Source organism: Leyella stercorea DSM 18206 (assembly GCF_000235885.1).
Taxonomy (GTDB): domain Bacteria; phylum Bacteroidota; class Bacteroidia; order Bacteroidales; family Bacteroidaceae; genus Prevotella; species Prevotella stercorea.
Genome location: NZ_JH379436.1, coordinates 1 through 84,006, shown reverse-complemented (window position 1 = coordinate 84,006; position 84,006 = coordinate 1). Strand labels below are relative to the sequence as shown.

Here is an 84,006-nt window from a genome sequence, read left to right as displayed (position 1 = left end):
GAAAGTAGTCAACTAAAAACGTTAAACTACAACATAGAGATAGTTCCAGTACTGGCATAGGGATTACTGCAGTACTGGTAGTGAGATTACTGCAGTATAGTAGCGAGATTACTCCAGTACTACATTGAGATTACTCCAGTACTACATAGGGAGTACTACAATTATTCTTTTTTACTGCCAAACTATAGTTTAGATATGCTAACCATAAAATTTGCCCATCCAGAAAATAATGTGTAACTTTGCACCTCGAAACAATATAAAGAAGAAAAGGCAATATGATAACAGTTAGCAATCTCGCTATTCAATTTGGTAAGAGAGTTCTCTACAAGGACGTAAATCTGAAGTTTACTCCAGGCAATATTTACGGAGTTATCGGTGCAAATGGTGCTGGTAAGTCTACATTACTCCGCGCTATCAGTGGCGATTTGGAGCCAAACAAGGGTTCTGTAGAACTCGGTCCTGGTGAGCGTCTCTCTGTGCTCGAACAGGACCACTTTAAGTTCGACGCATACCGCGTACTTGATACCGTGCTCATGGGTCACGAACCTCTCTGGAAGAACATGAAGGAGCGTGAGGAACTCTACAGCAAGGCAGAGATGACCGAGGAGGATGGTGTACGTGCTGCCGACCTTGAGTTGAAATTTGCAGAGATGGAAGGTTGGGAGGCAGAAAGCAATGCTGCACAGATGCTTTCTAACCTCGGTATACCCGAATCGCTGCACGAAAAGCAGATGAGCGAACTGTCAAACAACGAGAAAGTGCGCGTGATGCTTGCAAAGGCTCTCTTCGGCAATCCGGACAACCTTTTGCTTGACGAGCCTACCAACGACTTGGACCTCGACACCGTACAGTGGCTTGAGGAGTATTTGAGCAATGTTGAGCAAACGGTGCTCGTTGTAAGCCACGACCGCCACTTCCTTGATGCAGTCAGCACACAGACCGTGGATATCGACTTCGGAAAGGTTACAGTGTTTGCCGGCAACTATTCTTTCTGGTACGAGTCGTCACAGCTCGCTCTGCGTCAGGCACAGAACCAACGCCAGAAGGCAGAGGAGAAGCGCAAGGAACTTGAGGAGTTCATTCGCCGTTTCTCTGCAAACGTGGCAAAGAGTAAGCAGACAACATCGCGTAAGAAGATGCTTGAGAAGCTCAATGTCGAGGAAATTCGTCCATCAAGCCGCAAGTACCCAGGCATTATCTTCCAGATGGAGCGCGAACCTGGTAACCAGATTCTTGAAGTTGAGGGCTTGAAGGCAGTTGATGATGACGGTACAGTACTCTTTGACAACGTAAGCTTCAACATAGAAAAGGGAGAGAAGGTTGTGTTCCTCAGCCATAACCCAAAGGCAATGACTGCGCTCTTCGAGATAATTAATGGCAATCGTGAAGCTACAGCAGGAACATTCAAGTGGGGCGTGACAATCACAACAGCCTACTTGCCACTCGACAATACCGAATTCTTCCAAAACGACAAGAACCTTGTCGACTGGCTCTCGCAGTATGGTCCGGGTAACGAAGTCGTAATGAAGGGCTTCCTCGGACGCATGCTCTTCTCTGGCGAAGAGGTACTGAAGAAGGTGAACGTACTCTCTGGAGGCGAGCGTATGCGTTGTATGATTGCACGTATGCAGCTAAAGAATGCTAACTGTCTGATCCTTGACACGCCAACCAACCATCTCGACCTCGAGAGCATTCAGGCGTTTAATAACAACCTCGTTGGTTTCAAAGGCAACATTTTGTTCTCAAGCCATGACCACGAATTTATTCAGACTGTAGCAAATCGTATCATAGAGCTTACGCCAAACGGCACTATCGATAAACTCATGGATTACGATGATTACATTTACAACGAGGAGATAAAGGAGCTGAAAGCTAAAATGTACGCAAAAGGTTAATTCGATTAACATTAAATAGTTTAAACGACATAGCAATAGAGACAGCATATACAATTTATGTCTATGTTGTCTCTATTTTTTTCGTGAAACACAAATTGGCAAGGTATTTGCTAAATAACATATAAATACTAAAGTTTAATATAATATGAAAAATAACGAAAATACAGGGAATAACATCGAAATCAATGATGAGAACGTTGAAAACAATGTGATTTCTGATGACAATACAGAAGACACATCTGCAAACACTGACAATTCGGCAGAAGAGAAGACAACGGAACTCACAGTAGAGGAGCAGCTTGAAGCAGCCAAGAAAGAAGTAGAGCAGTACAAAGACAAGTATCTGCGTGCAGTTGCAGAATTTGACAACTATCGCAAGCGTACACTCAAGGAAAAGGCGGAGCTTCTGCTCAATGGTAGCGAGAAGGCTGTTTGTGCTTTCCTGCCGATTCTTGACGACTTCGAACGCGCCATTGCTGACAAAACAGAAGACGTAAATGCTATCAAGGAAGGCGTACAGATTATTTTCAACAAGTTTAACAAGACGCTCGAATCGCTCGGCGTAAGAAAAATTGAGACAGAAGGAAAGGACTTCGATGTCGACTTTCACGAAGCCGTTGCAATGGTTCCGGGTATGGGCGATGACAAAAAAGGTAAAGTTATCGACTGCGTTCAGACGGGCTATCAGCTCAATGATAAGGTTATTCGTCACGCGAAGGTAGCAGTAGGACAGTAATTAAAACCACTTATACATTAATATATAATGGCAAAGAGAGACTATTATGAAGTGCTTGGCGTCAGCAAGACCGCCACAGACGATGAAATCAAGAAGGCATATCGAAAGATAGCTATCAAATATCACCCCGACCGTAACCCAGGCAATACAGAGGCTGAGGAGAAGTTCAAGGAAGCTGCTGAAGCTTATGACGTACTTCACGATCCTCAGAAACGCCAGCAATACGACCAGTTCGGCTTTGATGCTCCTGGTGGCGGATTCGGTGGTGGCGGATTCGGTGGCGCTGGTGGTTTCTCTATGGACGATATCTTCTCTATGTTCGGCGATGTGTTCGGCGGACATGGTGGTGGATTCGGTGGTTTTGGCGGATTCGGTGGTGGCGGTCAACGTCAGAAGCCACAGTACCGCGGTGCCGATTTGCGCATAAAGGTGACACTCTCTCTGCAGGAGATTGCTACCGGAACTACAAAGAAGTTCAAGGTGAAGAAGGACGTTACATGTACACATTGTAATGGTTCGGGTGCCGAGAATGGTAGTGCAAGCGAAACATGTCCTACTTGTCACGGTAGCGGTGTTGTTACTCGCACCGTCCGCACTATGCTTGGCATGATGCAAACCCAGTCGGAGTGTCCTACTTGTCACGGTGAAGGTACTGTCATAAAGAATAAGTGCAAGGAATGTGGCGGCACGGGCATCGTAAAAGGTGAAGAGGTTGTCGAAATAAAGATACCAGCAGGTGTAGCAGAAGGAATGGTAGTAAACGTTCCGGGCAAGGGCAGTGCCGGACAGCATAATGGCATCAATGGCGACATTCAGGTGTACATCTCAGAGGAGCCTAATGACACATTTGTACGCGATGGCAACGACGTGATTTACAATTTGTTGCTCGACTTCCCTACAGCAGTACTTGGAGGCAACGTAGAGATACCTACTATCGACGGCTCAAAGGTTAAGATAAAGATTGAGCCGGGTACACAACCTGGTAAGACGCTCCGTTTGCGCGGCAAGGGTCTGCCTTCTGTTCAAGGCTATGGCACGGGCACAGGCGATCTCGTTGTAAACATCAGCGTATATGTTCCGAAGACCCTGTCGAAAGATGAGAAGAAGGCTGTTGAGTCGTTCGTAGGAAGCGATAACTTCAAGGGCGATAAGGAGACAAAGAAGTCTATCTTCGAACGCTTCAAGAATTATTTCAACTAATAGCCAACGAGTTGACCTCACAGAAATGAATTATCAGGAAACGATAGAATATCTATTTAATTCGACCCCCGTCTTTGAAAAGGTGGGGGCTTCTGCTTATAAGGAGGGCTTGTTCAATACGGAGGAGCTTGATCGCCATTTCGACCATCCTCACCGCAAGTTCAAGACAATACACGTGGCAGGAACTAACGGAAAAGGTTCCTGCTCGCATACCTTGGCAGCTATACTTCAGTCGGCTGGCTACAAAGTCGGACTTTACACTTCTCCGCATCTTGTAGATTTTCGCGAACGTATTCGTATAAACGGCAAGTGCATTGATGAGCAATATGTTGTAGACTTTGTTGAGCAAGAGCGCGACTTCTTTGAACCACTACATCCGTCTTTCTTTGAACTCACAACCGCACTTGCTTTCAAATATTTCGCAGAGAAAGAGGTTGATATTGCAGTCATTGAAGTTGGCTTGGGAGGTAGGCTCGATTGCACCAATATCATCACGCCGCTTCTATCTGTCATAACAAATATCAGTTTCGACCACACTCAGTTTCTTGGCAACACCCTGGCAAAGATAGCCGCAGAGAAGGCTGGCATCATAAAGCCTAATGTACCAGTTGTGATAGGGGAGTGCTGTGATGAGACACGCGAGGTGTTTGAAGCTAAGGCGAAAGCAGTAAATGCCCCCATTTTCTTCGCAGAAGACAGCAAAGAGGTGTTCGAATGCTCGCTTGAAGAAAATGGCGTTATGCGTTATAAAACAAAGACATACGGCATTATTAAAGGCGAATTATGTGGCGATTACCAACAGAAGAACACCAATACAGTACTCAACGCTGTCGACCAATTACGCAAGCTTGGAATTATTAAAAATACTGATTGCGTTACTGCAGGTTTTGCTAATGTATGTGAGTCAACTGGACTTCTTGGTCGCTGGCAGACATTGTGCAAAACTCCGCTCACCATTTGTGATACGGGACATAACGTAGCTGGTTGGAACTACCTTTGTCAACAGATTGTTAGACAGAAGGGCAAGACAAAGCGTATTGTTTTCGGAATGGTGGACGACAAAGACGTAACTCATGTTATGGCTATGCTACCGAAAGATGCAGTCTACTATTTCTGCAAAGCAACAACACATCGAGCCATTACAGAGGATGAAATACAGAAGATAGGAGAGGAGTGTGGTCTTCACGGCACATGCTATAGTAGTGTTGAAGCAGCGTATAAAGCCGCTTGTAAAGAAGCTTCGCTAGAAGATTTTATCTTCATCGGAGGTAGCAGTTATGTGGTTGCTGACCTTCTCACATATTTAGAAAATAACAATTAATTGTTTTTAACGGAAAGCACCAAGTAATTTTGGTGCTTTCTTTTGTATGTTACATTTTTTTTTGGTTACTTTGCATACTATATAAGTAACTAAAAAACTTAATTTATGATTAACACAACCGAAACAGAAAATATCTGCGGTCTGAAGAGAAGCGATTTTCAGACTACAGTAGGCGGTAAAGAGACCGACCTTTATATCTTGAAAAACAATCAAGGCAATGAGGTTGCTATTACTAATTATGGTGGTGCACTCGTTGCAATTATGGTTCCAGATAAGAATGGCAATAGAGCTAATGTAATTCAGGGCCATGACAACATTCAAGACGTTATAAATTCTCCCGAACCTTATTTGTCTACACTTGTAGGACGTTATGGCAATCGTATCTGCAAGGGACGTTTTCAGCTTCATGGCAAGGAATATCAGTTGCCTATTAACAACGGTCCAAACTGTTTACATGGTGGTTTGAAAGGCTTCAACGCAAAAGTATGGGAAGCACTTCAGATGAACGAGCACACACTCGTACTGAAGTACGTAAGTCCTTATGGTGAAGAAGGTTTCTCGGGCGAGATGAAAGTAACAGTTGAATACTCGTTCACTGACGACAACGAACTTGTTATTGAATATATGGCTACAACAAATAAGAAGACTGTTGTAAACCTAACAAGTCATGGATTCTTCTCACTCGCAGGCATTGCAAATCCAACTCCTTCTATCGAAAATCTGGAGTGCGAGATCAATGCAGACTACTATCTGCCGATAGATGAGACTTCCATTCCTACTGGAGAAGTGCGTTTCGTAAAGGGTACACCATTCGACTTCCGTACGCCGAAGACTGTAGGTCAGGACATTGATGCCGACCACGAACAAATCAAGAACGGTGCAGGCTATGACCATTGCTTCGTGCTCAACAAGAAGGAAGAGGGCGAACTCAGCTTTGCAGCACGTATCAAGGAGCCGGTAAGTGGCAGAACAATGGAGGTGTATACCACAGAGCCTGGTGTTCAGGTTTACAGCGACAACTGGGCTGACGGATATAAGGGACAGAACGGTGCTACATTCCCACGCCGCAGTGCTATCTGCTTTGAAGCACAGCACTTCCCTGATTCACCGAACCATCCTTACTTCCCATCAGTGGTTTTGAATCCTGGTGAACAGTATACACAGAAGACAGTGTATAAGTTCGGAGTAGAAAAGTAGACAAACTATGTAGCGGAGGTTGCACGCCTCCGCTACACTGCATAAAATAATGCGGAGGAATCACCCCTCCGCAACTTTGTTGAATGTACTAATCAATAAAAAAAATAACTAAAACAACAAACAAAACAATGGGAAATTCCACAACAAAAAAAGGTAACTTCGTTGCTATCATTGCAATGATTTTCCTCTTTGCTATGATTGCCTTTGTGACCAACCTTTGCTCACCAATGGCTGTCATTCTGAAAAACAACTTTAGTGTATCTGATACTCTTGCACAGGTAGGCAACTATGGCAACTTTGGCGCTTACTTCCTTATGGGTATCCCAGCAGGTCTTCTTATTCAGAAGTTTGGCTACAAGAAGACAGCCCTCCTCGCTCTTATTGTAGGTATTGTTGGACTTCTTATCCAGTGGCTCAGTGGCTCTATGGGCTTCGTTGTTTACCTTATTGGTGCTTTCATTTCTGGTCTTTGCATGTGTATGCTCAACACCGTTGTAAACCCAATGCTCAACCTTCTTGGTGGTGGTGGCAACACTGGTAACCAATTGGTTCAGGTATGATTGGTGGTAAGGTTTCTGCTAAGACAATGATTGCTACCGTTAGCTTCGTTGCAATGGTACTTGTTGCATTGGGTATCATGCTCCCCGTTGAACAGACTATTAGTTTCCCGGGTATTGACTACACAACACTCAGCCTGAAATGGGGTGAGATACCTGTTGGTATCTTTGCAATTATGCTCGTTGGTTTCTGTGCATCTGTGATGTGGGGTGGTATCTTCAACCTTGCTACCGAAGGTCTTGGCAAATACACAGCAAAGGCTTCAGGCGCTTTCATGATGATGGTTGCAGGCTTCGCTGTGATGATCGGTATTCAGGGCTTTGTTATTGACTTCACGCATGACTACATGACAAGTTTCGTAGTAGTACTTCTTGCTGCTGCATATATTTTCTACTACGCTCTTTGGGGCTCAAAGAATGTCAATACAGACATTCCTGTAGAATAATCATATTGAATATATAAGGGCTTGCTCTTGTGGGCAAGCCTTTTTACACTAATAAAACATTTATAACTAAAACCTTATTAATTATGGATATCGAATTTGTAAGAAGTCGCTTCATTAAGCACTTCGACGGTAAGACAGGAAATATTTATCAGTCACCAGGTCGTATCAATCTCATTGGTGAGCACACTGACTATAACGGAGGTTTCGTATTCCCTGGTGCAGTGGACAAGGGTATTATGGCAGAGCTTCGCCCGAATGGCACAAACACTGTTATGTGTTACTCAATCGACCTCAAGGACCGTGTAGAGTTCAAAGTTGATGATCCTCAAGGACCACGCGCAAGTTGGGCACGCTACATCTATGGCGTTGTTCAGGAGATGCGTAAACTCGGTGTTGACGTGAAGGGCTTCAATACAGCGTTTGCTGGTGATGTTCCTCTCGGTGCTGGTATGTCTTCTTCTGCTGCTCTCGAGAGCTGCTTCGCTTTTGCTATCAATGATCTCTTCGGCGATAACAAGGTAAGTAAGTGGGATATGGCTCTCGCAGGTCAGGCTACAGAGCACAACTACTGTGGTGTAAACTGCGGTATCATGGACCAGTTTGCAAGTGTATTCGGTAAGGAAGGTTGCCTCATGCGTCTCGATTGCCGCAGCCGCGAGTTCGAATATTTCCCCTTCAAGCCTGTTGGCTACAAACTGGTGCTCCTCAACTCTTGCGTGAAGCATGAGCTTGCCGGCTCTCCTTACAACGACCGCCGCAACTCTTGCGAGAATGTTGTTAAGCATATCGCTGCTAAGCATCCGGAGGCTCACTTCGAGACTCTGCGCGACTGCACATGGGAACAGCTTGAGGAGGTTAAGGCAGAAGTAGGCGAGGAAGACTACAAGCGCGCACACTTCGTACTTGGCGAGAAAGATCGTGTACTTGCTGTTTGTGATGCTCTTAATGCAGGCGACTACGAGACTGTAGGCAAGAAGATGTACGAAACACACGAGGGTCTGAGCAAGGAGTATGAGGTTTCATGCGAAGAGCTCGACTTCCTCAATGACATCGCTAAGGAGAACGGCGTAACCGGTAGCCGCATCATGGGTGGTGGATTCGGTGGTTGTACAATCAACCTCGTTAAGGAAGAGCTTTACGATCAGTTCATCGCTGATGCTAAGGCAAAGTATTCTGCAAAATATGGCAAGGAGCCTAAGGTTATCGACGTTGTTATTAGCGACGGTTCGCACAAGGTTTGCTAATTTAGCAATATAATAATATGTGTTAGGGCAATCCAATAGTGATATTGGGTTGCCCTTTTTCTATTGTTATTAAGTAAAAGGAAGCATTGGTTCTTCATAGTGTATTTTTGGTTCCTTTTCTTCTTTTGACTTTTCATCTCCACTACTTACACCAAGTCCCATTAACCTTATTGGGTGTAAGGCATTAAATTCAATTTTAGCAAGAAGTTTTTTTGCTAATGGCAGTATCTCATGTTTCGTCAAGAGTGGGGTAGTGTGGGTTACACTTCTCGTGACTTGCGTGAAATCAGCATACTTTACTTTTAGTGTAAGTGTGTGTCCTACAAAACCGCTTTCAGACAAACGATTAACAAGTTCAATAGTTATATGATATAACTCAATAATGACATTAGAACGTATTGAAAGATCTTGCATAAAAGTATTTTCACAACTCATTGATTTTCTCACATTACGAACTTCTATCGGACTATCATCTATGCCACGAGCATAGTTATAGAATTGTTGTCCACGCTTCCCAAAAAGACGTGCTAAAGTAGTAAGCGATTGACCACGCAATTGTTTGACTGTAAAGATACCAAGCGAATGTAGCTCAAGGGCAGTCTTATGACCGACAAGCCACAAGTCTTCAACCTTCAATTTGTCAAGAAACGTTATCGCATTGTCTGGATCTATAACACAAAGTCCATCTGGCTTATTATAATCAGATGCTATTTTTGCAAGTAATTTGCAATATGAAACACCGGCAGAAGCCGTAAGCCCAATTTCTTTACAAATTGCGAACTTTATTTCCTTAGCTATATCAATTGCAAGTTCTATATTTTTCTTATTCTCTGTGACATCAAGAAATGCTTCGTCAAGTGAGATTGGTTCAATCAAATCAGTATACCTCTGAAAAATCTTATGAATTGCATCTGAGATTTCCTTGTAACGCTCAAAATGCGGTTCTACAATATGCAGATCTGAACACAACCGCTTAGCCATACGCATGGATTGTGCAGAATGTACACCATAACGACGCGCTTCATAACTGGCTGTAGACACAACACCTCGTTCTGAGTCGTGCCCAACAATAACAGGCACACCCAAAAGCGCAGGATTGTCAAGACATTCAACTGCTGCATAAAAACAATCCATATCTATATGTATTATCTTACGATTGTATTGCATTTTTGATTAATTTATACCAACTATCAAGACTCTTGATATTGATTTCAAAAGTACAAAATATTATTGAAAAACTATCATTGTGGTTGTTACAAATTGACATTCTTGGGTACGAATACGAATAAGTTATAATGGACATTATGATAAATAACTAATTGTTTGTATTACAATTGAAAACTACCGCCTAATCAAAAGAATACTCCATCTTTAATTTCGACTTTGTTTTCATTTTGCTGTTGATATATCATTTTTGATTAGAAAGGCATACCAACAGCAAAATGGAAAGTCATATCATTCCAGTGTGGATTTGTTATTGGAAAGTGTTCTTTGCGTGTATCATAAGCTGGATTTACGGCTTTCATACCGAAGTCGATACGCATAATGAAGTAATCGAGATTTAGGCGCAAACCTAAACCATATCCAACTGCGATTTGTTTGTAGAACTCGTTGAATCTGAATTGACCTCCAGGTTGATCTTTGTAATCCTTTAGAGTCCATATATTGCCAGCGTCTACAAAGAATGCACAATTGAACTTCCAAAATAGAAATGTACGCAATTCCATATTCATATCAAGTTTCATATCACCAGTCTGATTAATGAAATCAATACGTCCATCCTTTCCTTTGAATTTTCCAGGGCCAAGAGCTCGAACATTCCAACCTCTTACAGAATTTGCACCTCCAGAGAAGTAGCGTTTTTCAAATGGAAGAATAGTACTATTTCCATATGGATACGCAATACCAAGACCAAAATGTAATGCAAGTGTATTCTTTGTATCGATTTTTACAAGACGAGTATAATCGAAATCGCCTTTAACATACTGTGCATAAGCAATTTTGAAAAGCGTATATTGGTTTTGAGCATTACGTTTTTCTCCAAACAAATTTGAGATGGCATATAGTAAGTTGCCACCAACCTCTATGTTTGATCTCAATGCATTCTTAGAATCACTAAACGAGTAATTCAAACCAGTACGTAGAATGAATATATCCTCGTAATTATACCGAAGTATAGCATTTCTATTTGAAACGTCATCGAGATACTCCTTCTTAAATGTTGCAGATATCCAAGGCATATAGACATAGTTGATGTCTAAGAAATCGTATCTGAATGATGATTTCTTTTTGCTCATACTCCAATGGTATCGCCATGCTGCAGTAAGGACGCGCCGATGAAATTCGGGTCTATTCTGTAGATTATAGCTAAATAACAGCTCTGATTTCATGCGATTTCTTTTACGAAATCCATCTGAAAGAAATGGCGCAATAATGCGTGGAAAAGCCAGTTTGGTTTCAACATTATACTCTATATAATTTTCATTTTGATAGCCTTCGAGTCCCTTGATTGCTTCATAGGCACCGCGCAACTGCACACTGAACGTTTCACTTCCTCGAAACAGATTGTTATTAGTGTATGTTAACGAAGCTGCTGCACCAAAATCACCGGCTGTATTTGTTCCTTCTGGTTGAAATGATATAGAGTTGGGTTTTCTTGTACTAATTTGTATATTACAATCCAACAAGTTTGTATCGGGTAATTCTTCGAAGTGAATATTTGTGAAACGCACGGCCTGAAGACGTGCAAAATTATTGTAAGTATTTTGAACATCTTCTGAGCAAAACTGCGAATTTGAGGTTATCGCTACATTATTAATAAGTACACGACTGCGCAATGGCAATTTCTTGCCATCTCCAGAGCGAAAATAAATATTATTTATACTGTAGTGTTTATGTGGTGTTTCTGGACTATTGTTAGAACTTCGATACTTTATAAGGTGAAGTTCCACGTCTACCCTATTGCTCTTCCCTATTGTATCAACCACATAGTGTATGAAATCCTTATTGAACTTATAATAGCCATTATTAAGAAGGTATTGGGCGATGCGCTTGCGTTCAGCATCAAGATTTGATGTTGAAAATGGTAAACCTTTCTTTAACATTTTTCCTTTTATTGCTTTTGATTCTAATAAAGGTAAAAGTGTCTCATCTTCAATCACATACTTGACAGAGTCTATAAAATATAATGTACCCGGATTTATTTCATAGTTAACTATTGCTCTTTTATTTTTTTTCGCAACTGTATAAGATGCATTGGCTTTTAAGTAGCCCATTGATTTCATTGCAGAAATCATATTATCGCAAGACTTTTTTGTTTTTACTGAGTCAAAAACAACAGGTTCCTCCCCTATTCTTCTTAATGTACGGTTTATCCACTTTGTTGAATCACGTCCAGACATATTATATATTCCCAATGGAAGTTTCATCAGAGAAAACCATTTAGAGTTTGGACGTTGCGCGTAATATGATTCGAGTGATTTTGTATTGAAAGACTGGTCCTCACAATTAATTGCGCAACTTTTCAAAAGACAATTGTCTTCAGTAATAAATTTCGTTGATGAACATGACGAGATAAGGGCCAATACACACACCATCCCAAATGTTATTAAAACGAACTTATACTTTACCTTAGACAACATCTTTATTAATAGTACTTAATTAATACACAATATGCTTGAAAAACCTTGCAAAGGTACAAAAAAAAACGATAAATATTACTACCTTTGCAAGGTCTTTTACTCAAAGATAGAATTCATAACGTATTTTGATAGTTTTAATTAAGAAGATGTTAAGTAAAAATAAAATTAAATATTTACATTCGCTTAATACAAAGAAATCTCGTGACGTAGAAGGTGTCTTTGTTGCCGAAGGTCCAAAGGTTGTTGGTGACATTTTTGCAAGCCATCCGTCCAATTTGACATTACTCGTTGCAACATCCGAATGGCTCAATGGTGATGGCAAGAAAGTGTCTGCATCTGCAAATTGTGAGATTATCGAAGTTACTACCGAAGAGCTCGCTAAAGCAAGCTTCTTATGTCATCCGCAACAAGTATTAGGCGTTTTTAAGAAACTCAAGACTCCAGTTGATACAACCATGCTTACAAGCAAACTAACTATTGCGCTTGATGGAGTGCAGGATCCTGGCAATCTTGGAACTATTATTCGTATTGCCGATTGGTTCGGCATTGAAAATATAATCTGCAGCCACGACACCGCAGATGTTTACAACCCAAAAGTTGTCCAAGCAACAATGGGTAGCATAGCGCGTGTGAATGTAGCATATATGTATCTTTCAGAGTTGTTCAATTCACTCCCTGCCAACTTCCCCATATATGGGACCCTTCTTGAAGGCGAAAATCTCTACGAACAAGAGCTTTCTGACACCGGTTTGATTGTAATGGGAAATGAAGGAAAAGGCATTTCGCCAGCCATTCGCCAACTTATAAATCGCGCTTTGCGCATACCGAATTATCCTAAAGGTCGTGAGACGGCAGACAGTTTGAATGTAGCAATAGCCACATCTATTGTCTGCGCAGAATTTAGAAGACGCTTATAATATGCACAAAATAATATTATCAGTAGGCACAAATTTTAACTGCGAGCAGAACGCGAAACTCGTGAAAGAAAAACTTACAGAGGAAATAAACGAAATACGATTCTCAGAAAATCTGCTTACCGAACCCATAGGAGAAATCAAAAGCAATGGAAAATTTCTCAACTTCCTTGTTTATGGTTCCACTGAGAAGGGAGTCGAACAACTTGTTTCTATATTAAAGCAGATAGAAACCCAATGTGGCAACACAAAATTCTTACGCGACGAGGGGAAAATAGCGATGGACATAGATTTACTGAAGTATGACAATCAACGTTTTCATGAAAGCGATTGGACAAGAGATTACATCGTAAAGCTAATGAAACATTTTGACAAATAGGTTTAAAACAATATGAATTGAATATGACGAACATGTTTAGACTAATGATATTCATGATTTGCATGTGTGCTATTACATCAGGCAAGGCACAAAACAAGTCGGTAGACTTTAATGAACATTTCTGCGATAGTACATTACGCATTGATTATATATTCTCCGGAAACGCTCAATCGCAGCAAATTTCACTTGACAAGTGCAACTTAATGCCTCGTTGGTATGGCAAGAAGAACAATTTAAATATTCTTCCAGTCCAAGGAAATGGACAGATTACCGTGCGGGACCATCACACAAAGGAAATTATATACATCAACTCTTTCTCAACATTGTTCCAAGAATGGTTAACATACGATGAGGCGAAGACTATAAGCAAGTCGTTTGAGAATGTTTTTCTTGTACCAATGCCGAAAGACATTGTAGATGTAACTGTCGATTTACGCAATAATCGTCACGAAATAGTCGCATCTATGACACATATTGTAGACCCGAATGACATTTTAATTCGTCATACAGGCTTTAGCTATGTAACGCCTTACACCACACTACAGACAGCTGAGGATACTACAAAATGTATTCATATCGCATACGTTGCCGAAGGATATACAGCAGAGGAAATGCCTATATTCTTAGAGGATGCTCGCATTGCAACAGAAGCCCTTTTCGAGCATGAACCATTCAAGACAAAGCGTAACCGCTTCAATATCATTGCTGTAAAGTCGGTATCAATGGATACTGGAACAAGCATACCTTCGCAAGGAGTATGGAAGAAGACGGTTTTAGGCAGTCATTTTGACACATTCTACTCCAATCGCTATCTAACAACCCTCAATCAGAAGAATTTACACGATGCACTTGCCGGAACTCCATACGAACACATCATTGTGCTGGTAAACACTTCGGAATACGGAGGCGGTGGCATACTGAATTCTTACAACCTTAGCATGACGCACCATCCACTTTACAAGCAGGTCGTTGTACATGAGTTCGGTCATAGCTTCGCTGGATTGGCAGACGAATATGCTTACGAGCAAGAAGCCATACCGATGTATCCACATGACGTAGAGCCTTGGGAAAAGAATATCACCACACTCGTTAATTTCCATGATAAATGGGAAAGCCTTATTGCACCAACAACTCCTATCCCTACCCCAACAGACTTGGGCAAAAAGACAAATAACAAAAAAAAGATTGTTAATACACATTCTATCGGTGTGTATGAAGGTGCAGGTTATAGCCTCAAAGGTGTATATCGACCTTCGTTCGATTGTCGTATGCGAAGCAATGCCAATCCCAACTTCTGTGCTGCTTGTCAAAAAGCAATCAACGAACTGATTGATTTCTATACAGAATAACTCATAACATGAATATATCAAAAAGAATCACGTTTTTTTTATTGGTATGTTTCATCGCTCTCCCATGTATTGCTCACAGACATAGTGGCGCATATGCCGCTATTTTAGAGAATACATCAGATTATACTGATGCTGAAAAACTTTCAAGAGCTGTTGAATACTTCCAAAGCGGCAAGTATCATGAGGCACTGATATGGTTCTCTAAACTTGATAAGAAATACAAGCTTAACCCTCGCTTTCAAGCATACATGGGAGTATGTTGTTATTATGATGGCGAATACGAACGTGCTGTAGAGGCTTTAGAACCTATTCTTCCTAAGCTCAAAGCCTTTGCCCCGCACGAATTGGCTGTATATTATTATAGTGTCGCTGATAGCTATTTTCGCCTGAACAAATACATCGACGCAGTTCCATTTTATGAGAAGCACACATTGCTTTGTTACAACAACGAGAAAGGCGATTCGCTTTTTCGTATAGGCATTTGCTATAGATGCTTAGGCGACATCGAAATCGCTCAAGAGTATTTTGTTGAAGCCTTGGCTTACTTCCGTCGTTATAATGATACAGACCGATTAAAATATATAGAACGAGAGTTAGAACGCAGTACCGATAATTAATGGCATGTATTTTGCATATACAATATTGCCTACATATAAGGCATAAAGTAATATTAATGAACATAATTTATCAAGGATAATATAAATGACAAATTCGTTTTCACTAAGAGTTTCTGAAAACCTATCTTTCAGCAGAGAGGAAGCAATAAGGCTATCTTCTGGCGTAATACGTCCCGAACATATTGTGCTTGGTATGTTGAGAGACAAACATAGCCCATTGAAAGCACTTCTCATGGGTGCTAATATTGATGTTGAAAAAGTAAAATTGCAACTTGAGCAGAATGCTCAGGCTGACAACACAACAATGGCAGAGCCAAACAATGGTAGCATCTCACTCGATGAACATGCTAATAATATTCTCAAACTATCAATACTTGAAGCCCGACTTCAACATTCAAAGGAGGTAGACGTGGAGCACATAATTCTTGCTATTTTGCATGACAAAATGGCAAGTGGTGCAAAGAATGTACTTTTAGAGAATGGTTTAACTTACGAGAAGGCTATGAATTTTCTTATGCAAACAAATTCAAATATTAAGAATGGCGTTGGATTGTCCGAAGATGATGACAACTTAATGTCGCAGGACAATTTTGCTTCTCGTAATAATGGGAAGAGTCAAAACTCGACCTCCAACACCACAAGTAAGCCGATGGGTGGCGGAACAGACAAGACACCCGTACTTGACAAGTTCTCCACCGACCTTACCCTTGCAGCAGCACAAGGTAAACTTGACCTTGTCATCGGACGCGACAAGGAGATACAGCGTGTCACTGAAATTTTGTGTCGCCGAAAGAAGAACAACCCTATTCTTATCGGCGAACCAGGCGTAGGCAAGAGTGCTATTGCTGAAGGACTTGCGCAGCTTATCGCTCGCCGTCGCACTTCGCCTCTGTTGTTCAACAAGCGCATTTTTAGGCTTGATATGACTGCTATAGTTGCTGGCACTAAATATCGTGGTCAGTTTGAGGAGCGCATCCAAGCCCTCTTGCATGAGTTGGAGCAGAACCCTGGCATTATCGTATTCATTGACGAGATACATACTATAATAGGTGCTGGTAGTACACCAGGCTCAATGGATGCTGCCAATATAATGAAGCCTGCACTTGCCCGTGGATTGGTTCAGTGCATCGGTGCAACAACTCTTGATGAGTATCGCAACTCTATTGAGAAAGACGGAGCACTTGAACGCCGTTTTCAGCGTGTCATGATAGAACCATCCACAGAAACAGAAACGCTTGACATTCTGAAGAATATAAAGGAGCGCTATGAAGACTACCACCATGTTCGTTATACCGACGAAGCATTGGAGGCATGTGTAAAACTTACAAGCAGATATGTTTCTGAGCGTGCATTCCCCGATAAGGCCATTGATGCAATGGACGAGGTCGGGGCAAAAGTACATCTGCAACATGCTGAGATACCACCTTCAATCATAGAAAAGGAAAAAGAACTTTCCAACATACATCAGTTGAAGATTGCAGCAGCAGGCGACCAGAACTTTGAACTTGCAGCCACCTATCGCGACCGTGAGACACAACTTGAAGGCGAACTGAAAGAACTCAACGACAAGTGGGTGGCTTCTGACGACGGACATCGTGAGACAATCACTGAGGCTGATGTAGCTAATGTTGTATCAATAATGTCGGGCATACCTGTACAGCGCATATCCGAATCGGAAGGTTGTGTACTAAAGAACCTTGGCAACAGACTAAAATCTGTTGTTGTGGCTCAAGACGATGCCATCGGCAAAATCGTTCGTAGCATACAGCGCAACCGACTTGGCTTGAAGGATCCAAATCGCCCTATCGGAGTGTTCATGTTCCTTGGCTCTACGGGTGTCGGCAAGACCTATCTGGCACAGACACTGGCAGAACTGATGTTTGGCACAAAGGATGCCCTCATACGTATAGATATGAGCGAATACTCCGAGAAGTTCAACACCTCACGACTCGTTGGAGCACCTCCGGGATACGTTGGTTACGGTGAAGGTGGACAGCTAACGGAGAAAGTGCGCCGTCACCCCTACTCTATTGTATTGCTTGACGAGGTGGAAAAAGCGCACGGCGACGTGTTCAACCTCCTGCTGCAGGTGCTTGACGAAGGACGTATGACCGATGGTAATGGCAGAATGGTCGACTTCCGCAATACAATCATCATTATGACATCCAACACGGGCACACGCCAGTTGGTTGACTTCGGAAATGGCATAGGTTTCAATGCTTCACTGATAAGTTCTTCAAGCGAGAAAGCAAAGGAACATGCACGCTCTGTCATACAGAAAAGTCTGTCACATCAGTTTGCTCCAGAATTCCTCAACCGTCTCGACGAGATAATCACGTTCGACCAACTTGACAATACTGCAATACGTAAGATTGTAGATATCGAGTTGTCGCGTTTGTTCAAACGTATAAACGATATGGGCTATGCGGTTGAGATTAGTGAAGAAGCCAAGGAAATGCTCGCACAGAAGGGCTATAGTCCGCAGTATGGAGCACGCCCACTGAAACGCGCCATACAAACATACATCGAGGATGTGCTATGCGAACTGTTGCTCGACGACGAGAAAAAGCTAAGCAGCACCATTACAATAGATGTTGATGAGGGCGACAAACTAAAGGTCACTTTTAAAGACTCATCCTCTGAAACAAAATAATTTGGAATAGAAAATGAGCAATAATAACAATCATCAACTTGGCGAGGCACCTTGGTTGCACGTCGTTATATCAACCGGATTCGGTGTTGGTTTTTGGCCTTGGGGCCCAGGGACACTTGGAGGTTTCGTTGCGTTACTTATCTGGATAGCACTCTACTTCACCCTCTCACCCATATGGCTTGCAATTGCCACAGTGCTGCTGGTTCTGACAACACTCCTTGTAGGTGTATGGACAGATAATGTGATGGAACGGTATTGGGGTGAAGACCCTCGTACCGTTATCATAGACGAGTATTTCGGCACATGGGTGGCTACGCTTGCAGCCTTGTTCGTTGACGGTCCGTCATATGTAGCAATATCGCTTGCTACAATTGGATTTGTCCTCTTCCGTATCATCGACATCACCAAGCCGCTTGGTTGCCGTTGGGTAGACCGACATATACACGGAGGCTGGGGGTGTATGCTCGACGATGCGTTGGCTGGTTTCTATGCGCTTTGCTTGACATTGATTATCAGATACGCATGTTTGGTGGAATCGGTTCACGACTTGCTTTCCTAAAAGGTTATGCTTTTGGGCATAACAACATTGTATAAGTAATCTGCGTCGATTGGTACGAATGTTCGTATCAGTCGACGCGGATTTTGTTTTTAAGCAAAACCAAAGCGGATGGCGGACGGCATCTGAACGGATGGCGAACGCAATCTGATCGGATCGCGGACGCCGTCTATCCAGATTGCGTTCGCCGCACGATAACGTTTTTAAGCCTTTTAGCCTCTTTTATACCAACGATTTGCTGGCACAACGAGGTCTCTACTGATTAATATTCGTGCTTTGGGCAGCGTCTTAACGCAAAAGACAAGATTATCATAGGCATCTTGTATGTAAGTGCTACCAAACAGACTGTCACAATATGCACAACCGAAGGACATATAAGCACCATGATGGAACTTACTATAACGTGGTTTTATCTCCCCCATTTTTATATTTAGGTCCGAATTAACATCAAGATATTGCTTTACGCCATTAACTATTTCGGGATAAAAACTATCTATTCCGCTCTCAATCTCAACACCTTCTGTAGAAATCAACTTATTAATAAGGTATATATGATTCTTTTCATGGCACTTCCAACATATCTTCTGATAAAAACACACTTCAACATACTTCACTTTCATTGTCTCTGTATAACGTATGTTGCCTAAAATCATAGAGTGAATAAAGTCGTCGAGCGGAAGCGAATGTTCTTCTTCTCTAATCTTGTGAAGAAGGACATTTACTTCGCCACGAATATCTTGAATGTAAAAACAAGGAAGTTTGCTTAACACAATCTTTCTAAACGAAGGCAATAGCATCCAACAACCACACACTCGTTCTTGACGCATTGCTAAGTACACATCTTCAACATTACGTGGTAAGTTGCACACATTGAAAGCTATTTTGTAAGTAGCACAATCCACTACGACATCAGCCTTCCATTTATCTGTCTTCACCTTTGTTGTGAATGGAAAGCCGATACTTTTGCAAATTGACAAAATGGAGTCTATAACGAATGTTTTCTCCATAGGTTCGAAGTTTATATTATTGACATGGCTTATATTGCGACATCATCTTGCGTATCTCGTTAGCTCTCTGAGCCGACAACGCAGGCGTGTCCATCAACTTGTATTTCTCGCCAAGCTTTTCGTATTTATATGTGCCCAATGTATGGTAAGGTAAAATCTCTATCTTTTCTACACAATTATAATGCGCCACATGATTACCAAGTTTATGCAACCACTTGTCGTTGTCTGTGATTTCGGGCACAACCACATGTCGAATCCAAGTATTGATGCCTCGCTCTTCGAGAATATCCAGGAAGGCAAGGTTATTATTCTGGTTCACACCTGTGAGACGTGGATAGAGTTCTGCATCCATTGTCTTTATATCCAATAATACGAGATCGGTATTGTCTAACACGTTCAGAACCTTATCTGTAATTATCGCACCGCTTGTATCTAACGCGGTGTGTAATCCTTCTTCATGGCATAGTCGGAAATATTCTGCCACAAACTCAGCTTGCATAAGTGGCTCACCACCAGACACAGTGATACCGCCACTCTTTATGAATGAACGATACTTCAAAGCTTCGTCTCTCAATTGCTCTGGTGTCATCTCGTACTGACACTTTCTCTTAATATCCCATGTGTCGGGGTTGTGACAGAACAAACATCTTAAAGGGCATCCCTGCATGAAAGAAACGAAACGCACACCTGGCCCATCCACAGTACCAAACGACTCAAAAGAATGTATTCGCCCTATCATTTATCCTAAAAGCTTTTCTAAGAATAAATTCAAGTCGGAGTCGAGTCCTTCCATAAGATCCTTTCCAATAATCACAGTATCATCGTCAGCGATGTATAACTCTGCTATAGTGTCTTTGTCGTCATTCTCAAGAACAAAGCTATAGGGCTTAAGTATGCCCAAACTATCAGCGATGGTAGACAATGCTGAGAATGTAGATATGAGGGTCTGCTCTACGCCATTATAAAAGTCCTCGTCGTTATTGTTTATCCATTGTTCTACGACACAACGTGTCACTTCATTATCATCATCGTCAAACGCCAACATTTCTCCACTCCCTTGAGAGACACGTACATGAATATCTGTCACGACTGAAGAGTCTTCACATGGAGGGAATTTCTGTGCAATCTTTTTCAGAAAGCGTTCAATTTGCTGTGTTGTTTGTTCGGTTGCTTTTTCCATTTCGCTTTTGTTTAGATTATTATTCATTGATAATGCAGTTGGAATTAAATGAAGTTAGTTTCACTTTACGATGTGCATTCAATCATCTGCAAATATACACCTTTTTATTAACAACGCAAACAAATTACAGAAAAATATCTGTGTTTTATTTGCCATTACGAATTATAATATTAATTTTGTAGTAATATAAAGTGTTCTACATGCTTTTTATACGAATATTATAATTAATAGACTATAAAACTTATCTTAGTATTATGAAACAAACAATTTTGGTAACTGGCGGTACAGGCTTTATCGGTTCGCATACAACAGTAGAGCTCATTGAAGCAGGTTACAAAGTAGTAATTGTTGACGACCTCTCCAATTCAAAGATTGAGGTTCTTGACGGCATTGAGAAGATAACTGGCGTTCGCCCTGCATTCGAGCAGGTAGACCTTCGCGACAAGGCGGCTACAGAAGCTGTATTCGAGAAGTATCCGGACATCCAAGGTATCATCCACTTCGCTGCTTCTAAGGCTGTTGGTGAAAGCGTACAGAAACCTTTGCTATACTATCGCAACAATATCGTATCGCTCGTTAACCTACTCGAACTTATGCCAAAACACAACGTGAAGGGCATCATCTTCTCTTCAAGCTGCACTGTATATGGTCAGCCGAAGCCTGAGAACCTCCCCGTTACTGAGGATGCTCCTCACCAGAAGGCAACATCGCCTTATGGCAATACAAAAGAAATAAACGAGCAGATTATTGCTGACTATATCCATAGTGGTGCTGCTATCAAGAGCATCGTTCTCAGATACTTCAACCCGATAGGTGCTCACCCATCTACAGAAATCGGCGAGTTGCCAAATGGTGTTCCAAACAACCTGATTCCTTTCGTAACTCAGACAGCTATCGGTATCCGTAAGGAACTTACCATATTTGGCAACGATTATAATACTCCTGACGGCACTTGCATTCGCGACTATATTTATGTAGTAGATCTCGCTAAGGCTCACGTTGCAGCTATGGCTCGTGTGCTTGATAAGGAGACTGAACCTATTGAATACTTCAACATCGGCACAGGCAATGGCAACTCAACACTCGAAATCGTAGAGACATTTGAGAAGGCTACTGGCGTGAAGCTGAACTGGAAGTACGGTCCACGCCGCGAAGGTGATATCGAGAAGATTTGGGGCGACTGTTCAAAAGCAAACAAGGTATTGGGCTGGAAGGCAGAATCAAACCTCAGCGAAGTGCTCGCTTCAGCATGGAAGTGGCAGCTAAAGCTTCGCGAAGATGGCATAATGTAAAAAAGAATAGGAGATTATAGTATCAGCTATAATCTCCTATTATATTTAATATCACTATCGACTTTAATACTCTGAACCATCAGACTTTATAACACTTGGTCCATCAATCACTTCAAGATTATTTGCACCTCGCTTTATGTCATTGTACACTCTTCGTAAGTCTTCGTAACGAATGCTTATGTCTCTATTTACCGGGCGTTCTCTGTCAAGCAGACTATGCGAGAATAGCCATTCATAAGTCTTTCGCAGATAGAACAGACGTGCAGGTGCTCCATGGTTTGCTCCCTGCCACCAATCGTAAAGCAAACGAGTGTCGTTGCCACTATTCTTTAGCTTTTCTACGACAACCTTCGATTGCTTCACGGGTACGGCACGGTCAGCTGTACCGTGTATTATCCAAAAAGGCAGTTCCCCCAATCCGCTGACATCTTTTAATGTTGTGCCACCACATAATGCCATTCCGGCAGCAATGCGATCCGGATAAGTGCCACAAACATCCATTGTGCCATAACCACCAAGACTCATACCAAGTACATATACACGGGTTGTGTCACACGGATAGTTGCGTTTCACCCAGTCGAACACGTCCATTACCTTCTTCGGATTCCATGCACCACCAGGGTTTTGTGGCACAATTGTAAGCGCATCGATATCGCGACCTTTCACTATTGCATCGAGCGGACCATAACGACGTACCCTGTCAAGATTACGACCACAGAGACTTGCTCCATGTAAGAATATGATTACTGGAGTTTGCTCCTGCGTATAGAAATAATCGACAGGGGTGTAAACCCAAAAATTATAGCCATTAGGAATAGAATCTTTCACGGGGCGAAGGAAATCATAAGCCGACATGTGCAATGTCGAAAACACTAAAAACAGAGTAAAAAGTATCTTTTTCATAAATAAAATTCGTTTTCAGGACTTGAATAGATTGAAGCGAAATTACCATTTATATTTCTAATAGAGAAATTTCCCAAGCATCTTTACCACACATTAATAGGCTTTTACCTTTTTTAGTAAGCAATTTATGATGATAAGCCACGCCATAAATAAAAAAATATGTACCTTTGCAAAAACAATAACACTGATATGGAAGTAATTAAAACCGATATTGAAGGAGTGGTTATTATTGAGCCACGTATTTTCAAAGATGCTCGAGGATATTTCTTTGAGAGTTTTTCACAGCGAGAATTTGACGAGAAGATAGGACACATAGAGTTCTGTCAGGACAACGAAAGTATGTCGTCATATGGCGTAATGCGTGGTCTTCACTTCCAACGTCCGCCTTACACACAGAGCAAACTCGTAAGATGCGTTAAAGGTGCTGTTCTTGATGTTGCTGTAGACATTAGAAAAGGTTCGCCGACATATGGTAAACATGTGGCTGTAGAACTGACAGAAGACAACCATCGTCAGTTCTTTATACCCAAAGGTTTTGCGCACGGCTTCGCAGTATTGAGTGAGACTGCTGTATTCCAATACAAATGCGATAATTTCTACCATCCAGAGACCGATGGTGGCATATCTATTCTCGACAAATCGTTGGGTATCGATTGGCGAATACCTACCGACAAAGCTATCTTAAGCGAGAAGGACACAAAGCATGCGCTATTAAAAGATTTCGATTCTCCATTTACTTTTTAAACATCCAAAAGTATGAACATATTAGTAACTGGTGCCAACGGACAACTTGGACACGAAATGCAGCGTGTGGCACTTGGTAGCAATCATCACTATGTCTTCACAGATGTAGCAGATGGCTACGAGCAACTCGACATCACCAATCTTGACGCCATCCGCGCGATGGTAAAGGAACGCAGCGTAAGCATTATTGTCAACTGTGCAGCCTACACCAACGTAGACAAAGCCGAAAGCGACTACGACTTTGCCAATCTGCTTAACAATACGGCTGCGGGCAATCTTGCCACTGCTATGAAGGAAGTAGACGGTACGCTGATACACGTGAGCACCGACTATGTATTTCAGGGCGACCGCAACGTGCCGTGCCGTGAGGATTGGGAGACAAACCCGCTCGGCATCTATGGCAAGACAAAACTCGCAGGCGAGAAGGCAATTGCAGCAACCGGATGCAAACATATCATTATACGCACTGCGTGGCTCTACTCGCAGTGGGGCAAGAACTTCGTGAAGACGATGCAAATGCTCACTTCTACAAAGGACTCTCTTAAGGTCGTGTTCGACCAGGTAGGTACTCCGACATTTGCGGGAGACCTTGCCGACATCATCTCACATATAATCGAAACAGAACAACTTGACAAGACAGGCATCTACCACTTCTCTAACGAAGGTGTATGCTCATGGTTCGACTTTGCGAAGGTTATATGCGAACTTTCTGGCAACACTTGCGACATCCAGCCTTGCTACAGCGAGGAGTTCCCGAGTCTGGTAAAGCGTCCGCACTTCTCTGTGCTCGACAAGTCGAAACTAAAAAATACATTTGGCGTAAAAGTTCCATATTGGACAGACTCGCTGAAAGTTTGCATCAAGCAACTCGCAGAGGTTAATAACAACTAAATATTACACTAATAAATTATTATATATTATGAAGAATATAATTATCACTGGTGGTGCCGGGTTTATCGGTTCACATGTTGTTCGACTTTTTGTCAACAAGTATCCAGAGTATAACATAATAAACCTTGACAAACTTACATATGCTGGCAATCTTGCCAACCTGAAGGATATCGAGGACAAGGAGAATTACACATTCGTTAAGGGCGACATCTGCGACTTCGAGATGGTTCTCGAACTCATGAAGAAGCACAAGGTAGATGGTATTATCCACCTTGCTGCTGAAAGCCACGTAGACCGCTCTATCAAGGATCCGTTCACCTTCGCACGCACTAACGTGATGGGCACATTGTCGTTGCTTCAGGCTGCGAAGATATATTGGGAGAGCCTTCCTGAGAAGTACGAAGGCAAGCGCTTCTATCACATCTCTACAGATGAGGTTTATGGTGCGCTCGAACTTACAAACCCGGAAGGTATTGAGTCGCCGTTCACAACAAAAGCATCTTCTGCTCACCACCATGCTTACGGCACAGAGTTCTTCCTTGAGACGACCAAGTATAACCCCCACTCGCCCTACTCTGCCGCAAAGGCAAGCAGCGACCACTTTGTACGCGCTTTCCACGACACATACGGAATGCCGACTATCGTGACCAACTGCTCCAACAACTATGGCCCGTACCAGTTCCCGGAGAAGCTCATCCCGCTCTTCATCAACAACATCCGTCATCGCAAGCCGCTGCCGGTATACGGCGAGGGTCTGAACGTACGCGACTGGTTGTACGTAGAAGACCACGCTCGCGCTATCGACCTTATCTTCCATAAGGGCAAGGTGGCTGACACATATAATATCGGCGGTTTCAACGAGTGGAAGAACATCGACATCATCCACGTCCTCATCAACACCGTCGACCGTCTGCTCGGTCGTAAGGAAGGTGAAGACCTCAACCTTATCACTCATGTTACCGACCGTATGGGTCACGATATGCGCTACGCTATCGACTCTCGCAAATTGCAGAAGGAACTCGGTTGGGAGCCGAGCTTGCAGTTTGAGGAAGGCATTGAGAAGACCGTGCGCTGGTATCTTGACAATCAGGAGTGGATGGACAACGTGACGTCTGGCGATTATCAGAACTATTACGAGTCAATGTATAAGAATAGATAAGCAATTATGAACATCGGATTTGATAACGAGAAGTATCAGAACATTCAGTCGGAGCACATCAAGGAGAGAATTTCGCAGTTTGATGGAAAATTGTACCTCGAACTTGGTGGCAAACTTTTCGACGACCATCATGCAAGCCGCGTGCTGCCGGGTTTTCAGCCCGACAGCAAGTTGCGCATGTTTCAGAAGATAAGTGACAGCATAGAGATAGTGATTGTCATTAGTGCTGCCGACATTGAGAAGAACAAGAAGCGCGCCGACCTTGGCATCACCTACGACGAGGATGTGCTACGTTTGCGCAGCGAGTTCCAGAACCGTGGCTTTATGGTCGGTTCGGTTGTCATCACTCATTACAACGGACAGCCCGCCGCAATCGCCTTCAAGCAGCGTCTTGAGCGCAGCAACATCAAGACCTACTGCCACTACCTTATTGAGGGCTACCCGCATGACGTCAAGCTCATCGCTTCAGACAACGGCTTCGGAAAGAACGACTACGTAAAGACCGAGCGTCCGCTGGTTATCGTGACCGCACCGGGCCCGGGCAGCGGCAAGATGGCTGTATGTCTTAGCCAGCTCTATAACGAGAACAAGCACGGCGTAAGAGCGGGCTATGCAAAGTTTGAGACATTCCCGGTTTGGAACCTTCCATTGAAGCATCCGGTGAACATCGCATACGAGGCAGCAACGGCAGACCTTAACGACGTCAACATGATTGACCCATTCCATCTTGAGGCTTACAACAAGATTGCGGTGAACTATAACCGCGACATCGAGATTTTCCCCGTATTGAACGCTCTCTTCGAAGGCATCTACGGCGAGAATCCATACAAGTCGCCGACAGACATGGGCGTGAACATGGTAGGCTTCTGCATCAGCGACGACAAGGTTTGCTGCGAGGCATCGAAGAACGAGATTATTCGCCGTTACTATGAGGCTACAAATAAGCTGGCTCTCGGCGCATGCAACGAAGGAGAAATCAGCAAGATACAGATGCTGTTCAACCAGGCGAAGATAACAACCGACTTCCGTCGCACCACCGTTGCAGCACGCGAGTGCCTGAAGCGTACAGGACACACATCGTCAGCTATCGAACTTGAGGACGGCACAATCATCACTGGCAATTCAAGCCCGCTGTTGGGCTGTAGCGCCGCTCTTCTGCTTAACGTGACGAAGCATCTTGCCGGAATCGACCACACAACAAAGCTCATTCCGCAGTCGATGATCGAACCGATACAGTACACCAAGACCAATTATCTTGGCGGTCACAACCCGCGTCTGCATACCGATGAGGTGCTCGTGGCGCTCTCTGTACTCTCTGAGAACGACGAGAACTGTCGCAAGGCATTGGAACAATTGCCTAAGCTGCGTGGCTGTCAGGTTCATTGCACGGTTATGCTTAGCGAAGTGGACAGAAAGATTTTCAAGAAATTGGGCATTGGACTTACATGTGAACCTGTGCAAAAGAAGCAGGTTCAATAGATATTTAGATTTATATACAACTACGTCCGGTTTGTAATATTCTCCCAATTACAAACCGGACGTTTCTATTCAACAACAAATTTTAGTTCTACTGGCAACTTTAACCATTTACGATTGACGACAATTTTCATGCGACTACCACTCTTTTGCTTTAGTACATAAGAACCGTCTTTGGGGTTAAATATAAGTGTGGCAGTCAAATCTTCAGAACCATAGTCGTTTGTTATCTCAAGCGTAGCAGTATGTTTATCTTCTATCTTTGCAGAAGTAATTAACCATTTGCGTGGATCGCGCATAGCACCAAAGTAGCCTGGTGTCTCACCAAAAAGTTCTTGACCAGGTACAACAATGTTATTTTGATAGAGATTTATATGCATGTAGACTTGATATTCGTCATTACAGATACGAGCATTGAACACTTTGTCTGTTTGTGACATTATTTTTAGAGATACAAGAAAGAAGAAGAGAAGAAAGGGTACCTTTTTCATATTATTTAAGTATTGGTTATATCATTATGTTCTTTGTATGACAACTTGTTATGCTGTAATGTCCATGCAAAAATAGGGAATTTATATCAAGAATAAGGCTATTTTACGAAAAAAAAATGTGTCAATAATCGTTTATTTACCTTTTAAATGTTATTTTTGCACGCAACATTAAACTTTTTATGAAAAGAGACATTTTATTTCCAGACTATATTTTTGAATCAAGTTGGGAAGTTTGCAATAAAGTAGGAGGTATATACACAGTACTTTCTACGAGAGCCAAGACGCTTGTAGAGCAGCTTGGTGACAAACTTATTTTCATAGGTCCTGACTGTTGGGGAGAAAAAAACAACCCATACTTCACAGAAGACAACAAACTCTTCGCTACATGGAGAAAGAAAACTGAAGCAGAAGGTTTAAAAGTAAAGGTTGGTAGATGGAACGTACCAGGCGCTCCAGTAGCTATTCTTGTTGACTTCAACTCTTATTTCGCAGAAAAGGATATGATTTATGGTCAACTTTGGGAGAAATACCATGTTGATAGTCTTCATGCATACGGCGATTACGACGAAGCTTCTATGTTCTCATACGCAGCAGCACTTGTTGTAGAGAGTTTCTATAATAGCGAGATAAGAGGCAATAAAAAGTCTGCAAAGGTAATTTACCATGCCAATGAATGGATGACAGGTCTCGGTGCACTCTATATCAACGACCATCTGCCACAGATAGCAACGATTTTTACAACACATGCAACAAGTATCGGACGCAGCATTGCAGGCAACAACAAGCCTCTCTATGAATACTTGGAAGCTTATAATGGTGATCAAATGGCAGCCGAGCTCAATATGGAGAGCAAACACTCGATAGAGAAACAGACTGCATTGCATGTAGATTGCTTCACAACTGTGAGCGATATCACAGCCACAGAGTGCAAGGAACTTATGGACAAACCAGTAGACGTAGTGCTGCCAAACGGCTTCGAAGATGACTTTGTGCCACAGGGCAAGACTTTCGACAAGAAGCGTGCCACAGCCCGCAAGCGTCTGCTCGACATAGCACGTGCTCTCTCTGGCGACGAGATTGAAGACGACGCAATCATCATCTCTACAAGCGGACGCTACGAATGGCGCAACAAGGGTATTGATGTCTTCATCGATGCTATGAATCGTCTGCGCACCAATGCAGAGAACCTTAAGAAGGACATAGTTGCCTTCATCGAAGTGCCAGCATGGGTGAATTGTGCACGCGAAGACTTGGCAGAGCGTTTGGCTGCTATGGAGGAAGGTGAGAAATTCGACACTCCGCTCCCTACCCCAGTCATCACTCATTGGCTGAACGAGCAACAGAATGACCGTGCATTGGGCATGATGAACTGGCTCGGCATGCACAACGCCAAGGGCGAACGCGTAAAGCTGGTGTTCATTCCGTGCTATCTCACAGGCGAGGACGGCATTGTGAACCTTTCTTATTATGATACCATCCTGGGCAACGACCTCTGTGTTTATCCTTCTTATTATGAGCCATGGGGATACACTCCTCTTGAAGCAACAGCGTTCAAGGTGCCGTGTATCACAACTGATCTTGCAGGTTTTGGACTTTGGGCTAACACTGTTGTTGGCAAGGAAAGTACCATCGAGGATGGTGTGGAGGTTATCCACCGCACAGATTACAACTACAATGAGGTAGCGGACAGCATTAAAGCTGCAGTAGAAAAGTTCACCAATGCAACAAAGCAAAAGCAGGGACGCATACGCAACAAAGCACGTGCTCTGGCAGAACATGCATTGTGGAGTAAGTTCATTACCTATTATTATGAGGCTTACGATATCGCGCTTCGCAACGCAGAGGCAAGATGCTCTAAAGTGAGTAAATAACAAAAAAGAAGAGAAAAACAACTAAATAAATAATAATTAATAACTTATGAAAATCAAAGCAGACTATGCTAATACTCCTCAGTGGAAGGAGGTAACCATCAAGTCTACACTTCCTTCAGAGTTGAAGTGTCTTGATGAACTCGCACACAACATGTGGTGGGCGTGGAACTACGAGGCTCGCAACATGTGGAAAAGCCTTGACAGCGATCTCTATGAAGAGGTTGGACACAACCCTGTAATGCTTCTCGACCGCCTTAGCTATGAGCGCAAGGAGGCTATCGTGAAGGATAAGGCAATCATGGAATCGGTAAAACAGGTATACAAGAAGTTCCGCGAGTATATGGATGTGAAGCCAGACGCAACACGTCCTTCTGTGGCTTATTTCTGTATGGAGTATGGTATCAATCAGGTTGTAAAGATTTACTCTGGTGGTCTTGGTATGCTCGCAGGTGACTATATGAAGGAGGCTTCTGACTCTAACGTAAATATGTGTGGTGTCGGCTTTCTTTATCGTTATGGCTACTTCAAGCAGACCCTCTCAATGGATGGTCAGCAGATTGCAAAGTACGATGCACAGAACTTCAACTCACTCCCAGTAGAGCGTGTGCTCGACGAGGATGGTCAGCCTATGGTTGTTGATGTTCCCTACATGAACTATCAGGTACATGCATATGTATGGGTAATGAACGTAGGTCGCATCAAGCTCTACTTACTCGATACAGATAACGATTTGAACTCAGAGTTCGACCGCCCTATCACACACGCTCTATATGGTGGTGATAACGAAAACCGCCTGAAGCAGGAGATTCTCCTCGGCATCGGTGGTATCCTCACACTCAAGAAGCTCGGTATTAAGAAAGATATCTATCATTGCAACGAGGGTCACGCAGCACTCTGCAACCTCCAGCGTCTTATTGACTACATCAAGGAAGGTCTGTCGTTCAACGAGGCTCTTGAACTCGTTCGTGCTTCTTCACTCTATACTGTTCATACTCCAGTACCGGCCGGTCACGACTACTTCGACGAATCACTCTTCGGCAAGTATATGGGCGGTTATCCTCAGATGCTCGGCATCACATGGGACGAGTTCATCGGCATGGGTCGCAACAATCCTGAGGATCACTCAGAGCGCTTCTGTATGTCTGTATTCGCTTGTAACACCTGCCAAGAGGTTAACGGCGTAAGTAAACTTCACGGTTGGGTAAGCCAACGCATGTTCGCTCCAATCTGGAAGGGTTACTATCCGGAGGAGAGCCACGTAGGCTACGTAACAAATGGTGTTCACTTCCCGACATGGACAGCTACAGAGTGGCGCAAAGTATACGCTAAGTATTTCGACAAGAACTACATTTACGACCAGAGCAACGAAAGCCTGTGGCACGCTATCTACAATGTGCCTGACGCAGAAATCTGGGAGACACGTATGGCACTCAAGAAGAAGCTCGTCAACTATATCCGCGAGAAGTTCGCTGCTACATGGTTGAAGAACCAGGGCGATCCTTCACGTGTTGTTGCCCTTCTTGACAGTATCACACCGAACGCTCTTTACATCGGCTTCTGCCGTCGCTTTGCTACATACAAGCGTGCTCACCTCCTCTTCACCGATTTGGAACGTCTTTCTAAGATCGTGAACAACCCGGAGCGTCCGGTTAAGTTCATCTTCTCAGGTAAGGCACACCCGGCTGACGGTGCTGGCCAGGGCTTGATTAAGAAGATCTTCGAGATCAGCCAGCGTCCTGAGTTCCTCGGTAAGATCATCTTCCTCGAAGACTACGACATGCAACTCGCTCGTCGCCTCGTATCAGGCGTTGATATCTGGATGAACACTCCGACACGTCCGCTCGAGGCTTCTGGTACATCTGGCGAGAAGGCTGAGATGAACGGTGTTGTAAACCTCTCAGTTCTCGACGGCTGGTGGGTTGAAGGCTATCGCGAGGGTGCAGGTTGGGCTCTCAAGCAGGAGCGTACATACCAGAATCAGGGTTATCAGGATCAGCTCGACGCAGCTACCATCTACTCACTGCTTGAGAATGAGATTCTGCCGCTCTACTACAACCGCAACGAGCAGGGCTTCAGCGAGGGTTGGATAAAGACAATCAAGAACTCTATCGCAACTATCGCTCCTCACTATACAATGAAGCGTCAGCTTGACGACTACTATGAAAAGTTCTACAACAAGGAGGCTGCAAACTTCAAAAAGCTCGCTGCCGACAATAATCGCCTTGCCAAAGAGCTCGCTACTTGGAAGGAGACAGTTGCAGAGCGTTGGGACTCTATTCGCATAGTAAGCAAGGATGATTCTATGCTCTATGCTGCCGAGACTGGCAAGAAGTACACTCTTCGCTACGTTATCGACGAGCAGGGTTTGAACGATGCTGTTGGTCTTGAGCTTGTTTCTATCAAGACAGACAAGAACGGAGAGGACCACATCTTCAGCAAGCGCGAATTCAAGATGGTAGGCCGTGATGGCAACAACTACACATTCGAGGCTACATTTGAGCCTGACGTAGCTGGTGCATTCAAGAGCTGCGTACGTATGTACCCGAAGAACGAGAACCTTGTTCATCGTGAGGACTTCTGCTATGTTAAGTGGCTTGACTAATTGATTTATAATTCAAGTTGACGAGTAGACTCGTTGACAAATAAATAAGAAGACGAGTAGACGAATAAACGTTTTCGTAGCGTTACTATGATGCTATACAAACCTTTATCTGTCTGCTCGTTTTGCATTTAATGACCCAATTTATAGAAAACTCCGTTAATTAGACATTCAATCTGTTAAACTTTTTAAATTTTCCATTACCTAACACACTTAATAATATAAATAATTTGTATCTTTGCAGCCGATTTAGTCCGTAAAGGCTCAAAGAAGTTGCGGCACGATGCTTGCACGCCTTGCGGAAAAACCCGTTTATATAAATAAATAAATGTACGCAATCGTAGAGATTAACGGTCAGCAGTTCAAGGCTGAGCAGGGCAAGAAGCTCTTCGTTCACCACATCAAGGACGCTCAGGAAGGCCAGACTGTTGAATTCAACAAGGTACTGCTTGTTGACAAAGAAGGTTCAGTACAGGTAGGTGCACCTGCCGTAGAAGGTGCTAAAGTTGTATGTGAAGTTGTAAATCCTCTTGTAAAGGGTGACAAGGTCATCGTATTCAAGATGAAGCGCCGCAAGGACTATCGCAAGAAGAATGGTCACCGCGCACAGTTCACAGAAGTTGCAATCAAAGAAGTAATCGCTTAAATTTAGGAGGAACAAGAAATGGCACATAAGAAAGGTGTAGGTAGTTCTAAGAACGGACGTGAATCAGCTTCTCAAAGATTAGGCGTTAAAATCTGGGGTGGCCAGAAGTGCATCGCAGGCAACATCATCGTTCGCCAGCGCGGTACAAAGCACAACCCGGGCCTGAACGTAGGTATTGGTAAGGATGACACACTCTATGCATTGGTTGACGGCGTCGTTAACTTCCGCAAGGGTCGCAAGGACAAGAGCACTGTGTCTGTAATACCTGAAGCAGAGGCTTAAATTTAATAAAAAAACTATTCCAAACAAACATATTAATCCCAATCCTCATACACTTGAGGATTGGGATTAATGCTTTTTATACATTACTACCCTTCCGTACACTAATAAATTCTTAGTTTTTTATTAGTTTTTATGCCGTAAGAAATATTTTTTATGTAATTTTGTATCTCGAATAAGATAACGAAGAATTTTATAATTAATATTTCAGATATGCTTACACTTAAACTCATCAGTGAGGAAACAGAACGTGTTATCCGCGGTTTGAACAAGAAGCACTTCAAGGGTGCTGAGGAAGCCATTAACGAAGTGCTCGCAATCGACAAGCGTCGTCGCGAGACACAGCAGGAACTTGACTCGAACCTTGCAGAAGCAAAGAAGATGGCAGCCCAAATCGGTACTCTTATGAAACAGGGCAGCAAAGAAGAGGCTGAAGAAATAAAGAAAAAAGTAGCTTCTCTTAAAGAAGTGAACAAACAGCTTGAAGAAACAAAGGCACAGACAGAGAAAGACCTCGTGGCTAAGCTTTGCACTATTCCTAACATTCCGAACGATGATGTTCCGGAAGGCAAGGACGCAAGCGACAATGTTGTCGTTAAGGAAGGTGGTGAAATGCCGAATCTCCCGGAGGACGCTATGTGCCACTGGGATCTTTGCAAAAAGTTCAATCTTATCGACTTTGATTTGGGCGTTAAGATTACAGGTGCCGGCTTCCCTATCTATGTAGGCAAGATGGCTCGCTTGCAGCGTGCTCTTGAGGCGTTCTTCCTTGATGAAGCTCGCAAGAGTGGCTACCTTGAGGTACAGCCTCCTTACGTTGTGAACGAGGCTTCTGGTTACGGTACCGGTCAGCTTCCTGATAAGGAGGCTCAGATGTACCAGTGCCAGCTCGACAACCTCTACCTTATCCCTACAGCCGAGGTGCCAGTAACAAACATCTTCCGCGACGAGATACTCGACGAGAAAGATCTGCCTATCAAGCGTTGCGCTTACTCAGCTTGCTTCCGTCGTGAGGCTGGATCTTACGGCAAGGACGTTCGCGGTCTGAACCGTCTGCATCAATTCGACAAGGTAGAGATTGTACGCATCGACAAGCCTGAGCATTCATACCAGTCGCTCAACGAGATGCTCGACCATGTAGAGGGCCTGCTTAAGAAGCTCGAACTCCCCTACCACATCCTGCGTCTTTGCGGTGGTGACATGAGCTTCACATCTGCCATCTGCTACGACTTCGAGGTATGGAGCGCCGCACAGAAGCGTTGGCTTGAGGTTTCTTCCGTATCTAACTTCGAGAGCTATCAGGCAAATCGTCTGCATTGTCGCTATCGCAATTCGGAGACAAAGAAGACCGAGCTTTGCCACACTCTCAATGGTTCTGCACTTGCTTTGCCGCGTATAGTGGCTGCAATCATCGAGAACAACCAGACACCTGAAGGCATCCGTGTACCGAAAGTACTCGTACCATACTGCGGTTTCGAGATGCTCGACGATAAGAACTTTTAATTAATTACAACGGAGATTTGAGAGTTAAGATTTGCACGTTGCGAAAGCGTATGATATTTACACGTATAACAACAGGCAGTCGTAGCTCTCAAATTTTTGTTTTAATTCATCTACAAAGCAAACATCAACAAATCTAATCCGTTACTACCTATGAACAAAATTGTCCTTAAAAAGCAACTTTCTGAAAAGGTATTCCTTTTTGAAATCGAAGCGCCATTGATTGCCAAGAGCCGTAAGGCTGGTAACTTCATTATCGTCAGAGTTGGCGAGAATGGCGAGCGTGTGCCTCTTACTATTGCTGATGCAAGCATTGAGCGTGGCACTATCACTATTGTGGTGCAGAAAGTTGGATTGTCATCAACCAAGCTGTGCGATCTTAACGAGGGCGACTACATCACCGACGTTGTAGGACCGCTCGGCAACCCTACCCATATAGAAAACTTCGGAACTGTAGTATGTGCTGGTGGTGGCGTTGGCGTAGCTCCAATGCTTCCTATCATCCGTGCATTGAAGGCTGCTGGCAACCGCGTGCTTTCGGTTATCGCAGGTCGTTCTAAAGAACTTGTTATTCTCGAAAACGAAATTCGCCAGAGTTCTGACGAACTCATCATAATGACCGACGATGGTTCGTATGGCGAAAAGGGTGTTGTGACCGTAGGTATCGAGAAGTTCATCACTCAAGAGGAGCATGTGGACAAGGTGTTCGCAATTGGTCCTCCTATCATGATGAAGTTTTGCTGCCTCATGGCACAGAAGTATAACGTACCGGTTGAGGTATCGCTCAATACTATCATGGTTGACGGCACGGGCATGTGTGGTGCTTGCCGACTCTCTATTGGCGGCAAGACCAAGTTCGTATGTATCGACGGACCGGAGTTCGATGGTTCGCTTGTCGATTGGGACGAGATGTTCAAACGTATGGGCACTTTCCGCGATGCAGAACGCGAAGAGATGGAGCATTACGAAGAGCATTTGCGTGGCTTTGCAAAGCAAGAGGAACTTCACACTTGCGAGACTTGCATGGATGTAGAGCCTACAACCGAAACCATCGAAGAACTCACCAATCGCGATTCTGAATGGCGTAAGGAGCTTCGAGCTGCAATGAAGCCTGCAGAACGCAAGGCTATTGAGCGTGTAGCAATGCCTGAGCTTGACCCCGTGTATCGTGCGACCACACGTACCGAGGAAGTAAACAAAGGCTTGACAAAGCAGATGGCTGTACGCGAGGCTCATCGTTGTCTCGACTGCGGAAAGCCAGCTTGTGTAGAAGGCTGCCCGGTTAACATCAATATTCCTTCATTCATCAAGAACATCGAACGCGGACAGTTCCTCGCTGCTGCCAAGGTTCTTAAGAGCACATCTGCTCTGCCTGCTGTCTGCGGTCGTGTATGTCCGCAGGAGAAGCAATGCGAGAGCAAGTGTATCCATCTTAAGATGAACGAACCGGCTGTAGCTATCGGCTACCTGGAGCGCTTCGCTGCCGACTTCGAGCGCGAGAGCGGCAACATCGCTCTGCCCGACCTTGCTCCAAAAAACGGTATAAAGGTGGCTGTAGTTGGTAGCGGTCCTTCAGGACTCAGCTTTGCTGGCGACATGGCTAAGAAGGGTTATGAAGTGCATGTGTTCGAGGCATTGCACGAGATTGGCGGCGTATTGAAATATGGCATCCCCGAGTTCCGTCTGCCTAATCACATCGTTGATGTAGAGATAGAGAACCTCAAGAAGATGGGCGTTGAGTTCCAGACCGACTGCATCGTTGGAAAGACGATAACTGTCGACCAGCTCGAATCTGAAGGTTTCAAGGGTATCTTCGTGGGCTCGGGCGCAGGTCTGCCTAACTTCATGAACATCAAGGGCGAGAATTCGCTCAACATCATGTCATCTAACGAGTATCTCACTCGCGTAAACCTCATGGATGCTGCCAATCCACTCGCCGACACACCTCTTAATATAGGTAAGCATGTGCTCGTTGTAGGCGGAGGCAACACCGCTATGGACTCTTGCCGTACTGCTAAGCGCTTGGGTGGCGACGTTACTCTTGTATATCGTCGTTCTGAGGCAGAGATGCCGGCACGTCTTGAGGAGGTGAAGCATGCAAAGGAGGAAGGTATCAATTTCCTCACGTTGCACAACCCGATAGAATATATCGCTGACGAGAAGGGCGCCGTGAAGGCAGCCGTGCTTCAGGTTATGGAACTTGGAGAGCCTGACGCAAGCGGACGCCGCTCACCGGTGCCGGTTGAGGGCAAGACCGTAACACTCGATGTCGACCAGGTAATCGTTGCAGTTGGCGTATCTCCAAACCCACTTGTTCCAAAGTCGATCGAAGGTCTTGAGCTTGGCAGAAAAAACACTATCGCCGTTAACGACCAGATGCAGAGTTCGCGTCCGGAAATTTTCGCAGGTGGCGACATCGTTCGTGGCGGAGCTACCGTTATCCTTGCTATGGGCGACGGCAGAAGAGCGGCTGCGTCTATGGATGAGAAGCTCAGAGGATAAGACAATGAACGGATAACAAACAGATAACGAAAAATAACGAACGAAATAAAGGAGTCGGAAACAAGCAACCGGCTCCTTTATTTCTGACAAGAATGACAACTTACGATAATAACAATTGAAAGAAAACACAATGTCAGGATTCTACACAATAATACTTCTAATATTAAGTAACATCTTCATGACTTTAGCTTGGTACGGACATCTCAAGCTACAGCAGACTGGCACGTCGAGCCATTGGCCGCTTATAGGCGTCATCGTATTCTCGTGGATGATAGCCTTCTTTGAATATTGCTGCCAGGTACCAGCCAATCGTATCGGCTTTCAAGGCAACGGCGGACCGTTCTCACTTGTGCAGCTGAAGGTTGTACAGGAATGCGTCAGCCTCATTGTCTTTGCCGTGATAGCCAACGTAATGTTCCAGGGCGAATCGCTCAGATGGAACCATCTGCTTGCCTTCGTGTTCCTCGTAGCGGCAGTTTATCTTGTTTTCAAATAAGAAGCCATGCCGAAGACTCCCGAACAAATTCTATACCATACGCTATACAAGCGTTTTCAGAAAGCTCTAACAGACTTCTCTATGCTCTCTGACGGTGACCGCATACTTATCGGTCTCTCAGGCGGTAAAGATTCGCTCTGTCTGCTTGAGATGCTTGCACAGCGACAGCGCATTTATAAGCCACGGATAGAAGTAGAAGCCGTACATGTGCGCATGGCGAACGTGAGCTACGAATCAGACACATCTTATTTGGAGTCTTTTGCCAAAGAGCACGGCGTGAAGCTGCACATCGTGCAGACTGCATTCGACGATACCACTCCTTCTGACAAACCTGTTTGCTTCCTTTGTTCGTGGCACAGACGTAAGGCTTTGTTCCGCTTCGCACAAGAAAACGGCTTCAATAAGATTGCATTCGGACATCATCAAGACGATATTATTCACACTGCGATGCTCAACACCTTCTTCCAAGGCTCGTTCTCTACGATGCCAGCCGTGAAGCAAATGGACAAGATGCCTGTGACTATCATTCGTCCATTGTGTTTGGAACACGAAAGAGATATAGCACAGTATGCTCAACTCCGCCAATACGTAAAGCAGAAAAAGGCATGTCCGCACGAGCGTAACACCAACCGTACACAGATGAGACGCATATTTGAAGAAATAGAGAAAACGAACCCCGAAGCACGCTATTCCGTATGGCACGCCTTGCAGAAAGGCGGAAAACTCGTGGAATAACACGGTCAAATTACATTTCGGTTACAAATAGTTGGCTATAAAATTGCCTGTTTGATAGAAAATTCATACATTTGCACTAAATTAAGAATACGGACTATGAAGTTAGCAATAATGACTAAATCCACTTTCTTTGTGGAAGAAGACAAAATACTTGCAGCCCTCTTCGATGTTGGGTTAGACAATTTGCACCTTTATAAGCCAGAGACTTCGCCTATTTATTCAGAGCGGCTATTGTCGTTGCTGCCAGATAAAGCCTACGAGAAGATATTCGTACACGGACATTACTACCTAAAGGATGAATATCGTCTTGCAGGAATACATCTTGATAATGCTGCGGAGCCAGTGCCTGAAGGCTATAAAGGTAAAGTCGGACGCACGTGTCGCGACCTCACACAGCTTAAAGAACTCAAAAAACAATCAGCATACATTTTTCTTGGTAACGTTTTTAATAGCCAGTCAGAGCCATTAGAACCTTCTACGTTCACGATGAACGAATTGGAGGATGCTGCCGACAAAGGATTGATTGACAAGCGAGTGTACGCATTGGGTGGAATGAATGTTGATAACATACAAATAGCACGCGACCTTGGTTTCGGCGGAGTGGTTATCCGTGGCGACCTCTGGAACAAGTTCAACATCCACAATCAAATGGATTACAAAGAACTCATAACTTACTTTGAGAAATTAAGAAAGCTTATATATTAAAACCTAACAAATAACAACAATTAAAGATGAGTGAACAAAACTCTTTTTTGGTATTCTCAGGTACAAGCACGAGATACCTTGCAGAGAAGATCTGCGCAAGTTTGGGTTGTCCTTTAGGCAATTTGGTAGTAACCAGATTTTCTGACGGCGAGTTCGCAGTATCGTACGAGGAGTCTATCCGCGGTCGCGACGTATTCCTCGTTCAGAGCACATTCCCGAATTCAGACAATCTTATGGAATTGCTCCTTATGATTGACGCAGCGAAGCGCGCTTCTGCACGCCACATCATCGCCGTTATTCCTTATTTCGGCTGGGCTCGTCAGGACCGTAAGGACAAGCCACGTGTTAGCATCGGTGCGAAGCTTGTTGCCGACCTTCTGAGCGCTGCAGGTATCGATCGTCTTATCACAATGGACTTGCATGCTGACCAGATCCAGGGCTTCTTTGATGTACCGGTAGACCACCTTTACGCTTCTGGTGTTATTCTGCCTTATCTGCAGAGCCTGAACCTGAAGGCTGACGAATTTGTTATCGCTTCGCCTGACGTTGGCGGTTCTAAGCGTGCTAACACTTACGCTAAGTACCTCGGTTGTCCGCTCGTGCTCTGCAACAAGACCCGCGCTCGTGCAAACGTTGTTGACACCATCCAGATTATCGGTGACGTTAAGGGCAAGCACGTGATTATCGTAGACGACATGGTAGACACAGCAGGTACTATCACAAAGGCAGCCGACGTAATGAAGGAGGCTGGTGCGCTGAGCGTTCGTGCTTGTGCTTCTCACTGTGTAATGTCTGGTCCTGCTTCTGAGCGTGTTCAGAACTCTGCATTGGAGGAGATTGTTTTCACCGACTCAATCCCTTACTCTAACCGTTGTGCTAAGGTTAAGCAGCTTTCTGTTGCGGACATGTTCGCAGAGACCATCCGCCGCGTTATCAGCAACGAGAGCATCAGCTCACAGTATCTCGTATAATAAGCCGTAGATCGTAAGATTTCTATTAGATATTGAGATACGAGCAAAATATAAAGGGCAAAAGTAGATTCTTATTTTCTACTTTTGCCCTTTTTCCTGTATACATGCCAATTTATATGCTAGTAACAAGGTTGTTGTCGCAGTTCGTCCTATTTTCAGATAACAAGACATTAATAATTTAATTTTAGAAACTAATGATTTAAATAATAACATGCAGATACTATTAGCAAATGCCAAAATTATGTTTGGCAAGACAGACAGAAAGCCACTCTCAACACCACTCTTCCAGACCACAGCCGACATGCTGGCTGCAGAAATGGCAAAAATGAATATGGAGGATTTGGCTCGTCAACTTGATTGCAGTAAGAAGATTGCCACGGAAAACTGGATACGCTACCAGAACTTCGTGGTTGCCGAAAAGATGCCAGCCCTGCTTGCCTACAATGGTCAGGCATATAAGCATCTGCGTGCTGCCACCTTGAGCGAAGAGGCTTTAGAATACGCTCAGAAACATCTCTGGATTACATGCTTTCTCTACGGATTACTCCGTCCCATGGATGCCGTCGTACCCTATCGTATGGAACATTACGTCTCCCTCGAAACCACAAACGATAAACCCATCAACCATTTTTGGAGAGATAAACTGACAGATGTGCTTATCGCGAGCGTGCAAGCTGATGATGGCATTCTCCTGCATCTCTCTACCGAGGAATACGAACATCTTTTCGATTGGAAAAGGGTATGCAAGGAAGTGACGGTTGTTCAGCCTCACTTCTACATACGACAAAAAGACGGCAGTTTGAAGACGCCGGCGGTATGGGCAAAATCATGTCGTGGAGCGATGGTACGCTTTATTCTGAACAATCGTCTCGTCACTCCAGAGGAACTTAGCGGATTCAGTTATGAGTGTTTTGAATTCGCTCCACAGTTAGGTGACACGACCGTTCCTCATTTTGTAAGAGAAGCATGACGAACATCAGCCATAAGAGCTGGGTGATTAGGAGAATTTCACCTGCTCCACTTCTTTCACAAGCGAGTCTTTTCCGTTGAGCAGGTAGTACTTCACCCTTACTACATTGTTTATCTCTGCAGATCCTTTTACTTTTATGTGAAGGGTTTTGCCATACACAGTAGTGTCTCTGCGCGATGGATACGATACAAGCTGTATGAATTGCTTGGTAGAGCCGCTACCGATGTAGTACAATCCAACGCTATCTGCAACGATTGTCGTATCTGCCACCTTTGCTCGCGTCTTCTTGTTTATCAAACCCGTGTCGGCAGGTTCAAACACCGAAGACGCAACCGTATCACCCAACTTCGGCGAAGGGGCGAAACGACAGCTTGCAACAGCAAATCCCATAGCAACGATGCACGCAGCAATTAACAATATCGATTTCATCTTATACTTTTTTTAGAATATACCATTGTTTGAATATACATGTAAGGAAGGAGGCTAAAGCCTCCAACCTTCCTACTCCTTCATCGACAGCGATATACGCTGGCGCTTGCAATCAACTTCCGTCACACGCACTACCACATGCTGATGCAGCTTCACAACATCGTTCGGGTCCTTCACATATCGGTCAGCAAGCTGCGAGATATGTACCAGTCCGTCCTGATGCACACCTACATCTACGAAAGCCCCGAAGTTCGTGATGTTCGTCACGATGCCAGGCAGAAGCATACCCACCTGCAAATCGCCTATCTCGTGCACACGTGGGTCGAACTCGAACACCTCAACCACAGCACGTGGGTCGCGACCTGGTCGTTGTAACTCAGCCATGATATCGGTGAGCGTAAGCATACCGACGGTCGGTGTGACATAGGCATCGAGCTTTATGGTCTTCTGCAGGTTCTTATCCTCAATCAGTTGTGCCACGGTACAGCCTTTGTCCTTTGCCATGCGCTTGACGATGTCGTAGCTTTCTGGATGCACCGCACTATTGTCCAACGGGTTCTTCGCATTCGGAATGCGCAGGAAGCCGGCACACTGCACGAACGTAGCCGGACCAAGACGCGGCACCTTCTTCAGTTCCTCACGTGATTTGAACGCTCCGTTCTTCTCTCTGTACTCTACAATGTTCTTAGCTGTCGTGGTGTTCAGTCCGCTGACGTAGGTGAGCAGGTGGCGGCTGGCTGTGTTGAGATTGACGCCGACGGTATTCACACACGACTCCACAACCATATCAAGAGATTTCTTCAGCTCCGACTGGTCCACATCATGCTGATACTGGCCTACACCGATGCTCTTCGGGTCAATCTTCACAAGCTCAGCAAGCGGATCCATAAGGCGTCGTCCGATAGAAACTGCTCCACGCACCGTCACGTCCTCCTCCGGAAACTCCTCACGCGCAGCCTCCGAAGCCGAATAAACCGAAGCGCCGTCCTCGCTCACCACGAAGACATGTATCTTTGGGTCAAGACCTATCTCCTTTAGGAAAGCCGACGTCTCTCTGCTTGCCGTGCCATTGCCGACGGCTATTGCCTCGATGGCGTATCGCTCGACCATGGCGAGCACCTGGCGTGCTGCGCCACGGGTGTCGCTCTTGGGCGGATGCGGATAGATAGCCTCGAAATGGAGCAGTGTGCCCTGTGCGTCGAGACAAACCACCTTGCAACCGGTGCGGAAACCAGGGTCTACACCCATGACACGCTTCTGTCCGAGTGGAGCAGCAAGAAGAAGTTGGCGCAAGTTTTCAGCGAATACGTTGATAGCCTCTTGATCGGCAGTCTGTTTGCTCGACACGGAGAACTCTGTCTCGATGGAAGGCTTGAGTAGTCGCTTGAAAGCATCGTCGGCAGCCTCGGCAACGAGTTTACTGCACTCGCCGTAGCCACGGACGTATTGCGCCTTTATCTTATCTTTGCATACCTCATCATTAGCAGAGATGCTCACCTTCAAAAATCCCTCACGCTCACCACGACGCATTGCCAACAATCGATGCGACGAACAACGGCGGAGCGACTCTGAGAACTCAAAATAGTCGCGGTATTTCTGCGCCTCCTCCGTATCCGCTTTAGTCTTCACCACCTTCGATGTGATGATGGCTTCGCGCCTGTACACACTTCTTACCGACTTGCGCACGCTCTCGTTCTCGTTGACGGCTTCGGCTATGATGAACTTCGCTCCCTCAAGTGCTTCGGCTACCGACTTCACTTCGCCCTTCACGAAGTGTTCGGCTGTGCGGCTGATGCTCTTGTCGAGTTGCAGCAGAATGGCGTTGGCAAGCGGTTCGAGTCCGTTCTGACGGGCAATGTCTGCCTTTGTACGGCGCTTCGGCTTGTATGGCAGATATATATCTTCAAGTTCGGACAGCGTCCAACAATCTTCAATACGCTTGCGCAACTCGTCGGTCAGCTTGCCCTGAGCCTCGATAGTAGAAAGTATTGTCTCCTTGCGCTTCGCAATGTCTGTGAGTTTCTCGCGCATCAGCGCAATGTCTGACACCTGCACCTCGTCCATGTTGCCGGTCATCTCCTTGCGGTAGCGACTGATGAACGGTATGGTGCAATTCTCGTCGAGCAACTGTAGCGTATTCTCCACTCCGCGCTGTGGCAAACCAAGCGCATCGGATATTATTCGTGTAAATGTATTCATCTTGTTTGTTTTATACTACAAAGTTAGTGGAAATAGAAGAGAATACAAAATAGAAATGTGGCTTTTTAGTCAATACTTCGAACTTCTACCTAAGTAAAGTTGATGTTTTATTATCTGCAAGTGGCACTTAAACATAGCAGATGTGGCACTTAAACATTGTAGAAGTGCCACTTAATCACAATATCTAAAGAACTAAAGGACAATATATAGGATTTTCACAAAAGCTTGTCAAATGAAAAAAAATGAGAACAGACCATTCGGAGTTGCCACAATCGTGCATTTCATAACATGAAACTCCGAACGGTCTGTTCTCAATTGTAATTAATTATGTCCACTTATCTTCTTTGTAACATAAGCATCAATCACAGCCACAGCCGTAATGTTCACTATGTCACGTACCGAACTCTCAAAGTCGGTAAAGTGGATTGGCTTATTCAAGCCCATCTGAATCGGGCCTATGATCTCGGCATCCGGGTCAAGTGCCTGCAACATTTTGTAGCTACTCTGTGCACTGCTCATATTCGGGAACACGAGAGTGTTGACATCTTTACCCTTCAGACGTGTGAATGGATACTTGTCATCGCGCAACTGCTTATTTAGCGCAAAGTTCACCTGCATCTCGCCATCGATACACAATTCAGGGTAGCGTTGCTGCAAATCATCGACTGCCGCATGTACCTTAACCGGGCTACCTACCTCGTCGGTGCCGAAGTTAGAGTAGCTAATCATTGCTATGTTAGGTTCCTCGTTGAAGAAGCGTACGGTGTTAGCCGAGAGGCGTGCCACATCGGCAAGAATATGCTCGTCGGGATGGCGGTTGATGAGTGTGTCAGACACAAAGAATACGCCTTTTTTTGTATTAAGGATATGCATTGTTGCAAATGTGCTATACTCCTTACGAATACCAATCACCTCCTTCGCAACCTTGATAGTGTTAGAATACTTAGTGTAAAGACCGGTGATGAATGCATCGGCATCGCCCGTCTCTACCATCATCATACCGAAGTAGTTGCGCTCATACATCTTGTCGTATGCCTCCTCGAAGGTGTAGCCCTGACGTGCACGCTTCTTCGCGAGATGCTTAGCGTATGTGGCACGGCGTCCCTGCTCCTGATCGGCACGCATGTCTACGATGTCAATGCCCTCAAGACTTAGCTTCAGACGCTGGGCAAGTCGTTGCAGACGATCGGGGTTGCCGAGAAGTACTGGATGGCAGATGCCCTCAAGGCGTGCCTGAACGGCAGCCTTCATCATAGACGGGTGACCGCCCTCGGCGAACACTACGCGCTGCGGATGCAGACGGGCTGTGTCGTGGAGGTTGCGTGTGAGCTTTGTCTCCTGACCCAGCAGCTCCATAAGATTCTTCTTGTAGGCGTCCCAGTCGGTGATGGCTTTGCGTGCTACTCCACTCTCCATTGCAGCCTTGGCAACAGCCGCACTCACCTCTGTGATAAGACGGGGGTCGACGGGTTTCGGGATGAAGTATTTCGGACCGAACGTGAGATCGTTAACGTGATATACCTCATTCACGATATCTGGCACTAGCTGCTTCGCGAGGTCGGCAATGGCATGAACGGCAGCCATCTTCATCTCCTCGTTGATAGCCTTGGCGTGAACGTCGAGTGCTCCACGGAAGATGTACGGGAAACCGATTACGTTGTTAATCTGGTTGGGATAGTCGCTTCTGCCAGTAGACATGAGCACGTCGGGGCGGCTTGCCATTGCGTCCTCGTAGCTGATCTCGGGCACGGGATTGGCAAGAGCGAACACGATTGGCTGGTCTGCCATAGAGCGAATCATATCCTGCGAGAGCACGTTGCCCTTAGAGAGTCCGACGAACACGTCGGCGCCCTTCACGGCTTCCTCAAGGGTGTGTACATCCGTACGCTTTGTAGCGAACAGAGCCTTCTGCGGAGTGAGGTTCGGACGGTCGGCGGTGATAACACCCTTCGAGTCGAGCATCACGATATTCTCCACTCTTGCGCCAAGCGCTACGTATAACTTTGTGCAGCTTATGGCAGCTGCACCTGCTCCGTTTACAACAATCTTTACGTCGGCGATGTTCTTGCCGGCTACCTCAAGCGCATTCTTCAAACCGGCTGCCGAAATGATGGCTGTGCCGTGCTGGTCGTCGTGCATCACGGGGATGTCGAGGGTCTTCTTCAGACGCTCTTCAATATAGAAGCACTCTGGTGCCTTAATATCCTCAAGGTTGATGCCGCCGAAGGTAGGCGCAATCTTCTCTACTGCCTCGCAGAACTTCTCCGGATCCTTTTCAGCAACCTCGATATCGAATACGTCGATGCCGCCATATATTTTAAAGAGCAGGCCTTTGCCTTCCATAACTGGTTTACCGCTCATTGCTCCAATGTCGCCAAGACCTAATACGGCGGTGCCGTTTGAAATGACGGCGACAAGATTGCCTTTGTCTGTGTACTTATACACATCGTCCGGATTCTGCTGAATCTCGAGACACGGGAAAGCTACACCAGGAGAATACGCCAAACTAAGGTCGGTCTGGGTGTGGTAAGGCTTGGTCGGCTTCACCTCAATTTTGCCAGGACGTCCACTTTCGTGATACTCCAATGCACTTTCTTTTGTGATTTTAACCATTGTATTAAATAATTATTAGATATAGAATTTCACCGCAAAGTTACTGAAAAAGCTTGGATTAAAAGCATTGCTTAAAAGATTGTTTCGCCCGTTTTATTTAAAATAACATAAAAACTCGCAACACTTTGAAAGTTTTTTTATACTTTTGTGAAAAATTATTGCGATATTCATCATATTATAAACAAAGATTTATGCACAAGGAAAGTTCTCAAACATGCTATAAGTTGGAATTGCGCAACAGAATACTAAAGGCTGCTATGACAGAATTTTTACACAAAGGCGTGAAGTCTGTAAAAATGGATGACATAGCAAATGCTCTTGCTATATCCAAACGCACGTTGTATGAGATTTACTCTAACAAAGAGGAGCTTCTGCTTGAGGCGGTGCGTATTCATGAGGAGGAGTTCAACGACCACATGGTGCAGTATAGCCAGAACAAGAATCATAGTGTGATGGATATCATTATCGAGTTTTACAAGAAGAAACTACTTGCTATTGCGGACGTATCTCCTTTATTCTTAGTTGAACTACGCAAGTACAAGCAGGTTGTAGCATATCTCGAACAGTTAAATGCTGAACGCCACAACAACGCCTTGCTATTCTTCAGACGTGGTGTAAGAGAGGGGTTCTTCCGTTCGGACATCAACTTCGACATTATTCTTAAAACAAGTTCTGCGTCTGCCAACTACGCTATGGAAACCCAAATGTATAAAGAATATAGCATAACTACAATCATGCACAACACCATTTTCCTTTATCTGCGCGGTATTTGCACCACAAAAGGCATAAAGGAACTTGACGCTGCAATCGCCGAATAAGCATTATATAAAAATTTAATAAAGCCTTAGTAAAACATTCATACACAAGAATGTACATACATTTACCAAGGCTTTATTTTGTATATAAAAAGTACAACTTTATCTTTACAAACGTGTAACCGACTTTACTCCCTTCACGGTGCGCAGCTTCTTCAACAATGCGTCGAGCTTCGACGTGTCGTCGATAAGCACGTTGAGATTGCCGCTGAACAGTCCGTCGTGACTGTCGATGTTTATCGACTTCATCACTATCTTTTGCTCCTTAGAGATGATGCTTGTGATGTTGTTCACGATGCCGAGGTCGTCGTTTCCTACAACGCGCAGCGTGATGTTATACTGCGATGTTCCCTTGCCGCTCCATCTTGCTTTCACTATTCGATAGCCGAAGCGCTTGCGCAGTTCGGGGGCGTTCGGACAGTCCTGGCAATGTATCTTGATGCCGCCGTTCACGGTCACGAAGCCGAATATCTGGTCGCCGTAGATAGGATGGCAGCATTGTGCCAGCGAGTAGTCCACGCCTTTAAGGTTGCGGTCGATAACCAGCTCGTCGTCTGACGACTTTGTGCGGAAGCTGTTTGCATTATTGTCTTTGTCAAGCACAAACTCTTCTGCCGAACGTATCGCAGCGCCCATCTTCTGGTTTGCACCGTGTTCTTTCTCGGCTATGTATCCGTCCACAACATCGTTGATGTCTATCTTCTCGTCTACGAGTTGTCTGTAGAAGTCGGAAGTCTCCTTGAAGCCCATCTTCGAGATGAGATGGTAGAGCACGCTCTCCTCAAGTTCTATCTTTCGGTTCTTGAACTTGCGCTCGAGCATCTCTTTCGCAAACACTCCGTCCTTCACCTTCAGCTCCTTCAGCGCAAGGCGTATCTTCGACTTTGCACGCGAGCTTTGCACGATGTTCAGCCACTCCTGCTTCGGCGTCTGGTTGTTCTGCGTCAGAATCTCTATTGTGTCGCCCGAGTGAAGCACCTCTCTGAACGACACGTTTCTGCCGTTTATCTTGCCGCCGACGCACTTGTTGCCGACGCCTGAGTGTATGTGGTAGGCGAAGTCGAGCACGGTCGATCCTTTCGGAAATTTCAGCAGATCGCCTTTCGGCGTGAATACGAACACCTCATCTTCGTACAGATCCATCTTGAACTGGTCCATAAGCTGCAAGCTGTCGCCTGCTTCGAGCGCTGCTCGTATGTTGTTTAGCCAATCGTCTATGCCCGAATCGCCCTTGATGCCCTTATAGCGCCAGTGCGCAGCCAGACCTTTCTCGGCTATCTCGTCCATGCGCTCGGTGCGTATCTGCACCTCCACCCACTTCTGCTCCGGACCGAGCACGGTTATGTGCAGACTCTCGTAGCCGTTCGACTTCGGCACCGAGAGCCAGTCGCGCAGACGCTTCGGGTTGGGCTGGTACATATCGGTGATGAGCGAGTAGGTCTGCCAGCATTGCATCTTCTCTTCGCTCAGCGGCGAGTCGATGATGATACGTATGGCGAAGAGGTCGTAGATGCCCTCAAATCCGCATTGCTGCTTCTTCATCTTCTGCCATATCGAGTGTATGCTCTTCGTTCTGCCTTTTATATGACTCTTTATGCCCATGGCGTCGAGTTTCTCGGCGATAGGCTTTATGAACTTCTCAATATATGCGTCGCGAGAGCGCTTCGTCTCGTTCAGCTTCTCCTTTATCATATAGTAGGCGTCGTGCTCAAGATACTTCAGGCTGAGATCTTCCAACTCGCTCTTCAGCTTATAGAGGCCCAGCTTGTGTGCCAGCGGAGCATACAGATAACTCGCTTCTTCGGCCACCTTTTGCTGCGCTTCGTTGTTTTCCGTATCGCGGATATGGCGCATAAGCACCACGCGCTCCGATATCATAATCAGTACCACGCGCATGTCCTCGGCGAACGAAAGCAGAAGGTTGCGAAAGTTCTCGCTCTCTATCACCGGCGACTTGCGGTATAGCTCATGAATGCGTACAAGGCCACGGATGATATGCGCTATGCTCGCACCGTATTCCTTCTCTACCTGCTCGATTGTGAGACTCTCGTTCGCCACGCTGTTGTAGAGCAATATCGACAGCACGCAGTCGCGCTTCATGCCTATTTCCTCAAGCTCGAGCAAAGCGGTGCGAAAACTCATAAGTATAGGATTTAGCCCGAAAACATCTCTATTTATCTTATTCTCTTGGAGTTCTGATTCGATTTGGGCACGTACCTTGACAGCATCTTCTTCCGTATACTCGTCACCCATCAGCGACTTCAACTGCTCGGCTATCTCAAGGAGCGTTGTCCTTTCTTCGTCTGTAAATTTGAACTTTTCTTCCATAATTACTATGTTGTAAAAACATTTAATATGAAGACAAAGGTAAAAATAAAATCTGACAAACAATAGCTTTACACAATTGTTTATTCGTCATTCACAGAATTTATAATTAATTTTGCATATAAATACTAATCTCATATATAATAACAATGGCAAAGATAAAGATCGAGACACCGAAGGGCGACATCATCGTGCGCCTCTACGACGACACCCCGAAACATCGTGACAATATGCTGAAGCTCGTTGAAGAGGGTTTCTACAACGGAACGCTGTTCCATCGCGTCATCAAGGACTTCATGGTGCAGGGCGGCGACCCCGACAGCAAGAATGCGCCGAAGGGAAAGCAGCTTGGTGCAGGCGGCCCCGATTACACTATTGAGGCTGAGTTCACACCTACACACTTCCACAAGCGCGGCGCTCTTGCTGCAGCACGCTTAGGCGACGAGGTGAACCCCAACAAGGAGTCGAGCGGCAGCCAGTTCTACATCGTGCTCGGCGAGAAGTACAACCAGGGACAGCTCAAGCAGATGGAGAAGCAGATGAAGCAGAACCAGGAGACCATCACCTTCAACGACCTTGTGACCTACTACAAGAAGGAGATTATGGAGATGCGCAAGAACCGCGACCGTGCCGGACTGCAGGAAATGCAGGAGCGCCTTATGAAAGAGGCGAAGGAGATATGCAAGCAGAATCCCGTGGGCTTCAGTGCTGAGCAGATGGAGGCTTACACAACCATTGGCGGCACTCCGTTCCTCGATGGCGAGTACACCGTGTTCGGAGAGGTAGAGGAAGGACTGGACGTTGTAGACGCTATACAGAACGCCGACACCGACCGTGCCGACCGTCCTACTGAGGACATCGCCATGACTATCACACGTATTGACTAACAATCCATTATGACACCGACAGAAGAGAAAGCACTTACCGTATACAAAGCAAGTGCGGGTAGCGGAAAGACGTTCACGCTATCCGTAGAATACATAAAGTTGCTCATCAAGAACCCGATGAGTTTCCGTTCGACACTCGCTGTTACGTTTACGAACAAAGCCACTGAGGAGATGAAGACACGTATCCTCAGTCAGCTTTATGGTATATGGAAGCAGCTCCCGAAGTCGAAGGATTATATAGAAAAGATAAAGAGCGAACTTGGTGTGACCGAACAGTTTATGTCCGATCGCGCCAAGATCGCTCTTTTTAATATTGTACACAGCTACAGCTACTTCCGCATCGAGACCATCGACTCGTTCTTCCAGAGTGTGCTGCGCAATCTTGCACGCGAGCTCGACCTCACGGCCAACCTGCGCATCGAGCTTAACGACCGACAGATTGAGAGCATCGCCGTCGACGAGATGATCGACGAACTGGGCGAAAAGGACGAACTGCTGAAGTGGATTCTCGGTTATATAAAGGAGAACATCGACGACGACAAGAACTGGAACGTCATAGGCTACATAAAGTCGTTCGGCGAGAACATCTTCCGCGAGTTCTACAAGACAAAGAGCAAGGAGCTTAACACATTGCTGCACGAAAAGGGCTTCTTCGAGCAGTACACTAAGCGCATCAGAACCATACGCGACGAAGCCGAAGCGGAACTGAAAAGTGTTGCGGCGGAGTTCTTCGAGGCTCTCGAAACGGAAGGTGTTGACATCGCCGACCTTAGCTACGGCAAGTCGGGACCTGCCGGCTACTTCATCAAACTGCAGAACGGACAATACGACGAGAGCATCATCACCAGCAGAGTGCAGAAGGCGCTCGACGAAGGCTCTGCCGACTGCTGGACGAAGAAGAGTGCACCGCCATCGCTGCGTCACTTCGCCGAGGAGACCATCGTGCCGCTTCTCGAAAAGGCGGAAGCAACACGCCGGAGCAACTGGAAGATGTACGCATCGGCGGTACTCACACTGAAGCATCTCAACCAGCTGCGCCTGCTCAACAGCATTGAGCGGAAGGTGCGCGAGATGAACGTCGAGGCAAACCGCTTCCTGCTCAGCGACACCCACACCCTACTCCATTCGCTCATCAAGGACACCGACTCACCGTTCATCTTCGAGAAGATAGGCTCGCATCTGGAGAACGTGATGATCGACGAGTTCCAGGACACGAGCACCGTGCAATGGCAGAACTTCAAGGTGCTGCTCGAGGAGTGCATGAGCCACAGCGAAGAGCACGGCAACCTGATTGTGGGCGACGTGAAGCAGAGCATCTATCGCTGGCGTTCGGGCGACTGGCGTATGCTGAACAACATCAAGGGCGAGTTTCCGCAGGTGAGCGACATGCTCGACATACGCACGCTGACGCACAACTACCGTTCGTCGCGCCGTGTCATCAACTTCAACAACGCTTTCTTCGAGCGTGCCGCCGAGATAGAGTTCAACGACCTTAAGGAGTGCTGCGGCGAGGACGACATGCAGCTTGCCGAACAGCTGAAGAGTGCGTATGCCGACGTGTGCCAGCAGGTGCCCGACAAGCGCGAGGACACCGGATACGTACATATCGAGCTGCTTCCGCAGGACGACTACACCGACATCACACTCAACAAGACGGTCGAGACAGTAGACCATCTGATAGAATGCGGAGCCGACCCTTCGGACATAGCCATCATCGTGCGCTCCAACAACACCATACAGCAGATTGCGGAGCACTTCGCCTGTATGCGTCCCGAACTGAAGATTGTGTCTGACGAGGCTTTCCGTCTCGACAACTCTACGGCGCTGAACATCCTCGTAGCGGCGATGCACTCGCTGACGCACCAGGACGACAAACTGACACGGGCGTACATCGCAAAGGCTTACCTCACGAAGGTGAAGGGCGTAGACCTCGAAGCTGCCAACCGCATGGTTTCTACCGAGGAGGGCGTAGAGGAAGCGTTGCCTGCCAACTACCGCGACCACAACGACGAACTGCTCCAGATGCCTATCTACGAACTTGCCGAACGTCTTTACAAGATATTCAGTCTTGAGCGCATCGTGGGCGAGGACGCCTACGTATACGCTTTCTTCGACTGCCTCACCAGTTTCCTCACCTCAAACACGGCCACACTCGACGACTTCGTTGAGGAGTGGAACGAGAACTTCGCGTCGAACACCATCCAGGCACGCTCCATCGACGGCATACGCCTTATCACCATACACAAGAGTAAGGGTCTGGAGTTCAAGCACGTCATCATTCCGTTCTGCGACTGGCGCATGGAGAAGACCAACACTATATGGTGCGAGCCTACGGAGGCTCCGTTCAACGAGCTGCCGCTTGTGCCGGTAGACTTCAGCGCAAAACAGATGATGGGCACAATATACGAGCGCGACTACATCGTGGAGCATCTGCAGAACTGCGTAGACAACCTCAACCTGCTCTACGTGGCGTTCACGCGCGCCGAGCGCAGCCTAATCGTATTCGCACGCCGCGGCAACGCGTCGCTGCGTTCGTACGTGATAGAGCAAGCGATAAGCGACATGCAGCTGCCCGACTGCTCGCTCGAAGGCGACCTCACCACCTCACCATCTCACCACCTCACCCTCACTTACGGCGAGATAGACACCACCAAGGAGAAGAAAAAGGCTGAGGAGCCGAACATCTTCACGCCGCACGTAGAGAACCTCCTGCTGCCGATGAAGACCTACGCCTCGAACGTAGAGTTCAAGCAGAGCAACAAGAGTCGCGACTTCATCAACGACGAAGCTGACGACGAGCAGGCAGAGCAGCAGTCGTACATCAAGACGGGTCTGCTACTCCACTATCTGTTCTCTAACATCGAGACCGCCGCCGACGTAGACCGCTGTCTGCACGACATGGAGATGGAAGGTCTGTTCGACGAAAGCGTCATCACGCCTAACAAACTGAAGAACATGCTCCACAAGCGCTTCTCTAACCCAAAGGTGAAGGAGTGGTTCGGTAGCGGCTGGACGCTCTTCAACGAGTGTTCCATCCTCAGCTACGACCCACACACCGACAAGCTGACGGAGCACCGCCCCGACCGCGTGATGAAACGCGGCGACGAGGTGCAGATTGTCGACTTCAAGTTCGGCAAGCCGCAGCCCGAGCACACCGACCAGGTGCAGCGCTACATATCGCTCACGCACAACATGGGCTACACCGACGTGAAGGGCTACCTCTGGTACGTCTATTCGGACAACATCGTTGAAGTTTAACAAAAAAGGAAAACAACATGAACAAGACATTCTTAGAATATGTCGCAGAAGATATAATCGGCAAGTACGGCACCGACCTCTCGCGCATCGCCGTCGTGTTCCCCAACAAGCGTGCCGCTCTGTTCCTCAACGAGCATCTTGCGCGCATTGCTGGTCAGCCCATATGGAGCCCTGCGTACATCACCATCAGCGACCTCTTCCGCCAGCATACCGACCTCAAGACCGCCGACCCTATAAAGCTGATATGCGACATACACAAGTCGTTCACGAAGTGTACGGGCATCGACGAGACACTCGACCACTTCTACGGCTGGGGACAGCTGCTGCTTGCCGACTTCGACGACATCGACAAGAACATGGCTGACGCCGACAGCATATTCTGCAACCTTAAGGACATTCACGAGCTCGACGACATATCTTATCTCGACAACGAGCAGAAGGAGATGCTTGCGCGCTTCTTCGCCAACTTCAGCGACGACATCGACTCCGAACTGAAGAAGCGTTTCCTCAGTCTGTGGTCTCACTTCGGCGACATCTACCACGACTACAACCGCCGCCTCACCGAGCAGGGCATAGGCTACGAGGGCGCCATATATAGAAAGGTGGTGAGCGAGGAGACGCTGCAGATGAAGTACGACAAGTATCTGTTCGTAGGCTTCAACCTCCTGCAGAAGGTGGAGCGCGTGCTGTTCAGCCGACTGATGAAGGAGGGCAAGGCGAAGTTCTACTGGGACTTCGACGAATACTACATGCCCTCACCATCTCACCACCTCAACACCTCACCATCTCAACACCTCAACACCTCACCATCTCACCACCTCAACACCTCACCATCTCACCACCTCACCACCTCACCATCTCACCACCTCTCAGGGGGTGCACTTGTCTCAAGTGCACCAACCAATCTCACCACCTCACCATCTCAACACCTCAACATCTCCGACTTCCCCAACGAGCTCGACAACACCGACCCCGACATCTACGCCAACATGCGCCGACCCAAACGCATACGCTTCATCTCCTCGCCCACGGAGAACGCGCAGGCGCGCTTCGCGAGCAACTGGCTCCTCGAGAACCACCGCTACCGTGCCGGCCGCAAGACAGCCATAGTGATGTGCGACGAGAGCATACTGCTGCCCATCATGCACAGCCTGCCGCCCGAAGCCGACAAGGTCAACATCACAAGCGGTTTCCCCCTCGCCATGACGCCCGTAGCCTCGCTCGTGATGCTGCTCTTCGACCTCTACACGCTCGGCTTGCGCAAGAAGGGCACCGCCCTCAACCCCCACTACCTTAAGAAGCTCATGGCGCACCCCTACGCACACCACATTCAGGGGGTGCACTTGTCTCAAGTGCACCAACCAAATTCACCATCTCACCACCTCACCACCTCACCCATCCTTCACCACATCGCCACCCTCATAAAGCAGGTGGGCATAGCCACAAAGCCCGAGGGCGACCCACTCACGCAGGAGTCAGTCTTCCGCATGTACACCATACTCAACCGCCTCGCCACATTAGCCGACAGCGGCGACCTCCTCGTCGACAACACCACGCTGCGCCGACTCGTCTCCCAGCTCGTCAGCTCCTCGTCCATACCCTTCCACGGCGAGCCCGTTGTGGGCGTACAGATAATGGGCGTGCTCGAGACGCGCAACATCGACTTCGACCACCTCCTCCTCCTCTCCTGCAACGAAGGCAACATGCCCAAGGGCATCAACGACTCGTCGTTCATACCCTACTCCATACGCAAGGCGCACGGACTCACCACCATCGACAACAAGGTAGCCCTCTACTCCTACTACTTCCACCGCCTGTTGCAGCGCGCCCGCGACATCACCATCGCCTACAACAACTCCACCGACAACGGACACACCGGCGAGATGAGCCGCTTCATGCTGCAGCTGCTCGTGGAGAGCGGACAGAAGATAGACTACTACAGTCTGACGGCGAAGAACCAGCCGACGCCTCTGATGCCGAAACCCATAGAGAAAGACGAGACTGCCCTCAGCAAGCTCGAGGAGATGAGCCGCCTCTCGCCCTCGGCTATCAACACGTACATACGCTGCAAACTGGCGTTCTACTACCAGTACATAGCACACATAAAGGAACCTGACAGCGACCCCGAGACTATCGACAACCGCATGTTCGGCAACATATTCCACCGCGCGGCATACCTTATATATAAGGACATCAGCGACCATAGTCCGGTTATCGAGAAGGCTCACATACAGGCCTACCTCAGCAACCGCACCCTCCTGGCAAACGTCGTCGACCGCGCCTTCGAGGAGGAGGAATGCAAGACCAACAACGGACTGCAGATTATCAACCGCGAGGTGATAATCCAGTACATCACCAAGCTCCTCAAGATCGACCAGCAGCTCTGCCCGTTCAGCATCCTGGCTATGGAGGAAGAAGCGAAGGTGTACACGCAGCTGTCCTTCACCACCACACCATCTCACCACCTCACCACCTCACCATCTCACCACCACCTCACCATCGGCGGCATCATCGACCGCCTCGACATCCTCACCGACAAGCAGACCGGCAAGCCACGCATACGCGTCGTCGACTACAAGACCGGCAACCAACCCTCCAGCCCAATAAAGAGCATCGACGAAATCTTCGACCCCAACAACATCCGCACCAAACACTCCAACTACTACCTCCAGGCGATACTCTACTCCCTCATCGTCAGCCGTTCCAAGCGTTGGAACCCCGCTGACCACCCCGTCAGCCCAGCCCTGCTCTTCATAAAGCAAGCCCCCGCCAACCACTACGACCCGACGCTCTGCATCGACAAACACCCGATAAGCGACGTGACGGTCTACGAGGAGGAGTTCCTCACAAAACTCAAGGAGACCGTAGCCGACATGTATTCCCCCAACGTCCCCTTCACACCTACTGACGACAGAAAGAAGTGCGAGCTTTGCCCCTACCGAATGCTCTGCGGACTATAGCAACTCTTTGCAAAAGTCATCGGCACCCGTACGCCGTCCGATCAGACCCCGAACGCAACCCGATTGGACGGCGAACGCAATCTGATCGGACGGCGGACGCGAACGGTGACGTTTCGACGGAAATAATAATACTTAATCTGTGCGATTTGGAATTGAATGATAAGGCATTTGATCCTAAATATATTATTTCTACAGCGGAGATTAAGATTGCGAGAACAAGATGGTTGACTATACTCATGCTATTCTTAATTATTATTGCCTTATATCTTAGTGCTTATCTAAAGTTTTTTTGTAACTTTGCATAGGTTTGAAGAACTATGTTTCAAGCCCTAAAATCATATAAACACAGAAAAAACATGAAAGATGTTACTAACAAACATAATAAAGACTGTTTTGAAACGAACTTATTACTTTCACAATACGGATTTGTGGAAGAATATGAAACTGTCGTAAGAAATAATAAGCTTGAAAAACTCCGTTTTCTTTATCTACAACTTAAACCTACTATTGGTCTTCTTGTATATAATTTCTATCACACGGATACTAAAAGAAAGCTTCAAGGATTCGATATGTTCATGTATGATTCTAATAGTATTAAAGATGCAATATATCAATTTCATGGACATAATAAACATAAAAGACTTCCAGGATTTATGCTGTTATGCTTTCAAGACTATATAGAACGCACCCAATTGATATTAGACCAACTTCTGGAAGAAGATATTGACGATTTTCTTGCAGTTGAAACTAAGTACGAGAAAGTTTCTCGTGAATTATATAATAAAGAAAAAGAAAATCCAAATGCTATTCGTGAATTGCAGGAAACACCATAGTTTTACATAATATAGATATTATAATGGTTAATCCACCTTATAAGGGTAATTATTGAATATACATTTAAACATTAAAATATGAAACGACTTATAATATTTATCATTTCGTTTTTGTGCTTCACACAAACTTTTTCTGAGGAACATTTGAAGTTCCTTGGATTCCCTATAGATGGCACAGCCAACGAATATGCCTCAAAACTAATGTCAAAAGGCTTTTATATTTCTCCTGATAACGAATATGCCAGTAATGGACTTCGTGTTATGGAAGGTCTTTTCCTTGAATAGCTTTGGATTGACAAACTTAGAAGTGTGATAAAATGAATGATCCTTACAAGAAATCATATATATTGAAACGAATCCTAAAGGAGGGTAGTTTTGAAGATAACTATCCAGAAAGAGCATTAGATTGGGACTATGATGATGAAAGGAATCAACCATACAAACCATCTGATTTTCTATCTGGGTCAAATAAACTTATTTATTGGAAATGTCATGTGTGTGGCTATAAAAGTGAAACTCCGACAAGTATTCAAAGCCATGCTAAGAAAATGTTCCCATGTAAGAGATGTGCAATAAAAGGTAGAACTAATCAGCGATATGGAGAAGATCCTATAACAATAACAAATCCAGAATTGTTAAAGGAATGGGATTATGAGAAAAACGAACAAGAAGGCATATTCTCGGAGGATGTTACTAATCATGACACCAAGACACAAGTTCATTGGGTATGTAAACGTGGGCATCATTGGAAGAATAGTGTGTCTTACAGATTGCATAGAACGTCTGGTGAATGTCCTATTTGTCAGAGGGAGATGCATACATCATTTCCTGAGCAAGTGTTATATTTTTACTTTAACCAACATATAGAATGCATAAATGGATATAAATTAGAAAACAATTCTCATATAGATATATTTATTCCCTCAAAAATGATAGGAATTGAATATGATGGGCCAAAGCATAAAACACCTAAACAGAAGGCAAGAGACGAAAGAAAAGAAGTTCTTCTGCAAAAAATGGGAATAAAGTTATATAGAGTTATAGAGTCTGAATATTTTAGTGTGAAAAAAGATGCTGTTCATGTTATTTATGACAAAAATTACGCATATTTAAATTATGCTATAGAAAATCTTTGTTATTTGATAGGTATTCCATATGTTGCAATTGATGTAGAGAAAAACAAAGTTGCCATAAAGGAATCTTATCTCACAAGAAAGAAAGAGAATAGCATTGCAAGACTTTATCCTCATTTGCTTACTGAATGGGACTATGAAAAGAACGGAAATATAGACCCAGAATGTATTAGCCGTGGCTCAAGTTTAAAACTATATTGGAAGTGCAAGAATGGACATAGTTGGTATGCACCTTCTTCAAGCAGAACACAAGGCTATGGTTGTCCATATTGTGCCGGTGTAAAGTTACTGATTGGATTTAATGACTTTGCAACAAAAAGTCCTCAATTACTTGACGAATGGGATTACAAAGAGAATGGGAAACAGGGTATAATGCCAAACAATATATCCGCCGGTAATAGTAAACAAAAAGTATATTGGATTTGCAAGAATTTTCCTGAACATAAATGGACGGCAACTGTTGCTGATAGGATTCAAGGAACAGGATGCCCATATTGTGCAGAAGAGCTACGCAAAGTGACCAAACGCAAAACATATGTAAAAAAGAATGGATCTTTTGCTGAAAAATATCCAGAATTATTGAAAGATTGGTTTTATGAGAAAAATGAGACCTTGAATGTATTTCCTAACAAAATCCCGTCTCACTATTCGGAAGTCGTTTAGTGGAAATGCCATATCTGTGGTTATGTATGGACAGCGACACCAGATAATAGAGCAAATGGAAAAGGTTGTTCCCAATGTTATAAATATAATCATTCACAAATAATGAGAGAGGTTCTTTTAGCAAGACATGGGTCTTTATTACAAAAGAATCCAGAGATTGCTGTCTTTTGGGATATTGAAAATAATAAAGAAAAAACTGCTGATGATGTAACATCAATGTGTGATTATAAGGCAAGTTGGAAATGTCCAAAATGCGGGCATCAATGGATTAAACGAGTGAATAAAATGGTATTGTATCCATGTTGTCCTAAATGTAAGTACAGCCTTAATGAAAAGAAAAAAACAATAATCCAATTTGATTTAAAACTAAATGAAATTGCTAGATATGACTCTCCAAAGAAAGCAGCGATAGCGACAGGAATTGATAGACAATATATTTTATCTACAGCAAGACATGACTCAAAAAGTACGCATGGATACGTATTTCGATACGAAGATGATAATACTGATATAAATCAATTTACGCCTACACATCAACCAACTCCAAAGGCTGTATTACAATACACGAAAGAAGGAAAATTTGTTAAAGAGTGGAATAGCATAAGGAAAGCAGAAATAAAATATTCGATTGCAAATGGCAAAATATCTGCAGTATGTAAAGGACAAAGAAAATCTGCAGGTGGGTATATATGGAAATATAAAGATGTTGAATAGAATTGTAACTGGACCTTATACCGTTCATACATCTTTGAGCCATTCTCTTCAATAGAGCCTGATTTGCCTATATAAGCAATAAACTTATAGCTTTAATCATTTACCATTCTATATTGAAACGTGCGAATAGTCGTTATAAATTCGGATATTACGCTTATAAGTCCGTTAAAACTGGACTTCGGTAGGAAATTTATGCTCTTTGGAGTTTTAGCGGACAGCAATAATAAGGTTATTATAGTGGAGTTGATGATTTGCAGACGGGTGAGCCATGAGGAGACCTGCCGGTTTCGGCTGTCCGAGGAAAGTTCGTCATTGTATCTGACATACTGGCTGCGGTATGTGTCCTCATACATGGCTGCGGGCCTGCTGGCGTTGGCGTCCGACAATGTGCAGCTCCTTGGCATGGTCTTTATGCCAAGATGAGCGAGCTTACGTGCCTCGGGAAACATGAAGTCGGTAATTTTACGCAATAAGTTAAATCTCTTGATAACGGCGTAAAGCATTATAACCAGATGCTGGTAGGCATCAAAAAGCTTAACGTAGCGTTCTCCGTTATGTTCGCGACTGAATTTGAGAATTTCTTCCTTGCTGAGCAAATTTATTAGCTGTCCACACATCGGCTGTCCGCTAAAATGTGCACCTTTTTCATAGTTACTTGAATTAATATTTTCAAAAACAAAGGTAACAAGAAAGGCTGATACCTCGTGAGAAGTATCAGCCTTAATTTATTTTGTTTGAAAAGTTTTACCAGCTTCATATCTTTCACAAGATGTTAAATAAGATAATTCTTGTTAAACAAATCATATCTTACCTCTCATGTTTATACCTTTGCGGACAATTTGATAATCTAAAGGATAACATTGTTTAATAAAAAAGAGAAAAACATGAGAGAAGATACAAAAAAATCGGTAGTCTGCAACCATCATCGAATAAGCTTCTTGGGATTGCTCGTCACTTTAGGCATCGTGTTTGGCGACATCGGAACATCACCCCTATATGTGATGAAGGCCATCCTGCATACAGGCGAGACCATCGACGAGAGCACCATACTGGGCGCATTATCCTGCATCATCTGGACACTCACCCTACAGACAACCATCAAATACGTATGTGTGGCGCTGCGTGCCGACAACAATGGCGAAGGAGGCATTCTCGCCCTCTACGCCCTGTTGCGTCGACTCAAGAGCAAGTGGATATACATATTGGCTATCATAGGCGCCAGCACCTTGTTGGCTGACGGAATCATCACCCCTGCCATCACGGTTACCACAGCCATCGAAGGACTCGAAAGCATCAGTCCTGATCTGCCGGTCATCCCAATTACACTTGCCATCATCACCATCATCTTCTTCGTACAGCGGTTTGGCACAGAGAGCATAGGCAAGTCGTTTGGAGTATTCATGCTGCTATGGTTTCTGCTGCTGGGCGTGGTGGGAGCCTTCAGCATCACGTCTTACCCCATGATACTGAAGGCTTTCAATCCCTATTACGCAGTTGTTCTGCTAACACAATCGCCTGAATGGTTCTTAATCCTTGGCGCCGTGTTTCTCTGCACTACCGGTGCCGAGGCTCTCTACTCCGACTTGGGACATTGTGGCAGAAAAAACATCACCATCAGTTGGGCATTTGTAAAGACCATGCTCATTCTCAACTATCTGGGACAGGGCGCTTGGGTGCTGAACCATGTGCCAACAGCCTTGTCCGTGAATCCGTTCTTTTCCATAATGCCGCAGAGCATGTTGATCTTCGCCATCATCATGGCCACGGGTGCGGCTATCGTGGCAAGTCAGGCACTTATCAGCGGCACCTTCTCCATATTGAGCGAAGCCATGAACCTGCACTTCTGGCCGCGTATGCGTATAAAGCATCCTACTCATGTAAAAGGACAACTCTATATCCCGATGATCAACCTTGCCATGTACATCGGCGTGGTTCTCATCATCCTTCTCTTTCGCGACTCCTCACACATGGAGGCTGCGTACGGACTCGCCATCACTATCACCATGCTGATGACTACCCTGCTGCTAGGTTTCTACCTGCACAGCAAGGGCGTGGCACGAGTCTTCACGCTGCTGTTTATGGGCGCATACTGCACCATCGAAGCCATCTTTCTGGCAGCCAACCTGTCAAAGTTTCTCGCTGGAGGATGGTGTACGATGCTCATTGGCGGAATCCTGTTCCTAATGATGTATGTATGGGTTCGGGCCATGAAGATACGACGCCATTATGTCTGCACCAAACCGCTGGATGACTATTATCAGATTATCTCCGACATCAAAGCCGACGAGAGCATACCTAAGTACGCGTCCAACCTTGTCTATGTAAACCATACCAGCAAGGAAGGCGCCGTAGACGACAAACTGCTCTATTCCATCATCAACAAGCAGCCCAAGCGTGCCGATCATTACTGGTTTATAAATATGGAGTTTGTAGATACTCCAGACACGCTTGAGTACAGCTGCAAAACTCTGGTGCCAGACACTCTCTATAGTGTGACGATGCACATAGGTTTCCGCATAGAACCACGTGTGAGTCTTTATCTGCGACAAGTGGTGGAAGACCTTGTGGCAAGCAAGAAGGTAGATTTAAAAAGCACCTATCCTTCGCTTCGTAAGAACGGAATACCTGGCGATTTCCGGTTCATCATCATTCATCGTGTATATTATCCAGAGAGTTCCGCCAACCGTCAGCAGAACTTGTTGATGAGTTTCTACGCTCTTATCAGCAAGATAGGCATCGACGAGCCTAAGGCATTGGGCCTCGACACTTCTATGGTGGTGGTAGAACGTGTGCCGCTCATCATCAACCAACGTAACAGAAGCATCAGGCGCATCACGCAGATTGTGGACAAAAAGGAAGAACAGAAAGAAAAAGGATGTTTGTAATAAACTTTCGCGAACGATTTGCGTCTAATTGAATGTGTGATGTTTGAAGATTTCTGTCCGCTTCAAGAACGAGTAGAATTTACTTCAAAACATCAATCATATATTATAAATCTTTAATTTGTAGCTTTATGAAAAGAATTATGAGAATTTTGATGATTGCCGTTTGTTGCATGATGTCATTCAGTTTCGTAGCAAATGCCGACAACGACAAACCCATCAACGTTAAAGAACTCCCTGCCAAGGCCCAGACCCTGCTCAGCAAACACTTCAAGGGTCAGAAGGTCATGCTCGCCACAATTGAGTCCGGCGTTCTCAGCAGAAGCTATGACGTCGTTCTGCGGAATGGCACGAAGCTGGAGTTCGACAAGAAGGGCAACCTTACTGAGATTGACTGCAAACAAGGCATCGTGCCCAGCCAGCTCATCCCGCAACCCATCAAGAACTACTTGAAGGAGAATTATAGAGGAGAAACTGTGAGAAAGATAGAGCTGAACACGAAGGAATACGAAGTGGAACTGACAAACGGAATTGACCTCACCTTCAACCGCCGCTTCCAACTCATTGATATCGACTGATCGGCAGGATAAGTCCCGCATGTCGTTCCCGGTTAAGATACGATGTAACATCTCTCGTTATAGCAGCATCCCTTTTGTAGGCAGTGCAAACATAGCCGTGTGACACCCGGCCCTGTTTGAAAATATAAAATATGGGCATGGTCAACCGTCACGGTTGTTCATGCCCATTAACGTCGATTATGATTTATTCAATAATTAACCACGTCTATTTTAGTTTCTTGTAACCGTAAGCAGCGTTATCCCCCAACTGCTCCTCGATACGGATAAGCTGGTTGTACTTTGCCATACGGTCAGTACGGCTCATCGAACCAGTCTTGATCTGGCCCGAGTTAGTTGCCACAGCGATATCAGCGATAGTCGTATCCTCGGTTTCACCAGAACGGTGCGATGTAACAGTTGTGTAGCCATGGCGATGAGCCATCTCTATCGCATCCAAAGTCTCAGTAAGCGAACCTATCTGGTTCACCTTGATAAGGATAGAGTTGGCAGCACCCATTTTGATGCCCTTCTCCAAGAACTTCACATTCGTAACAAAGAGGTCGTCACCAACCAGCTGGCAACGGTCGCCGATGGCAGCCGTAAGCTTCACCCAGTTGTCCCAATCATTCTCATCAAGACCGTCCTCGATGGAATCAATAGGATATTTGGTGATCAGTTCTTCCAAGAACCTTATTTGCTCTGCAGCCGTGAGCTTCTTGCCGTTGGGATCCTTCTTCTTGCCGTCCTTCAGTTGGCGATAATCGTAATACCATTCACCGTTCTCCTGAACAGCAAACTCGCTGGCAGCGCAGTCCATTGCTATCTTCACATCCTTTCCCGGCTCATAGCCAGCATCCTTGATTGCCTGACAGATGCTCTCAAGCGCATCCTCTATACCATTGAGTGCAGGAGCGAAACCACCCTCGTCGCCGACAGCAGTAGAAAGACCGCGACTCTTCAGGAGCTTGGCCAAGGCATGGAACACCTCTGCACCCATACGGATGGCCTCTCTCTCATTAGGAGCACCCACAGGACGGATCATAAACTCCTGGAAAGCGATTGGCGCATCAGAGTGAGCACCGCCATTGATGATGTTCATCATAGGAACGGGAAGGCTGTAAGTATTGCAACCACCGATATAGCGATACAACGGGATGTGGAGATACTCCGCAGCAGCATGAGCCACTGCAAGCGATACGCCAAGAATAGCATTGGCTCCCAGGTTTGACTTGGTCTTGGTGCCGTCCAACTCCAACATCTTATAGTCGATAGCACGCTGCTCCAAAGCAGAGAAACCGACCAAAGCCGGTGCAATCACGCTATTCACATTCTCTACAGCCTTTAATACTCCCTTGCCACAATAGCGGCTCTTGTCGCCATCACGAAGTTCCAAAGCCTCATTCTCACCTGTTGAGGCACCAGACGGGACTGATGCGCGACCAACGATGCCAGACTTTAATGACACCTCAACCTCTACTGTAGGATTGCCACGAGAATCCAAGATCTCTCTTGCATGAACATTTTCGATAATCATAATACAATAATCTTTATAATTATAAAACTTTTATATAAACCGCATGAACACAACTATCGGTCGTGTAAATACGATTCTTTTCCGAGTGCAAAAATAGTAATCATAAGAGAAACCACCAAATTCGGAGCGTCATCAAAAATAGGTATTTCACTAAAAACGCCCAAATGTAGATATGGCATATTGTCTGTATTATGCCAACAATGGTGCTTGATGGAGTGATGGGGTAAAAGAAATATACTAACAAAACAGAAATTCCACGGCATTTAGTTAAAGAATACCAACATCCGACATCAAAGGAATAAAAATACCCACAAAATAGATATCTTTGCGCTGTAAATGACACACCGATTATACATACACCATAACGCCCTTCGTTTATAGTAAGTAGTCCAAACACCCCTTTTGCAGACAACTTATTATTAACGAATCAAATATTTCATGGGCTTAATCATTTTATATTTCTTAAGTGCTCTGTCACTATCCTTTTTATGTTCCGTCCTCGAGGCAGTACTCCTATCCACTCCTATGTCGTTCATCTCGATGAAGGAGAGTCAAGGCAGCAAGACTGCCTCCTTAATGAAACAGTACAAGAACAACGTGGACCGTCCCGTAGGCGCAATCCTCTCGCTCAACACCATTGCCCACACCATCGGTTCGGCAGGTGTCGGCGCAGAGTCGATGAAGCTCTTCGGCGAAGAATACTTCGGACTGATATCAGCCATTCTCACGCTGTTGATCCTTGTGCTTTCCGAAATCATACCCAAGACCATCGGAGCATCCTACTGGCGTTCGCTCGCCATGCCTTCCACCAAGACTATCCGCGTGCTCATCTTCATCACCTACCCGCTCGTTCTGCTCTCAGAGCTAATCACAAAGGTCTTCACCCCGAAGGCGCATCAAGCTTCCGTGAGCCGCGAAGAAGTGTCGGCGATGGTTGACGTAGGCACCACGGAGGGCATCTTCCGCGAGTCAGAAAGCAAGATTATCAAAAGCTGCATCCGTCTGGCTGCCGTTAAGGCACGCGAGGTGATGACACCATCCATTGTGGTAGAATCTGCCAACGTGAACCTTACCATCAAGGAGTTCTACGAGCAGCAGACATGGAATTTCTCACGCATACCCGTCTACGACAAAAGTAAGGAATATATCATCGGCTACGTGCTGAAAGACATGGTGCTGAAGAAGTTGTCGGACGACAAATTTGAAACAAAACTCTCCGACCTCATGCGCCCGATACTTTCTTTCAACGAAGACGATTCGGTATATCAAATATGGGAGAAGATGCTGGAGAAGCGCGAACACATTTCCATCATCCTCGACGAATACGGCTGCCTACGTGGCGTGGTCTCAATGGAAGACATCATAGAAACCATGACCGGCGTAGAGATTGTGGACGAGGATGACGTGGCTGTTGACATGCAGGCTTTCGCAAAGGAGAAGTCGCGTAAGATGTTGCAAAAAGGGAAATAGCAAGAATACATGCAACAAGTAAACATCCGACATTAAGAGCGCAAAGAGTTTGCTCATCTCAGATTGAATACATATCTTTGCAACATAAAACAAAATAAAAAACAAAAACAACCCAATTATGAACATAGGAGACAAAATACCCGAGATTCTTGGCATAGACCAAGACGGACGTGAAATCAAGGCAAGCGACTATCAAGGTCGCAAAATCGTACTTTACAGCTATCCCAAGGCAAACACCAGCGGATGCACAGCCGAGGCATGTTCCCTCCAGGCACACAAAGAAGAGTTGGCAGCTGCCGGCTACGACATAATAGGCGTCAGCAAGGACAAGCAGGCCCTACAGAAGAAATTCGCCGACACTCAGGGACTGCAGTTCCCGCTCATCGCCGACACCGAGACCACACTCTTGCAGCAACTTGGTTGCTGGGGCGAAAAAGTAGCCTGCGGCAGAAAAACCATCGGCATCCTGCGCACAACATACCTCGTTGACGAAAATGGCATCATCCAGAAAATCTTCACACCCAAAGAGATAAAGACGAAGATTCACGCCGAACAGATCCTGCAATACATCAATAAAGAATAAAATCCTCACAAGTTCAGAGAAGTTTAAGGAGTTAAGGAGTTAAGCCAAATGCTTTTAATGCTGTAAATCAAGCAAAAACACTAATGGCTTAACTTCTTAACTTCTTAACTTCTTAACTACTCCTTAACTACTCCTTAACTCCTTCACCCCCTCCGCTTAGAAAGATTTGCCATCATCACCGCACTCAGACCCGCAGTCTCCGTACGCAAACGACTTCTGCCAAGCGATATCGACTCGTAGCCATGCTCCATAGCCAACCTCACCTCATCGATAGAGAAATCACCCTCCGGACCGACAAGCACCGTGACCGGCGTTTCCGCGTCCATCGCAGAAAGCTCGTCGAACAAATCCCGACGCACCACCTCCTCATAACAATGAGCAATAAACTTACGACCCTCGCGTTCCCTCGCAACAAACTCCCTGAAGCCACACATCTCGTTCACCACAGGCTTACAAGCCTTGTGACTCTGCTTCATTGCCGAGACAACGATACGCTCCACCCTGTCCGTACGCAACGTCTTGCGCTCAGAGAACTTACAATCCAAGAAGCTAATCTCGTCGAAGCCAATCTCAGTGGCCTTCTCCGCCATCCATTCCATACGATCCATCATCTTCGTAGGCGCAATGGCAAGACTTATACGTCCACGCCACTCACGCTCATACGGCAGAGTCTCCAGAATGTTGTACAAGCAATGCTTGCCCGATGCCACACTAACCTCAGCGTCAAACAATCCCCCCTCGCCGTCTACGAGCACCATACGGTCGCCACTTTGAAGGCGAAGCACCCTAACAGCGTGCTTCGCTTCCTCTTCCGGCAGTTCACCAACGCTCGCAGCATTGGGAACATAGAAATATCTGATTTCCTTCATGCCCTAAGCCTTAACCTCCTTCTTCGTTCTGAACATCACAAGGAACAGCAATGCCACAACAAGCGCATAACCAGCAAAAATGAACCAACAAGTCTGCCAATCGCCTAACAGATAACCACCCTCTGTCCAATGGCAATAATGATTGATAACCTGACCAGCAAGCAACGTACCGACCGTTGCGCCCAAACCATTAGTCATCAACATGAACAAACCCTGCGCAGAAGCCTTCACATTCTCATCACACTCCGCGTTAACAAACAATCCGCCCGACACATTGAAGAAGTCGAAAGCCACACCATAAACCACACACGACAACACGAAAAGCAGCACACCCGGCATCATCGGATTACCCAAACCGAAGAAACCGAAGCGCAGCACCCAGGCGAACATCGCGATGAGCATAACCATCTTTATGCCATAACGACGCAGAAAGAATGGAATAAGAAGAATACACAAAGCCTCTGCCACCTGACTGATCGAAACGAGCAGCGTAGCATTGTTGGCAGCGAAAGAGTCTGCCATCTCTGGTATGCCCTTAAAACTTGTAATAAACGGTGTTGCATAACCATTCGTCACCTGCAGCGACATTCCGAGCAAACCAGAGAAAATGAAGAACAAAGCCATACGCTTAGTCTTGAACAGCTTGAACGCGTTCAAGCCGAACGCCTCCGCAAGCGACTGCGCCTTCTTTGCCTGAAGCTTACACTGCGGCAGCGTCATACAATAAACAAAAAGCACAAAGCTCAACACACCCGAAACAAGAAACTGCAAATGAGTATATTGAAACTTATTAGCGTTATCAGCAAGTGTCAAACCAAACGAGCCACCATCTACGACAGCACAATTCACAAACCACATCGTAGCGATGAAACCAACAGTACCAAACACACGTATCGGCGGAAAATCCTTAACCGTATCAAGACCATGGTTAGTAAGAATAGCAAAAGCAGCTGTGTTAGACAACGCAAGCGTAGGCATATAGAAAGCCACACTCAACGTGTACAACGACATAAAGAGTGTCTTGTCTGGAGTCGCGCTATTCATGCCCATCATAAACAGACCAACCATAAACACACCAGCAAGCAAATGACAGTAACCAAGCAAACGCTGAGGTTGTATAAGGCGGTCAGCCACAATACCCATTAAGGTAGGCATAAAAATCGAAACGATACCCTGTATCGCATAGAACCAAGAAATCTCGGCACCCATACCAGCCTTTCCAAGATAATTACCCATAGAAGTGAGGTAAGCACCCCAAACTGCGAACTCCAAGAAGTTCATTAATGCCAAACGCACTTTAATATTCATAATTGTAATAGTATTTGTTTTCTGATTATGAGGTTAACGACCCAATTCGTAGCCGTATATTTCGCAAAGGTACAATCTTTTTTAAAAATACAACAAGAATGAAGAACAAAATACACGCCACGCATAAGTTTTGCATATTTAGATTTGTGTGTATCGGCAAAAAATCGTACCTTTGCAGGGTTTTCGTAACCTTTGCGAAAACAGACATCAGTTTATTACGCGTAAGAAAGTTTAGGTATATAAGATGAGACAACTTAAAATTCAAAAAAGTATTACAAACCGTTCCAGTGAAGCACTTGACAAATATCTTGTCGAAATTGGTCGTGCTCCGCTGATAACCATTGATGAAGAGATTGAGCTTGCGCAAAAAATCAAAAAAGGAGGTCCGGAGGGCGAACGCGCCAAGGACAAACTTGTAACAGCCAATCTGCGATTTGTGGTATCTGTTGCCAAACAATACCAGCACCAAGGACTTACCCTTACCGACCTTATCGACGAAGGCAATATAGGTCTGATAAAAGCTGCTCAGAAGTTTGACGAGACTCGCGGTTTCAAATTCATCTCATACGCCGTATGGTGGATTCGTCAGAGCATACTTCAAGCCATTGCAGAACAGAGTCGCATCGTACGTCTGCCACTCAACCAAGTTGGTTCATTGAATAAAATCAACCACGAGATTAACAAGTTTGAACAAGAAAACCAGCGACACCCATCTGTTTCAGAACTTTCTGAAGCTACAAACATAGACGAAGAGAAAATCGGTCAAAGCCTCATGGCAGACGGACACCACGTAAGTATCGACGCTCCTTTCCAAGATGGCGAAGACAACTGTATGCTCGACGTCATGCCGAGTGGCGAAGACAGCCGAACAGACCGTCAAGTCGACCACGAGTCAATGGCATTAGAACTCAACTCGGTGCTTAACAAAGTGCTCAAGGATCGCGAAATCACAATCATTCGCGAGTGCTTCGGCATCGGCTGCCACGAGAAAGGTCTTGAAGAGATTGGCGACCAGCTCGGTCTGACACGTGAACGTGTACGCCAAATTCGCGAGAAGAGCATTGCGAAACTCCGCGATAGCGGTAACGCAAAGATTTTGATGAAGTATTTAGGTTAGGCTAAATTTTAATTGTTCAGTAAGTGGCGAACAGTTAGCTTCCGAACTGATTGTCACTTATAAAAGTGCCCTCGAAAAAGCAACCGCTTTATTTCGGGGGCACTTGTCTATTCATTTCACGAGCGAAGCGAATTATCTTAGTGCGCAGAACGTGCAGACCCACCAAAAACAATTTAGGCGGCAAGTCTCTTTATTATCAGAAACTTACCGCCTAACTCGTTAGTTACGAGGGCTTATCTTATTATTCCTCTACAGCAGCCTGCGCCGCTGCGAGACGTGCGATAGGCACACGGAATGGAGAGCATGAAGCGTAGTTCATACCAACCTTTGCGCAGAACTTAACTGATGAAGGCTCACCACCGTGCTCACCGCAAATACCAGTACGGAGGTTCGGACGAGTAGCGCGACCATTCTCAACAGCCATCTTGATAAGCTGACCAACACCTTCCTGATCAAGAACCTGGAACGGGTCAACCTTCAGAATCTTCTTCTCCATGTATGCAGGGAGGAATGAAGCAATATCGTCACGAGAATAACCGAAGGTCATCTGTGTCAAGTCGTTTGTACCGAATGAGAAGTACTGAGCCTCTTCTGCAATCTTACCTGCAGTAAGGGCTGCACGTGGAATCTCAATCATTGTACCAATCTCAAACTCTACCTCTACACCATACTCAACGAATACCTCCTTAGCAGTAGCAAGGATGATAGACTTCTGCTGCTTGAGCTCCTGAACTGTACCGATGAGTGGCACCATAATCTCAGGACGTGGGTTGAAGCCTTCCTTCTTCAACTGGCAAGCTGCACCGAGGATAGCCCGAGTCTGCATTGCTGTAATCTCAGGGAATGTGATACCAAGACGGCAACCACGGTGACCGAGCATTGGGTTGTTCTCAGCCAAAGAGTTTACGCGCTTCTTGATTTCCTCTACGCTTACGCCCATTTCCTTAGCCATTGTTTCCTGACCAGCCTTATCGTGCGGTACGAACTCATGGAGAGGTGGATCAAGCAGACGAATATTTACGTGGCAGCCATCCATAGCCTTCAAAATGCCGTAGAAGTCAGCCTTCTGATATGGGAGAAGTTTAGCAAGAGCCTTCTCGCGACCCTCTACAGAGTCTGCCAAAATCATCTCACGCATAGCAACAATCTTCTGATCATCGAAGAACATGTGCTCTGTACGTGTTAAGCCGATACCCTTAGCACCGAATGTGCGAGCTACCTTTGCATCGTGTGGAGTATCTGCGTTGGTACGGATTTCCATCTTTGTGTACTTATCGCAGAGGTCCATGAGTTCCTTGAAGTCGCCTGAAAGTTCAGCTGCCTTGGTCTCAATCTGACCTGCATAAACCTGACCTGTTGTACCGTTCAAAGAGATGTAATCACCCTCCTTGTACACAACTCCTTCAATCTCTACGGTCTTAGTCTTGTAATCAACATTGATAGAGCCAGCACCTGAAACGCAGCATTTGCCCATACCACGAGCAACAACGGCAGCGTGAGAAGTCATACCGCCACGAGCTGTAAGGATACCCTCTGCTGCAGACATACCTGCGAGGTCCTCAGGAGATGTCTCTATACGAACCATGATGACCTTCTTGCCGTCCTCATGCCATACCTCAGCATCGTCAGCGTGGAATACGATCTGACCGCAAGCTGCACCTGGAGAAGCTGGAAGACCCTGTGTAATAACCTTAGCTCTTGAGAGTGCCAACTTATCGAATACTGGATGCAAGAGCTCGTCGAGCTTCTGCGGCTCACAACGCAAGAGGGCTGTCTTCTCGTCAATCATACCTTCGTGGAGAAGATCCATCGCAATCTTAACCATAGCAGTACCAGTACGCTTACCATTACGTGTCTGGAGGAACCAAAGCTTACCCTCCTGAACGGTGAATTCCATGTCCTGCATATCGCGATAGTGCTTTTCGAGCTTATCCTGGAGTGAATCGAGTTCCTTGTAGAGCTCTGGCATTGCTTCCTCCATTGAAGGATAATTTGCTACGCGCTCTTCCTCTGAGATACCAGCACGCTCAGCCCAACGCTGTGAGCCAATCTTTGTAATCTGCTGCGGAGTACGAATACCTGCAACAACGTCCTCGCCCTGAGCATTAATCAGGTACTCACCATTGAAGAGGTTCTCGCCGTTACCTGCGTCGCGGCTGAAGCATACACCTGTTGCAGATGTCTCGCCCATATTGCCGAACACCATAGCCATAACAGAAACTGCTGTACCCCACTCGTCAGGAATTCCTTCCATCTTACGATAGAGAATAGCACGCTCGTTCATCCAGCTGCGGAACACAGCGCAGATAGCACCCCAAAGCTGCTCCTTCGGATCAGTTGGGAAGTCGCTACCAGTCTGCTCCTTGATAGCCTTTTTGAAGAGCTCAACGAGCTTCTTCAGCGACTCTACAGAGAGGTCCTTGTCAAGAACAACGCCCTGCTCCTCCTTCACCTTTTCAATAATAGCCTCGAACGGATCAATATCCTCTTTATTCTCTGGCTTCATGCCAAGAACAACATCACCATACATCTGAACAAAACGGCGGTAGCTATCATATACGAAGTGTGGGTTGCCAGTCTTCTCAACCATACCCTCAGCAACCTCGTCGTTCAAACCAAGGTTGAGGATGGTATCCATCATACCCGGCATAGAAGCACGAGCACCTGAACGTACAGAAACCAACAGAGGATTCTTCGGGTCACCGAACTTGCAATTCATCAGTTCTTCAGTGTGAGCCACAGCTGCGTCAACCTCAGCAGTAAGCAGCTCAACAATCTTATCCTGACCTACCTCATAATATTCGTTACAGGTATCTGTTGTGATTGTAAAACCAGGAGGCACAGGAACACCGATGTGGTTCATCTCGGCAAGGTTTGCACCCTTACCACCGAGTACCTCACGCATTGAAGCATCACCTTCGGCTTGTCCATTACCGAAAGTATAAACTCTTTTTTCGCTCATAAATAGTAATTATATGTCTAAAACGTTAATATTTTTTCTTGATATTACATCATATCTTTCTGTCAAAGCAAGCGTTTGCATATCGTTTTCAATACGATTGAGAACGTTTGCATTATCTAACTGCAAAGATAATCTGTATTTCGCAAAACGCCAAAGTTTTTCAACTAAATTTGCTAAGTCTATGTTGCATTTCATATTGTTCACGCAAACACATCAGTAGCAATTTGCTTTTTTATGCACGCAAATAGCCGTTGTAGCCCATTGTCTATATTTAATTATTTACAAAATGATATTTAAGCAAGCCTTCAAGCGGACTTTTTAATATTTTTCCCAATCGATAACCCTGTCTGTTTGCAGCCTGTTCCAATTGTTTGTGATATAGGTAAGCCACGCTACCCACAGCATTTATCACTGGTTCTGCATACGCATAGTTTTTAACATTATTAATTATAAAACTTTCAAAGTTCCGAACGACAAGTGCTTCCAACTTTTCATTACTAATGCGTGGCAATATAAACTTAGAAAGCGATGCAAGAAAACGGTTAGGTAAAGCAGAATGATACACATTGTTTATTATATCAGCTTGGCTTGTATGATACCCTTCAAAGAACTCGTCACGCAACTCTTGTGGCAGAGTGCCTTTCAATATACCATTAATAAAAGTGCGTCCCAGAACTGCACCACTACCCTCATCACCCAAGATATATCCTAACGCAGGTGTATGTTCTTTGATTTTATCACCATCAAAGTAGCACGAATTAGAGCCGGTTCCTAATATACATGCTATACCAGGATGCGTACCACAAAGCGCACGTGCTGCTGCCAACAAATCGCTCTCAACATAAACCGAAACACTTTCACCAAGAGCCGAGTGCAACGCCTCTTCCACAATATGGCTATGCTCAGGTGTACAACCTGCTCCGTAAAAGAACACATTCTCCAAAGATGCCACATCTATAAATTGCTGCTTAGCGCGAGTAAGCATTTGATCTTGCACAACAGACACGATCTCATCGAATGATTGCACAATGGGATTTATTCCGTCTGTCTGCACTAATACATATGTATCGGAAGATTGCGCAAAGCACCAGTCTGTCTTGGTACTTCCGCTGTCTACAATCAACTTCATCTTAGAGCTAAATGTTTTGGGGTTAAGCAATAAACTTGAAATACATGAATGCTATAGCAGCTAACACTACAAGTGCTATTACAACTTTTATCATACAACTTGTAATTTTCTTAACTACCAGAAAGCCGACCACTGCAGCCAATATGCATAAAAGATAATAAAAGAAATGATTTTCCATTTTCTTATTTATTTGTTTTATTTGTTCCAAAATGCAAAGTTAGCAATTTTAATTTGTATTTGAACACAACACATCCATTAATCATTTTTAGGTATTTGAAAAAATGTACGACATGAAGTTATTTCTTTTTCAATTTTTATGTGTACTTTTGTGCCCTTATAAGACATCGTATATTAATAACATTCACTTTCAAGAGGGATAATATCATCGAACAAATATTGAAACAATATGAAATTATCTGAATTAAAGACTGGCGAACGCGGAGTAATTGTGAAGGTCATGGGACACGGAGGCTTTCGCAAACGTATCGTCGAGATGGGATTTATCAAGGGAAAAGTAGTTGACGTGCTATTAAATGCGCCACTGCAAGACCCCGTAAAATACAAGATTCTGGGCTACGAAGTTTCTCTTCGTCGCTCTGAAGCAGACATGATAGAAGTGATTTCGGTAGAAGAAGCAGCCGAAATAGAAAAGAATAGACCCAAGATTTCAGAACCACTTGAGAAAGGAAGCGATAGCTTGAGCGACACACAGCTACGCGATGCCGCGATGAAAAAGCGTCGCACCATTAATGTAGCATTGGTTGGCAACCCGAATTGCGGAAAGACATCGTTGTTCAACTTCGCCTCTGGAGCTCACGAGCGAGTTGGCAATTATTCAGGAGTTACTGTTGACGCAAAGACGGGACACGCCTCTTTTGAGGGTTACGACTTCAATATAGTCGACTTGCCTGGAACATACTCGCTCTCAGCATATTCTCCAGAGGAGCTTTATGTGCGCAAAGAGATTATTGAGCACACGCCTGATGTTGTTATCAACGTGATTGATGCAAGCAACATTGAGCGCAATCTTTACCTCACAACCCAACTCATAGACATGCACTTACGCATGGTTTGTGCTCTAAATATGTTCGACGAAACAGAAAAGCGTGGCGACAATGTCGACTATGCGAAGCTCGGCGAACTCTTTGGTGTGCCAATGATTCCCACAACGTTCACCACTGGCAGAGGTGTCGAGCTGCTTTTCCACATTATTATTAATATGTACGAGGGCCTCGACTTCCTCGACGACAAAGGCAATCTCGACCCTGAAGTAGCTGAGGGCATACGACAGTGGCACGAGCAATACCGCAAATCGGAGAAGGAGGATGCAGAGCACGAGGAGGACTTTGCAAGCGGTGTAAAGCCTAAGCACAATGTGTTCCGTCATATCCACATCAACCACGGTCCATACGTAGAGGAAGGTATTGAGGCTATACAAGCCGTACTAAAACAGGAGAACGATTTGCGACATCGCTACTCCACTCGCTACCTCGCCATAAAACTCTTGGAGAAAGACAAGGAGACCGAGCATCTCATCGTTTCATCAACAAGCCGTGCAGAAGAGATATTCTCTGTGCGCGACAAGGCTGTTGCTGATGTACAGAACTACACCCATGAAGACTGCGAAACGGTCATCATGGACGCGAAGTATGGCTTCATTCACGGTGCGTTGCAAGAGGCAGGCTACCAAACTGGCAACAAAAAGGACACCTACCAGCTGACACACCTCATAGATCAAATTATCACCAACAGATACGTTGGTTTCCCCATCTTCATCCTCATGATTTGGATAATGTTTGAAGCAACATTCTCCTTGGGTCAGTACCCTATGGGGTGGATTGAGAGTGGTGTTGAGTGGATTGGAACAACAATAGCCGGCACCATGCCAAGCGGTCCTCTAAAGGACATGCTTATCGACGGTGTCATCGGCGGTGTTGGCTCGGTGATTGTCTTCTTGCCACAAATCTTGATACTCTACTTCTTCATATCTTTCATGGAAGACAGTGGATACATGGCTCGTGCTGCTTTCATCATGGATAAACTGATGCACAAAATGGGGCTTCATGGCAAGTCGTTTATACCGCTCATCATGGGCTTTGGCTGCAATGTGCCAGCCGTAATGGCTACGCGCACCATTGAAAGTCGCCGCTCACGACTCATAACCATGATGATACTTCCACTTATGAGTTGTTCTGCACGCTTCCCTATATATATAATGATTATAGGAACGATGTTTGCGCAGCAATATCGCTCCAGTGTGATGATGTCTCTCTACGTCGTAGGCATAATCATGGCTATACTCATGAGTCGCCTCTTCAGCAAGACGTTGTTCAAAGGTGAAGACACTCCGTTCGTAATGGAGCTTCCGCCTTATCGCTTCCCAACAGCGAAAGCTATCGGCAGACACACTTGGCAGAAAGGCAAAGAATATCTGAAGAAGATGGGTGGTATCATCCTGGTTGCAAGCATCATAGTGTGGGCTCTTGGCTACTTTCCACACAACGAAGAACTTTCGCGCGTAGAGCAGCAGGAGCAGAGCTACATCGGTCGCGCCATAGAACCCGTTTTCCGCCCACAAGGCTTCGACTGGAAGCTTGATGTAGGTCTTATTTCAGGCATCGGTGCAAAGGAGATTGTAGCCTCTTCCATGGGAATTCTCTACCACAACGACGATGTGGTAGAGGAAGGAAGCGAAGAGTCTTATTCTAATCTGCGCAAGCAGATGGTAGCCGACGGCATCACTCCGCTCTCATCATATTGCTTCTTGCTGTTTGTTCTGCTCTACTTCCCTTGCATCGCAACCATTGCTGCAATAAAAGGCGAAACTGGTTCTTGGAAGTGGGCATCATTCGCAGCTGTTTACACAACAGCATTAGCATGGATTGTATCGGCTGTGGTCTATCAAATAGGAACTATGTTGGGGCTATAAAAAACAATGGAAATAACACTTCCAATATAAGACAAATATTGTAAAACGATATTAAAAGCACCATACAAAGTATGTCCGTTTACTTAAATTATATTATTTTCAATGTGTTATTTTAGAACAACACTTGTCTATATTATAAATTCAGACTATCTTTGCAACGTGTTTTTCATGGTATTAGATTATTAAGGTTAAGAAAGCATAGGTTGTCGTGAGACAATCTATGTTTTTTGTTTTATATCCAAATGAAATATTCTTGATAATACAACTCGAAAAATAGTGAAGCGGACTAAATCACTTTTTAATCCGCTTTATAAGTTTACCATTAAACTCTACAATAGATTCTACCATATAGCTTATTGATGTCTCTGGCATAGCAAGAACAGAGAAAAAATGTAAACCTTCCGCATCAATACGATCAAAATACAAATCGCTATAAACTGCTTGTTTCAGGAACTGTTCTGGCACCTCATTGACGAACGCCTCCTTACGCATATCGGCAGAGAATAAGCGTTTATTTCCATTGAACACCGTTAGGTTAACAATATTGTCATAATACACATTGTCCACCTCTACTCCGTCATCATTAACCGATGGCTTCACCACCTTATATGTTGTTGGATTAATCTGTATGTAGCAATGATACTTCTCATCGTTGAAGAAGACAACACTATCACGTTTCACCACTTTCTTTTGATTAATATTCTGCACCGCCTTTGGCACGAAAGCATCCATGTACGACGCGTCGTTAGTCTTGTAAAGCTTCACAATCTCACCACTTTGGTTCTTAAACTCGAACACATTTGGTGTCTGCTTCATTATCTTATACTTAGTAGTCTTGCCTCCTATGAGCACAAACGAGTGGTTCTCGATGCGGAAATACGTAGGTACACTGGTCGAATCGGGGAAATAAACAGAATCGCCCTTCACACGAAAAGCCACATCTTCCCCATCCTCATCAAGCCATATTCCTTGCAAATCATGCTTTGCTGTTAAATCTTCCGTCGGCTCTACCGCCTTATTCTGACGATTTCCACACGCACTTACCTTGAGGACAAGCAGCAGAACAAATAAAGTTTTTGCTATATTTTTATACATAATTATTACACGTTACTCAATGCTGATTTCACAGCCATAACACTTGCAAAGTTAGCATATTTCGCAAGAAAACCAAAACAATAAGCATATTTTAATCTTTTCCATTCACTTTTTATTCATTTATATCAAAGTTATAATTAAAAATTCGTAAATTTGCAGATATGAGATATTTGGAGAAACATATAGCAAGGTTACTGTTGAACAATGATTGTGTCATTGTTCCGGGCTTTGGTGGATTTATGGCTCACAATATTCCTGCCAAATACGACGAAGAGAACTGCATTTTTATTCCTCCGATGCGCATTGTTGGCTTCAATCCGCAGCTGACTATGAACGACTCGCTCTTAGCCCAGGAATATGTCAACACATACGACATCAGTTTCCCTGAAGCACTTAAACAGATAGCAACAGATGTTGAAAGTCTCAAACGTCACATCGAAGAAGAGCGCATATACGAGCTATTAAGAATCGGTAAATTTGTCATCAACGGCTCCACATTAGAGTTCATCCCCGAAGAGACTGGCGTTATCACTCCTGCGCTCTACGGACTTGACGCTATCAACATACGCCCTGTGGCAAATACTGTTGAGGAAAAAGCCATAGCTACAGCAAAAGTAAGCGAAACTATCGAGCAGACCGAAACGGAAGAGGACGTGGCAGACGAAACACTATCTGTACACATTCCGTTGCGCTACATCAAACATGTGGCTGCAGCTTGCATTGCCATCATCTTCATGCTCACAATGCCTGCCAAGTTGGGCGATTCGAGCAAGCCCAACATCAACCAAAGTGCTATAAACGCAAACTGGTTCTACGAGATTATGCCAAAAGACATAACCAGTGGCACGCCCGATAAACTGAACGACATGACAGCAACCGAAGCGGCAGAAGAAGGCGCAACAAACACTGAAGCGAACACAGCAAATAACGCTGAGAACAAAGAAGTTGCAACAATAATCAACAACACCAACGAGCAAACATCAGAGCGATACTTCAGCATTGTGCTTGCAAGCCGTGTAGCAAAAAAGAACGCAGAGGAGTACGTAAGCAAACTTCATCGTAAAGGCATGAAAGAAGCTCGTATCTATATCGGTGCCAATGGCCACGTAAAGGTGATATATCGCAAGTTCAGCACTCGCGAAGAGGCAAACAAAGCAAAGAACATGCTGACAGACAACATCGAATTTGAAGGATCTTGGATAACAGAAATAAAATAAATGAAAAGAGTAAGATGCCCAAAATGTGATAACTTCATCACATTCGACGAGAAGAAATACACCGAAGGACAGTCGTTAGTATTCCAATGCCCCGACTGTGGCAAGCAATTCGGCATACGCATTGGTGTTTCAAAACTGCGCAACACGCAGAAAGAGGATATTCCTGAAGAAAATGCAGAAGGAAGCGAGTGTGGCTACATCACCGTTATCGAAAACGTATTCCATTACAAGCAGGTCATTCCGCTACACATGGGTGTGAACGTCGTCGGACGCTACATGAAGAATAGCGGTGTAAACTGCGCTATCGAGACAAACGACCCGAGCATCGACATCAACCATTGTTCTATCACAGTAAGCCGCGACAAAAAGGGCAACTTGAAGTATGTGCTTAAGGACGGACCGAGCTACACTGGTACCTTCGTCGACAACGTTATTCTTGGCGACCGCGAGCAACGCGTTATCGAGGACGGCACATTGTTCACAATTGGTGCTACGAGTGTCATTCTGCACACAGACAACATCAACGACACAACGCAAGAATAGACAACATTACATCCACAAAATTACGCTGTGAGTTTGCCACGCTACGGCAACATTGTTGTCGCGCTACGGCAATAAAGTTTCGGTAGCACAACAACAATGTTGCCGTAGCGTGGCAAACTCGCAGCTATAATTTATTGACAATTTCCTTGCCCATTTGCATTACGTAGGTAAGGTTTATATCCTTGTCGTAGACAACGACATCGGCATCCTTACCCTCCTCTATTGAGCCTTTGCGGTCGAACACGCCCATGATCTTTGCAGGTGTCTCGCTTGCCATGCGGAACACATCTATCATCGGTATTTCAGCCTTTTGTATGCATGTGCGGATGAGCACATCCATAGTGGCAATGGAGCCGGCAAGCACCGAGCGGTCGGCGAGTTTACACACACCGTCTTCCATAATCACACGAGCCTCCGGAGACACATCACCTTCGCTTGCTGCATAAGCCAAAGAGTCGGTGATGAGGGCTGTTCTTTCTACGCCTTTTATCTTATATACAATCTTAAGCATCACTGGTGGCACATGTATACCATCGGCAATCACCTCTACCGTCATATCCTGCAGCGCATAAACACTCTCCACGGTACCTGGCACCTTGAACTCGTGCTCCTTGTACACTACGGGCATTGCGTTGTAGAAGTGCGAGGCATGTGTCATTCCGGCATCATGCGCCTTCACCACATCCTCATAGGTAGCGCGTGTGCAGGTGAGAGCAGAAAGCACGCCATGCTTGCGTAGCTCTTTGATAAATCTCACCGAACCGGGCAGCTCCGGTGCCTCATCCCAACGCTTGATGCACTTATACTTTTTGAGCAGCGTCTCATATTCATATATAATAGGTGCCTTTATCAACACTGGGTTTTGTGCACCAGCTTGCTTTCTATTGATATACGAACCTTCGATGTGCAATCCAAGCACAGGACTGTCTTTCTCCGCCATGAGTTTCTGACACACGTTGCAGGCAGCCTCAATGGTAGGTATTGTCGACGACGATAATGTTGGGTATATTGCGGTGGTGCCATGCTTCAGATGAGCATTGACACCTGCACGAAAAGCATCCCGCGTGGCTTCAATGAAGTCTCGACCGCCTCCGCCATGAGCGTGCATATCAATACCGCCTGGTACGATATAGCCTCCTTGGGCATCGATGATTTCAGCTCCCACAACATGCAAGTCGATGTTCGAGACGGCTCTGATTTTGTTGCCGTCCGTCACTATGGAGCCGCCATCAAGCCATCCTTTAGGTGTTAGGATGCGACCATTGACAAATTGTTTCAACATATTATTTCTTTTTAGAGTTCGTTCGTCACCTCGTTACCCATCTGCATTACGTAGGTGAGTTTAAGGTCTTTGTCGAACATCATGATATCTGCGTCCTTACCGTCCTCGAGCGAGCCCTTACGATCGAACACGCCCATAATCTTTGCAGGAGTCTCGCTCGCCATACGACATGCGTCCTCCATCGGTATGTTTGCCATCTGCACACACGTGCGGATGAGGCGGTCCATTGTGGCGATAGAACCAGCGAGGGCTGAGTGGTCGGCAAGCTTGCACACGCCGTCTTCAAGTATCACGCGTGGGTCGAACGCTACGCCCTCGTCGCTTGCAGCACATGCTAACGAGTCGGTGATGAGGGCAGTCTTCTCTACGCCCTTTATCTGATAAACCACGCGGAGCATCACTGGGGGCACATGTATGCCGTCGGCAATCACCTCTACGGTCATATCTGGAAGGGCGTACACGCTCTCCACGGTGCCCGGCACCTTGAACTCGTGTTCCTTATATACCACTGGCATTGCGTTGTAGAAGTGTGTAGCGTGCATCATGCCAGCCTTGTGTCCGGCTACAACATCTGCGTATGTGGCGCGTGTGTGACCGATAGATGCCACTACGCCGTGCTTACGACACGACTGTATGAACTCCACAGAACCTGGCAGTTCCGGAGCTTCGTCCCAACGCTTAATGCATGGATACTTGTCGAGCAATGGCTCGTACTCCTCTGCCACCGGTGGCTTTATCCATTCGGGTATCTGTGCGCCTGCCTGCTTCGGGTTGAAGTATGGACCTTCGAGATGGAGTCCGAGTACGGGGCTATTCTCTTCTTCCATGAGTTTCTGACAGGTCTCGCAAGCTGCCTCAATCATTGGCACGGTAGAAGACGAGAGGGTTGGGAATATAGAGGTTGTGCCGTGCTTCATGTGTGCTTTTATGGCTACACGGAACGCCTCCTCTGTGCCCTCCATGAAGTCGCGTCCGCCTCCTCCATGCACGTGCAAATCTACTCCGCCTGGTACTACATAGCAGCCTTTGGCGTCGATAATCTGAGCGTTAACGATGTGCAAATCACTGTTCGATACGGCTAAAATCTTATTACCGTCAATGATTACAGAGCCGCCTTCAAGCCATCCTTGTGGAGTAAGAACGCGACCATTAATTATTTGTTTTAACATAACTGAATGATTAGTTTGGGGACTATTGAGCAGCACATCCTGTTTGTGCAGATTGTGTGTGCAAAGTTCCGTCGTCCATTAGTAGGTTTTTTCACAAGCAAAGGTACATATTATTTTTTATTGCAGCCAACAAAATAACAAAAAGAATTATTAACTTTGTAACAAAATCACAAAAATACAACACCATACGAATGGTGCAGACACCACAGTTTTGGGAGAACGAGTCGCTTGACGCATTGGAGGGTGTGCGCAAAGAGCTGCGCGAAACAGTGCACTTGCTGAAGGAGCAACGCCAAAACAAGAAGTTCGTCATCGACATAGAGGACGAATACACCACCTCCAAAGCCCCCGTCAACGTGGTTATACAGACTACGTACAAGCAGCGAGTAATCGATTACTTGGCAGAGAACAGCAACAACGAAACACTGCGAAAGATACAGAACTTTGAGCAGCTCACCGCTGCCGATATACAGGAGTTGGAGCGCATCTTCTTCGAGGAGTTGGGCACCAAGGACGAGTACAACGCACTCACCGAGGGACATCCGTACAAGAATAATGTGGCTGCCTTCATACGTGTCATCAACGGCATCGACCACAAGAAAGCGTTACAGATATATCAGCAGTTTGTAGATGGCTATGATCTCACATCGGAGCAGGAGCAGTATCTGAAGAATATCCTCGACTACGTAAGTATGAATGGCGATATTGAAACAAAAAACTTTATGGAGTATCCGCTAAAACAATACAACTGGCGTACTATCTTCGGCGACCATTTTGTAAATCTAAAGGATTTCATCAAGCAGATTCATGGGGTCATCTCTGCATAAACAGAAAACAAGTTAAGTGTTTTTTGAAAGAAGATGGTTGTAGATTTTCTTCACGGCAATGTGGTAGCTTGCTTTTAAGGAGCCTTCTGAGGTGTTGAGCAGGCTACTCATTTCCGAATACTTCATTTCTTCGTAATAGCGAAGATTGAAGACAACGCGCTGCACATCGGGCAGCTTTGCAATAGCTTCTTGCAAAGCTGCTTGCGTGGCATCGCCGTCAAAATATTCGTCGGCAACAAGGCGCGAGCCAACTCCATCGGTAAGATTGGAGTCGTAAGCTACGAAGTCGCGCTTACGGCGTAGAAAGTCGAGCGACTCGTTGATGGCTATACGATACAGCCAGGTGGATGGTTTCGAACGCTCTTCAAATTGATCAAGGTTGTTCCATGCTTTTACAAAGACATTCTGCATTACATCGTTGGCATCGTCGTGATTGAGCACAATACGACGTATCGTCCAATATAGTTTTTCGCTATATTGGGCAACCAATTCAGTAAACAGTTTATTCTTTTCTGTATCTTTCATTTTGCCTTGAACATCTTGGTTAAAGAACCTGTTGGCGGAATTAAAAAACCGCCTGAA

67 protein-coding genes and 2 pseudogenes are annotated in these 84,006 nt (G+C 45.5%); 47 read left to right on the top strand and 22 right to left on the bottom strand.

Annotated features, from left to right (window positions below; translation table 11 throughout):
• The first annotated feature begins 275 nt into the window (after positions 1–275).
• From HMPREF0673_RS07490 to galK, 7 genes and pseudogenes are all read left to right on the top strand, one after another.
• A complete protein-coding gene (locus HMPREF0673_RS07490; protein ID WP_007900332.1) occupies positions 276–1,895 on the top strand; it encodes an ABC-F family ATP-binding cassette domain-containing protein in 1,620 nt (539 codons plus the stop codon).
• A 145-nt stretch (positions 1,896–2,040) separates the two neighbouring features.
• A complete protein-coding gene (locus tag HMPREF0673_RS07485) occupies positions 2,041–2,631 on the top strand; it encodes a nucleotide exchange factor GrpE (RefSeq protein ID WP_007900329.1) in 591 nt (196 codons plus the stop codon).
• A 27-nt stretch (positions 2,632–2,658) separates the two neighbouring features.
• Positions 2,659–3,831, top strand: a complete 1,173-nt coding sequence (gene dnaJ, locus HMPREF0673_RS07480) for a molecular chaperone DnaJ (RefSeq protein ID WP_007900326.1) — start codon at positions 2,659–2,661, stop codon at positions 3,829–3,831.
• Between the two features lie 25 nt (positions 3,832–3,856).
• Positions 3,857–5,152 carry a bifunctional folylpolyglutamate synthase/dihydrofolate synthase gene (locus tag HMPREF0673_RS07475; RefSeq protein ID WP_007900323.1) on the top strand — a complete coding sequence of 432 codons (1,296 nt, stop codon included), beginning with the start codon at positions 3,857–3,859 and terminating at the stop codon, positions 5,150–5,152.
• A 105-nt stretch (positions 5,153–5,257) separates the two neighbouring features.
• Positions 5,258–6,349 carry an aldose epimerase family protein gene (locus HMPREF0673_RS07470; RefSeq protein ID WP_007900320.1) on the top strand — a complete coding sequence of 364 codons (1,092 nt, stop codon included), beginning with the start codon at positions 5,258–5,260 and terminating at the stop codon, positions 6,347–6,349.
• Positions 6,350–6,477: 128 nt separating this feature from the next.
• Positions 6,478–7,352 (top strand): annotated as a pseudogene (locus HMPREF0673_RS13850) (MFS transporter).
• Positions 7,353–7,435: 83 nt separating this feature from the next.
• Positions 7,436–8,596 (top strand): galactokinase, encoded by a 1,161-nt coding sequence (gene galK, locus HMPREF0673_RS07460; RefSeq protein WP_007900317.1) that lies wholly within the window; start codon positions 7,436–7,438, stop codon positions 8,594–8,596.
• Positions 8,597–8,665: 69 nt separating this feature from the next.
• On the opposite strand, the gene dinB is transcribed toward galK, so the two are convergent.
• Both dinB and tamL read right to left on the bottom strand, forming a co-directional pair.
• On the bottom strand, positions 8,666–9,763 hold the full coding sequence (dinB, locus tag HMPREF0673_RS07455) for a DNA polymerase IV (protein WP_007900310.1): 1,098 nt from the start codon (positions 9,761–9,763) through the stop codon (positions 8,666–8,668).
• Positions 9,764–10,014: 251 nt separating this feature from the next.
• Positions 10,015–12,237, bottom strand: coding sequence for a translocation and assembly module lipoprotein TamL (tamL, locus tag HMPREF0673_RS07450; RefSeq protein WP_050804966.1), 2,223 nt, complete (start codon positions 12,235–12,237; stop codon positions 10,015–10,017).
• A 146-nt stretch (positions 12,238–12,383) separates the two neighbouring features.
• Between tamL and HMPREF0673_RS07445 the strand changes: the two genes are divergently transcribed.
• From HMPREF0673_RS07445 to HMPREF0673_RS07420, 6 genes are all read left to right on the top strand, one after another.
• The gene (locus HMPREF0673_RS07445) at positions 12,384–13,154 is read left to right on the top strand and encodes an RNA methyltransferase (protein ID WP_007900308.1); all 771 of its coding nucleotides are present in this window, start codon (positions 12,384–12,386) and stop codon (positions 13,152–13,154) included.
• 1 nt (position 13,155) lies between these two features.
• Positions 13,156–13,530: a 2-amino-4-hydroxy-6-hydroxymethyldihydropteridine diphosphokinase gene (locus HMPREF0673_RS07440; RefSeq protein WP_007900307.1), complete on the top strand. Its 375-nt coding sequence runs from the start codon at positions 13,156–13,158 to the stop codon at positions 13,528–13,530.
• A 32-nt stretch (positions 13,531–13,562) separates the two neighbouring features.
• Positions 13,563–14,879: a M64 family metallopeptidase gene (locus HMPREF0673_RS07435; RefSeq protein WP_040596646.1), complete on the top strand. Its 1,317-nt coding sequence runs from the start codon at positions 13,563–13,565 to the stop codon at positions 14,877–14,879.
• Between the two features lie 8 nt (positions 14,880–14,887).
• Entirely contained in the window at positions 14,888–15,496 is a 609-nt protein-coding gene (locus tag HMPREF0673_RS07430; RefSeq protein ID WP_007900305.1) for a tetratricopeptide repeat protein, read from the top strand.
• A gap of 85 nt (positions 15,497–15,581) precedes the next feature.
• On the top strand, positions 15,582–18,149 hold the full coding sequence (locus tag HMPREF0673_RS07425) for an ATP-dependent Clp protease ATP-binding subunit (protein WP_040596639.1): 2,568 nt from the start codon (positions 15,582–15,584) through the stop codon (positions 18,147–18,149).
• A gap of 13 nt (positions 18,150–18,162) precedes the next feature.
• The gene (locus HMPREF0673_RS07420) at positions 18,163–18,708 is read left to right on the top strand and encodes a phosphatidylglycerophosphatase A family protein (protein ID WP_007900298.1); all 546 of its coding nucleotides are present in this window, start codon (positions 18,163–18,165) and stop codon (positions 18,706–18,708) included.
• A 209-nt stretch (positions 18,709–18,917) separates the two neighbouring features.
• On the opposite strand, the gene HMPREF0673_RS07415 is transcribed toward HMPREF0673_RS07420, so the two are convergent.
• From HMPREF0673_RS07415 to HMPREF0673_RS07405, 3 genes are read right to left on the bottom strand one after another with little or no spacing between them, the layout of a single operon-like run.
• On the bottom strand, positions 18,918–19,712 hold the full coding sequence (locus HMPREF0673_RS07415) for a hypothetical protein (protein ID WP_007900293.1): 795 nt from the start codon (positions 19,710–19,712) through the stop codon (positions 18,918–18,920).
• 16 nt (positions 19,713–19,728) lie between these two features.
• Positions 19,729–20,451: a pyruvate formate-lyase-activating protein gene (gene pflA / locus HMPREF0673_RS07410; protein ID WP_007900292.1), complete on the bottom strand. Its 723-nt coding sequence runs from the start codon at positions 20,449–20,451 to the stop codon at positions 19,729–19,731.
• Positions 20,452–20,892, bottom strand: coding sequence for a hypothetical protein (locus HMPREF0673_RS07405; RefSeq protein WP_040596638.1), 441 nt, complete (start codon positions 20,890–20,892; stop codon positions 20,452–20,454).
• Positions 20,893–21,146: 254 nt separating this feature from the next.
• Between HMPREF0673_RS07405 and galE the strand changes: the two genes are divergently transcribed.
• Positions 21,147–22,184, top strand: coding sequence for a UDP-glucose 4-epimerase GalE (galE, locus tag HMPREF0673_RS07400; protein WP_007900290.1), 1,038 nt, complete (start codon positions 21,147–21,149; stop codon positions 22,182–22,184).
• Between the two features lie 63 nt (positions 22,185–22,247).
• On the opposite strand, the gene HMPREF0673_RS07395 is transcribed toward galE, so the two are convergent.
• Entirely contained in the window at positions 22,248–23,087 is an 840-nt protein-coding gene (locus tag HMPREF0673_RS07395) for a carboxylesterase family protein (RefSeq protein WP_007900289.1), read from the bottom strand.
• A gap of 189 nt (positions 23,088–23,276) precedes the next feature.
• Here HMPREF0673_RS07395 and rfbC point away from each other — a divergent pair, with 189 nt between their 5' ends.
• The 4 genes from rfbC to HMPREF0673_RS07375 are packed head-to-tail and all read left to right on the top strand — an operon-like array spanning position 23,277 to position 27,360.
• Positions 23,277–23,831: a dTDP-4-dehydrorhamnose 3,5-epimerase gene (gene rfbC, locus HMPREF0673_RS07390; protein WP_040596643.1), complete on the top strand. Its 555-nt coding sequence runs from the start codon at positions 23,277–23,279 to the stop codon at positions 23,829–23,831.
• A gap of 12 nt (positions 23,832–23,843) precedes the next feature.
• Positions 23,844–24,722 carry a dTDP-4-dehydrorhamnose reductase gene (rfbD, locus tag HMPREF0673_RS07385; RefSeq protein ID WP_007900280.1) on the top strand — a complete coding sequence of 293 codons (879 nt, stop codon included), beginning with the start codon at positions 23,844–23,846 and terminating at the stop codon, positions 24,720–24,722.
• Positions 24,723–24,750: 28 nt separating this feature from the next.
• Positions 24,751–25,881: a dTDP-glucose 4,6-dehydratase gene (locus HMPREF0673_RS07380; protein WP_007900279.1), complete on the top strand. Its 1,131-nt coding sequence runs from the start codon at positions 24,751–24,753 to the stop codon at positions 25,879–25,881.
• 6 nt (positions 25,882–25,887) lie between these two features.
• Complete coding sequence (locus HMPREF0673_RS07375; protein WP_007900278.1) at positions 25,888–27,360, top strand: DUF1846 domain-containing protein; 1,473 nt, start codon at positions 25,888–25,890, stop codon at positions 27,358–27,360.
• Between the two features lie 65 nt (positions 27,361–27,425).
• Here the strand turns inward: HMPREF0673_RS07375 and HMPREF0673_RS07370 are convergent, their stop codons facing one another.
• The gene (locus HMPREF0673_RS07370; protein ID WP_007900277.1) at positions 27,426–27,848 is read right to left on the bottom strand and encodes a hypothetical protein; all 423 of its coding nucleotides are present in this window, start codon (positions 27,846–27,848) and stop codon (positions 27,426–27,428) included.
• Between the two features lie 179 nt (positions 27,849–28,027).
• Between HMPREF0673_RS07370 and HMPREF0673_RS07365 the strand changes: the two genes are divergently transcribed.
• From HMPREF0673_RS07365 to HMPREF0673_RS07315, 11 genes are all read left to right on the top strand, one after another.
• Positions 28,028–29,719, top strand: coding sequence for a glycogen/starch synthase (locus HMPREF0673_RS07365; protein WP_007900276.1), 1,692 nt, complete (start codon positions 28,028–28,030; stop codon positions 29,717–29,719).
• 46 nt (positions 29,720–29,765) lie between these two features.
• Positions 29,766–32,321 (top strand): alpha-glucan family phosphorylase, encoded by a 2,556-nt coding sequence (gene glgP, locus HMPREF0673_RS07360; protein WP_007900275.1) that lies wholly within the window; start codon positions 29,766–29,768, stop codon positions 32,319–32,321.
• A gap of 325 nt (positions 32,322–32,646) precedes the next feature.
• Entirely contained in the window at positions 32,647–32,964 is a 318-nt protein-coding gene (gene rplU, locus HMPREF0673_RS07355; RefSeq protein ID WP_007900274.1) for a 50S ribosomal protein L21, read from the top strand.
• A gap of 18 nt (positions 32,965–32,982) precedes the next feature.
• Complete coding sequence (gene rpmA / locus HMPREF0673_RS07350; protein ID WP_007900273.1) at positions 32,983–33,246, top strand: 50S ribosomal protein L27; 264 nt, start codon at positions 32,983–32,985, stop codon at positions 33,244–33,246.
• A 210-nt stretch (positions 33,247–33,456) separates the two neighbouring features.
• Positions 33,457–34,746, top strand: a complete 1,290-nt coding sequence (gene serS / locus HMPREF0673_RS07345; RefSeq protein WP_007900272.1) for a serine--tRNA ligase — start codon at positions 33,457–33,459, stop codon at positions 34,744–34,746.
• A 150-nt stretch (positions 34,747–34,896) separates the two neighbouring features.
• Positions 34,897–37,245: a bifunctional dihydroorotate dehydrogenase B NAD binding subunit/NADPH-dependent glutamate synthase gene (locus HMPREF0673_RS07340; protein WP_007900270.1), complete on the top strand. Its 2,349-nt coding sequence runs from the start codon at positions 34,897–34,899 to the stop codon at positions 37,243–37,245.
• Between the two features lie 130 nt (positions 37,246–37,375).
• Entirely contained in the window at positions 37,376–37,741 is a 366-nt protein-coding gene (locus HMPREF0673_RS07335; protein ID WP_007900267.1) for a DMT family protein, read from the top strand.
• A gap of 6 nt (positions 37,742–37,747) precedes the next feature.
• A complete protein-coding gene (locus tag HMPREF0673_RS07330; RefSeq protein WP_007900265.1) occupies positions 37,748–38,476 on the top strand; it encodes a tRNA 2-thiocytidine biosynthesis TtcA family protein in 729 nt (242 codons plus the stop codon).
• Between the two features lie 96 nt (positions 38,477–38,572).
• On the top strand, positions 38,573–39,181 hold the full coding sequence (locus HMPREF0673_RS07325; RefSeq protein ID WP_007900260.1) for a thiamine phosphate synthase: 609 nt from the start codon (positions 38,573–38,575) through the stop codon (positions 39,179–39,181).
• A 26-nt stretch (positions 39,182–39,207) separates the two neighbouring features.
• Positions 39,208–40,152, top strand: coding sequence for a ribose-phosphate pyrophosphokinase (locus tag HMPREF0673_RS07320; protein ID WP_007900258.1), 945 nt, complete (start codon positions 39,208–39,210; stop codon positions 40,150–40,152).
• 211 nt (positions 40,153–40,363) lie between these two features.
• Positions 40,364–41,122, top strand: coding sequence for a YaaA family protein (locus HMPREF0673_RS07315; protein ID WP_007900256.1), 759 nt, complete (start codon positions 40,364–40,366; stop codon positions 41,120–41,122).
• A 27-nt stretch (positions 41,123–41,149) separates the two neighbouring features.
• Here the strand turns inward: HMPREF0673_RS07315 and HMPREF0673_RS07310 are convergent, their stop codons facing one another.
• The 3 genes from HMPREF0673_RS07310 to HMPREF0673_RS07300 all read right to left on the bottom strand — a co-directional run bounded on the left by HMPREF0673_RS07310 (position 41,150) and on the right by HMPREF0673_RS07300 (position 46,363).
• Complete coding sequence (locus tag HMPREF0673_RS07310; protein WP_007900255.1) at positions 41,150–41,551, bottom strand: hypothetical protein; 402 nt, start codon at positions 41,549–41,551, stop codon at positions 41,150–41,152.
• Between the two features lie 72 nt (positions 41,552–41,623).
• Positions 41,624–43,750, bottom strand: a complete 2,127-nt coding sequence (locus tag HMPREF0673_RS07305; protein WP_007900254.1) for a Tex family protein — start codon at positions 43,748–43,750, stop codon at positions 41,624–41,626.
• A gap of 321 nt (positions 43,751–44,071) precedes the next feature.
• Positions 44,072–46,363, bottom strand: coding sequence for an NADP-dependent malic enzyme (locus HMPREF0673_RS07300; RefSeq protein ID WP_007900253.1), 2,292 nt, complete (start codon positions 46,361–46,363; stop codon positions 44,072–44,074).
• 191 nt (positions 46,364–46,554) lie between these two features.
• Between HMPREF0673_RS07300 and HMPREF0673_RS07295 the strand changes: the two genes are divergently transcribed.
• Positions 46,555–47,181, top strand: coding sequence for a TetR/AcrR family transcriptional regulator (locus HMPREF0673_RS07295; RefSeq protein ID WP_007900252.1), 627 nt, complete (start codon positions 46,555–46,557; stop codon positions 47,179–47,181).
• A 105-nt stretch (positions 47,182–47,286) separates the two neighbouring features.
• On the opposite strand, the gene HMPREF0673_RS07290 is transcribed toward HMPREF0673_RS07295, so the two are convergent.
• Positions 47,287–49,506: a RelA/SpoT family protein gene (locus HMPREF0673_RS07290; protein WP_007900251.1), complete on the bottom strand. Its 2,220-nt coding sequence runs from the start codon at positions 49,504–49,506 to the stop codon at positions 47,287–47,289.
• Between the two features lie 146 nt (positions 49,507–49,652).
• Here HMPREF0673_RS07290 and HMPREF0673_RS07285 point away from each other — a divergent pair, with 146 nt between their 5' ends.
• The 8 genes and pseudogenes from HMPREF0673_RS07285 to HMPREF0673_RS07255 all read left to right on the top strand — a co-directional run bounded on the left by HMPREF0673_RS07285 (position 49,653) and on the right by HMPREF0673_RS07255 (position 59,951).
• Entirely contained in the window at positions 49,653–50,390 is a 738-nt protein-coding gene (locus HMPREF0673_RS07285) for a peptidylprolyl isomerase (protein WP_007900250.1), read from the top strand.
• Positions 50,391–50,399: 9 nt separating this feature from the next.
• Positions 50,400–53,648 (top strand): UvrD-helicase domain-containing protein, encoded by a 3,249-nt coding sequence (locus HMPREF0673_RS07280; protein WP_007900249.1) that lies wholly within the window; start codon positions 50,400–50,402, stop codon positions 53,646–53,648.
• Positions 53,649–53,665: 17 nt separating this feature from the next.
• Positions 53,666–56,608, top strand: coding sequence for a PD-(D/E)XK nuclease family protein (locus HMPREF0673_RS07275; protein ID WP_007900248.1), 2,943 nt, complete (start codon positions 53,666–53,668; stop codon positions 56,606–56,608).
• Between the two features lie 356 nt (positions 56,609–56,964).
• Entirely contained in the window at positions 56,965–57,441 is a 477-nt protein-coding gene (locus HMPREF0673_RS07270) for a hypothetical protein (RefSeq protein ID WP_157591657.1), read from the top strand.
• A 78-nt stretch (positions 57,442–57,519) separates the two neighbouring features.
• Complete coding sequence (locus HMPREF0673_RS07265) at positions 57,520–57,726, top strand: hypothetical protein (RefSeq protein ID WP_007900245.1); 207 nt, start codon at positions 57,520–57,522, stop codon at positions 57,724–57,726.
• Positions 57,727–57,788: 62 nt separating this feature from the next.
• Positions 57,789–59,237 carry a zinc-ribbon domain-containing protein gene (locus HMPREF0673_RS07260; protein WP_172633647.1) on the top strand — a complete coding sequence of 483 codons (1,449 nt, stop codon included), beginning with the start codon at positions 57,789–57,791 and terminating at the stop codon, positions 59,235–59,237.
• 12 nt (positions 59,238–59,249) lie between these two features.
• Positions 59,250–59,306, top strand: a pseudogene (locus HMPREF0673_RS15090) (hypothetical protein); the annotation flags it as partial.
• A 33-nt stretch (positions 59,307–59,339) separates the two neighbouring features.
• Positions 59,340–59,951: a zinc-ribbon domain-containing protein gene (locus HMPREF0673_RS07255; RefSeq protein WP_007900243.1), complete on the top strand. Its 612-nt coding sequence runs from the start codon at positions 59,340–59,342 to the stop codon at positions 59,949–59,951.
• A gap of 92 nt (positions 59,952–60,043) precedes the next feature.
• Here HMPREF0673_RS07255 and HMPREF0673_RS14885 read toward each other — a convergent pair whose 3' ends face one another.
• The gene (locus HMPREF0673_RS14885; RefSeq protein ID WP_007900242.1) at positions 60,044–60,568 is read right to left on the bottom strand and encodes a DUF4372 domain-containing protein; all 525 of its coding nucleotides are present in this window, start codon (positions 60,566–60,568) and stop codon (positions 60,044–60,046) included.
• Positions 60,569–60,835: 267 nt separating this feature from the next.
• Between HMPREF0673_RS14885 and HMPREF0673_RS07245 the strand changes: the two genes are divergently transcribed.
• Together HMPREF0673_RS07245 and HMPREF0673_RS07240 are read left to right on the top strand one after the other, a co-directional pair.
• The gene (locus tag HMPREF0673_RS07245) at positions 60,836–62,836 is read left to right on the top strand and encodes a KUP/HAK/KT family potassium transporter (protein ID WP_040596636.1); all 2,001 of its coding nucleotides are present in this window, start codon (positions 60,836–60,838) and stop codon (positions 62,834–62,836) included.
• Positions 62,837–62,976: 140 nt separating this feature from the next.
• Entirely contained in the window at positions 62,977–63,411 is a 435-nt protein-coding gene (locus HMPREF0673_RS07240) for a PepSY-like domain-containing protein (protein WP_040596635.1), read from the top strand.
• A gap of 205 nt (positions 63,412–63,616) precedes the next feature.
• On the opposite strand, the gene eno is transcribed toward HMPREF0673_RS07240, so the two are convergent.
• On the bottom strand, positions 63,617–64,924 hold the full coding sequence (eno, locus tag HMPREF0673_RS07235; protein WP_007900227.1) for a phosphopyruvate hydratase: 1,308 nt from the start codon (positions 64,922–64,924) through the stop codon (positions 63,617–63,619).
• A 438-nt stretch (positions 64,925–65,362) separates the two neighbouring features.
• Here eno and HMPREF0673_RS07230 point away from each other — a divergent pair, with 438 nt between their 5' ends.
• Complete coding sequence (locus HMPREF0673_RS07230) at positions 65,363–66,394, top strand: CNNM domain-containing protein (RefSeq protein ID WP_040596634.1); 1,032 nt, start codon at positions 65,363–65,365, stop codon at positions 66,392–66,394.
• Between the two features lie 118 nt (positions 66,395–66,512).
• Entirely contained in the window at positions 66,513–66,977 is a 465-nt protein-coding gene (locus HMPREF0673_RS07225; protein ID WP_007900221.1) for a peroxiredoxin, read from the top strand.
• A 143-nt stretch (positions 66,978–67,120) separates the two neighbouring features.
• Here the strand turns inward: HMPREF0673_RS07225 and HMPREF0673_RS07220 are convergent, their stop codons facing one another.
• Entirely contained in the window at positions 67,121–67,846 is a 726-nt protein-coding gene (locus HMPREF0673_RS07220) for a 16S rRNA (uracil(1498)-N(3))-methyltransferase (RefSeq protein ID WP_007900218.1), read from the bottom strand.
• Positions 67,847–67,849: 3 nt separating this feature from the next.
• On the bottom strand, positions 67,850–69,154 hold the full coding sequence (locus HMPREF0673_RS07215) for an MFS transporter (protein WP_007900215.1): 1,305 nt from the start codon (positions 69,152–69,154) through the stop codon (positions 67,850–67,852).
• Between the two features lie 244 nt (positions 69,155–69,398).
• Here HMPREF0673_RS07215 and HMPREF0673_RS07210 point away from each other — a divergent pair, with 244 nt between their 5' ends.
• The gene (locus HMPREF0673_RS07210; protein WP_007900209.1) at positions 69,399–70,271 is read left to right on the top strand and encodes a sigma-70 family RNA polymerase sigma factor; all 873 of its coding nucleotides are present in this window, start codon (positions 69,399–69,401) and stop codon (positions 70,269–70,271) included.
• Between the two features lie 241 nt (positions 70,272–70,512).
• On the opposite strand, the gene ppdK is transcribed toward HMPREF0673_RS07210, so the two are convergent.
• From ppdK to HMPREF0673_RS07195, 3 genes are all read right to left on the bottom strand, one after another.
• The gene (gene ppdK / locus HMPREF0673_RS07205; protein WP_007900186.1) at positions 70,513–73,233 is read right to left on the bottom strand and encodes a pyruvate, phosphate dikinase; all 2,721 of its coding nucleotides are present in this window, start codon (positions 73,231–73,233) and stop codon (positions 70,513–70,515) included.
• Positions 73,234–73,242: 9 nt separating this feature from the next.
• Positions 73,243–73,428: a hypothetical protein gene (locus HMPREF0673_RS07200; protein ID WP_007900182.1), complete on the bottom strand. Its 186-nt coding sequence runs from the start codon at positions 73,426–73,428 to the stop codon at positions 73,243–73,245.
• Between the two features lie 76 nt (positions 73,429–73,504).
• Positions 73,505–74,362 (bottom strand): hypothetical protein, encoded by an 858-nt coding sequence (locus HMPREF0673_RS07195; RefSeq protein ID WP_007900179.1) that lies wholly within the window; start codon positions 74,360–74,362, stop codon positions 73,505–73,507.
• 406 nt (positions 74,363–74,768) lie between these two features.
• Between HMPREF0673_RS07195 and feoB the strand changes: the two genes are divergently transcribed.
• Positions 74,769–77,291, top strand: a complete 2,523-nt coding sequence (gene feoB / locus HMPREF0673_RS07185; RefSeq protein ID WP_007900172.1) for a ferrous iron transport protein B — start codon at positions 74,769–74,771, stop codon at positions 77,289–77,291.
• Positions 77,292–77,582: 291 nt separating this feature from the next.
• On the opposite strand, the gene HMPREF0673_RS07180 is transcribed toward feoB, so the two are convergent.
• Positions 77,583–78,386 carry a DUF4738 domain-containing protein gene (locus HMPREF0673_RS07180; protein ID WP_007900170.1) on the bottom strand — a complete coding sequence of 268 codons (804 nt, stop codon included), beginning with the start codon at positions 78,384–78,386 and terminating at the stop codon, positions 77,583–77,585.
• A 161-nt stretch (positions 78,387–78,547) separates the two neighbouring features.
• Here HMPREF0673_RS07180 and HMPREF0673_RS07175 point away from each other — a divergent pair, with 161 nt between their 5' ends.
• Both HMPREF0673_RS07175 and HMPREF0673_RS07170 read left to right on the top strand, forming a co-directional pair.
• A complete protein-coding gene (locus HMPREF0673_RS07175; RefSeq protein WP_007900165.1) occupies positions 78,548–79,603 on the top strand; it encodes an HU domain-containing protein in 1,056 nt (351 codons plus the stop codon).
• Positions 79,604–80,146, top strand: coding sequence for an FHA domain-containing protein (locus HMPREF0673_RS07170; protein ID WP_007900162.1), 543 nt, complete (start codon positions 79,604–79,606; stop codon positions 80,144–80,146).
• Positions 80,147–80,270: 124 nt separating this feature from the next.
• Here the strand turns inward: HMPREF0673_RS07170 and nagA (HMPREF0673_RS07165) are convergent, their stop codons facing one another.
• Together nagA (HMPREF0673_RS07165) and nagA (HMPREF0673_RS07160) are read right to left on the bottom strand one after the other, a co-directional pair.
• Complete coding sequence (gene nagA, locus HMPREF0673_RS07165; protein ID WP_007900161.1) at positions 80,271–81,428, bottom strand: N-acetylglucosamine-6-phosphate deacetylase; 1,158 nt, start codon at positions 81,426–81,428, stop codon at positions 80,271–80,273.
• A gap of 11 nt (positions 81,429–81,439) precedes the next feature.
• Positions 81,440–82,597, bottom strand: coding sequence for an N-acetylglucosamine-6-phosphate deacetylase (nagA, locus tag HMPREF0673_RS07160; RefSeq protein WP_007900153.1), 1,158 nt, complete (start codon positions 82,595–82,597; stop codon positions 81,440–81,442).
• Positions 82,598–82,788: 191 nt separating this feature from the next.
• Here nagA (HMPREF0673_RS07160) and HMPREF0673_RS07155 point away from each other — a divergent pair, with 191 nt between their 5' ends.
• Positions 82,789–83,424 (top strand): type I restriction-modification enzyme R subunit C-terminal domain-containing protein, encoded by a 636-nt coding sequence (locus HMPREF0673_RS07155; protein ID WP_007900147.1) that lies wholly within the window; start codon positions 82,789–82,791, stop codon positions 83,422–83,424.
• A 12-nt stretch (positions 83,425–83,436) separates the two neighbouring features.
• On the opposite strand, the gene HMPREF0673_RS07150 is transcribed toward HMPREF0673_RS07155, so the two are convergent.
• Positions 83,437–83,949 (bottom strand): RNA polymerase sigma factor, encoded by a 513-nt coding sequence (locus HMPREF0673_RS07150; RefSeq protein ID WP_050804967.1) that lies wholly within the window; start codon positions 83,947–83,949, stop codon positions 83,437–83,439.
• Between the last annotated feature and the right edge of the window lie 57 nt (positions 83,950–84,006).

Excerpts from the sequence above, each read along its gene's own strand:
- HMPREF0673_RS07280 (WP_007900249.1), top strand. The coding sequence starts at position 50,400 with ATGACACCGACAGAAGAGAAAGCACTTACCGTATACAAAGCAAGTGCG.
- rplU (WP_007900274.1), top strand. The coding sequence starts at position 32,647 with ATGTACGCAATCGTAGAGATTAACGGTCAGCAGTTCAAGGCTGAGCAG.
- HMPREF0673_RS07475 (WP_007900323.1), top strand. The coding sequence starts at position 3,857 with ATGAATTATCAGGAAACGATAGAATATCTATTTAATTCGACCCCCGTC.
- HMPREF0673_RS07320 (WP_007900258.1), top strand. The coding sequence starts at position 39,208 with ATGAGTGAACAAAACTCTTTTTTGGTATTCTCAGGTACAAGCACGAGA.
- eno (WP_007900227.1), bottom strand. The coding sequence starts at position 64,924 with ATGATTATCGAAAATGTTCATGCAAGAGAGATCTTGGATTCTCGTGGC.
- HMPREF0673_RS07290 (WP_007900251.1), bottom strand. The coding sequence starts at position 49,506 with ATGGAAGAAAAGTTCAAATTTACAGACGAAGAAAGGACAACGCTCCTT.
- HMPREF0673_RS07375 (WP_007900278.1), top strand. The coding sequence starts at position 25,888 with ATGAACATCGGATTTGATAACGAGAAGTATCAGAACATTCAGTCGGAG.
- HMPREF0673_RS07300 (WP_007900253.1), bottom strand. The coding sequence starts at position 46,363 with ATGGTTAAAATCACAAAAGAAAGTGCATTGGAGTATCACGAAAGTGGA.
- galE (WP_007900290.1), top strand. The coding sequence starts at position 21,147 with ATGAAACAAACAATTTTGGTAACTGGCGGTACAGGCTTTATCGGTTCG.
- HMPREF0673_RS07150 (WP_050804967.1), bottom strand. The coding sequence starts at position 83,949 with ATGAAAGATACAGAAAAGAATAAACTGTTTACTGAATTGGTTGCCCAA.
- dinB (WP_007900310.1), bottom strand. The coding sequence starts at position 9,763 with ATGCAATACAATCGTAAGATAATACATATAGATATGGATTGTTTTTAT.
- tamL (WP_050804966.1), bottom strand. The coding sequence starts at position 12,237 with ATGTTGTCTAAGGTAAAGTATAAGTTCGTTTTAATAACATTTGGGATG.
- ppdK (WP_007900186.1), bottom strand. The coding sequence starts at position 73,233 with ATGAGCGAAAAAAGAGTTTATACTTTCGGTAATGGACAAGCCGAAGGT.
- HMPREF0673_RS07395 (WP_007900289.1), bottom strand. The coding sequence starts at position 23,087 with ATGAAAAAGATACTTTTTACTCTGTTTTTAGTGTTTTCGACATTGCAC.
- dnaJ (WP_007900326.1), top strand. The coding sequence starts at position 2,659 with ATGGCAAAGAGAGACTATTATGAAGTGCTTGGCGTCAGCAAGACCGCC.
- HMPREF0673_RS07415 (WP_007900293.1), bottom strand. The coding sequence starts at position 19,712 with ATGGAGAAAACATTCGTTATAGACTCCATTTTGTCAATTTGCAAAAGT.
- HMPREF0673_RS07425 (WP_040596639.1), top strand. The coding sequence starts at position 15,582 with ATGACAAATTCGTTTTCACTAAGAGTTTCTGAAAACCTATCTTTCAGC.
- HMPREF0673_RS07420 (WP_007900298.1), top strand. The coding sequence starts at position 18,163 with ATGAGCAATAATAACAATCATCAACTTGGCGAGGCACCTTGGTTGCAC.
- HMPREF0673_RS07340 (WP_007900270.1), top strand. The coding sequence starts at position 34,897 with ATGAACAAAATTGTCCTTAAAAAGCAACTTTCTGAAAAGGTATTCCTT.
- HMPREF0673_RS07470 (WP_007900320.1), top strand. The coding sequence starts at position 5,258 with ATGATTAACACAACCGAAACAGAAAATATCTGCGGTCTGAAGAGAAGC.
- HMPREF0673_RS07240 (WP_040596635.1), top strand. The coding sequence starts at position 62,977 with ATGAGAATTTTGATGATTGCCGTTTGTTGCATGATGTCATTCAGTTTC.
- glgP (WP_007900275.1), top strand. The coding sequence starts at position 29,766 with ATGAAAATCAAAGCAGACTATGCTAATACTCCTCAGTGGAAGGAGGTA.
- HMPREF0673_RS07330 (WP_007900265.1), top strand. The coding sequence starts at position 37,748 with ATGCCGAAGACTCCCGAACAAATTCTATACCATACGCTATACAAGCGT.
- HMPREF0673_RS07170 (WP_007900162.1), top strand. The coding sequence starts at position 79,604 with ATGAAAAGAGTAAGATGCCCAAAATGTGATAACTTCATCACATTCGAC.
- HMPREF0673_RS07195 (WP_007900179.1), bottom strand. The coding sequence starts at position 74,362 with ATGAAGTTGATTGTAGACAGCGGAAGTACCAAGACAGACTGGTGCTTT.
- rpmA (WP_007900273.1), top strand. The coding sequence starts at position 32,983 with ATGGCACATAAGAAAGGTGTAGGTAGTTCTAAGAACGGACGTGAATCA.
- HMPREF0673_RS07245 (WP_040596636.1), top strand. The coding sequence starts at position 60,836 with ATGAGAGAAGATACAAAAAAATCGGTAGTCTGCAACCATCATCGAATA.
- HMPREF0673_RS07215 (WP_007900215.1), bottom strand. The coding sequence starts at position 69,154 with ATGAATATTAAAGTGCGTTTGGCATTAATGAACTTCTTGGAGTTCGCA.
- HMPREF0673_RS07275 (WP_007900248.1), top strand. The coding sequence starts at position 53,666 with ATGAACAAGACATTCTTAGAATATGTCGCAGAAGATATAATCGGCAAG.
- HMPREF0673_RS07310 (WP_007900255.1), bottom strand. The coding sequence starts at position 41,551 with ATGAAATCGATATTGTTAATTGCTGCGTGCATCGTTGCTATGGGATTT.
- rfbC (WP_040596643.1), top strand. The coding sequence starts at position 23,277 with ATGGAAGTAATTAAAACCGATATTGAAGGAGTGGTTATTATTGAGCCA.
- HMPREF0673_RS07325 (WP_007900260.1), top strand. The coding sequence starts at position 38,573 with ATGAAGTTAGCAATAATGACTAAATCCACTTTCTTTGTGGAAGAAGAC.
- galK (WP_007900317.1), top strand. The coding sequence starts at position 7,436 with ATGGATATCGAATTTGTAAGAAGTCGCTTCATTAAGCACTTCGACGGT.
- HMPREF0673_RS07365 (WP_007900276.1), top strand. The coding sequence starts at position 28,028 with ATGAAAAGAGACATTTTATTTCCAGACTATATTTTTGAATCAAGTTGG.
- HMPREF0673_RS07335 (WP_007900267.1), top strand. The coding sequence starts at position 37,376 with ATGTCAGGATTCTACACAATAATACTTCTAATATTAAGTAACATCTTC.
- HMPREF0673_RS07305 (WP_007900254.1), bottom strand. The coding sequence starts at position 43,750 with ATGAATACATTTACACGAATAATATCCGATGCGCTTGGTTTGCCACAG.
- HMPREF0673_RS07210 (WP_007900209.1), top strand. The coding sequence starts at position 69,399 with ATGAGACAACTTAAAATTCAAAAAAGTATTACAAACCGTTCCAGTGAA.
- HMPREF0673_RS14885 (WP_007900242.1), bottom strand. The coding sequence starts at position 60,568 with ATGTGTGGACAGCTAATAAATTTGCTCAGCAAGGAAGAAATTCTCAAA.
- HMPREF0673_RS07430 (WP_007900305.1), top strand. The coding sequence starts at position 14,888 with ATGAATATATCAAAAAGAATCACGTTTTTTTTATTGGTATGTTTCATC.
- nagA (WP_007900161.1), bottom strand. The coding sequence starts at position 81,428 with ATGTTGAAACAATTTGTCAATGGTCGCATCCTAACACCTAAAGGATGG.
- HMPREF0673_RS07225 (WP_007900221.1), top strand. The coding sequence starts at position 66,513 with ATGAACATAGGAGACAAAATACCCGAGATTCTTGGCATAGACCAAGAC.
- HMPREF0673_RS07180 (WP_007900170.1), bottom strand. The coding sequence starts at position 78,386 with ATGTATAAAAATATAGCAAAAACTTTATTTGTTCTGCTGCTTGTCCTC.
- HMPREF0673_RS07440 (WP_007900307.1), top strand. The coding sequence starts at position 13,156 with ATGCACAAAATAATATTATCAGTAGGCACAAATTTTAACTGCGAGCAG.
- HMPREF0673_RS07270 (WP_157591657.1), top strand. The coding sequence starts at position 56,965 with ATGAAAGATGTTACTAACAAACATAATAAAGACTGTTTTGAAACGAAC.
- HMPREF0673_RS07230 (WP_040596634.1), top strand. The coding sequence starts at position 65,363 with ATGGGCTTAATCATTTTATATTTCTTAAGTGCTCTGTCACTATCCTTT.
- HMPREF0673_RS07485 (WP_007900329.1), top strand. The coding sequence starts at position 2,041 with ATGAAAAATAACGAAAATACAGGGAATAACATCGAAATCAATGATGAG.
- HMPREF0673_RS07435 (WP_040596646.1), top strand. The coding sequence starts at position 13,563 with ATGTTTAGACTAATGATATTCATGATTTGCATGTGTGCTATTACATCA.
- rfbD (WP_007900280.1), top strand. The coding sequence starts at position 23,844 with ATGAACATATTAGTAACTGGTGCCAACGGACAACTTGGACACGAAATG.
- HMPREF0673_RS07315 (WP_007900256.1), top strand. The coding sequence starts at position 40,364 with ATGCAGATACTATTAGCAAATGCCAAAATTATGTTTGGCAAGACAGAC.
- HMPREF0673_RS07220 (WP_007900218.1), bottom strand. The coding sequence starts at position 67,846 with ATGAAGGAAATCAGATATTTCTATGTTCCCAATGCTGCGAGCGTTGGT.
- HMPREF0673_RS07285 (WP_007900250.1), top strand. The coding sequence starts at position 49,653 with ATGGCAAAGATAAAGATCGAGACACCGAAGGGCGACATCATCGTGCGC.
- HMPREF0673_RS07265 (WP_007900245.1), top strand. The coding sequence starts at position 57,520 with ATGAAACGACTTATAATATTTATCATTTCGTTTTTGTGCTTCACACAA.
- HMPREF0673_RS07370 (WP_007900277.1), bottom strand. The coding sequence starts at position 27,848 with ATGAAAAAGGTACCCTTTCTTCTCTTCTTCTTTCTTGTATCTCTAAAA.
- HMPREF0673_RS07490 (WP_007900332.1), top strand. The coding sequence starts at position 276 with ATGATAACAGTTAGCAATCTCGCTATTCAATTTGGTAAGAGAGTTCTC.
- HMPREF0673_RS07380 (WP_007900279.1), top strand. The coding sequence starts at position 24,751 with ATGAAGAATATAATTATCACTGGTGGTGCCGGGTTTATCGGTTCACAT.
- nagA (WP_007900153.1), bottom strand. The coding sequence starts at position 82,597 with ATGTTAAAACAAATAATTAATGGTCGCGTTCTTACTCCACAAGGATGG.
- HMPREF0673_RS07175 (WP_007900165.1), top strand. The coding sequence starts at position 78,548 with ATGAGATATTTGGAGAAACATATAGCAAGGTTACTGTTGAACAATGAT.
- pflA (WP_007900292.1), bottom strand. The coding sequence starts at position 20,451 with ATGATAGGGCGAATACATTCTTTTGAGTCGTTTGGTACTGTGGATGGG.
- feoB (WP_007900172.1), top strand. The coding sequence starts at position 74,769 with ATGAAATTATCTGAATTAAAGACTGGCGAACGCGGAGTAATTGTGAAG.
- HMPREF0673_RS07295 (WP_007900252.1), top strand. The coding sequence starts at position 46,555 with ATGCACAAGGAAAGTTCTCAAACATGCTATAAGTTGGAATTGCGCAAC.
- HMPREF0673_RS07155 (WP_007900147.1), top strand. The coding sequence starts at position 82,789 with ATGGTGCAGACACCACAGTTTTGGGAGAACGAGTCGCTTGACGCATTG.
- serS (WP_007900272.1), top strand. The coding sequence starts at position 33,457 with ATGCTTACACTTAAACTCATCAGTGAGGAAACAGAACGTGTTATCCGC.
- HMPREF0673_RS07445 (WP_007900308.1), top strand. The coding sequence starts at position 12,384 with ATGTTAAGTAAAAATAAAATTAAATATTTACATTCGCTTAATACAAAG.
- HMPREF0673_RS07200 (WP_007900182.1), bottom strand. The coding sequence starts at position 73,428 with ATGAAATGCAACATAGACTTAGCAAATTTAGTTGAAAAACTTTGGCGT.
- HMPREF0673_RS07405 (WP_040596638.1), bottom strand. The coding sequence starts at position 20,892 with ATGGAAAAAGCAACCGAACAAACAACACAGCAAATTGAACGCTTTCTG.
- HMPREF0673_RS07255 (WP_007900243.1), top strand. The coding sequence starts at position 59,340 with ATGAGAGAGGTTCTTTTAGCAAGACATGGGTCTTTATTACAAAAGAAT.